The sequence below is a fragment of the Kangiella shandongensis genome, assembly GCF_020005365.1.
Taxonomy (GTDB): Bacteria; Pseudomonadota; Gammaproteobacteria; order Enterobacterales; family Kangiellaceae; genus Kangiella; species Kangiella shandongensis.
In genome coordinates this window covers 1-115,343 of the sequence record NZ_JACNML010000002.1, presented here as the reverse complement: position 1 = coordinate 115,343, position 115,343 = coordinate 1, and the positions used below count along the sequence as shown (strand labels likewise).

Genomic DNA, 115,343 nt, shown 5'->3' with positions numbered 1-115,343 from the left:
ATACCTGATGCCGTGAAGGTTAGCATGGAATCGACCATGTAGGCTTTACCCGCGATTCGTGCTAAAGCTTCCATCACTCCTTCCATGTAACCTACCGGCACATTGAACTGACGACGGATACGGGCGTAAGCACCGGTGGTATAGGCGGCCATTTTTGCGCCACCATTTGCGCTTGAAGGTAGTGAGATTGCTCGGCCTGCGGATAAACAATCAACCAACATTCTCCAGCCTTGGCCTGCGTTTTTAGCGCCGCCGATAATGTAGTCGAGTGGTACAAATACATCTTTGCCTGAGGTTGGTCCGTTTTGGAATGGCGCACTGATCGGATAGTGACGGCGTCCAATTTCTACACCATCAGTATCCGTAGGAATAAGGGCACAGGTGATACCTAAATCTTCTTTATCTCCAAGCAATCCGTCGGGATCATAAAGTTTGAAAGCAAGGCCTAAAATTGAGGCTACAGGCGCCAACGTAATGTAACGCTTGTCCCATGTTAACTTCATCCCCAGAACTTCTTCGCCATTCCATTGACCTTTGCAGATAATACCTTTATCCGGAATGCCGCCCGCATCTGAGCCAGCTTCAATTGCTGTTAGAGCAAAACAAGGGACCTCTTCGCCTTTCGCCAGGCGCGGTAGATAATGCTCGCGCTGTTCCTGCGTGCCGTAGTGCATCAGCAATTCTGCCGGGCCTAACGAGTTTGGTACCGAAACAATACTGCCTGCAGTCGCACTCAATGAGTTAATCTTAGTCAGTACGCGAGACTGAGCGTAAGAAGAGAAGCCCAGGCCGCCGTATTCTTTAGGAATAATAAAGCTGAAAAAGCCCTTTTCTTTGATAAAGCTCCATACTTCAGGCGGCAGATCGCGATCGATGTGAGTAATCTGCCAGTCGTTGATCATGCTGCAAAGTTCTTCAAGAGGGCCGTCGATAAACTCTTGCTCTTCTTTGGTTAGCGTCGCCTTGTTGAAATTATGTAACCGTTTCCAGTTCGGCTTACCACCAAATACTTCAGCTTCCCACCAGACGGTACCTGCGTCTAAAGCCTCTTGTTCGGTATCAGAGATACGCGGCATGATACCTTTAAAGATATCGAGGAGCTTCGCTGACACTTTGCGTCGCACAAAAGTCAGGTTAAGTGGTAGGAAAATAGCCAGAAAGATAACCCAGTGGACATAAGGGATACCGTCATAAACGCTCCAAGCCACCAGAATCGCTGCCAGGGTCAAGCTTGTCATTTTGAGACTGGCACGATGATATAGCGTAACCATCAGCGCCAGCAGAAGTATTATTGTCAGCATAGCAACCTCATTAAAATTGTTAACTTAAACCAGTCTATCACAACTGCTCGTACCAGTTGAAGTGAATTTATAACGGTTTATGACTGAGATCAATACACTTAAATACTTGATGTTAAACTGAGATTATTAGAGTATGTCACAGTTTTGTTACGGTACTCGCTTGTGACGGTGCTGTTTTATAACGATACTGTTTTATGAGAATAATGGAGAAAGCAGCATGAAACGCCTAGTCGTTGCCATCATTCATGGTATAGCTTCAGAAGATAAGCATTATTCCACCGAGTTTAAGCATCGGGTGGTTGAGCACTATCTCAAAGGAGATAGAAAAAATCGTATGGAAGACGATTTGTTATTCCATGAAATTTACTGGGGCGACTTAATTCAGGGCGTCAACGAAGAGCTGTTACAGCGTCTCGACTACCGGAATGAGTTGACCTATACCTCGGTTCGTCAGCTATTTGTGGATTTTATGAACCTGGCGCTAGCTTATAACAACAGCTCAGATTCTGGGCTGTATCAGGCAATACATAACCGGATTGCCGATAGCATGAAAAAGTTATCGGCTCATCGTCATGTTGATGCGGACAATACGCCGGTTGTTTTACTCGCGCATTCTTTCGGTTCGGTGATCATGTCACACTATATTCAGGATTTGCGTAATGCCGGGGCCGGCAATGAAAAAGTTTCAAACATGACCTGTGTTGAACGTTTTGAAACCCTGGCTGGGCTTATTACATTCGGTAGCCCTTTGGCCATTTACGATAGCTTGACTGAACGTCTGCCGGCACCAATCGAAAAAACTGGGCATAAGCTGGATCCTGAATTGAAGGCTCGTGCAAAGTGGCTTAATTTTTATGATAAAGATGATATCGTGGCGTATCCAATGAAAAGTATCAGCGATGACTACGAAAAAGTCGTTTCTGCTGATCACGAGATTAACGTAGGCAGCGCCGCCACTTCGTGGAACCCTGCTTGCCATACCGGTTATTGGGAAGATAAAGACTTTTACCGGCCCGTTGCCAACTATTTAGGTGAAATGAGGGCGTCACACCCATTTTGGGAATTGCCTGACACTCTCTGATTGATTTTTTAATAGCTTAAGATTTTATGACTGATAACTCTACCTCGGCTGTCAGCCTTGATGGCTGCCTGTTAAGCGATATCGATAATATAAAGAAACTACAGAATGCGATCGCTAAACGCGTTAAACAGGGCCTGCCTGCGTCAAAACTTGAAGGTAAGTTAACCAAGCTGATGCAATCATCAGTGCGCCTGGTCGAGCAGCGGCAGAATATTATTCCGGATTCTATTGAATACGATGATTCATTACCTGTCTCCCAGTCCCGAGAGAAAGTTGCTGAGCTGATTAACAATAATCAGGTTGTGGTTATTGCTGGTGAAACTGGTTCGGGTAAAACCACGCAATTACCCAAGATCTGTCTTGAGCTGGGGCTTGGTAGAAGAGGGCGTATCGGTCATACCCAGCCCAGACGGGTGGCAGCTACCAGTGTGTCTCGTCGAATTGCGGAAGAGCTTAAAACCGAGATCGGGCAGGTCATCGGTTTTAATATTCGTTTTAATGACCAAACCAATGTCGTGACTCCGATCAAAGTGATGACGGATGGGGTTTTACTGAACGAGATCATTCACGATCCTTTATTGATGCAGTATGACGCCATCATCGTTGATGAGGCTCATGAACGCAGTTTAAATATTGATTTCCTGCTGGGGTATTTAAAGCGGCTGATAGCTAAGCGCTCCGACCTTAAGATTATTATTACCTCGGCTACCATTGATGTTGACAGTTTCGCCAGGCACTTTGCGATTGATGGTAAGCCAGCTCCTGTTCTCGAGATTAGCGGTAGAACTTATCCGGTGGACGTTTGGTATCGTCCCAACGATGAAGAGAATCCTTTACCACAGGTTGATCAGGTTGGACATGCGGTGCAGGAAATTATGGCACACGGTCCCGGCGATATTCTGATTTTCCTACCTGGTGAGGCGGATATTCGCGATACGGCAAAACACTTGCGTAAAGAAGCTTTTCAGGGCTGTGAAGTGTTACCGCTGTATGCACGGTTGTCGATGTCAGAGCAGGAGAAGATTTTCAAACCGTCAGGCGGCAAACGCCGTATTGTATTGGCGACCAACGTTGCCGAAACGTCTATTACTGTGCCGGGTATCCGCTATGTGATTGACCCGGGCTTGGCGCGCATCAGTCGTTATTCGGTACGTAGCAAAATCCAGCGCCTGCCGATTGAAAAAATCTCGCAGGCCAGTGCTAATCAACGTAAAGGTCGCTGTGGCCGGGTGGCTGAAGGTATCTGTATTCGTCTGTACAGCGAAGAAGATTTCAATGAACGACAGGAGTTTACCGACGCTGAAATTTTAAGGACCAATCTGGCGGCTGTGATTTTACAGATGAAACAGCTGAAGCTGGGAGATGTTCAGGACTTTCCGTTTATTAATCCGCCTGAAGAGCGACAGGTTAGTGATGGTTTAAATCTGCTCAACGAGTTACAGGCGCTTGGTGATAACAAGCGACTGACTCCTATCGGGAAAAAGATGGCTCGCTTGCCGATTGAGCCACGACTGGCGCGAATTTTACTGGCTGGCGAAGAGCAGCAGTTTCTCAGTTATGCTTTAGTTTTAGCAGCATTTCTTTCGGTAAAAGATCCGCGAGAATGGCCTTTTGATAAGAAAGAGCAGGCACAGCAAAAGCACGCGAAATATAAGCATAAAACCTCAGACTTTATCGCCATTATTAATTTATGGAATTTCCTGCATCAGCAACAGGCCGACTTAAGTAACAGCGCTTTCAGACGTTATTGCAAAGAAGAGCTGATTAATTTTAATGCTTACCGTGAATGGAAAAGTACTTATCGTCAGCTGAAAAGCCTGATGCAGCAGAGAGGAAGCCATAAAAATCCCAAAGAGTGGCAAACCGCCGAGTTTGAGCAGGAAGATCCAGTTTTTTATCAGAAATTACATCAGGTGTTATTGACTGGATTACTTAGCTTTATCGGGCAAAAAGATATTGAGAAAGGTTACCTTGGAACCCGCCAGAGTAAGTTTATGGTGCATCCGCAATCCATTAATTTTAAGAAGCAGCCACCGTGGCTGGTAACCTTTGAGATTGTCGAAACAACGCAGCCCTATGCGCGCATGACAGCAGCGATTGAACCGAATTGGTTGGAGCAGCTGGCAAGCCATTTAATAAAAACCCATTATTATGATGCGCATTGGAGCAAAAATCGTGGTGCTGTTGTCGCTTATATGCAGCAGACCTTATTGGGGCTGAAAATCGTCAGTAATCGTACGGTTAACTACAGCGCTGTCGAACCGGAACTGTGCCGGGAGTTATTTGTGTTGCATGCTTTAGTGCGACAGGAATTGGAGTCTAAGCAGCCATTCCACCAGCATAATGTCGAGGTTAAAAAACAGGTCGAACAGGAAGTCGCCAAAGCAAGGCAGGCGGATTTATGGGCTGATGAGCATGAGATTGCACACTGGTTTGAGCGTAAGCTGCCGGAGCAGATTAACAGTGTTAAGACCTTAAATAACTGGCTGAAAAAAGATCGAGAAAGACATAATGCTTTAATCAGTTTATCGCCAGAAGTCCTTTTACCCGAAGAGCAGGAAGATAAAGGGTTGTACCCGGAAACGGTTACGGTGAAAGGGGTGGAATTAAAACTTAAATATCACTTTGAGCCGGGGCATGAGAAAGATGGGGTTACTGTCCGACTGCCGCAAAGCTTAACGGGGCAATTTACAGACGGAGACTTTGAACGCCTGGTTCCTGGACTGTTAGAGGAAAAAATTGAGTATCTTATTCGCTCCCTGCCAAAGCGATTCAGAAAGAACTTTGTGCCGGTGCCGCAGTTTGCTCAGGCCTGCTATGAAAAGGTGCTCGAAAGCAAAGGGCGGCTAATTGATATTATTACACAACATCTGTTTACGATGACTGGTGTCATTTTACCCATGGAAGCCTGGTCAGAGCTTAACTTACCGGAGCATTTTCTGATGCGTTTCGAGGTAGTCAATGATGATGGGAAACTACTCTATAGCTCGCGGACGCTGGAAGAAAAGCCGAAGACAGTCGCTAAAGTAAAACACAAGCCAAAGAAGAAAGTGAAGAGCTTGACCTACACTGCTTGGCCAGATGAGTATGACAGCGAAGGCAGTATGCAGGAGGCAGGGGTCGATATCCCGGTGTTTAATGCGATTGAAGACGCGGGCGATAAGGTTCGAATTATACCTATTGTCAATCAAAAGCAGGCTGAGAAAACGCATATTCGAGGAGTGTGTCGACTGATTGCGTTACAAGAGAGTATGACCTTCAATTATCTGCAAAAGAAGTATCATAATCGCCAGCAGTTGATGCTGGCCTGTGCGTCGCTTTACTCGCCTGAAGAGTTAATTAATGACGTTATGATGGCTGTAGTCAAAGAACATGTCTCTCACTCTGTGCCCTATACCAAAAAAGAGTTTGAAGCAGGCGTGCAACAAGTACAGAAAGAGTTAGTGCCTGATGCTAATAAGGTTCTCGATCAACTGGTCGGAATCCTAAAGTCCAGAAACGGTTGTTTAAGTGAAATAAAATCGTTGGGTAAAAACTTTAAGGCTGCTTATAACGATATCAAGGAGCAGCTGGACTACCTGTTCCAGGCTGGCTTCTGTTATCGCTTTGGAACGGAGCATGTACGCGATTATGCTCGCTATCTGAAAGCTATCGAGTTGCGTATCGAACGGATACAACATAACCCATTAAAGGATATGCAGCTGATGCAGCAGTTTGCGTCCTGGCACGAGGAGTTGGAGCGTCTACAGGAAAACGCTAAAGTACCTCAGTTCGAGGTCGATGAGTATGGCTGGATGCTACAGGAGTATCGCATATCGCTATTTGCGCAGGGGCAAAAAACACGTTTTCCAATCTCACATAAGCGGTTACAGAAGTTTTTAGACAAGCTGGCTCGAGAATACGTTTAGTTTGCCGTCAACATTAATGTATCATCTATAACACGGTTACGACCTGACTCTTTAGCATGATAAAGGCGTTTATCGGCTTCTTCTATCATGCTGGTGAGTTCTTTTTTCAGGGTTGAATAAACACCAATGCTGACAGTGACCTGTAGTGTGTGCTCTTCGGCGCGAATAATGGTGTTGCTAATTTTCTGGCGGAGTTTTTCAAAATATACCTGCGCATGATCCGAAGGCATACCGGTCATGTACATACAGAATTCTTCTCCTCCAAAGCGAGCGACAACGTCTGATTTTCGGATCGACGATCTAAGAATACCAGCTACTTCCCGGAGTACGACATCACCTATCGAATGCCCATATTTATCGTTAACCTGTTTAAATTTATCAATATCAATCATGGCGCAGGTGACGGCAGCATTTTGACGCACCATCGAGTCATGCATGGTATCTGTGACATTGAAAAAATGGCGGCGGTTGGGTATGCCGGTTAAGAAGTCGTTACTGGCAGCTGTCGCCAACTCCTGATAGGTATTTAAGCGATCGAGGTAAGAGTTAACCCGAAGGTAGAACTCTTCGGCCAGAAACGACTGTTTAATGATAAAGTCGTCGGCACCGTGCTTTAAAAAAGTGGCTGCCATTAAACTTTGTCCGGCTCCTGATACGCCGAGAATGGCCAGTTCCTGCTTGCTATAGATATGGCGCAAGCGTCGAGTCAGTTCACAGCCATCCATTTCGGGCATGTGGTAGTCCGTGATCACCATCTTGACGTCCTGGTGATACTTAACATAATCATAGGCTTCACTTGGCCGGGTAAAGTGGATGACGTCGTAAGCATGAACTTCTAATAAGGTTTGTAAAATTTTCGCTGAGGTTTTAGAGTCTTCGACGATGACAATTTTATTGTTCGGGTTGCGTTTAAGGCGATTGATGCTCTCCACGATTTCATTGACTACATGCTTATCATTCTTAATAAAATAATCGATGACCTTCAAACGCCAAAAACGTGTACGAAGTCGAGCGGTGATATCGCTGATTAATACCAGGGTTGGAAGCTTATGTTTCCTAAAAAGTTCGACAGCCTCACCATCAACGGTATCACGCAGGCGATAACTGATGAGGCAGGCATGAATCGTTTCTTGATCAATACGAGCCAGGACAATTTTTGCTTCTTCCAATGTATTACAAGTAATAACTCCGAAAGGGGAGTTATCTATGATTTGCTTTTCAACAAGAGCACAAAAGAACTTGCTGTCATCCACGATGATGATTTTTTTCATGGGTTAACAATCCTTATTGTTATTACGTGTAAATTATAAGGAGACACGTTTGGGCTTTCCTTAAACTGAGTACGATTTTTACCTTTCTTTAGCCTTTTTTACGTTCTGAGGTAAAAATAGATAGCTTTTTCGATTTTTTTTCTATTTTATTTAACTTTTTTTGGCAATTTTTGTCACTGGTTAGACCAAAAAAATGTATAGATCCTTGACGCACTAGCTGTCTTAAGAGCGAATCTGGGGAAAATATGTGACCCAGTTATACCTCAAACTGAGAACTGTCAAGGTATTGATCATATTTGCGTTTCTTCCATATTTGCATTGCTGACCCCGCTTAAAAACAGCAACAGCACTAGAATCATTTTAAGTGTAAATAATTCTTACCAACCTTACAAGAATAGCCGCATATAGCCCTATAAGTAGCTATGTATTGTTTAATTTTTAGACAATAGACAGCGCAAAAAAGACTTAATATATTGGATTTTGAATTACTGACTAATGCGATTTTGCATTGAGATGTAATGGGTAAAGGATTGCCAACTTCAGCTTTGCAAATGGCTAAAGTCGCGCAACGAAGTTTAATTTAAATATAGGTATTCAGTGGAGGGATTTTCCAATGAGAAATTCATTTCGTATGGCTGTGAAACTGGGGGCGGCCCTAGGGCTGCTTTTAGGCTCGCAGTTAAGTTTTGCAGGCCCCAAAATACATGAGGTACAACCTTACCCTGCAGCAGAACCGACGAATCTGGTTATATGGGGAACCGGGTTTGACGATCCAAGTATTTATTTTGGTACACACCCCGATCCACTAGTGATTAGTGCGGATCAAACCCCATGTACCACCATGGAGTTCAACCCAGCACCACCGCTCGACCCGACGGATTTTCAATGTATTGTAGTCGATTTACCTTATGTTAATAACGGTGCTCCAGCGGTTCCTTCCGGTGACTACCTCTTAAAAATAGTCGTTGAAGGTACCAATATTTGTGGTTCAAAACCTAGCTCTTTAACGTTCGATTACAACCCTTCAGACTGTACAGGAGTTAATGCTCAAGATGCTTTTTGTACTGGTGATATGACAGGCGCGGTAGGAGCTACCAGTCTTAGTTTATCCAGTCAAAGCAATAAATGGTCTTTTCCTAGCATGATTTATCCTGGTGATGCAGTGACTTTTACGTCAAATCACCCATCAGCTAATGAACTCAGTGTTGAGCTTAGTGAAGGAGGTCTATCGCAGAGCTTTAATATTCATACTTCCTGCTCTGAACCGCTCCTTTTAGGAGACGTATTCGGTAGTTTTGAACTAGTCGATTACGTAGGAGACGAAGGTAGTCCAGTTGATGAGATGGATCTCTACGATTTAACCCTTGGTGGGGTAGGACCTGAAGGTCCTCAAGGCCCACAAGGTAAAAAAGGTGAGCAGGGCGACCAAGGTCCTCAAGGTAAGAAAGGGGATGCCGGTGACACAGGCCCACAAGGTCCTCAGGGTAAACAAGGTGATACCGGTGCTCAAGGTCCACAAGGTAAAGAAGGTCCTGCCGGTCAAGATGGAGCCCAGGGTCCACAGGGTAAAGAAGGTCCTGCCGGACAAGACGGAGCTCAAGGTCCACAAGGTAAAGAAGGTCCTGCCGGTCAAGATGGAGCCCAGGGTCCACAAGGTAAGAAAGGTGATACCGGTGATACTGGTGCCCAAGGTCCTCAAGGTAAAATAGGTCCTCAGGGTGATACAGGTGCCCAAGGTCCACAGGGTAAGAAAGGTGATACCGGTGATACTGGTGCCCAGGGTCCTCAAGGTAAAGTAGGTCCTCAAGGTGATACTGGTGCCCAGGGTCCACAGGGTAAGAAAGGTGATACCGGTGATACTGGTGCCCAAGGTCCACAGGGTAAGAAAGGTGATACCGGTGATACTGGTGCCCAAGGTCCTCAAGGTAAAATAGGTCCTCAAGGTGACCAAGGCCCTCAAGGTAAAATGGGGCTAAAAGGTGATACCGGTGACCAAGGTCCTCAAGGTAAGAAAGGTGACACTGGTAATACAGGTCCACAAGGTCCTCAAGGCAAGAAAGGTGATACCGGTGATACTGGTGCCCAAGGTCCTCAAGGTAAAGTAGGTCCTCAGGGTGAGAAAGGTGACCCAGGTGACGACGGAATTGGTTCTAACTTGATGTGCTTTGGTACTGACCAAACTATCGGTACACAAGGTAAGTTCATGGGGTTAGGTCAACAGTCCGGAACACACGATAGCGTTGGTGTTATCAGTCCATTCGCTGCCGACGCCGAGGTACTAACCCTAGTAGTTAAAGCGGCACAGGGTAATAATCCAGCTTCAGGTTTTGCAGTCTTGTACCATGATGCTGCCGGAGGCGCTCAAGGTGGTGAACAAGTTGGTTCGGCTCCAAATAACCAATGTATCTTGAATGACACTGCTGTTAAGAGTGTTTGTAAGATTACCTTCAGCACGAACAACTCGTTAGAGTTATTCGATAGCCTGAGCGTGTTCATCAAAACTGATGGTGGTAACTTCGAAGGTGGCTCAGCCTGTGTCTTGATCGACCCCGATGGTACTGAGTAAGTCCCTCGCGTGAAGTGAGTAAAGCCCGGCGTATGCTGGGCTTTTTCTCGTAGACTTACGCAATTAATAGTGCTATAGATAAACTGTTAAGCTTTAAGAATGATTAAGGTGGTTTGCAAATGATGGATTTATTTGTGTTATGTCAAAGGGTCAAAGTAAGCATGCTAGCTTTACTGTTTCTTGGTGGGCTGGCGGGCTTTTCTTCTACTGTTGCTTCTTCAAGTTCTACCAACTCTTCGTCACCTCAAACGTCTCGTTCTAATGTAGGTTTGGCTATGACAGGGCGGTGGAATCAAGGGCCGGTTTTCGCTAGTGCCGTTTCCGGAAATTATATGTATTTCGGCTCTTCGGGGACGGTCAGAGTGGTAGAGGTTGATAAAGACTCAAGTGGTAATGCGGTTGCCTGGCAGGAAGTGGCATCTATTGGCACCGATGGGGTTGTAAGAGATATGCTCATTGAAGGAGGTTATCTCTATCTTGCCGATGGCTCTGGCTGGATGCGAGTGATTAATATTGAGCAGCCAGATAAACCAAAACTGAGTGGTCAGGTTGAGTTAAACAGCGAAATTAAAGCGATTCATTATAATAATGGCCATATCTATATAGCTGCTGGTTGGGCTGGGTTGCATATCATTGATGTCTCTGATCCTGAAGCTCCAAGCTTAGTTAATAGCTATAAGTCTGGAGGTTATGCTCTTGATGTCGTGGTGGTGCATGAAACAGCCTTTATTGCTGCGGGTCAGGACCATGGTTTACAAATTGTAGACCTGTCTGATCTTACTAGTCCCCAATTGATCGCTTCACATGAGATAACAGGCAGTGCTTCTGGTGTAGACTCTGACGGTGAGCATGCCTATGTGGTTAATATGGATGATGAGAAGCCGGGTTTGCACATATTTGATGTCAGCGAGCGGGAAAACCCTGTTCGAATTGCTATCCAGCCATTAATTTATGGTGCTGAGCGCGTCAGGCTCGAAGGTAATATGGTGTATGTCGCTGGAGTGGCTAATGATGCTGGTTTAATTGTGGTCGATGTTTCCAATCCGAATAGCCCGGTTAAGTTAGGTTCCTGGTGGGATTCAACCTGCTCTGAGTCAGTCACTATTGATAATGAGATTGCCTACTTGGCGCATGGTGACCAAGGGCTGGAAATTCTGGACGTCAGAGATCCGAACGAACCAGAAGTGATTAAACATTTTTCAGCCGCTGGCCGTGTCAGGGGAGTCGATACTCAGGGCCATATAGCTTATGTCGCTAATGGTTATCGTGGGCTGAAAGTTGTCGACGTTTCTAATAACTCGAGTCCGGTGGATTTGTCTGAATTAAAGACTTACCGTGCGCTGGATGTTGATGTTGCCGGCCCTTTTGCTCACGTGGCGGATGATTGGGCTGGATATAAGCTGATTGATGTTTCAAATCCTTCACAACCAAAGCTTGTTTCAGAGCTGGATACTCCGGGCTATGCTGAAGACATATTTGTGTTAAGGAATATGGTGTATATCGCTGATGGTGAGGGTGGATTACGTATCCTTGATCTATCAGAGCCATCTGCCCCTAGAGAAGTGGCTTCCGTTTCGGTCGATGGCGGCTATGCTTATGAAGTCGTTGTCATTGGTGACTTTGCTTACCTGGCTGCGGGTAAAGCGGGGTTGCTGGTCATTAATGTGTCTAACCCAAGCAGGCCGATTGTTTATTCGAAATATCACATAAAAAACAACAAGTTTGAAGTTAGAGGCGTTACCGTGCAGGGGCCGTACGCGTTTGTGGCTGCTGGTTATACAGGGCTCACTATTTTAGATGCTTCCAGTCCTGCACAGCTGCGACTTGTGGGGCGTTTTGAAACAAAGCGCCGGGCAAATAATGTCAGTGTTGTTGGTGATAAGGCTTATGTGGTTGACTCGGATAATATTCGAGTTCTTGATGTCAGCAAACCCCACGCACCAAGAGAAATCGACGATCATCCAATGCCAGCCAGTGCAGCCAAAGTCCATAGCAACCTCAAGGGTGTGTATGTCGCTGGAATGGAGTCAGGACTCCTGATTTTCGAGCCTTAGCTGTTTAGTATCAGGTTATGAAGTAGGACGCGCTATAAAGCGCGCCCAAGTTGGTTATTGTTTCGATAAGTGTTTACTTCGGTAATTCTCGTACCATAACTGAGTGGCCCCGCAAACCGCAGCGGGCATGACTAACATGTTCAAAACCGGAACCATGGTGCACAACATCACCATGCTGCCAAAGCCTAAAGTACCGCTACGGGTGGTCTGTAGCGTTTTCAGCATATCGTCAAAGGCAATTTTGTGGTTATCCATGGGGTAGTCGACATATTGCACCGACATCATCCAGGCATTAAATACGAACCAGATAATGGGGAAGGCGATAGCGCCAATGAGTGGTATAAACAGCACCAGTAAGCACAAAATGGCCCGTGGGATATAGTATTTCAGCTTGACCCATTCCCTTTTAAGGAGACGGGGCGTATCCTTGATTAAATCTTTAAAACCCTGATCTTCGATGGGGGCATCGCTATGGCCTTCGGCCGCATGAAGTTTACGCTCAACGGCTTCGGCCAGTAAGCCATTGAAAGGAGCTGCGATCCAGTTAGCGAGCATGGAGAAAAAGAAGAAGACGAACAATACAGCGCCGACAATGATGATCGGCCATACGAGCCAGGCCAGTGCCGTTCCGAGCCATTCCCATGCGCCCCAGCCGGTTACCGTGGACTCAACCCAGGCGGCCCAATAAGAAATTTGATTTATGAGGTAAATCAATGCGATAGTAAGCAAAACTAAGTTAATACCTAAGGGTATGAAAACATAGCGTTTAATCCCTTTCTGCAACAGCATACGGAAGCCGTTGGCTAAATAATGAGCACCTTGAAAACTATTTTGAGCCATACAATGATTTTTTACACTTACTGTGTGCTAAATGATGAAAAATAATTTACACTTAAACGCTTTAGATTGTAAGGCGGGATAAGCCTGAAATTGTAACAGAGCCTTACAAGCTAATTCCTAGAGAGAATAAGACGTAAAAGATTAATGCGACTAAAACAAATAAAACTAGCGGGATTTAAGTCATTCGTTGATCCAACCACGGTTTCTTTTCCGAGCAACTTGACCTCGGTGGTGGGGCCAAACGGCTGTGGTAAGTCGAACCTGATTGATGCTGTTCGTTGGGTGATGGGGGAGTCATCGGCAAAAAACCTGCGCGGTGATGCCATGACCGACGTTATCTTTAATGGCTCAACTGGTCGAAAACCTGTTGGTCAGGCCAGTATTGAGCTGGTATTTGATAACACTGATGGCACGGTACAGGGCGAGTACGCCAATTATAATGAAATTTCTGTGCGCCGGGTGGTTAACCGGGAGGCTCAATCGACTTATTTTCTAAACGGTACTCGTTGCCGCCGTAAAGATATTACCGATATTTTCTTAGGTACAGGCCTGGGGCCTCGTAGTTATGCCATTATCGAGCAGGGCATGATTTCCAAGCTCATTGAGTCGAAACCCCACGAATTACGAATTTTTCTCGAAGAAGCCGCCGGTATTTCGAAATACAAAGAGCGCCGTCGTGAGACTGAAAACCGCATTCGTCATACACGCGATAATCTTGACCGTTTAAACGACCTGCGTGAAGAGCTCGGTAAGCAGCTTTCGCATCTGAAGCGTCAGGCAACTTCTGCCGAGCGTTATAAAGAGTACAAAGCACAGGAGCGCGAGCTTAAGGCGCAGTTAGCAGCGATTCGCTGGCAAGAGTACCATGAGAAAATCGAGTCTCTTGATGAAGCGATTCATAAGATGGAAACGGAAGTCGAAGCCAAGGTTGCCGACCAGCGTCACTCTGATGCAGAAATCGAAAAGTCCCGTGAACTGCATGTTGAGTTGACTGATGCGCATAACGAAGTACAGGGGCGCTTTTATGGAATTGCTGCTGATATTGCCCGTCTGGAACAGGCGATAGAGCATGCGCGCCAACAAAAATCGCAATTACTGGAAGATAAAACGCAGGTAGAAGCTTCCCTGGATAAGTTGCGTGATCAGCTCAAGTTTGATGAATCAAAGCTGGAAGAGTTGATGACCGAGCTGTTGCAGGCTGAGCCAGATCTGGAAATGAACTCTGAGCAGGTTGAAGAGCAGCAGCAACAACTGAACGACCTCGAAGAAGATATGCGTCTGTGGCAGCAGGAATGGGATGCCTTTAACCAGCAGGCCAGTGCGAATGCGCAGAAGGCTGAGGTTGAAAAAACACGTATCCAGCACCTGGAATCTCACCTCTCACGACACCAGAAGCGTCTTGAAGAAATTAAAGAAGAAATTGGCCAACAGGAATCCGGCCCGATGGAGTCTGATTTGATGAAGGCTGCTCAGGAATTGAGTATTGCCGAAGAGCAGGCGGAGAGACTGGAAGAAGAAGTCACGCAGGCTGTTGAAAAAATTAATGAATACCGCCATGAACAACGCCAGCATAACCAGAAGCTTGAAGATACACGCCGCGAATTAAGAGGACTGGAGTCGCGTAAATTATCTCTGGAAGCGATGCAAAGTGCTGCTCTGGGCAGTGATAACGAAGCAGCTGTTGCCTGGATGGAATCAAACAACCTGACCAATAAGTCGCGCTTGGCGCAGAATTTGCAGGTTGAGTCTGGTTGGGAAATCGCTGCTGAAACGGTATTAGGTCAGTACCTTGAAGCCGTTGTGGTTGACTCGGTTGAAGAGTATGCATCAAGTTTATCTGGGTTGGCTTCCGGTTCAGTGTTATTAGTTAATGCAGAATCATCGGCTTCCCCTGAAACTGGCAAGCTTTCTGATAAAGTCAAAGGGGCTGAATCGTTAAATGGTGCTTTAAGTCACGTATTGGCAAGCGATGACTTAGAGTCGGCGTTAGTGCAGCGACAAAACCTTTCGGCTCACGAGTCAATCATCACCAAAGATGGTGTCTGGTTAGGAAAGGATTGGTTACGTATCGCACGTCCGAGTGATAATGAAGCCGGGATTTTAGAGCGTGAAGCCGAACTCAATGATATTTATCAGAAGATTGAGCAACAGGAAGCCATTTTAGAGCAACTGGAAGAAACCAAGGAGCAGTTGTCTGAACAGCTGTCTGAATCTGAAGAGACCTGGCAAACCAAGCAGTCTCAGCTGGCTCAAGCTAACAAAAAGCATAGTGAGTTAAGAGCCAGTGTCGGTACCCAGCAGGCAAAGCTGGAGCAGGCACAAAGCCGCACGGAGCGGTTGAAGAAAGAACAACAGAGTATTATCGAGCAGGTGCACGATGACGAGGCAGCGCTAGCGAAAAGCCGTCAGTTGATTGAGCAGTTGCTTGATGCCATGGAGCAGGACAGTGATAAGCGGGACAGCTTAACGGCGCAAAGAGAAGAGCGCCGAACTCAGCTTGAAGCCCGTCGGGCACAGGCTCGAGAGGCAAAAGAAGCCGAACAGAAGCTGGCGATCAGGGTGAGTGCTCTGAAAGCCGAAGTGAACTCAACTCGTGCTGGCTTTGAGCGGGTTAACTCACAAATCGGTGAGCTGACTTCTCGTAAAGTCGAGTTAGAGAACCGCTTGAGTAGCGATAAAGATCCGACAGAAGAATACACCATTGAGCTGGAAGAAGCTCTGGAAAAGCGTCTGGTGGTTGAAGAAGAAATGAAGCAGGCGCGTAACAAATTAAGCGAAGTAGATGAAAAAGTTCGTAAGTTGGAGCGCCTGCGTCATGAAGCAGAACAGGGGGCTCAAGGCGTCCGTTCTCGTCTCGAAAAACTGCGCATGGACTGGCAGGAAGCCAAGACGCGACAGAATACGCAGTCTGAAATTTTGAGAGACGCGAAGAAAGATGTTGAAGAGGTACTGGAGTCTTTAACTGTCGATGCTAACGAGTCTGATTGGTTACGGCAGATTGAAGAAGTTACTGGACGAATTCAGCGTCTTGGTGCGATTAACCTCGCGGCGATAGAAGAGTACAAGGCTGCCGAAGAACGTAAGGTGTACCTCGATTCACAGAATGACGACTTAGAGGCTGCGCTTGAGACACTGGAAAGTGCGATTCGCAAAATCGATCATGAAACTCGAACGCGCTTTAAGGAAACTTTTGACAAGGTCAATAAAGGCGTTCAGGAGCTGTTTCCGAAGGTCTTTGGTGGTGGTCATGCTTATCTGGAATTGACGGGTGAAAACTTACTGGATACTGGCGTCGCGGTGATGGCTCGTCCACCGGGTAAACGTAACTCAACGATTCATCTATTATCAGGTGGAGAGAAGGCCTTAACGGCTATTTCACTGGTCTTTTCGATTTTCCAGTTGAATCCAGCACCATTCTGTATGTTGGATGAAGTTGATGCGCCACTGGATGATGCTAACGTGGGGCGTTATGCTAACCTGGTAAAAGAAATGAGTGAGCACCTGCAGTTTATTGCTATTACGCACAACAAAATTGCAATGGAAACAGCTGATACACTATTAGGTGTTACCATGAGTGAACCTGGTGTATCACGTGTGGTCTCAGTAGATGTGGATGAAGCAGCGGCTTTAGCGGCTTCCTGATAAACATAGTTAGAAAGGGTGATCTAATGGAGTGGCAACTCGCAATCTTGCTGGCTTTAGTTAGTTTAATCATTATCGGTTTTATATATTTCGATGCTAAGCGTCGCTCAAAAGTACGAAAAGAGCGTGTTGAACGAGAGCTGTATCAAGAGCGGTTGGAAAAGAGTCGAGACAATTCGGGTTTTGATGATGATGGTGTTGGGCAAGTGCGAACGGTTTCAGGTTCTGCCGCGAGCCAAGCTGAAGCTAGTCCCGCGCCAGCCGTTTCGGAGCCTCAACTCGATGTGCCGGTAGAAGAAAGTCTTGAGGAGGCAGTAGTTGCTGAAGCTGAGGCTCCACCAAAACCAGAGCCAGTTAAAGAAAAGGCAACTCATACCAACGAGGATAGTAAGTCGCAGCAAGCTGCAGAGCCGATAGAGCCTACGATTTCTGAAAATGATATTCCGGTATTAGATGATGCTCTTTTCGAATTTACTAAAGAGAGCCTTCGTAAAGAGCAGCCAGCAAAAGAAACAAAAAAGAAAGAGCTGTCAGTGGAGCAGCCACAACAAACGTCGTTGTTTGATGAGCCTGAAAAAGAAGAGCCATCAGTGGAAGTTGAGCCTGAGTTGATTTTCTCCTTATTTGTTGTTGCTGAACAAGAAAAGCCATTTAAAGGACCTGAACTGGTTCAAACTTTGGTTGAGCAGGGAATGCGACACGGAGAAATGGATATATTTCACCGCCATGCACAGGCAAACGGCAGAGGTGCGGTTCAGTTTAGTTTAGCCAATGCCTTCGAGCCAGGTATCTTTGAACTGAAGAAAGTTGATGAGCTGGAAACCCGTGGGCTGGCACTTTTCATGGCGCTTCCAGGACCCCAGAAGCCGATGAAGGCTTATGAGCTAATGGTTAAAACTGCTCGTGGGATCGTTCAGGAGCTCGGTGGCTACGTTCTGGATGCTACCAAGAGTAATTTTAGCAAGCAGATAGAATCTCATCATAAAGAGCAGATTATTGAGTTCGAGCGCAAACAACTTCTGAATAAGTAATTATTTCTAATGACCAATCAAACCGACAACGTAGAAAAAGAGTTGGAGCGGTTACGCTCCCTTATTAGTGACTACAATTATCAGTATTATGTCTTAGACGATCCTTCTGTGCCGGATGCAGAGTATGATCGCCTATATCGAGAGTTAACAAAGCTCGAATCTCAGTATCCTGAACTTATAACAGATGACTCACCTACTCAACGGGTTGGCGCTAAACCTGATAGCGGGTTTGAAGAAGTCGTGCATGAATTGCCGATGCTATCGTTAGACAACGCCATGGATGAAGAGGAAATGGTGAGTTTTAATCGACGCGTATCGGAAAGGCTTAACACCACTGATGACATAGAATATGTGTGTGAACCTAAGCTTGATGGACTTGCGATAAGTCTTCTATATGAAAATGGTATTTTAACTCGGGCCGCAACCCGTGGTGACGGTATGCAGGGAGAGAATATTACGCTGAATGCACGTACTATTCGCTCTATCCCCTTAAAGCTCAGGACAAACAAGCCTCCTGAGCGCTTAGAGGTTCGAGGTGAGGTTTTCATGTTAAAGAGCTCCTTTGAAGCTCTTAATGAAGAAGCTCGTAAGCGAGGAGCCAAGCTGTTCGCTAACCCCAGAAATGCTGCTGCTGGGAGTTTGCGTCAGCTCGATCCGCAGATTACCGCCAAACGTAATTTATCGTTCTATGCCTACTCGATGGGGCTGGTATCAGATGACTTTGAGCTAGCGGATAGCCATTACGAGCGGTTACAACAGATAAAAACACTGGGACTGCCTTTGTCCGCTGAGGTAAAGATAGCTCAAGGCATTGGTGCCTGTCTTGAGTATTATCAGGATATTATGCAGCGTCGAGATAGCTTGGAGTACGAGATAGATGGAGTTGTTAATAAAGTTAACAGTATCCAGCTTCAGGAACGCCTTGGTTTTGTCGCCAGAGCACCGCGCTGGGCTATTGCGCATAAGTTTCCAGCGCAGGAAGAAATGACGCAGTTATTGGGTGTAGATTTTCAGGTGGGACGTACCGGGGCTATTACGCCGGTTGCACGTCTGGAGCCCGTTTCGGTGGGCGGCGTAACGGTGAGCAACGCGACTTTGCATAACATGGATGAAATTGAGCGTCTTGGGGTAAAAATAAATGACTATGTCATTATACGCCGTGCCGGAGATGTTATCCCACAAGTTGTCAGTGTTATTCATGACCGGCGACCAGATGCTGTAAGCGATATTCGGGCACCGAGACAGTGTCCGGTCTGTGCTTCTCCGGTTGAAAGAGCAGAGGGCGAAGCGGTTATGCGTTGTACTGGCGGCTTAATTTGCTCCTCGCAGCGTAATGAGTCGATAAAGCACTTTGCATCACGTAAGGCGATGGATATAGACGGTCTGGGCGATAAGCTGGTCGAAGTATTGACGCAAAAAGGCTTTGTAAAGTCAGTCAGTGATCTTTTCAGAGTGAACAAGGAGCAGTTGGTTAGTCTGGAGCGCATGGGCGATAAGTCGGCTGAAAACCTTCTCAAAGCGTTGGAGGCCAGTAAAGCAACCACATTGCCAAAGTTTTTATATGCTCTGGGTATCCGGGAAGTGGGGGAGGTGACGGCTAAGAATATTGCCAATCATTTCCTAACCATTGATGCCATTACAAAAGCTTCTGAAGAGGAGCTGGAGTCGGTATCGGACGTAGGGCCGATAGTTGCGCAGCATGTCCATGCCTTTTTTGATAATGATGATAATCTGCAGCAAATCCAAAGCCTGATCGAACTCGGTGTACATTGGCCTGCAATAGAAAGAAAATCCGATGATGAGCTACCACTTAAAGGGAAGACTTATGTTATCACTGGCTCTTTTGATGGCGTCAGTCGTACAGAGATCAAAGAAAAACTCGAAGCATTAGGTGCTAAAGTCTCTGGTTCCGTATCTAAAAAAACGACGGCTTTGATTGCTGGCGAAAAGGCCGGAAGCAAACTGAGCAAGGCGGAGGCGCTTGGGATAGACGTTCTTGGAGAAGAGTTTCTAGAGGAATTGGATTAAGGTACTAGGCCAGGTTGATCTGAGCTTTTCCTTGATTTTTTGATACATACAGTGCCTTGTCCGCTTCTCGGATAAGGTGCAGTGTATCTTTTGTTGCAACCTTAAGCCCTGAGATCCCGACGCTCAAGGTATAGCGGCAACTCTGGTTTTCGACGATAAGTGGAATAATGCGTTCAGAGACTTTGGTTAAGTAAGAGCGGGCCGTATCTTTCCCGGTATCAGGGAAAATAATTAGAAACTCATCACCACCGTATCGGCCAATAATGCAGGTGTTGGGCAGTTCTTCGAGAAATAAACTGGCCAAATTCTTTAAGCATAAGTCGCCTGCGGCATGACCAAAGGTATCATTAACCTGCTTAAAGTCATCAATATCGACAAAGGCTATGGTAAGCGGTTTGCCAGTTCTTTTCGCCTGAGTAAAGTTAAGTTTTAGTCTATCCAGTATGGCTCCTCGATTGAGCAGGTGAGTTAAGGCATCTGACTCGGCCTGGTTTTTAATCAGCTTTAAGCTCTCGGTATTGAGCAGGCACCTGATTAGCTCGGTTGCATAGTGCTGTAGAAAGTCGAGCATGGAGTCGGTTGGATGGAAGTCTTCCGCCACTTCTAGAAGCAAGCAGCTCCATTCGTGGCTGCGCATGGTAACAGGGATCACAAACATACTCTGATAAGGCTTGTGGGATTGGAGTTTATGTGGCTGGCTTAAGTCGCATAAGCGGCGGATTTGTAAGGTATTATTTTTTATGACCTTGCTGAACTTGTTCTTCTCATGTTCGGTTCTAGCATAAATATGGAGTCTGGCATCCATTTGATAAATCGCTGCAGCACTCAGAAAATGCATCTTGTCACGAAGTTCTTTAAGGAATGTATTGACGATAATCGTCTCGTACTCACTGCTTTTGCTTTGGTGTAACTTGGTCGTGATTCTATTAAGCAGTGTGGTAAAGTCTTTTTGCAACTCGTAGGCTTGGGCTCGTTCCTGATATTCTTTTTGCGCATTATCCCGTTGCGTTTTTAACTGGAGTACTCGATCTGCAAGCCCTAATGTAAATATGGTTGCTTCTAATAGGGATGCTATGGCGAAGCCATGATTAAAGATGAATTTCTCGGGCAGGATTGAAAATGTTGTTAATACCCTGATGACTCCCGTGACAATCAGCAGGGCGAAAGCAAAGGCAAAAAAGAAAGCCTGCCGGTTACCTTTTTTAAGAAGTTTGATAACGAGCCATATATATAATGGAATGGCGAGTAGGACTAACAGATTAGTAAAGTGAGCAAGAAGCTGTGGAATAGGGATCAGGACAAATGATAAAGCGAACAATCCCAGATAGGTATATTTGAATGCATTAATGACCCGGTGTTCTGCGGCTGCTTCTGAGCGGGTTGCCATGAACTCCTGAGAAAAGTGATAGAGTGCATAAAGGCTTAAAGTAAATATTGCAAAAATAATGTTTTTATTGCTGGCCAGGAAAGAAAAAGCAGGAAACTGGTAGATGTAGCCGGTTGAGCTCATGATAAAGATCAAAAAGCAGCTGTTATAAAAAATATAGAGCAGGTATTCTTTTCGTTTAAAAATCAGGTAGAAGAAAGAGTTGACCAGTAAGAGTAAGAAAATGCCGAAGAAAATAGCGGTGAAAAGCTGGTTATACTGGTTATCGACCCGGTTATAAGTTGCATAATTCCAGAGTTCCAGTGCCGGCTCAGTCTTACGTTGATGAACGACGTGTAGGTACAACTGTTCCTCTGTCAGTTTTTTCAGGTGGTACGTTTTGGCATACCCCATAAATTCAGGCGCTCGTTCAAAGTTGTATCGAGATAAACTTTTTACCAGGACTAACTGCCTATCAACGAGTTTGTAGAGGTATGTTTGGGAAAGGTGGCCGGGAGTTATCACTAAGAGCGGGTTGTCAGGCAATAAACTCTGGTCTGGAACCTTGTATAGTATATTTAACGGAGTGGATCGATCCGCTTCATCTGTAAGGGCGTTGAGGTTGGTAATATTATCAAAGGACTGGTGAGGCTGACGTTTGTCATTAAGATCGATACTGTGAAAACTGACTTTAACCGGGTTGAGATTATCATCCGAAAGTATGAAGGAGACCGCTGACAATATCACCACCAGTATAACACTGATGGCGATAGTGGCGTAATGTAGTCGACCTATCATTTAAGCTTTATATCCCCTACATGACGAAGATCTGGGCAATGTCTGAGTAAGTCGCCTGGTGTTACAAACATGGAGGATTGTGCCTGGAGCACTGCTAAGCCTTGTCTCGGATCCGCCTTGTCCAGATCTAGCTCCTGGCTCACTGCATGCAGTGTCTGCGCAAAATCATGAATAGCATCAAGCAATTCATCAGAAACGACTCCTGTTGCCATTAATGTTTCATCATCCATTGCCTCGTATAACTGCTTGGCCAGTGCTTCATCGTCGCTGTCTGACGTCGCAGTCAGACTCTGTAACTGAGACGAGGTTCGAGTATGCTTAAAGGCTTTATTTAATAAGTTTGGACGCGTGCTATCAGATTGAATAACACCGTTTTTAATGCTCAGTCGGTAAGCTTTGCCAGCCTCCTGATAACATTCAAAAACAAATTGAGAGCAGACCATAGGATGCTTATCGGGGTATTTCATTTGATTGATCGCATCCAATAACCGTTCAGTTAGGCTTCTAAGGATTTTGAGGATTATTTTTTGTGTTTTGTCATTTGGAGTAAACTTCTTGTACAGAAGTATAATACCGAGAAGGTATAGGTTGTTCATGGCATAAGGCGCTTCGCCATTAAGGTACTTCGCGGCAATGTCCATGACGGGCTTGAAATCATCAATGGGCTTGTGTAAGCGCATGACGTGGACCGTACGATCGACAAAGCGCACTGTGGCGTTGGCAACCCGGACGGCAGGAGGTGTTTCTTCGACTAGCTTGGTGGGCAATTGGTATGTCATGGCGGCGTGACTGACAGGAGCATCCGTAAGCCAGGTAATGGCTTTTGATATCCAGCTGCCTTCTTCTGGTGAAAATAATAGGATATCACCAGCTCTTAAATCTCTAACATCCATCGTCACTCCCTCGTTTAGTAGTTAAATATAGCGATTTCATAAAAAAAAGTATAGTGCTTAGTAAAATGCAATTTGCTAGGGTAGCATATCAGTCAAGCCCAAATAACGAATAAGGAGTATCCGTGACAGTATTTTTACGTATGGTCATAGCTGTTGGTTTTATTGCGAATTTTCAGTCTGCTGGTGCCACCCAGGAGCTTGCGGACTGCAAGGACTATGACGTTTTTGTGATGCGTCACCTTGATAAAGAGCTGGGGAGTTCTGATGATCCGGAGTTGAGTTCAAAAGGCTTGCAGCAGGCGAAGAAGTTATCAGAGCTCGACATCATGAAGAGTGTGGAGCATGCTTTCTATACGCCATTTAATCGAACTTTTCAGTCGCTGAGCTATATTGACGTCTCTAAAACTGCATATCAGCCAGGGGCTACTAAACATCTGGTTAATACCATTAAAGCGGATTATTGCGGGAAAAGTGTGCTGGTTGTCGGACATTCCAATACGGTACCATCGATCATAAAAGCATTGGGCGGGAAGTTTAGTGTGTCATATGCTGACAGCCCTTTATATAAAACGCCTGAAATCATTCTGAATGAGTCAGATTATGGCAGTATCTTCAGAGTAACCTTTCATAATGGAAGACTCCATCAACAGTTATATCGGATCACATTACAGAACAGGCATGTGGATTAGTGCTAACAGAAAAGAGACCCACAAAGCAGAAACTCTGCTCTGTGGGTAAGGGCTTATTGTTTCGTTTTGGCGGCTTCAGAAGAGCTGTGCTCTCGGGAGCTATCCATCGATTGAGTGGTAATGCTGCCTTCAAAACTATAAGGTTTTGGCTGGAAGGCAATCGGCTCGATAGGATCTTGAGTTACAGCTTTGCTTGCCGGCGCGCTGGAGCTTAAACCTGTCGCCGCTTTTACCGACTTGACTGAAGCTGGCTGTTGCTTCTGCCCGGACTCAGGAGTCGCTTCAACAGCTGTTGTCGTTTCTACCGACGCAGTGTCCGCTTCGTTAACTGCTGTTGCTTCGGTTGTTATCTTTTCAGCTGACTCATCCTGTGCTTTTTGTGCCACTTCTTCTTCCTGGTCAGGAGAGGCGGGCTGCTGCTGTTTAACGGGAGCTGACTTTTCTGTTACCGGAGCTTCCTGATGTACCTCGTTGGTTGATGCCGACGGTTGTTCAATGTGCTCCGCTTCTTTGGCAAAATCTCGATCAAGTACGTCAGATATGCTGCGCTCAAGCGATTTCTGAGCTTTGTACACCATAATATCCTCTGGGTTTGCTTTATGCTTTTTCTTACCCTGAGGTTTACCTCCGGCTTGTTGAGACTTTGCTTTCGGTTGTTGTTTGCTAGCCTCTGGTTTTTCCTGAGGCTTATTAGTCGCTTGCGGCTGTTGTTCAGCCACTGGTGTTTTGCTCGTATTCGGCTGCTTTTCTACAGAAGCTAAACGCTCAGCACGAGTTTTACGAGGCGGCCTTTTTTCAATTGGCTGCTGTTGTTGTTTCGGAGCCTGTTGCTTTGGTTGCTTCTGTTGTTTCTGCTGCTGTTTCTGTTGTTGAGGCTTTTTACCGCGATTGTACTGATTTCCACCTTTTGCCTGCTGGCCTTTATCTTGGCCATGCTTTTGCTTATGACGATTATCTTGTTTGCCGCGGTGATCTTGCTTACGGCTATCCGGGCGTTTATTGCGGTTATCCTGACGGCGGCGATCTTTATTCTGCTGACCACCGCGCTTATGGCGACCTTTGCCCTGATAGTTTTTACCGTGCTTCTTCTGGTCTTTATCTTTCTTTTGCTTTTGTTTGTCGTCACCGAATAGCGTCGTCCACAGACGTTTCAATAAACCAGGTTTTGCTTTTGCTGGTGTTTTCTTTTTCGCTTTTTTCGCTGGTGCTGGTGCTGGCGCTGGAGGTGGAGCGCTGTGCTTCAACCCTTTTAACGCTGGCTCATCTAGAGGCGCCACAGGTTGCGTGGTGCTTTTCACCAGCTCAATTTCTGGTGGTTTGTCGATTAGACTATAGCTGCTGTCTTCAAGCGTTTCACCGCCTTTCACACGCAATACTTCGTAGTGTGGCGTTTCCATATGCGGATTTGGTACGACAACTAAGCGCACTTTTTGACGCTTTTCGATCTGCTCAATCTTACGACGTTTCTCGTTCAACAGGAAGGTAGCCACTTCAACTGGCAGTACGGCCTGTACTTCAGCCGTGGATTCTTTCATGGCCTCATCTTCCATAATACGAAGAATTGAAAGGGCCAGTGAGTCACTGCCACGAATCACGCCAGAACCGCTACAGCGCGGACAAACGTGTTGACTTGACTCTTCAAGAGAAGGGCGTAATCGTTGACGTGACATTTCCAGTAAGCCGAAACGTGAGATTCGACCAATTTGAATACGAGCACGGTCACGAGCTACAGATTCTTTTAACACTTTCTCGACTTCGCGTTGGTTGCGCGGAGGCCCCATATCAATGAAGTCGATAACAATCAGACCACCAATATCACGTAGACGTAACTGGCGAGCAATTTCTTCTGCCGCTTCCTTGTTCGTGTGGAGTGCGGTTTCTTCGATATCACCGCCTTTGGTTGCTTTGGCCGAATTAATATCAATCGACAGCAAGGCTTCTGTTTGGTCAAAAACCACAGAGCCACCTGATGGCAAGCGAACTTCACGCTGGAAGGCGCTTTCAATCTGGCTTTCCACCTGATAGCGATTAAATAGCGGAATTTCGTCTTTATAGAACTTCACTTTATGCACGAAATCCGGACGCTGGTACTGTAACTCGGTTTTGATACGGTCATGAATCTCCTGGCGGTCGACAATAATTTCGCCGATATCAGGACGTAGGTAATCACGAATAGCTCGGGTGACTACATCAGATTCTTGAGTAATCAGGAAAGGGGCAGGGCGCTTTTTAGAAACATCTTTAATGTTCTTCCAAAACTCTAACAAGTAGTTAAAGTCATAGTTAATTTCATCTAAGCTCTTGCCAACTCCGGCTGTGCGAACGATACACCCCATCCCTTTAGGAACCTGGAGCTGCCCCATAATTTGCTTGAGTTCTGCACGCTCTTCGCCTTCAATGCGGCGTGAAATACCACCGGCGCGAGGGTTGTTTGGCATTAGCACTAAATAGCTGCCTGCCAGGCTGACAGAGGTTGTTAAGGCTGCGCCTTTGTTACCACGTTCTTCTTTGTCAATTTGGACAATGATTTCCTGCCCTTCTTTCAAGGCATCCTTGATCGTTGGGCGGCCTTTGCTCGGTGGGTTGTGCATGTATTCGCGCGCAACTTCTTTAAGGGGAAGGAAGCCATGGCGTTCTGCACCATAGTCGACAAAGGCTGCTTCAAGACTCGGCTCTATGCGGGTCACTTTTCCTTTGTAAATATTGCCTTTTTTCTGTTCTCTTCCTGCTAGTTCGATATCCAAATCATATAGGCGTTGGCCATCGACCATCGCCACACGCAACTCTTCATTATGATGAGTTGCGTTAATTAACATACGTCTCATTGTATAAAATCTCTCTTTTTATTTACTGCGGACACAGTGAGAGTTAGAACAGAACTTTAGGAATAGCTTTAGAATCCCTCGTTAACTTCTTGTTAACAGGGAGCTTTCTACTTTTGGATAAAACACTTTTGACTAAAACAGTCTGTCATACTGTTGTCTTTCCACGCTTAAATTAAACCACTTTTCCTGTTTGGCTATTTCACGTCTTACCGCTTTTGTGCGTAAAAGAAGCCAAACCAACCGAGCCTTTTGTCTTGGGCTCTACTATTCTGTTACTTCACCATATCCGGTGTTACTAAATTCTTTATGGCGGTATCGGTACGACCTTGCGTTCTTATTTCGCTTAATGGATTTACATCCAATACCAGTCTATTGAGGCAACTTATTATGTGTTGATAACTGTTTCGGTTTCGTCCAACACTACCTCACTTCTCATCGGAGCTCTATATCACCCGCACCGACATTATAAACAGTTATATAGCATCCAGCAATCACTAATTGATTTAAGCCTTTGATTTTGGCCTGCTTTGTGGTGTTGTTTTGCTTCAGTTTAAGGTATAGTTGCGGCCGATGAGTAAAGATTCCCGCCCAAAAGTCCGGTTTGTCGAGGTTTCCCCCGAAGAAGAGGGGCAACGCATTGACAATTATCTGGTCAAAAAGCTGAAAGGTGTACCGAAATCGCGTATTTATAAAATGCTGCGAAAAGGTGAAGTGCGCGTCAATAAAGGCCGCATCAAAGCCGAATACAAAATTGAAGCTGGAGACTCGGTTCGTATCCCACCGGTACAGGTGGCTGAACGTAAGCAAGAAGTGCCAGTTAATCTGAATGTGGTTCAATCACTGGAAGATGCCATCATTCACGAAGATGATCGTGTTATTGTGCTGAATAAGCCTTCTGGTATGGCCGTTCACGGCGGCAGTGGCATGAGCTTTGGTGTGATAGAAGCATTGCGAGCTCTAAGACCTAAGGCTCCTTTTTTGGAGTTAGTCCATCGGCTGGACAGAGACACCTCTGGCTGTTTGATGATTGCTAAAAAACGCAGTGCTTTACGTTTTATTCATAAGCAACTGCAAGAAAAGACTATCAAGAAGCGTTACTGGGCTTTGGTCAAAGGCAACTGGCCTGCTAAATTAAAGTTTGTGGATGCGCCATTGAAGAAGCATCAGGTGAAATCTGGTGAACGTCTGGTTCGGGTTTCTGAGGGGGGTAAACCGTCATTAACCAGTTTTAGAGTAATTGAACGGTTCAAAGACTTGAGTTTAGTCTCAGCCGAACCCATAACAGGTCGTACGCACCAGATCCGGGTCCATGCTCAATCTGTCGGGCATGGGCTTATTGGCGATGATAAGTACGGCGATGATGCATTAAACCAGGAATTTAAGAAGCAGGGTCTGTGTGATCGCCTGTTTTTACATGCCTATTCGTTGGAGTTTAAGGTTAAACCTGACGCTAAGGCTATTAAAGTGAATGCTCCTTTGCCGGATAACCTGGAGCACACCCTACGTCAACTGAGAAAACACTAATTTATGCTTACACTTGAAACACCATTGATTGTTTTTGACTGGGACGGCACCTTGATGGATTCGACGGGAAGAATTGTGTCCGCAATGCAAACGACGGCTCGTAATTTACAGTTACCAGTGCCCACGGATGATGAGGTTCGTTCGATTATCGGACTCAGCCTGACAAAGTGTTATAACCGATTATTTCCGGAAGTGGATGATCATGAATGGATTACCGAGGAGTATCGCTTCCAATATGTTGAAGGGGATAAAACCCCCAGCCCGGTATTTGACGGTGTGGTAGAAGTATTAACCAAGCTTAAAGAAGATGGTTACTACTTAACCGTTGCCACAGGCAAGGCACGTCATGGCCTGGACAGGGTGTTAAAAGAGTCTCAACTGTCGCCTTTTTTCGACCACACTATTGCCAGTGATGAAGCGCAAAGCAAACCGCACCCGGAAATGCTGCATAGCTTACTGAAGAAATTCGCTCTTAAGCCAGAGCAGGGTGTAATGGTTGGTGATACCAGTCACGATTTAAACATGGCGGCAAACGCGGGAATGCGTGGAATCGGTGTTTCGTATGGTGCTCACACCATTGAAACGCTGAACAGCTGTAAGCCAATGGCGATAATTCATGATATCAAAGACTTGCTATAACGGTACGATCTAAGGTGAGAGTGTCAGTTATTTTTACAGGATGAATCAGAAAAGCGAAAACAAAACCTTTAACCAGTTCTTATTTTTAATAATTTTACAATAATTCTAAAAATAAATTGTACAATGCACGCCTGCATATAAATAAAAACTAATCAGGATCGCGCATTGAAAATAAAGGAAATGCCTGTTTGGGCAGTGATAGCCTCTGTCATTATTTTATTTGTATCCAATCAAGCCACTAGTTCCAAGCTTACCAAGGTACAAGTGGCTTTGTTTGACAAGGGCATAAAGACAAAATTACAGGGAAACTACGAGCCGGGACCAATTCATTATCCATTGTGGAGTACTGCTCAGGAGCGTTTGTCTCAGAAAAATAATAGCTTTGGCAGCCCTGAGTTCTTGAATACCCACTTCAGGTTTCGTGCAAGAGAGTTTACAAAGCTGGACGAGTCTTACCGCTACCAATCTTCCCAGTCAATAAAGGATGACTATCAGTCATGGGCTTTAGAGGTAAGGCAGCGGTATCCAGACATTTCTCAAAGAGTGAAGTATTACGCAACAGCTATACAGCAGCACCCCCAAAACCGATTATTGTTGGCTGACTATGTCACTTTACTAAGCTGGGATAAACAGTATCGCACCGCAGTAAGTTTCTACCGGGACCGTTTACAGCAGCAGAGTAACCTGCCTGCCTATGCATTAAATGCAGTAGCGCTTTCTGCTAGAGAGGTTGGTGATTATGACTACTCTAGAGACTTGTATAACAAAACGTTAAAGCGGACTCCTAACCATACTCAGTCGTTGCTGGGCCTTTCAGTGGTTGATATGCGTCAGAAGCGATACTCTGTGGCAGAGACCCGTATTAAAAAGGTACTATCTCAGCATCCTGAAAACCGAGAAGCTTTGGAGCTCCTGGCTTTTCTTTATAACCAGCAACAAGGCAAAGAGCTGGAGAAAATTCAGGTTTACGATCAGCTTATCAGCCCAGCGGCAAAAAGTGATCAACAAGAGTTAGGGAGACTACGCACGCTTAATTTACTGGAAATGGGGGCTATTGAAATAGCTGCTTCTGAAATGGAGAAGCATCCACAAAGTTATCGTGACACCGACTGGTTGAAGCTACGTTCACTACAGAACACTAAAGCCATCCGCCGTGTGACAGGAGCAGGGCAGTCAATAGATAAACCAGCATTTGTTGAGCAAGCGTTTGAATATAATCAGCAGTACATCAATTTATTGCAACAGGCGAGCCCTTCATCCCAACAGTTGTTAGCGGTGGCTTATGCCGATAGGATTTTATTGTTCAATACACTGAGTCGACATGCTGATGCTATTGGTATTGCAAACCAACAATCAGCTCTGGTCAATCGGTTACCAGGTTACGGCTTGATTGCTCTGGCTAATTCTTATCAGGCATCGGCACTTCCCCGTCAATCTTTAACAATTATTCGAGAAGGGTTTGCAAGCAAACAAATTGCAGCCAATGAAGAGGGAGCACTAAAAGTTGGCTATTACGCAGCTTTAGATTGCGGCAACATTAAATTAGCCGAGCACTATTTAAATCGTTTAATAGAGCAGCAGCCCCAGTGGCGTTACTCGCAGGATCACAGTCGTAGAAAGGCCAATACCGACTATGGTGACGTTGCTTTGATGCAAGCGATGCATAAAGCATTTGTTAATGATTTGGCTGGCGCGGAGGCGAGTTTACGGGGGCTGATAAAGTCTGCTCCACAAAATAACGAGTACCGATACAACCTGGCTAATGTGCTACGTTGGCGTGGTTTTATAAACCAGTCCAATCACCAGCTTGGGATAATTAAGGCGACCGATCCGAAGTACACCCCGAGCCAGATTTCTCATGTTTATAATTTATTGGCGCATAGACAATTTGATCAAGCGAGGTTGTCGCTATATGAGCTTAAACAAGAAAGAGCTAGCGATAGTCTAACTCGCCTAGCTCAAGATTACGCTATACAAGTTGATCCCAGGCTCGAGTTATCTATCTCGGGTGGTAACAGCGATGGTTCGAACTTTTCCAGCAAAGATCGGAATTACCGGGCAAAAGTTTATAGCCGTTTGTATGACGATAGCTGGCGTGCATTCGCTTCCGTTCAAAATTATCGCTCAAACTTCTTTCAACTGAATGAGACGACTGCGACCCAGGGGCTCGGTGTCAGTTATGTGACTCAATGGTTTAATGCCGAGCTTGAGCTGTATGACGTTGATGAGTTTGACGGAGTAGAATTTTCCGGCAGTTACCAATGGTTTCTTGAGGACTACATTACTCTCGAGTTGAGACATCAAACGTTTAACAAGAATACCCCGGTAAGAGCCGTATTTAGTGGTATCGATTCTGACTTAAATTCGATAAAGCTAAATTATCGTCATGACGAGAGACAAAACTATTCAGCTTCCTGGCAGTGGTCCAGTTTCTCCGATGGCAATGATCGTAATAGTTTCAGTATGACTGGCTCACAGGTGCTTTATCATGATTACAACCAACGGTTAACCGCTTCTGAGTTTATCTACAGTGAGCGCAATAGCCTCGATACTGAACGTTTATACTTTAATCCTGATTCTGCGCTTGGGGTATCCGTTTCTCTGAGTTATGAAGAAATGCTTTATAAGCATGCGAACAGGAATTTATGGCATGGATTGAAAGTCGAATATGGTATTTACGATCAGGAAGGTTTCGAGCGAGGGGATATTGGTAGCGTTTCTTACTTCCATCAATGGCAATTAAACCGGCGCTCTTATCTTAATTATTCGATTGGTTATAACCGGCGTCTGTATGACGGTTTAACTGAGACCGGCCCCGTTTACAGTTTAAGTTATGGAGTGACCTTCTGATGCGACGGGTTAATATATTATTAGCGCTCTTATTGTGGTTACCGGGAGTCAGTCAGGGTAAACAAACGTCTGCAGACTTTTTTGCATTTTGTTATCACGATGTTAAATCTGGGATTAAAGGTGATCTACAGCAGGACCGTGGCGCTGTCAGCACTAAACATTTAATTCAGCACTTTGAGTGGATTAAGGATAATGGCTATACCGTTGTCAGTTTGAATGACATTATCGAAGCGAAGAAGGGGAACAAAATACTACCACGAAAGTCGATTTATTTAACTTTTGATGATGGTTATAAAAGTTTCTATACCCATATTTATCCATTGTTAAAGCTGTATAACTATCCTGCAACTTTTGCCATTGTTACCAGCTGGATTGAAAGTGATAAGCCCGTTAACTATGGCTCTGCAGTTAAAACCTCTTCAGATTTTTTAACCTGGGCAGAAATTCGCGAAATGCACCAGTCTGGGCTGATTGAAATAGCCTCCCACAGTCACGATATGCACCGTGGCGTTATTGCCAACCCTCAGCAGAATAGACAACCAGCAGCGACCTCATTGATTTTTTCAGAGGGGCAGTATGAGAGCGAAGAAGATTACAAAACGCGAGTCCAGACAGATCTGACATACAGTTATGAACTCATCAAAAAGCACACAGGAGTTACTCCGAAGGCAGTAGTTTGGCCTTATGGTAGCTATTCAGAGCTTGCCTGGGGTATCGCAAAAGATATTGGTTATAAAGAGTCGTTAGTTTTAGAGCAGGGGCAGAATACACTTAGCAGTGAGCATATTCAGCGCTTTCTGGTCAGTGATAATCCTGGTGCGGCGGATATAGAAGTTGCGGTTGAACCATATTCTTACAAACAACCTCACCGTGCTGTCCATGTGGATCTGGATTATGTCTATGACCCAGAACCAGAGCAGCAGCATAAGAATCTTAGTTTGTTGTTAGAGCGCATAAAAGCGATGAAAATCTCTCATGTTTACCTGCAAGCATTTGCCGATGAAGATGGTGATGGTAATGCTTCGGCGTTGTATTTCCCTAACCGTCATTTGCCAGTTAAGGCAGACTTATTTAATCGTGTTGCCTGGCAGTTAAAAACTCGAGCTAATGTTGAAGTATTTGCCTGGATGCCTGTAATGGCGTTTGATATGGGTGACAGCTTTTACACAGAGCATGGTGTTTATGAGTGGCAGAATGGCAAAGTCCAACCTTCACAAAATAACTATAAGCGTTTATCAATTTTCTCTGAACAGTCACGACAGGTCATAAAAGATATTTACACCGATCTGGCGCGTCATAGTTATGTATCGGGTATTTTGTTTCACGATGATGCATTCTTAACGGATTATGAGGATGTCAGTCCTGAAGCTTTAGCATTCTATAAACAGGCTGGGATAGAGTTTTCTTCAGTAAAAGCATTATCAGCAACCAAAAGCCGTAAACAATGGACACAGGTTAAAGCGCAGGCCCTGATTGATTTTACATTAGAACTGGCCGCTATTCTGGAACGTTATAACGGCGCCACCCGAACTGCAAGAAATCTTTATGCTCGACCAGTTATCAACCCTGATGCCAGACAGTGGTTTGCTCAGGACTTGCAATTATTTACTGAACATTACGATTTTACAGCCATTATGGCCATGCCGTATATGGAGCAGGTTAAAGATGCCGAAAGTTGGTTGGAAGATTTAATGCGCAAGGTAGAGCAGACGGTGGATAAGGACAAGGTGGTTTTAGAGTTACAGACTATTGATTGGCGCGAGCAGAAACCAGTAGCGGATGATATTTTGCTGCAACAAATGGAGCTTTTTATGAGCAATGGATTTATTAATTACGCCTATTATCCGGATGATTTTATTAATAACCATCCGACATTAAAGAATATTATAAAAGGCATGTCATTGAGTAGTTTTCCTGCAGAGGTAACCTTATATGACTGATTGGGCGAACTATGCTTTATCTTTTGCGTATTATTATCCTTTATTTATGGCTTACGTATGGATGATTGGTGCTATTTATTATCGCTTTCACTGGGAAAATGTTGGGGGCAAGTCATATCTGGAGCCTCCTACACTTAAAGAGTATCCTGGAGTTAGTATTTTATTGCCTTGTTATAACGAAGGCGATTTGGCTAGAGAAACCATCGAGCGCTTGTTTGAACAAACCTATCCAGACTTTGAGGTTATCGCGGTTAATGATGGTAGCTCTGATCACACAAAAGAAGTACTGGATGAGCTGGACAAAGAGTTTCCTAACCTAAGGGTGGTTCACCTCGAAACCAATCAAGGCAAAGCAATGGCCATGAACATGGCGGCGATGTTGTCCAAGCATGAACTTCTGGTTGGTATCGATGGTGATGCCATACTTGAAAAACACGCCGTTCACTGGTTAGTCAGTCACTTTGTTAACGATGGTGGCAGCCGTGTTGGAGCTGTAACGGGCAACCCACGAGTTCGTAACCGCTCAACTTTGTTGGGGAAAATTCAAGTGGGTGAGTTTTCATCCATCATTGGCCTGATTAAACGCGCACAACGGATTTACGGTCGCGTATTCACCGTTTCGGGTGTCGTTTCGGCATTTCGCAAGTCTGCCATGCACCGCATAGGTTATTGGACCACGGATATGGTTACTGAAGATATCGACGTCAGCTGGCGACTTCAGTTGAACCACTGGGATGTGCGCTACGAGCCCAATGCACTGTGCTGGATCTTAATGCCAGAAACCTTTGCCGGCCTATGGAAACAGCGTTTACGCTGGGCTCAGGGTGGAATGGAGGTTTTTAAGCGCTACGCCAAGAAACTCTTTCAAGTCAGGAGTCGCCGCATGTGGCTGGTCGCTTTCGAGTATATTACCAGTGTCGTATGGAGTTACCTTGCTGCTTCGATCATTATTTTGTGGGCCTTAGGCAAGTTCGTAACGCTCCCGGAACCGTTTTATATTGAGACGATCATTCCAGGGTGGAATGGCGTTGTATTGGCCATAACCTGCCTGCTGCAGTTTGCCGTTAGTCTCGCTATCGATGCCCGTTATGATCGCGGGCTCGGTAAATATTATTACTGGATGATCTGGTATCCGCTGGCTTATTGGCTGGTGAATGTCATTACTGTAGTGGCAGCTGTACCACGAGCGTTATTAAGAGTAGAAGGGAAAAGGGCGACATGGAAAAGTCCAGACAGGGGAATTTAGAATGCATGAATTAATTATCGAGAAACCGGAAGCATTGCGGACGCATCATAAAGTAACTTACGTTAGCTTAACATTCGTATTTTGGTTGATTATCTTTTACTTATGGCAACCGCTGATTAGTTTAGTTGCATGGTCATTTGGTTTTAAGTTTTTTCATGAGCACATGATCAGGTTAGGAGGGTATCAGGGCTTTCTGGAGCTTTTGCTCATCTACCTGCAAGTAATTGCTGGACTTGGCATTGTATTTTTGTCCTGGGCAAAGATTAACGAGTGGCGTTTTAGAGGGAAAAACCGACGCACTCAGGTTGCAAGAGTGCGCCATAATGAAGTCGCTGAATACTTCAAAGTGGATGTTGACTCCCTTCGGCAGATGATTCAACAGAAAAATATTGCTCTGCGAATTACTGACGAGATGGAAGTTCTCAGCAGCGACGCTATTAAATGCCAGCCTTAATAAGCTCCTTCAGCTTTTTCAGTACTTCCTTGCTGTGAGTTTCAGGCTCAACGTCACTATAGTGATGTACAATATTACCCTGTGGGTCGATAATGAACGTTTCGCGAGAGGCGTACTCCATCGGCCCAAACCCACCTAATACCTTATAGGCTGTGCTGACTTCCTGATCCACGTCCGCTAAAATGGTAAACGGCAGGTTATAAGCCTCTGCGAAGTTTTGATGCGACTCGACGTCGTCAAGTGATATACCGACGATGTTCGCGTTCAGTGCTTTAAACTCCTGGTAGGCATCTCGGAAGTTTTTGGCTTCGGTAGTGCAGCCGGGAGTGTCATCTTTGGGATAAAAGTAGAGAACCAGCCATTGATCTTTGTAGTCTTTGAGGCTTTTTTCCTTACCATGTTGATCCTGTAATTCGAACTCAGGAGCCAGCGCGCCAACCCAGTTGGAATTTGCCATAACAGAATTCGATAGAAGTAATCCAAAAATAATCAGTAAAATACGTGACATAGGACTTCCTTTAATTAAGATGTATGAGTAGATTAGGGTGTACTGCCCTTAGGATAGCAGAGCTGAGTCAGTTTTGCGTGAATAAAAAGCACAAAATTATGGATACCATAGACGTAATCAGAATACCAGTGATAGAAACAGAGCGATTAATTTTACGTTCTTTCAGAGAGTCGGATCTTGAGCCTTATTACGAGATGATGGCTGATCCAGACATTACTCGCTACTTAATGTCGAGTGAGCCGCTGAGCCATCATGATGCCTGGCGTAGTGCTGCAACTATGGCTGGGCACTGGATGTTACATGGCTTCGGTCAGTGGGCTATTGAAGAAAAGTCCAGTGGGAAATTTATTGGTCGTTGCGGTATCATCGAGCCGGAGGGCTGGCCAAGTAAAGAGGTCGGTTGGGTATTGCATAAAAGTGCCTGGGGGCAGGGGTATGCCACTGAATCTGCGCAAGCTGCGTTGAATTATGCCTTTAGCGTGATGAAACTGGATACAATTATCAGCTTAATTCAATCCGGGAATGAACCATCGGTATCGGTTGCCGAACGTATAGGTGAATCCTTTAAAGAACGGATTAATCTTTTTGGTAAAGAGGCTGATGTTTACCAGATTACCGCAAAAGATTATTACAAACAAAAAGTTGCTTTAAGAAGAAAGCGCTAAGTTTTTCTAGGGCCGAGGATCGTATTATGGAAGAAATCATTATTCGCTATCTACACTTTTTGGGAATTATTGGTTTAAGCGCAGCGCTGATCGCGGAGCATTTGTTGATCGCGCCAAGCGTGACACAGAAGCAGATGAATAAATTAGCATTGGTAGACGCTATTTATGGGATGAGTGCGGTTCTGGTACTGGCGACGGGGTTGATTATGTGGTTCATGATAGGCAAGTCCACTGAGGTTTATACCAGTAACGGACTGTTCCATGTAAAACTGACGTTATTTGTCGTAATTGCTCTATTGTCTATCTATCCAACGGTATTTTTCCTGAAAAGTAGAAAAGTCGGTTCAGACTCGATAGCTGTGCCCAAAAAGCTTATTATGATGTTAAGAGTTGAGATTTTATTGCTATTACTGATTCCTCTATTTGCCGTGTTAATGGCGCGAGGCATTGGTCTTTAGGGAGCAAGCGTGTTAACGGTTGAGCAGGGTGATATTACAAAGCTAGTAGTAGACGCCATTGTCAATGCTGCCAATAAAAGCCTGCTAGGCGGTGGCGGTGTTGACGGCGCCATCCATCGTGCTGCCGGCTCAGAGCTTTTAATTGAGTGTAAGGCGCTGGGTGGGTGTGAAACAGGAGACGCGAAAATTACCAAAGCCTATAACCTGCCGGCCAGACATGTGATTCATACAGTTGGTCCGGTCTGGCAAGGTGGTACTCATTACGAATCGGAGTTATTGGCAAGCTGTTACAAGAGTGCTTTAGAGATTGCCGAGGAACATCAGCTGAAAAGTATCGCTTTCCCTTGTATCAGTACTGGTATTTATGGTTTTCCTAAGGAGCAGGCGGCCTCTATCGCTGTTAACGTTTGCTCGGAATTTGAGCCAGTTGCGAGGTCGGTTGAGTCAATTATTTTTTGCTGTTTTGATGCAGAAAGCGTTATGATTTATAAGGAGCTATTAAAAAAGGCATGAGCCAACATGAGTTTTGTTAAGCATAACAGTTCTCAATACCCACAACAGCTTACCAGAGAAGCTGATGGGCTCGAGCTTCTCCGCAAAACAATCAAAGAAAACAAGATTCCTTACCTGCATATCCCAAAAGTCGAATCAGTGACTGAAACTGAGCTGACTCTCCAGAAAATAGCTACGACCAGTTCGACAAAAGAAAACATGAAGCAACTTGGCGAAGGGCTGGCCAAGCTGCATGCCATCCAATTCGAGCAATTCGGGTTGGAAAAGGATAACTACATTGGTCTGAACCCTCAGATGAACGGAACCTATAAAAGCTGGGGCGAATTTTTCTTTGAACAGCGCCTGTTATTCCAGGTCAATTTAGTTCGTCAGTCACGTATAAAAAACAACTTTCTAATGATACTGCATGAACATCGTGCTGCACTCGTCAGCTGGCTTGATGAAAGCTGCGCCTACCCAAGCCTGGTGCATGGTGACCTTTGGTCTGGTAATGTACTGTTTGATAATAAAGGACCATGGTTGATTGACCCTGCCGTGTATTATGGTGACAGAGAGGTTGATTTAGCTATGAGTGAGATGTTCGGTGGTTTTAACCACCATTTTTATGATGCCTACGACGAAGTTTTACCACGCACTACAGAATATGATACAAAGAAAACCGTATATAACCTGTATCACTATTTAAATCACTTTAATTTGTTTGGAGAAGGGTATCTGTCCGCCTGTCAGCGGGGGATGGAAGTTGTTAAGGAATTAAAATAATGAAAGAAAGACAATTGATGCTATTGTGCATTCCTTTATTTGTGATTTTTTCATTTTGTGGATTTTATATCAATGGACTTAACCGCCATGTTGGTTGGCCTTACAATATGATGGGGTTGTTGATTTTTATTCTAAGCCAGAAATATATTTGGATCTTCCATAGTTTTAGAGAAAACCAAGATATTGAGCTGAAAATCGAATACCCCAACCATGAGCTTAGCGTTAATGAAGCCATAGAAAGGCATAAGGAGTTAGAACGTCAGAAGCGAGAAATAGTAAATGGTACGAGTTTTGGAAGTGGAGTTAGTTTAGGAATTACAAAAATACTATGACACTTACCTCTGTACTTTATCCGGTCGCCCGCGGTGGCGGAAATGATGGCGATAATATATTATATTAAAATATTAAATACGCAATAATGATAGAAATCACTCGTAAAAAGGATCGGCAACGCCTACGTCGTATAGCTTTAAATGCGCAAGGTTTGTTGCAGGCAGAGCCTTATGGACGAGGATTGGCAGGTGCACGTAAAGCAATTAATCATATCGGTTATGTGCAAATCGATACTATTTCTGTCGTTGAGCGTGCGCATAATCATGTGCTCCAGTCTCGGGTGCCTAGCTTTAAGCCCGAGATGACGAACCAATTGCTACTCAAAGGGGATATTTTTGAGTACTGGGCGCATGCAGCTGCATTTTTACCGATTAAAGATTTTCGTTTCTCTTTACCTTATAAGCACGCCATAAAAAATGGGCAAACTCATTGGTATAAAAAGCGTGATCAAAAATTGATGAATGAACTGTTGGTTCGTATTCGCTCAGAGGGACCGCTACGCTCCCGCGATCTGGAGAGTGGGGATTCCAAGCGAGGAGGATGGTGGGACTGGAAACCAGCCAAAAAAGCTCTGGAGCAGCTGTATATGGAAGGCGACCTTATGGTCTGCAATCGTGAAGGATTCCAGAAAGTCTACGACCTGACCGAGCGAGTACTGCCTTCTGATATCAATACTCAGGTGCCAAGTATTGAAGAGTTTGCAGAACATATTCTGGAACAGCAACTTCGTTGTCATGGCCTTGTGTCTCTCAAGGGGTTAACTTACCTGCGCCGAAATAACGAGCTACGTAAGGCAATGCAAGCCTTACTGGATGAAAAATTGTCGCAGAAATCGTTAGAGCAAGTAAAACTCAGTAACGGCGAAGTGTTTTTGTTGGAGAGCGGTGCGTTCGAACGTCGGCTTCCAAGAGTGAATAACCGCATGGTGATCCTTTCGCCTTTTGATAATACCGTAATTCAACGCGATCGCCTTAAAGCGCTATTTGAGTATGATTACCAGATTGAGTGCTATGTCCCGGAAGCTAAACGCCGCTATGGTTACTTTAGTTTACCTTTGCTGTATCGAGACGAATTTATCGGACGTATGGACTGTAAAGCCCATCGTAAAGAGCACTATCTAGAGATTAAGTCATTACACTGGGAAGAGCATAATTTTGACGAAGACGAAGCCATTAAGGCATTTGTTAAAGCTATTAAGCCATTCAGCCAATTCCAAAATTGTGATTCAGTAGTTTTGAGAAAAGTGTATCCAAAGGAGCTTGAAGGGAGTTTGCGTGTGGCTCTAAAATCGCTAGAGTGAATTTATGTAGGTTGGTGCTGAACGCAGTGAAGCCCAACAATGCAACTAACGGGAGCACTGTGAAAAAGCCATAGTTAGTATTTCAGTACTTGTGTAAAAGTCCCCATAAACGCTAAGGTGGGCTTTCTAATGTTAAGGGAGCTAGAAGGTGAACGATAAAGCTAACTCAGCAAAGTCTGAAAAGACAGTTTCCCTTGTCTTGGGCAGTGGTGGTGCTCGTGGGCTTGCACATATAGGCGTTATTCATTGGCTGGAAGAGCATGGGTATAAAATTAAGTCTATTTGCGGCAGCTCTATGGGAGCTCTTATTGGTGGTATCTATGCCGCTGGTAAGTTAGATACTTATGAGGAATGGGTAACGTCTTTAAATAAAGTTGATATCGTTAGATTGCTTGACCTGTCATGGCAGGGCAAAGGCCTGGTTAAAGGAGATAAATTGTTTAACCGGCTTATTGAACTGGTTGGTGATCAGCACATAGAAGATCTTCCTCTTTCTTTCACCGCTGTAGCATCCGATATTAAAAATGAGAAAGAAGTCTGGATGAATTCCGGAAAGCTTTTTAATGCTATAAGAGCATCTATATCAATACCACTTTTTTTCACGCCATATAATTATAAAGGCGTTGTACTCATTGATGGTGGCGTATTAAACCCGATTCCTATTGCCCCGACTTTCAGTGATGAGACGGATATTACCATTGCTGTCAATCTTGGGGGAAAAATAGAGATCACTGAGGGCGATAATGAGCAGGGCAACTCGACAAATAAGTATTTAGCAGCTATTAAAAATAAGATGTCTGATGTCTCTGGCTGGGTTAAGAACAAGGTTAAAACACCTGATAAACTTGAGTTGGGAGCATACGATATTGCTAACCAGGCTTTTGAGGCGATGCAAAGTACGATTGCTCGACACAAACTTGCAACCTACCCACCAGATCATGTGATAGAGATCCCCAGAAATGTTTGTGGGATACTTGAATTTGACCGCGCCAGAGAGTTAATCGATCTGGGTTATCAAAAAGCTCAGGAAAGTTTGGGTTAGGAAAGGACTTTTCAATTGAACAGTAAACCACAAAGGGATAGAGCAGTAGAGAAAGTCATTCTGATTGAAGGGCTTGTTAACCTTGTGGTTCTTGTTGCAAAGTTTATTGTTGGCCTGATGACTGGCTCTCTAGCTATTATCGGAGATGCTATCCACTCACTGACCGATGTGGTTAATAACATCGTAGCCTGGCTGGTAATACGTATTTCAAGCGCACCTCCTGATCGTGAACACCCATACGGTCACCGTAAATTCGAAACCATTGCGGTCTTCTTCCTGGCATCACTACTAATCGTGCTGGCATTTGAATTAGCAATGCGTGCAATCACCAATGAAAACACCGGAATTGTTAGCTCGAGCTGGGCATTGGCCATCATGCTGACGGTCTTGGTAATTAATATTGCTTTATCGACGTGGCAGCGTAGTAGGGCAAAAGCGCTACAATCGGATATTCTTCTTGCTGATGCCAGCCATACTTTTGCTGATGTTATGACCACAGTCGCTATTATCATTGGCTGGCAGTTATCGGCAATGGGCTATTACTGGTTGGACAGAGTGGCTGCTTTAGCTGTTGCAGGCTTTATTTTCTATCTAGCCTTCACTTTATTTAAAAGAGCTCTTCCCGTGCTTACCGATAGGTATGCGTTAGCCCCTGAGAAGTTATCTAAGGCAGTACTTGAGGTGGACGGTGTTCGTAAAGTCAAAAAAGTAAGGTCCCGCTGGATCGGTAATGAAAAGTTAGTCGATCTGGTTATTACCGTGGACCCGGGGCTTTCTACGCAAGAGTCACACCACATTACAGATAATATCGAAGACCTATTGGCCGAAAGGTTCGATGTCTACGATATTTCTATTCACGTTGAACCGCATTATTCTAAAAAATCTAACTAAACCTTTAAATCACCTGGATATTCACCTTTCTTAAGCTCTCAGCCAGTGTTATCAATGGTAATCCAATCAAAGCCGTAGGATCTTTTGAGGATAACGATTCGAAGAGGGCGATGCCCAGACCTTCGCATTTAAAGGAACCAGCGCAGTCGACTGGTTGCTCGCGCTTGATGTAGCGTTTGATTTCGTCTTTATTTAAATCTCTGAACTTTACCTCTGTCAGGACCACGCTGAGATCCTGTCCTTCTTTGCCGGACTCTAATACGCAAAGCGAGGTATAAAAGGTAACCGTCTTGCCACTACAAGCCATTAGCTGCTCAACCGCTTTCTCTTCGGTGTGGGGTTTCCCGAGTATTTTTCCATCGAGAACACATATTTGGTCTGAGCCTATAACAATACTGCCAGCATGATTTAAAGCTACCGTCGTAGCCTTTTGTTCGGCAAGACGCGCTACATGTTCTACCGGCTCTTCATTGGGAAACGGTGTTTCATCGATATCCGGCGATTCACAGATAAAGTTATCCAGAATACGGCTGAGAAGCTCTTTTCTATAAGGTGAGGAAGTGGCGAGCACAATGTTTTTCGTGGTTGTCATAAGTTGAGCTTTTTTAAAGATAAGGTTTTAAGAAATAGTAGTTTAGCTAAAATAACTATAGACGTCATTAATGATTAAAGACACTGGATCCCGCTGTAAGCGACCGAAGGAAGTGCCTTTGGCATCACGGGATGATGTAAATATTTAGAGAATGCTGTATTTAAGAGTTAGCACCAATTTCCCCCTTAAAAGTTAGCCTCATGATTTAAAATTATCGGGCAAATTGGGCAGGATAGCCCAATTTAGAAAAGACGAAACATGGATGTTTCGTTTTGTGGCCCGCCAATAATTTTGAATCCTGAGGTTTGCCCTTTAGGGCCTAACTTTCAGGGGGGAGTTTTTTGGTTCGTTTTTTGCTCATTCAAAAAATGAACGTTAAAGTCGCGAAGTCTCACAATGAGAGTATGGAGGAAATAACCTAAACTTTAGGCTTGTTGTCTTACCAGATAACAGATAAAATTCATGGTAGAAACAAGTAGTTAGCCTACATTTTGTGTGAATTTGTTAAGAAATCAACCAAATCTTCGATTTTAAGGCAAAAAAACACCAAAAATAGTGGGTTTGCTTTGACTAAAACCCAAGATAACTGTATTATTGCGCGCCTATGTCAAGTCGCAGATTACCGGCGTCGATTGATCCTTACAAATTTGCGGATCAAGAGAAAGAGATAAACGCCACACTCGATCTGGAATACTTAGACAGATTTCGTCAGGAGCTGGCCTCCGATAAAGGCGAAATTGTCTGCAGTATCAAAGGAGATAGAGTTGAAGACACTCGGATCACTTTGCTTGAGCTAAGCCTCAAAGGCAAGGTATCTCTCGTTTGTCAGGGTTGTTTAGAGCCTTTTGAGTACGAGCTGGATCACGACGTGATTATTTACCCCGTCTACTCGGAGGAGCAGATGGAAAGGGTACCGGATGATGGGGACCCGGTTTTGGTCGATGACGATGGCTTACATTTAAAGTCAGTAGTCGAAGACGAATTGATTTTATCACTGCCTGCAGTGCCTTTATTCGGGGAATGCGAGCAGATGGAAGCCTACGAGTCCGGAGAGCTTCCAGAAGAAACGGTTGAACAAGCGGAAAAAGATAACCCTTTTAACGCCTTGAAAGATTTAAAGTTTGATTAAGCAGGAGATTTAAAATGGCTGTACAACAGAATCGCAAAACTCGCTCTAAGCGTGGTATGCGTCGTTCGCACGACTCTTTATCAGCACCAACGTTGTCAGTAGAGAACGAAACTGGTGAAGTTCATCGTCGTCACCACGTGACTAAAGACGGTTTCTACAAAGGTCGTAAAGTAGTTTAATAGCTTTCTATTAAATTCACTTGGTTTTTGATCAAACGGTTATTCCGTGACAAAAACGCTAGCGATTGATTGCATGGGGGGCGATTACGGCCCCTCTGTTATTATTCCCGCAGCAATTTCCGCGCTGCAACAACACCCTGATCTTTACGTTTATCTTGTTGGTCCTCAACAGGAGCTTCAGCCTTATTTAAAAAATACTCAGTCTTACGGCGATCGCCTGCAAGTTCAGCATGCATCTGAAGTCATTGGCATGTCCGAAAGACCCTCAGCTGCATTACGGCGTAAACCTGATTCGTCCATGCGCAAAAGTCTGGAGTTGGTGCGAGATAGTAAAGCTGATGCTTGTGTCAGCTCTGGTAATACCGGAGCTTTAATGGCTTTAGCTACCGTACTTATTGGCACCTTGCCCGGTATTGAGCGTCCTGCGATTACTGCTGAGCTTCCTAATCGCAAAGGTTCTGTGACCAACATGCTTGATCTCGGGGCTAATATTGATGCCAGTGCTGAACAGCTAAGCAGCTTCGCCGTGATGGGGCACGTCTTAAGTGAGTTGGTTGATGGTATCGAAAATCCAAGAGTTGCGTTACTGAATATTGGCGAAGAAACGATTAAAGGACGCGATAGCATAAAATTAGCTGGTGATATGCTTTCAAATCAGTCGCAAATTGATTATGTTGGGTATATTGAAGCCAATGAAATCTATGATGGTAGCGTCGACGTTATCGTTTGCGATGGTTTTACGGGAAACAATGTTCTGAAAGCATGTGAAGGCATTACTCGCTTTTTGTATGATCAGTTGAAAACCGAGTTTTCCAGCGGTTTATGGAGCCGTGCGGTTTCAGCTTTAGTTTGGCCACTGCTTAAGCGATTCCAACGTCGGATCAACCCCGACCAGTATAATGGTGCTAGTCTGTTAGGATTACGCGAAATCGTTATTAAGAGCCATGGTTCGGCGGACAGCAATGCCACTGTTTTTGCTATTAACAAAGCGATTACTGAAATAGAGCGACAAGTGCCACAAGCTATTCAAGACAGGGTTGCTCAAATATTATTAAGTGCAGATAATGAAGAGTAGAGCTCTTCTTAATGATTAAAATAAAAGGTAGATAGTGTGAAACATTCTCGAATTCTAGGCATGGGAAGTTATTTACCAGAGAAGGTATTAACCAACGCCGATCTGGAGAAAATCGTTGAAACATCGGACCAATGGATTACTGAGCGTACCGGCATTAAAACGCGCCATATCGCTGCGGATGATCAGTCGGCTTCAGATTTAGGTGTGGAAGCGGCGAAAAAGGCGATCGAAGATGCCGGCATTGATGCCAGAGATATCGATATGATTGTTGTTGGTACCGCCACTCCAGACAAGATGTTCCCAAGTTCGGCTTGTTATATTGGTCACCAGTTGGGCATTGGCGGAGTCCCTGCATTTGATATTACTACTGCCTGTCCGGGTTTTGTTTATGGCTTGAGCATTGCCGATCAGTTTATCAAGACCGGTCATCGTAAGAATGTGCTTGTCGTTGGTACGGAAGTGCTTTCTCGGCTGGTTAACTGGGAAGATAGAACGACCTGTGTGATTTTTGGTGATGGTGCCGGTGCAGCTGTGGTCACGGCGAGCGAAGAACCGGGCATTTTATCGACCCACATTCATGCTGATGGCGGTTATGGCGATTTGTTGTACTGCAACAATGGCCTACGTGGTCAGCTAGGTGATTTCCCTGAGCCTCAAATTGTCATGCGAGGCAATGAAGTCTTCAAGGTCGCTGTCAAAACATTAAGCAGCATCGTTGACGAGACTTTAGAAGCCAACAATATGAGTAAAGCTGACATTGATTGGCTAATTCCACACCAGGCTAATATCCGCATTATTCAGGCGACAGCGAAGAAGTTGGGCGCTGGTATGGATAAAGTTGTGGTAACTGTCGACAAGCACGGTAATACATCGAGCGCTTCGATCCCGCTAGCTATGTGTGAAGCGATTGAAGATGGTCGTATTAAGCGTGGCGATGTGTGTCTGCTGGAGAGTTTTGGGGGTGGATTCACATGGGGTTCCGCCTTAATTAAATATTAAAATTCCAGTATTTCGGTTATGCATTGTTAAAAATCATTTTTATCTGCTCATTTAGAATAGCTAAACTGGGCTATAAAAATGATTTTTGCCTCGCCTAACCTGTATCCTGAAATTTTGTGGAATTAAAAATATTCCAGAAAGAGTACGAAATAACGTCATCCCGCGGCACCGAAAGTTGCTTCCTTCGGTTGTTTAACGCGGGATCCAGTGACTTAAAAGAAGTTGGGAAAGAGCTTCAGCATTGTCTAGCTCTTTTTCGAGCTTAGATAGTTAAAATATCGCATGAAGAAATAAACCTAATATATTGAAATAAAAGAAAAGAATTTGTTATGAGTAAAACAGCATTTGTATTTCCAGGCCAGGGTTCGCAGGCATTAGGTATGTTGGCGGATGTGGCTGCTTCAACACCGTTAATTGAGCTGACTTTCGCTGAAGCAAGCGAAGGTTTGGGTTACAACCTGTGGGACTTGGTTCAAAATGATGAAGAAAAATTGAGCCAGACGCAATACACGCAGCCAGCGTTATTAACGGCAAGCATTGCGCTTTGGCGTTTGTGGCAGGAAAAAGGTGGCGCTAAACCTGACTTTTTAGCTGGTCACAGCCTAGGCGAGTACAGCGCTTTAGTGGCAGCCGGCGTTTTATCGCTAAGAGACGCTGCGGCATTGGTTCAGGCCCGCGGTGAGTTTATGCAAGCGGCCGTACCAACAGGTACGGGCAAAATGGCAGCGATTATTGGTTTGGATGATGACAAGGTACGTCAGGCGTGTGCCGATAGTGCCCAGGGCGACGTGGTTGAAGCGGTTAACTATAACTCTCCTGGTCAGGTCGTTATTGCGGGTAGTGCTGAGGCCGTTGAGCGTGCGATGGAAGCCTGTAAAGAAGCAGGCGCTAAGCGTGCGTTACCATTGCCAGTAAGCGTTCCTTCGCACTGTGCTTTGATGAAGCCAGCGGCCGAGAAATTAGCGGAAAAGCTTGAAGCGACTAACTTTAATAATCCTGACATACCCGTGATTAATAATGTGGATGTTTCAACTGAAGCGACAGCTGATGCGATTAAAGATGCACTGATCCGCCAGCTTTATAATCCAGTGCGCTGGACAGAAACAGTACAGCGATTAAAGCAGGAAGGTGTTGAAATCCTCCATGAGTGCGGCCCGGGTAATGTCCTATGCGGCTTAGCGAAGCGAATTGATCGTAGCCTAACGGGTAAGCCTTTAGGAACATTAGATAAATTTGAAGCTGCGTTAGCTGAATAATCGATTTAGGTAGGTATATAACAATGAGTATTGAAGGAAAAGTTGCATTAGTTACAGGCGCGAGCCGCGGTATTGGCCAGGCTATCGCTCATAACTTGTCTCAGTCCGGCGCTGTGGTTTATGGTACAGCAACTTCTGAGGCCGGCGCTGAAAAGATTACAGAAAACTTTAAAGCGGCTGGCTTAGACGGTAAAGGCTTGTGCCTTAACGTTACCGATGCGGACAGTATTAAGAGTGTACTGGATACGATCAAAGACGAGCAGGGCAGAACGCCGGATATCTTGGTCAATAATGCCGGTATCACGCGCGATAATCTTCTAATGCGCATGAAAGATGATGAATGGGATAGTATTTTAGAGACTAACCTGACGTCTATCTTCCGTCTGTCTAAAGCATGCCTGCGAGGTATGATGAAAGCGAAATGGGGCCGAATCGTTACTATTGGTTCTGTGGTAGGTACTATGGGCAATCCAGGGCAGGCAAACTACTCAGCTGCAAAAGCAGGCTTGATCGGTTTCTCTAAGTCGCTAGCTCGCGAAGTTGGTTCACGTGGGATTACGGTGAATGTGGTGGCGCCTGGCTTTATTGATACCGATATGACCAAAGCTCTGAATGACGAGCAACGCAAGGTCATGCTTGACCAGGTTCCAATGGCGAGTTTAGGTCAGCCGGAAGATATTGCCAACGCCGTAGGTTTCTTAGCGTCTGATTTGGCAGGTTATATTACGGGTGAAACGATTAATGTTAATGGTGGGATGCATATGATCTAAGCGTCCTTTTTTGGGATTTGACTGTGTTAGACTTTATACTCGTCGCATCATGTATTGTATATACATTCAGCAACCGCGTTAAAATCTGCCGCGTCAAATCTCAAAAATTACAGCTTAGACGGGTTTAGAGTGAACAAAACAATCGTTCTAAATGACTGTTTGAAATTATTAAGTATTAAGGTTTATTTCAGGGTTACAGGTTAGCGCCTATAACCCCTTTAACATTAACCGTAAGGGCAGCCTTTAGGCCTAATGTTTGGGGTGTCTTTTCTTTTCGCCCTTTTCTTTGGACAAGCAAAGAAAAGGGTATAACTTTAGTTCTCCGTTCTATTAGTAAAGCGGATATAGAGTTTAATGATTACTATAACCTATAGTTTTTTAAGATAAATTTTTGTGACTGGCAGGTGATTTTTGTTATTATCTGCTTTTAATTTTTTACCAAAAGTTGTAATTTATGCGTGGTCTGACCTTTTTCAAAAAAGGCAATTTGCACTTGCAACTTTGGTTCAGTTAACTAAACTACCCACGCAGTGTGATACTGTTGATACAAACGAGGAATTTAAACAGATGAGTACTATCGAAGAACGTGTAAAAGGTATCGTTGTTGAACAACTAGGTGTTAAAGAAGACGAAGTTACAGCTGAAGCGTCTTTTGTTGACGATCTAGGTGCTGATTCACTGGATACAGTAGAGCTAGTAATGGCTCTAGAAGAAGAGTTCGACACTGAAATCCCAGACGAAGAAGCTGAAAAAATCAACACTGTTCAAGCAGCGATTGATTACATTAAGGCTAATGTTGACGCGTAAGCCAACTCGTCTGCAATCTATTCGTACATCTATTTGTAATAGTTAACGAATATAATGGGTGAAATACGAAAGTATTTTGCCCATTTTTTTAGATAAGTCACTGATGGGTTCGGCCGAGCTCAAATGATCATTACCGAAGCAACCCTTGCCCAATCAATAGTAAAGTGACGATATTAAGCAATTAATCGAGAGGTGTTCCTTGAGTAAGCGTAGAGTTGTTGTTACTGGTCTTGGTATGTTGAGCCCGCTAGGTAATAACATTAAAGATTCATGGGAAGGTATTCTAGCTGGTCGTAGCGGCGCTGGACCGATCGAAGACTTTGATGTCAGCGAGTTTAATACGAAGTTCGCCTGCACGGTTAAAGACTTTAACTCAGAGCCTGCGGTCTCGAAAAGAGATGCACGTCGCATGGACAAGTTTATTCAGTACGGTATCGTTGCTGGCGCACAGGCCTGGGAAGACTCTGGTCTGGAAGTGACTTCAGACAATGCACATCGCATAGGTGCTTGTGTCGGTGCTGGTATTGGCGGCCTGGAAACGATAGAGAAGAATACATTGTTGTGGAACAAGTCGGGTCCTCGCAAGATTTCCCCATTTTTCGTTCCTGGATCTATTATCAACATGATCTCCGGACATCTGTCGATTAATTATGGCTTAAAAGGGCCCAACATTGCGATTGTTACGGCCTGTACTACTGGCGTCCATACTATTGGTCATGCGGCTCGTATGATTGCGTATGGCGACGCAGATGCGATATTGGCTGGCGGAGCAGAAAAAGCGACGACGCCAACGGCTTTAGGTGGCTTTAGCTCGGCGAAAGCGCTGTCTACTCGTAATGATCATCCTCATGCGGCCAGTCGTCCTTGGGATACTGATCGTGATGGGTTTGTTATGGGCGATGGTGCTGGTGTGATGATGCTCGAAGAGTATGAACATGCAAAAGCTCGTGGCGCTAAGATTTATGCTGAACTTACAGGTTTCGGTATGAGTGCGGATGCTTATCACATGACGGCCCCTGCCCCTGGCGGTGAAGGCGCTGCTTCTGCGATGAAAAATGCGTTGCATGATGCAGAGCTAAGTCCAGAACAGGTTCAGTATATTAATGCCCACGGTACTTCGACACCAACGGGGGATATCGCTGAAACGGATGCGGTTAAAGCCATTTTTGGTGATCATGCTAATAAAGTTATGGTTAGCTCAACAAAATCAATGACCGGTCATTTATTAGGTGCTGCTGGTGCTGTTGAGTCGATTTTCAGTGTTCTAGCGCTGGTCGATCAAGTTGCTCCACCAACCATCAATCTGGATAACCCAGGTGAAGGCTGTGATCTGGATTATGTTCCTCATACCGCCCGTGAAACTGAACTGAAGCATGTTCTATGTAACTCATTTGGTTTTGGTGGTACGAACGGCTCGCTAGTGTTTACTAAAGTCTAGTTAAACTTTAGAACATATCACCTTAAAAGGCGGTTTTTACCGCCTTTTTTATTGTCTGGAGTAATGTTGCAACCTCAGGTTAGTTTCTTTATTCCGTATCCTTAAGGTATAGTTACAAGCAACCGGACTTAATAAAGGATTAAGGAATCATAATGAATCGAACAGTCTTCCTCCTATTTCTAGCAACACTTTTTTGGTCACTTTCTCTTCATGGAGAGTCTAACGATGTAAAAGAAAAGGCTCTTCAGGGTAACGTAGATGCTGAGTTTGACCTTGGAGTTATTTATTATAATGGGCAAGGGGTAAAGCAAAACTACCAGAAAGCTTTAAAATGGTACCATAAAGCTGCTCTGCAAGGGGATGCGGAGGCTCAGTTTAATTTAGGCATTATGTATTATAGAGGTCAGGGGGCTACTAGAAACTATAAAGAATCGGCCCACTGGTTCCAAAAGGCTGCTTCACAACATTATGCTGAGGCTCAGTACCATTTGGGTATCTTGTACAATAAAGGAGTAGGTGTGGAGCAAAGCGCTCAAGAAGCTCTTAAATGGTTTTTAAAAGCTGCTAAGCAAGGTGAGGTTAAATCACAATACAATGTCGGTGTTTTTTATCGTGACGGACGAGGAGTTTTGAAAGATAATTCTAAAGCAGCTGAATGGCTCCATAAAGCTGCTCGACAGAACTTACCAAATGCCCAAAATGACTTAGGCCTGCTATATCTTACTGGAAGTGGAGTGGCTCAAATAGATGATATCGCAATAAATTTGTTTCGAGATGCTGCAAAATTAGGGTATGCAGATGCACAGAATAACCTGGCTGTCATGTACGGTAACGGGCGAGGAGTTCCTCAAGATATCGCTGTAGCCTATATGTGGCTGATCCTTGCGAATCACAATGGTAATAGTAATGCCAAAAGTGGGATGGCCGAACTGAAAAGGGAGATGACTAGCAAACAGTTAACAATAGCAAAGACTTCTGCACAGCGCTGCTTAGACAGTAACTACAAACTCTGTTATATACTCAAGTCAGAACGTAGCGGGAGCTGAACTAACTGATTTCTGGACATTTTATTATACTTAGCTGAAATACCCATACACTAGCTATTAGGGTCTTATTGTGCCAAAACATTTAGTAAATGGTCAGCCTGATGCCTTTGTCGAAAGTTCCGATAGAGGCTTGCTTTACGGTGATGGTTTTTTTACCACCATTCGTATTCGTAATGCTCAGATTGAGCACTGGCCCCTACATATAGAGCGGATCAACTCTAGCTCCGCTAAGCTTAAATTCCCAGCTGTAGACGTTGGGTTAGTTGAACGTGAAATTCATGAGCTTGTAGCAAGTCAGGTTGAGAAAGATGGTGTCATTCGTTTGACTATTACAAGAGGATCGGGGCTTCGGGGGTATAAAGCACCGAGCAACCCTAAACTCAATCGTATTGCTAGCTGGTCACCCTTCGTCCCTCCAGGAAAGCTTAAGGATGGTGTTGAGCTATCCATTTGCGGGACTCCTTACAGCAAGAACTCTGCTCTTGCTGGCATTAAGCACTTAAACCGACTGGAGCAGGTGTTGGCTCAGGAGGAAATACCACAGAGTTGTTTTGATGGTATTATGTTAGCCGATGATCTGATTATTGGTGGAAGTAAAACTAATATCTTCTTTTGTAATAACGGTAAGTGGTTTACGCCGAGTTTGTTGCGCGCGGGGGTTAATGGAACGGTTCGGCGCTGGTTGTTGAACACTCAAGGTAATATAGCGCCAAGTCAATTCGGGCTGGAAATCTTGAGTGAGGCAGAGTTTTGCATGGTAACTAACGCACTGAATGGATTAATTCCAGTTACTAAAATTGGTCAACATCGGTATGATGTGTATCCGGGGATTGCCGACTTGAATACACAGTATCAACAAAGCAGTAATTAGTATAAAAATTAAACACTTATAGTTTCAATGAAAAAATTCTTTCTCGTCATTCTGATTATTCTGATCGCATTTGCAGGCGTTACAGCCTATTTCTGGCAGGGTTTTAAAGCCTTTGCTAAACAACCACTGGGCTTAAACCAGGAATTAACGGTGGTCGCAGGTGAAACGGCGACGGGGTTGGGCCAACAATGGTACGAAGAAGGGCGTATCGATAACTTCTACTATTATCAGCTATTGATGCGTATGAAGCCCGGGCTGCGTGATATTAAAGCGGGTAATTATCGGGTTACTGCCGATATGACCGTGGTTGATGTTTTGCAAAAGCTGGTCGCTGGAGATGTGATTACTTATCAGGTTACGCTGGTCGAAGGTGCTAACATTTACGAATTGCTTGATGCGATGGCGAGGCATGATGATCTGGTACATACGATTGATACGAAGGATTATTTTGATGTTTGGCAGCAGCTGAATTTCACCGGAAAGGATTATCCCGAAGGCCTGTTTTTTGCCGACACTTATCAGTTCACCAAAGGCGATAGTGATATTGATATATTAAAACGTGCTCACAATAAACTGCAGCAGGTTTTGGTGGATGAGTGGAGTCAGCGCGCAAAGGATTTACCTTACGAGCAGCCCTATGAAGCGCTAATTATGGCGTCGATTATCGAAAAAGAAACCGCGGTACCGAGCGAACGAGCTGAAATCGCTGGCGTATTTGTCAGGCGCTTAAAGCGAGGCATGTTATTACAAACCGACCCCACTATAATTTATGGTCTATTGCCGGACTTTGATGGCAATATCCGTCGCCGGGATATTCATAATCCGCACCAGTGGAATACTTATGTTCATAAAGGCTTACCGCCAACACCCATTGCAATAGTGGGGCGTGATGCGATCCATGCGGCTCTGCAGCCGGTACCCGGTGAAACTCTGTATTTTGTGGCAAAAGGGGACGGCAGTCATCATTTCAGTAAAACTCTGGCAGAGCATAACCGTGCCGTCAGACGCTACCAGTTAAAGCAATAAAAAGAGCAGGATATGAGTAATTCAAAAGGTCAGTTTATCACCGTCGAAGGCACAGAAGGTGTTGGTAAATCAACCAATATGGCTTTTGTTAAGAATTGGCTCGAAGCCAAGGGTCATGAGGTGATCCATACGCGCGAACCTGGCGGTACGCCTTTGGCTGAAGAAATTCGCGAGCTGTTACTCAACAAGCGAGAAGAAATGGTCGATAGTCATACCGAATTGTTGCTGATGTTCGCGGCACGATGCCAACATGTTTACCAGAAAATTCAGCCGGCACTGGAACAGGGCACCTGGGTGCTTTGTGACCGTTTTACCGATGCCAGTTTCGCCTATCAGGGAGCGGGACGTGGCTTAGGTTTTGAGAAACTTAAAGAACTGGAAACCTGGTCGCTACAGGGCTTTAAGCCTGATCTGACGCTATTACTTGATCTGCCTGTTGAGGTTGGTTTGGAGCGCGCGAAAAAACGTGGTCCGGTCGACCGCTTTGAGACTGAGAAAGTCGAATTTTTCACTCGTGTACGAGATGGCTATCTTGCTATTGCTGAAGACGAATCAGAGCGTATGAAAGTGATTGATGCCACTGGTTCAATCGAACAGGTGCAGGAGCAGCTCGAGAAAACACTGGCGGCCTTTTATCATAAGGTGATGATGCCATGAGTTTATTCGAGGAAAACAGTCTGACGCCGTGGCAGGAAGGGCCTTTTGCCCACCTTTCCCAGCAACTGGCACAGGACCAACTACCGCACTCGATTCTCGTTTTAGGAGAAGACGGCGTTGGGCGCGACGACTTTTGTCAGTTTGTCGCGCAATGGATGCTGTGTAATGCCCCGGATAAAGGCCAGGGTTACTGTGGACAATGTAAAAGCTGTCAGCTGTTTGAAGCGGGAACTCATCCTGACTACCACTTGCTACAGATTGAAGAAGGCAAAACCCAGATTGCCATCAGCCAGGTTCGTGAGTTGATTGAGCATATGCAGGAATCCGCGCACCAGGCTGGCTGGAAACTGGCGAATATTACCGATATCCATGCGCTAAATGCCAGCTCCTTTAATGCACTGCTGAAAACATTAGAGGAACCACAAGAGAATACTTTGTTACTCTTGCAGGCTGAACAATTACAAGGAGTTCCGGCGACGATAAAAAGCCGAGCACAAATACTGAAAGTTGGCGTAACCAATACCAGTATGACACGGGAATGGTTAAAGCAGCGCCATGATTTCTTTGATGAAGAAATGGAAACGGCGTTACAGCTATTCCCAACAGCCCCCTACAAAGTAGAAGCTTTTGTCGAAAACGGCGAAGCGTTTAAAAGTGGCGAGTTTATTTTCGATTATGCAGACGTGATTACGGCAACGCAGCCGCCGATGGATATTGCGCAACGTTGGCAGGAAGAGCTGGAGAATTGTGTTTTCTGGTGCCAGCTGATGTTCCATGATGTCCTGTTGTTACAACAAGGTGGGAAAGAGAACGACATCCAGCTACAGAAGCAACATAAGGCTCTTGCAGAGATTGCTTCCACTGTTAATGCCAAAGGTGTGACGTTATTATTGAATAAAATAATTGAGATTCAGCGGTTGATTAAGCTGAAAAGTCCAGCTAATCTAATGGCATCTTGGCAAAGTTTTTTAATATACAGCGCTCAAATTGCTATAAAATACAAAAAATTAGAGAGCTAACTTAAAGTTTTACTTATTACTGAAGGAAGCATCGATGCGAATTGAAAGAACCGGCCCCGGCATTTTGACCATTCATGTAGAAGACAAGGATGATCTGTACGCTTCATACATGCCTTTTGTGGTCAATGGTGGTCTTTTTATCCAAACCAACAAGCAGTATGACTTGGGGGATGAAGTGTTCATGCTATTGGCGTTGGTTGATGAGCCTGAAAAACTACCGATCGCCGGTAAAGTCGTCTGGGTAACGCCTATCGGCGCGCAGGGCAACCGTCGAGCGGGTATCGGTATCCAGTTCAGCGATCAGGACAAGGGTAAAGCCAGAAACACAATTGAAACGATACTGGCAGGACGTTTAGAGTCTGATAAGCCTACCCACACCATGTAAGCCAGTTCTTACCGTATAAATTTTCCCCGAGTCGTGTTACTCTACGGCTCGCTTTCCAACTCAGTAATTTTACCATTTTGTTATGTTGATTGATTCGCACTGCCACCTAGACCGTCTTGATTTAGAACCGTTCGATGGAAAACTCGAAGGGGCGCTTGATAACGCCAGAGAGAATGGCGTCAAGCATATGCTCTGTGTCTGTATTACTCTCGATAAATTTAACGACGTTCTGACCATTGCCCAGCAACATGACGATATTTCATGTTCGGTAGGAGTGCATCCGTTATACGATGGCGTAAAAGACACAGACACCGATGCACTAATAGAAAACTCCAAACATCCGGAAGTTGTCGCGATTGGCGAAACCGGTTTGGATTACTTTTACCACAAAGATCCAGAGAACCATAAACTGCAGCAGAAAAGCTTCCGTAAGCATATCCGCGCAGCCAATGAAGTGGGGTTACCGATAATCGTACACACGCGTGATGCGCGCGAAGATACCTTAAACATTCTCAAAGAAGAAAATGCTGAAAAGTGTGGCGGCGTTTTGCATTGCTTTACCGAAAGTCTCGAGATGGCGGAAGAAGCAATGGAGCTCGGTTTCTATGTGTCTTTCTCCGGGATCGTTACTTTTAAGAACGCCGAAGAGTTGCGCGAAACTTGTCGTAAAATCCCACTCGATAAACTGCTCATCGAAACAGACTCGCCGTACCTCGCACCCGTACCACACCGCGGCAAATCCAATCAGCCAGCCTTCGTAAAAAACGTTGGACAGTTTGTCGCAGATCTGCATGGCCTTAGCTACAACAAGCTTTGCGAGATTACAGCGAAAAATTATCAAACCTTATTTTCAAAATCGAAAGTATAGACGTAGATACCATCTCTCCCAACCGGACTGATAATCTGGATTATCAAGGTCTGAGAAGCTTATAGTATAATTTAACTCTCAATTCGTGTGCCTTGATATTATGTACTACAGTCAGGCTCGAACCACGAAATTGTTGTAACAAACGGTTTTACTGCTAAAGCTCGTTTCAGTAAGGCGCTTCCTTTATATGTTTCTTGCGGCTAGGTAATACCTATCTATCTTTCTAGGGGATTTCCCCCGTTCCAATTCTGCTCATTTCTTTTCATAGTGAACCTGACAAATAAATAACGACAGGGTCAGACTATGAAAACTCAATACAAACTACTTTCCGCTTGTGTTCTTACCGCTCTAGCTGGCGGAGCACAGGCTGATGCGATTATCGGTCCAGAGCTTGAGTCGATGTTGCCGACGTTGCTTGATAGCAAGAAAGTTATCGTGACGACTCATAATAGAGACGACTTGGATTCGGTCATGTTGCAGGTCGCGAGTCCTTATATCGCGATGCAAGAGTTGCCAATGGCTGGTACTACGCTCAATAAGTTACAAATTTTGAATTTAGCTCAGGATGATCGTGTTAAGAGTATTTACTACGATAAGCCGCTGCAATACTTCAACTACACATCTGGTGAGATTACTGGTGGTCACTATGTGCACGATGTCGAAGGCGTTACAGGGCAGGGCGTTACCGTAGCTGTATTGGATTCTGGAGTCGATGGTTCTCATCCAGACTTAGAGTTTGGCTCTAAGACCGTTGAGAACGTTAAAATTCTTGGTGATTTGGACTTGGTAACTGGTAGTAATTATTACCTTGAAGGGGTCATTAATACTGATACAAGTTCGGGTCACGGTACTCACGTAGGGGGGACTGTTGCCGGTACGGGTGCTATGTCAGCAAACGATGCTCGTCGTCCGTACTATCATGATGGTATTGCACCAAACGCAAGCCTGGTTGGTCTAGGTGCTGGCGAAGCGATTTCCATTCTGTTTGCTATTGGTGGTTTTGATTATGCTATCGCTAATCGCGAACGTCTAGACATTGACATTATCACTAACAGTTGGGGAGCTTCTGGGGGCGGTGCTTTTGATCCAAACAATCCAATTAATGAAGCGTCTTACGATGCTTACCAAAAAGGTTTGGTAGTTACTTTCGCTGCCGGTAACGATGGCCCTTCAGACGATACGATTAACCCTTATGCACTGGCGCCTTGGGTGATTGATGTGGGTGCTGGTGATCCGGATAAAGAGTTGGCTGATTTTTCTAGCCGTGGTGTTGAGGGTGACGAGTGGAAGCACGTGGATATCGTTGCTCCTGGTGTCAGTATCGTTTCAACGCGAGCTGCCAATACGGCGCTACCAGCTTTAAGCCCGGTTGTGAATGAAGATTATCCTGATTACTACATTTATTATGCCGGTATGAGCGGTACTTCGATGGCGACGCCTTTTGTTGCTGGCGTGGCGGCTTTATTGCTTGAGGTGAACCCTGATCTATCACCAGATCAAATTGAGTCTGTTATCCGAGAATCAGCAGATGATATGCCTGGCTATAAATTCCACGAAGTGGGCGATGGCTATATTAATGTTAAAGCAGCCGTTGAGTTGGCGCGTAATACTCAGGGTAACCGCTCTGACTTTATGGATGGTCAAACTCACTGGTCAAGTCAAGGTAATTGGAACCAGTTTGGTGAGTCTACCGAAGAGATTGACTATGTCTCTAAATGGCAGTTAAAAGACTCTGATTTGAGCACAGACGGTAGCTTCTTGAAAACTCGTAGAAATGGCTCGAAAGCAATGTTCGATATTATGGGCGAAAGTTTACAACTGCTCTATGTTGCCAGTAAGCGCGGTGGTCGGGCCGAACTATTTGTTGATGGCAAAAACTACGGTGTTGTTGATTTCTACTCGCCTGATGAAGAAGCACGAGCTTTTTCAGTGAAGGGTCTGGCAGGTAACACCATTCATACTGTTGAGCTGAAGCATCTTGAAGGTGAAATTAACCTGGACGGGGTCAAAGTTGATGGCCAGTTGATTGATAATGGCCTAAGTATTGCCACAGAAAGCTTTATGTTCGAAGGTACCATGGGACCATCGGCAGAAAACCTCGAGGTTCAGGATTTCCCAATTTCAGTTACTGATGATGCTGTACTTATCGAAGCAAACTTAAGCTGGGAAGGCGTAGCCGACCTTGACTTCGAACTGCTAAACGCTGCGGGAGAGCAAGTTGCCAGCAGCGCAAGCCTGAGTAATCCAGAAGTTCTATCTTATGCCCCAGAACAAGCTGGCGATTATGTGTTGCGTGTGAATGGATACGCAAGTGTTGTGACTAACTTCCAAATCGATGCGACTGTATCCAGCTTGGTTGAATAGCAAATAGCACGTCTACACAGGGCCCGCAAGGGCCCACTTTTATTCAAAACCAATAAAAAGCTAGGGGATTTCCCTTAGCTTTTTTGAGTGTTTGCCCGGGTAGCCTTTAAGTCAAAAATGACTTGGAATGAAGGCGGTATATAAAATTATTGAACTTTGGAGACAGATGATGAATATAAAGCTAAAAAAGCTGGCCCTCTCAGCGGCACTTGCTGGTTTTAGTTTAAATGCTGCGGCGGAGGCTGTTATAGGCTCTGAACTCGATCAGCAACTAGATACAATGAGTTTAACTGACAACACTATGGTTGTGGTCACTTATGATCAGTTAGATGCAGTGAAAACTGAGCAGCTTGAAAACTTATTGAACCTTGGTATTACTGACGGTGTTCAGTTTAAATCACTGCCGATCGTTGGGGTCGTGGCTACTCCGGCTCAAATTGAGCAGCTTAGTCAGATGGACGGTGTTCGCTCAATTTTTGCGAACCGTGAACTTGAGTATTATAACGCCGAATCAAGAGAACTGACTGGCGCTGAGAAAGTTCAGACTGATGACTTTAGACTGCGTAACGGTATGACATTTACCGGTAAAGGTGTGACTGTAATGGTCAATGACTCTGGTATTGATGCGACTCATGCGGATCTGGAGTATGGCTCTAAAGTGGTTGAAAACGTCCAGGCCATTACTCATGCTCAAGCCTTGTCGCTGGCAGGCGTTAGTGGTGTTTGGGTTGAAGGTCAGCTGAATACCGATTTAAACGTTGGTCATGGTACTCACTGCGCCGGTACGGTTGCAGGCTGGGGTACTAATTCCGACGGTAAATATAAAGGGGCTGCACCGGGAGCTGAGCTTGTTGGTTATGGCTCAGGAGCTGGTCTGTCTATTCTAGATGCATTAGGTGGTTACGATTACGCACTAACGCATATGTTCGAATTTAACTCTCCAATTCGTGTGATGAGTAACTCATGGGGCTCGAGTGGTAAATATGAGCCGAACGGTCCTATTTCGGTAGCGTCTTACAAAGCCTATAAACTGGGTATGATTTCTGTATTTGCTGCGGGTAATTCTGGTCCTGGCGAGGATACGCATAATCCATATGCACAAATCCCTTGGGGATTGTCAGTTGGTGCCGGTACCAAGCAGGGTACACTCATTGATTTTTCTTCGCGTGGTAAACGGGGGGAAAGTGGTGATTTCATAATGCCAGATGGCACCGAATGGACTTATAGTAATGAAGTATCCATCGTTGCTCCTGGTGTCGATATTATCTCCACTCGAGCGGCCACCAACGTTGTTTCTAACGGCGGAGAAGCAGATTTAGAGGCGATTGAAACGGAATATGTACCGTATTACACCATGATTTCAGGTACATCGATGGCAACGCCGCACGTGGCTGGTGTTATCGCAATGATGCTGGAAGCGAATCCTAATCTTACCCCGCTGGAAACTAAGCGACTGTTGCAAGAAACGGCAACTAATATACCTGGTTATGAAAAGTGGGAAGTGGGAGCTGGTCATGTCAATGCCTACGCTGCGGTAGCTGCGGCACTGGGTTATAACCCTGAGCACAAAGCGACGGTTAATAACCTGAATACTTTTAATGGTAATGCCATCGTGATTGCTGATGACAGTCCTGAGTCATTCGAAGTTCTGTATGCTCCAGCGGGCGAGCCAGATGTTTACGAGTTTGAGGTCTCAGAGAATGATGTATGGATTACAGCTTCGGCTGAATCGCTAGCCAATACAATTAAATTGAAATTAGAAGCACCTGATGGTACCGAATATTTTGGCAACCTAACGCTGCCAGTATTAACGACTGATATGCGTGTTTCAGCACCTGCTAAAGTAGGTACCTGGAAGTTGTCTGCTTATGGTTTAACGTCTTTATCTGGTGTTGAGGCTGATCCGACTGGTACTACAAATGGCCCCGGTGTTCCGGAGTCAGTCAGCGGTGAAATCAGCATCTTTAAGTCTGGCGGCTATGAAGGGTTGGACGATATTGCCGGCCACCCAGCAGAAGAGGCTATCCAGTACGCAACAAGCGAACGTCTGGTTGATAGTTTCAATGATAAGTTCTTCCGTCCTGATAGAGAATTAAGACGTAAAGAGCTGGCACAATATCTCGTCATGGGTGCAGCGATTCGTCAACACCGTGATTTATTGAACGAGCCTGTAGTTAGCTTCAGCGACGTTGGATTTGAAGCGGCGGCATTCGCTGAGTCTGCTGGTGCTCCAGGCAGTGCTTTAAAGGACAGAGTGCAACAGCAGCAGCCTGTTATGCTAAGCGACGGTGATAAGTTTGATCCTAATGGCAAAGTGACTCGTCTTGATATAGCTTACGCTCTAGTGCAGTCTCTTGGACTGGAAGAGCAGGCAAAGGCATTCTCAGGAGACGTTACAGTCGACTATAACGGTCAGACAGTACCGGTTGTCGATCAGGATTCCATTCCTGAGGAGTTTAAAGGTTACGTGCAAATAGCTCTGGAGCTATCCATACTTGGCGTACGTTATGAGATAGAGCAAGGGCCATTTGATCTTGAGCCTACGTTAACAGCTTACTTTGAGCCTGCCGACGCTATAACACGCGCAGCGTATGCGGTGTTGATTGGTAGAATGTACGATGCTTATTATCAGTAACTAGTAAAAAGGGTGTGAAAAGTTGGCTAAGGGCCTTCTTTTCACACAATTTTGCAATGCATTCTTGCTTTAATGGATAAATATAAGTATTTTGAAATAGCGTTAGCATAAGTTGTATTGGGTTCTCACACTGCGAGGTTTTATATATGTCAGCTTTGAAAAAGCTTACTTTCACAGTAGTTCTTTTGATTCTTGGATTAAGTTATAGCTTTAAGAGTCACTCTCAAGCTATTGATATTACTGTGCATGGTAATAAAGTTGAAGCGGTGATCAACCTCACAGGGAACGTTGAAGCTGATTTTACGTTGACTTTTGAAAATACTGTTGGCTTAACAGCTGATAACCTTGGTATTACGGCTGAGTTAGTCGATATCACCGATTTGTCACTGTTAAACCGTTTACCTGATAGCCTTAATATCAATCTGTTATCAGCATTTCCGATGATGATTACAGTAGAGCCACCATCCAACAAAGGCTTTGCTTTCTCTGGCCTCGCAACTGTTGATATCCATACTCACAACCTGGAATATACAGCAGGCACTCCTTTAAGGTTCTTCAAAGCTCCTTTAGGTGGTCAGTTTAAAGACATTACCGCGACAATGGGCTCTGGTAGTTATCGAGCTCGGGGTACCACGGGTAAGTTTTCTCAATTCTTAATCGTCGCCGATCTACGCTCGCCATTGATGGTTATCAATACAAAATTCACACGGTTAAGTAATACATTGTCCGGTTTTTCGACTCAGATCGACCCGGTCACTTACAATGAGTTAAATACGAAGCTTAATGAAATTGATCAGCTGGTACAGCAGCAGAGCTACATTTTAGCCAGTAATAAAGTAGATGAGTTCAGCCGTTACGTGGATCAGCACAGAGGCGATAACATTCCTGATGTATGGCGTTCAAGCCGAGATATTGATAATGTCGCAGGGGAACTGATTGCACTTGCCAATACATTACGTTTCAGTTTGCGTTTGATTAATTAGTAAGAGGTAATGATATGCCAGCCAGAATAACAGCGTGTTATACTGATGAGCCGGCTAAGGAAAGCTTCTTATTTGAGAACTCGCAATATCGTGTAGGACGAAGCGAAGGGTGTGATGTCATATTGAATCACCCAAGTGTATCTCGTGAACATGCCACTTTAAACGCCCGGGAGGGTGCTTGGCAGTTGCATGATAAGTTGAGCGTTAATGGTCTTAAGGTTAATGGTCGAGAAGTGTCTGACAGCATATTATCGGCCAATGACATTATCACCGTAGGCGAAGTCGATTGCATATTTGAACTCAAGTCCGAGAACCAAATTCGAGCTATTAATGCCCATAACCAGTGGCGTATTGAGCAGTCCAGAAAGTCTTATAGTAAAGTTGCCGAGCAGTCGTTGATTCATGCTCTCGACGAGCAGTTATTTTCGTTATTAAATTTAACGGGAACACAGCGCGGTCTGGTGATGCTAGGCCATAATCCACAGGAGCTGTCTGTCTGTGCAGTTAAAGGCATGACTCAGCAGGACTTTAACCACCGTTCATTTGAAGGCAGCGTTGGTGCCATGCAAAAGGCACTTCAGCATAGCTCGCCTATCATTGCTATGGATACCAGTCTGGATAAACATCTAGCCGCTCGTGAAAGCATTCAGCGCAAAAAGATTGCTGCTTTAGCCTGTATTCCACTAATCAGTGATAACAAACTCATTGGTGTGGTCTATGTTGACAGCCATGAAGCTAACAAGGTTTTAACCGAGCTGGACCTTGAAATTTTGAATCTGATTGCTAAGCAAATCAAAATTAATTCAGAAGCTATTGTTTTACAAAATAAAATATCTGCTATATTAGAGAATATGCCCGATAAAGTACTTGCAGAAGAACAGTTATTAAAAATGCAGGTGCCCATCGCTATCCATTAAAAAATAATGGAGGCGTTAACTGATTGAGCCTATTATTGGCGGCAAGCCTTGGGAGTGCAGATACATGGGTCAAGATGGCTTAGATGACAACACTAAGTCTAATTCTCTAAAGAAGACACAGGTTTTAAAGCAATTTCAAACTTTAAGCGACGGCACCTTATTAATTGGTCGATTCGAAATAGAGTCAAAGCAGGGTTGCGGACGTTACGGATGCGTTTATAAGGCCAGAGATTTACAGCTGGATACTTTCGTCGCCATAAAAGTATTACACCCACACCTCATCAATGACGATAGCCTGCAAAGTTTCAAGAACGAAATTTTAACCCTCAGGCAGTTGTCACATCCCAATATTGTCCGTGTTCATGAATATTATCATGATAACAATATTCACTTTATCACCATGGATTGGATTGAAGGAAGAAACCTGGCCGATCTCGTTGAGCAGGAAGATCTTAGTCAGGACAAAGTGCTTTATTATGCTCGGCAGATCCTGTCTGCGCTTTCAATCACGGAGCAGAAAGGGGTTAGCCACTGTGATTTAAAACCCGAAAATATACTGGTTGATGCAAAAGATCACCTCTACGTTGCAGATTTTGGCGTCGCCTCGGCTCTGGGTAGTGAAACCGTCGATAGCATAAATGGTACGCCGGTTTACGCCAGCCCTGAATATTTAGAGTTTGGTAAGACCAATAAAACCACGGATATCTACTCTTTTGGGGTCATTCTTTTTGAGCTGTTAACGGGTAAAACGCCTTTTAAGGCGCTGAAACTGGACGATCTATTAGCAGAAAAAAAGCGTGGAGATTTTCACAAGTTACCTAAAAAATTCCGATTGTTTAAAGCTGTTACCGATGCCTGCCTGGCTCCCGAGCCAGGCAGAAGACCAAACAATCTTGCGGCATTATCTGAGCTGTTACGACAGACAGTTGATGTGAATCGCAAGCCATCAAGCAAGCTATATCCTGTTTTGGCTGTTTTAGGCCTGCTTCTTGTTTTGACTGGTGGAACTTATTTGTACTTTAATCCAAACGTTACGAATGATGACCGGAGCCTTGCCAGCCAGCAGAAGGGCAATCAGGCCGTGGCCGTTCTTCCATTTCGAGTTGAGGCAATGCCGGATCAACTCTGGCTAAGCCAGGGACTACCGACCGTGTTATCACAAAAGCTTGCCAGATCGGCTCAATTAAGGGTTGTCGGTACAGACAGGACGCAGCAAACTATGGACCTGTTAGGCTATTCATCGTCACTTAACGAGCAGAAGCTTTTAACCCTGAGTGAATTACTGCAAACCCCTGCTATGCTGGATACTGTTGTTACCTTAGTTGGTCCAGAAAAGTACCGTTTGCAAGCAACGATTATCGAAGTTGTTGGAAATAACCTGTCTCGACATTCGCTGGTGGCTTTTGAGGCGAATGAAGCGGAGCTGTCGGAAGAGCTGTTGCAGATTGCAGAACAACTTAACCAATATTTTGAGTTATCAACGATTGTAGAGCAGCACTCGATTCCGTCAGAGCTTTCATTACAGCGCTGGACCCAAATAGAGCTTTTGTTACATGAGCAAAAGTTCAGTCGTGCAATGGAGCAGTTACAGAGCGTTCTTGAAGAGTTTCCAGACTTTGCACAGGGCTGGTTTTTAAAGGGAAAAGTAGCGGCTGAAAGTGGCTCACTGGCTGATGCAGAAGGTGCATTTAATAAAGTGAAAAGCTTAACCAATCCAGAGCAGTTACTTCATCAACTTTCTAATGCTGAGCTTCAGCTTATTGCAGGAGATTTAAGTGCTGCTGCTGAAATTTATAGCACAGTGCTTGACCGTCTGCCGAGGCGCGATGATATAAGGTTTGAACTAGCGCAGCTGTATATTGAGTTAGAAGCATTAGAGAAAGCCGAAGCAGAGCTTAACCGTATCGTCGCTGAAGATCAGAATCATCCGTCCGCCTGGTATGAATTATCCAAAGTCGCTATCTGGCGGGGGGAAACTGAAAAAGCAGTTGATGATTATTTGGTTAAGGCCTTGGTTACGGCTAAAAAGCTGAAGAATGAACAGTTAAGAGGCGATGTGCTTAATGCTTTTGGTGTTGCCTACCATCGGCTGGGAGAGCTTGATCTGTCGCTCGACTATTATCAACAGGGCTTGGCCGCGAGAGAATCTATTGGCGATGCTCGAGGTATTGTTACCAGTTTATCGAATCTGGCATCAATCTATGCTATTAAAGGAGAGTTTGAAGAAGCGGAGCAACGTCTGTACCGGGCGTTGGAAGTGAATAAGCCGCGTAATGATGCTGCAAAGCAGGCGGATTTATACAATGAGTTAGGCATTATTGCAGAAGAGCAAGGTGCCTATGGCCAAGCCCTGGAGCACTTCAGAGCCTCGCTCAGTATTCGTATGAAGCTTGATGATGACTGGCTAAAGGCGGAAAGCTTAAATAATGTCGCCTATATTTACTTTTTATTGTCGGATGAAGAGCATGCCACAATTTATTGGGAGCAGGCCAAAAACTATTATGAAAAAGTGCAGGATCCAGTCGGCGTTATACGAGTGAATGAAAATGTCGCTCAGTTAAACCTGAGAAAAGGTGACTGGCAAGCAGCATTCCAGACCTTTTCCCTGGCGAAAGAGGAGTCGGAGTCTCTAAACCTGTTCGAAGAGAAAATTGTCGCAGAAGCGTACCTGGCTAAGATTGCTTTACTAAAGGGTAACTTTATTGAGCCACTGAATGAACTCCAAGAGATTAAACAACTGCTGGAAGAGCGTAAGGACGTTAGAGGTCAGCTGGAATTTGGATTGTGGCTAGTGGAGTGGCAAATTAATTCGGGTAATTATTCCGCTGCAGCTAACAGCTTGAACGCGGTTCAACCTTTACTAAAGCAGGAGCATAACCAATCGCAGCAAGTTATTTATCATGTCTTAAATAACCGTTTGCGATTGTATCAAAATCAAGACAGTGCCGAGGAGTATCAGACATTAACAGATCTCGAAGCGAAAGGGCTTACTTCCAGAGCAAAGATTAAACAGCTGCTATTTGAAATGGAAAGGTTGGTTTTGCTTGATTCAAACAATAATAAGCAAATAGAGCAATTGATTGGGGCTATAAAATCCTACGATCTGGAACTGCATCAGTTTGCTCGGTTAAGGTTATTACAGTTACAGGCGACCTATTACATTGAGCAACAGAACCTGGAACAACTCGAGGTGACCATCGAGCAGTTAGCCGAAAGCCAGCGCATGATTGGTGTACACTGGAGTGACTTTTTTACTCAGCGTTTAGTAGCGAATTATTACCGCTTACTGAATAAGCATGAACTGGCTGAGCAGTATCTAGAAATAGCCACATCAAAATTAGAAGAATTATTAAAGCAACTGCCAGAAGAGCAGCGGCAATACCTTATTTCACTGCAAGGACGTTATTCGTTTACTGATGATTTTATGGAGAACTTTTTATGACAGGTAAAGATGAAATAACGGACATGTTGAATGCTCTGAGTATGAAACAAAGTCAGCTTGCCGAGAGCCTCGCTGCTGGCAATACGCAAATGCGGAGTTTGGCAAAACGCGTATGGAAAGTTCAGGAAGATGAAAGAAAACATATTGCACGAGAGTTGCATGATGGGGTTGGGCAGCTGTTGACAGCGTTAATCAATCAGGTCGAGCAGACATTGAAAGAGGAAAAGGACGAAAATCTACAGCAGTCGCTTAAGGACAGTTTAGAATTAGCGCGTCAGGCACTAAACGATACCAGGAAGATTTCCCGGTTGATGCGACCACGAATATTAGATGATCTTGGTTTAGTGCCAGCCCTGAAATGGTTACGACGCATCATGCAGGAGCAAACAGATTTGACCATTGAGTTGGAAACTCACATTGATAAGGAGCTGGATGAAGAAACTCAAACTCTGGTATTCAGGGTTGTCCAGGAGGCGCTGACAAATGCCATAAAACATGCCGGAGCAAACCACATTAAAATTGATGTCGCCTCACAACCGTCTATCTTATTAGTTAAAGTCACCGATGATGGCGTGGGGATGGATACTAACAAAGCTTTAGGACCGGATGGTTTTGGTCTTTCGGCAATGCAGGATCGGGTGGCGGCATTTGGTGGTCAGCTGATGATCAACTCAGCGAAGGGGAAGGGCGCTGAAGTTAAAATGCTATTAATGGGGGAACATTAATGATTCGAGTATTAATTGCTGATGACCACACCATATTACGGCAGGGACTGGTCAGTATTCTGGAAAAGGACGAGGACTGTGTGGTGGTTGGTGAAGCGGCCAACGGGCTTGAGGCTGTTGAGAAGGCAGAAGAGCTTTCGCCACAAATCGCGGTTGTGGATATCAGCATGCCCGAGCTGAATGGTATGGAAGTGGTCAAACGTATTACAGGAAAGTTGCCTCAATGCAAAGTGCTGGTTCTTACCATGCACGAAGAAGAAGAATATGTAATTCATATGGTTAGAGCTGGAGCTTCAGGTTATTTATTAAAAGATAGTGCCAGTGAGGAGTTGATTCAGGCCGTGAAAGCTTTAGCTTCCGGGAAAAGTTATTTTAGTCAGTATGCGGCGCAGGTACTGGCTAATCAGTATAACCAACCGGAAGAGTGGAGCGATCCCTATAAGAACCTAACAAAAAGAGAACGAGAAGTGTTCCACCTGGTTATTGATGGAAAAACCACCAAAGAAATCGCACGTTTACTGGATATCAGCGTGAAAACAGCTGAAAATCATCGCGGCAAGGTATTGGATAAATTAGGTGCTGCCAACTCGGCAGAGCTGGTAAAATACGCTGCTCAACATAAATTATTGATATAGCTGATACCCTCTAGGTGTTGTTTCTCTAGTTACTAGGGGATTTCCCTAATTATAAAAAGTGTTGCGACATGTCAAGCTCATAAGTGAATTTCCAAATGGGTGGGTTAAACATGACAACACAATCTTTCTTTAAATCTAAACCTGTACAGGGCGCATTGCTTGCCGCAGGTATAGGTCTTTCTTCTTTTGGCTTGTCTGCAAAGTCTTTGGGTCCACATCTGACCGAAGCATTGCCGGATGCGCTTAACACTGACCAGTTTGAAGTTATCATTACTTTCGAGGGTGATGGTCCTGCGACTGAGTCACAAATTAGTGCACTTGAGCAATTAGGCATCAGCAAGGGTGTGATCTTACAGAATGTACCGATGATTGGTACGGTTGCTACCAAACAGCAAATCGAAACCATTTACTCGCGTGACGATGTACGTTCGGTATGGCATAACGCTGAGCTGACTTATGACAATCAGGAAGCAACTCAGTTAACCGGCGTCGATCGCTTACGTGCAGATCAATCTATTCGTATCAACGGTGTACCGGTTTCTGGCCGAGGCGTTGGTGTTGTCGTCAATGACTCTGGCGTTGATGGTACACACTCAGATCTAAAATACCCTAACCACGTTGTACAAAATGTTTTAGCGCAAACTAACCTGAACTCTGTAGATACCATGCTTCCTATCACCTATCAGGAAGATGTACCAAACACGGATTTAGCTGGTGGTCACGGTACTCACGTTGCCGGCACAATTGGCGGGAACGGTAGCATGTCGAGCGGGGAACAGGAGGGAGTCGCACCAGGAGCTGACATTATTGGTTATGGTTCTGGCGCTGGCCTTTTTATTCTGGACACATTGGGTGGTTTCGATTACGCCTTAACGCATCAGTACGACTACAATATAAGAGTTATTTCTAACTCTTTCGGTAGCACCAGCGATACGGGTTCTGACTTTAATCCAGATCATCCGACAAACGTTCTGACTAAAGAGCTGAGTGATAACGGTGTTATCGTTGTGTTTTCAGCGGGTAACTCGGGTAGTGGTGAAGCGACTATCACGGGTAACTTTAAAAAGGCACCTTGGGTGGTAACTGTTGCTGCTGGCGATAAAGATGGTAATTTGGCTGACTTTAGTTCTCGAGGCGTGAAAAACGGCGGTGGAACAGTTGAAGTCGATGGTGAAACGTTTGAGTGGGTCGATCGCCCAACCATAACGGCTCCAGGCGTTGACATTGTTTCTGCTAGAGCTTCTCTTGGAAGTACTTCTCTATTAGGCACAGCAGACGATTCAGAAGTTCTGCCGGCAGATCAGGTGCCTTACTACACTATTATGAGTGGTACTTCGATGGCTGCCCCTCATACCTCAGGTATCGTTGCTTTAATGCTGGAAGCTAATCCGTCGCTGAACTGGAAAGATGTAAAGCGTATCCTGCAGGATACTGCGACTAATATGCCTGGTCTTGAGCCATGGGAAGCCGGTGCTGGTTACATCAACGCCTATGCGGCGGTACAGGCGGCACTGGATGAAGCAAAAGATTTCGGTGAAACAACAAAAGTTAACCGTGAGTTTAATGCCAGCGCGAATACTTCCGTTGCCGATCAATTCCAGTTAGACGTGGATTTCGCACCAGCAGGTGATAACCCAGGTGAAAACTTTACCGTTGGTCAGGACATCTCTCTTATTATGGCGCGAGCTAATATCTCTGATAATACAGTTGCTCTAGTACTAACGAGCCCAACAGGCAAGCGTTATGGCTCGAGTATTGCTTTGCCAGTATTAGGTCAGAATGTCGCTGTAACCGCTCCTGGAGAGCCGGGTACCTGGAATCTTACGGTTAAAGGTATCGGTGGCATCTCTGGCGTTGACGTTGATCCGGTGGATGCAACCAATGGTTATGCACTGCCTGACACTATTCCTGTCGACGTCAAGTTTGTACAGGTTGATGGCTTTAGCGGTATCGATGACACGCAAGGTCATATTGCGCAGTCATTTATTGAGTACGCGGTAAGCGAACAGTTGGTTGATGCGTTGGCAGATGGTTTTTATCCCGATGTTCTGATAACCCGTGCTCAGTTTGCTGATTATCTCACGCTAGGCGCAGGTATTCGCCAATCTAACGATGCTGCTGACTCTAAGTACATCGATGTGAGTGCTGCTGATGCTGCTGCTATTAACGCGGTCACCGACACTGGTTCGGCTCTTAAAGATAGAGTTCAGGAGCAGGGTCCGGTAATGAAAGCCGATAACATCACATTCGACCCTGGCGCTGCGGTAACTAAGCTTGATGCAGCTTACTCACTTGTACAGTCACTTGGGCTGGAAGGTGTTGAATCAAGCTATAGCAGCGGCTATTTGACGGCCATCTATGGTGATGAACGAATCATCATTGCCGATGCTGGTAACATTCCTGAAAACTTAAAGCACTATGTTCAACATGCATTGGATCTTGGCATTATCAATGCACGTTTTGAAGTGGAGCAAGGTCCGTTCGATTTAGAACCAACCATTACCGCTTACTTCGATCCAGGTAAACCGATGAGTCGTGCTGCAACAGCTGTAGCGCTAACTCGCCTGTTCGCCTCATTCTAGGCTCCAGTGGGAGACTTTATCCAGGGACGGACTTTTTATTACCCCAGGGCCAGCTAAGGACAGCTGGCTTTTCTTTGTTTCTAATTATCACATCAGACCAGTGGTTAGAGACTGGTGATATTTGCTAAGATTGCGTATATTCCATTCATCAATTTTTATACAACTACAACGAATATGTCTAAAGCCTTACTCGAACATTGGGATGATATCCTGCTACTGGATGAGCAGTTAACTGAAGAAGAGCGCTTAATCAGAGATACTGCCCGCGATTACTGTCAGAACAAACTCATGCCTCGTGTGCTAGAAGCAAACCGTCATGAGCACTTCCATCGTGAAATTATGAATGAGCTGGGTGAACTTGGTCTGTTAGGCTCAACCATTGATGGTTACGGCTGTGCCGGTGCTTCTTACGTTGCTTATGGGCTAGTTGCTCGTGAGGTGGAGCGAGTCGACTCAGGTTACCGCTCGGCATTGTCGGTTCAATCCAGTTTGGTAATGCATCCCATCAATGTATACGGTACAGACGCGCAAAAAGAAAAGTATCTACCAAAACTGGCCACAGGCGAATGGGTAGGTTGTTTTGGTCTGACTGAGCCTGATTCTGGTTCGGATCCAGCCAGCATGAAAAGCCGTGCTAAGAAAGTTGATGGTGGTTATTCGCTAAGTGGTACCAAGATGTGGATCACCAATTCACCTATTGCTGATGTATTTGTCGTTTGGGCAAAAGACGATGAGGGCGATATTCGAGGTTTTATTCTTGAGAAAGGGATGGAAGGGCTTTCCGCACCGAAGATTGAAGGTAAATTCTCGTTAAGAGCCTCGACTACTGGCGAGATCGTGATGGATGACGTTTTTGTTCCTGAAGAGAACAAGTTCCCTGAGGTTAAAGGGCTTAAGGGACCGTTCGGCTGCTTAAATGTTGCTCGTTACGGTATTTCCTGGGGAGCTCTCGGTGCAGCTGAGTTCTGCTGGCATGCAGCTCGCCAGTATGGCTTAGACAGAAAACAGTTTGGCAAGCCTTTGGCCTCTACTCAGCTATTCCAGAAGAAACTGGCTGATATGCAGACAGAAATTACGATAGGTCTGCAGGGGGCATTGCGAGTAGGGCGTCTAATTGATGAGAAACGTTTTAAGCCGGAGATGATATCTCTGGTTAAGCGTAATTCTTGTGGTAAAGCGCTTGAGATTGCACGTATGGCGCGCGATATGCATGGTGGTAATGGTATCTGTGATGAGTTCCACGTGATCCGCCATGCGATGAATCTGGAGGCTGTGAATACCTACGAAGGTACGCATGATATCCATGCTTTGATTTTAGGTAGAGCACAAACAGGCCTGCAGGCTTTTATGTGATACAAGGCTGTATAATAAATAAACGAAAAAGGGCCGGACAGGCCCTTTTTTAGTGATGGAAACGGCTGAATCACACTTTTTAACAGACTAAGGCTTGTATTTTACGTAAATTTACGCAACCTTAGGGGTGATAGACAGTCTATTTTAAAGACGGATTTGACACGATTGAAGGTTATTAAATGATAAAGAACAAGTGGTTTATAGCTTTATTGGCACTGACAGTATCGTTAGGTGCTGCGGCTGATAAGACAAACAACAAGAGCCCTAAAAAGTTAGATAAAGAGTTGCACCAGGAAGTATACTCTTTGCCGGCACCAGCCAGCATTGGAATGGAGCCGGAGACAAAGTTTCGGGAAACCGGGCGCCTGGTAGCTTTTTTGCTATTACAGAGCCATTACTCTCATCCCAAATTTAACGACGAACTGTCTAAAGAGACCTTTAAGCAATACGTTAAAGCTTTTGACCCAAACCGCAGTTACTTTTATGCCAATGATATTGAGCAGTTAAAAGTGTATGAAGACAAGTTTGATGATGCGCTTCGAACCGGAAAAATAGAACCTGCGTATACCTTTTTTGAGATTTTTGAAGAGCGTTACCGTGAGCGCTATGAGTACGCTTTGAAACTGCTCGACAAGCCACTATCTTTTGATGAAGATGAAGACTTTGCTTACGACAGGACCGAAGCTGAGTGGGCTACAACAGAAGAGGAGCTGAACGAAATCTGGCGCAAACGAGTAAAGAATGATGCGCTGAATTTAAAGCTGGCTGAGCAAAACGATGAAGAAGTTAAAGAGAAGCTGAAGAGCCGCTATCGCTCTGCCATTCGTCGACTTTCACAAACCAACAGCGAAGATGTTTTTGGTTATTTCATGAATGCTGTCAGCTCAGCGATTGATCCTCACACCGCTTATTACACGCCTCGTCGCTTTGAAAACTTTGCGATTAACATGAGTCTGAAGTTACAAGGTATTGGTGCTGTTTTAACGCAGGAGGATCAATTTACTAAAATTGTTTCTGTGGTCAATAAAGGGCCTGCTCAAAAATCGGGGCAAATTCATAAAAACGATAAGATTATCGGTGTCGGCCAAGGCGATAAAGGTGAAATGGTGGATGTGATCGGCTGGCGGAATGATGATGTTGTTGATTTGATTCGCGGCGAAGCGGGAACGGTTGTTCGTCTACAAATCATTCCTTATACCGATGCCGGCGATGGTATGCCGAAAGTGGTACGTATCGTTCGCGAAGAGATTAAACTCGAAGATCAGGCGGCGCATTCAACTACCATGGAAGTCGAACAGGATGGCAAGGCTTATAATCTTGGCGTCATAGAGTTACCATCATTCTATTCCGAAGCTGCTGCACGCGACGGCGAGTCTGATGGCGAGGTTACCAGTACCACCAAAGATGTTGCTCGCTTAATTAAGCAGCTGGAAAAAGAATCCATTGATGGCTTGATTATCGACTTACGTAATAATGGAGGCGGGTCATTAAATGAGGTTGTTGACCTTGTTGGTTTGTTTATTGACCAAGGTCCCGTGGTTCAGGGCCAAGATAGCGGCGGTCGTTTACGTGTACTGGAAGATGATGATGGTAAAACATTATACGATGGTCCTTTGGCGGTTATGGTGAATGGCTCTAGCGCTTCAGCTTCTGAAATCTTTGCGGGTGCAATCCAGGATTATGGACGTGGTGTTGTCATTGGTGAAAATACTTTTGGTAAGGGCACGGTTCAGAGTGTAGCCAACTTAGATCGCTATCTACGTGATCCAGAGGTAAATGTTGGTGCCTTAAAATTAACCGTTGAGAAGTTTTATCGTGTGACGGGTAAAAGCACACAAAATAGAGGCGTTTCTCCAGACATTGCATTCCCAACAATCTTTGACCATAAAAAATACGGCGAAAGCTCTTATGACAATGCATTAGCCTGGGATACGATTAAAACGGCAGACTTTGAGCCAGCTGGTGACTTGCATGACTTCTTACCGTATTTAAAGTATCGCCATGAACAACGCAAAGAGTCGAATGAAGAGTTTGCTTTCTTTGTTGATGATATTGAGCGAGCCAAGACAGAACGTGATAATGAGGTTGTTTCGCTAAACTATGAAAAGCGTCTGGCTAAACAAAAGGAAAATGATAAGTTACGTCTGAAAAGAGAAAATATTAAGCGCAAAATGCAAGGTTTGGAGCCTTTAGCTAAGCTTGATAAAGAGCAGGATGAAGAGTCTGAAGAGGATACCGAAGAGCAGTCAGAGGAACCCGATGTTCTGCTGAAAGAGGCGGGTAATATTTTGTCTGATTTGATTACGATTCAGGCTAAGCCAGAGCTTATCGCTCGATTTGAAAAGAGTCAAAAAAGCAAAGAGCTTTAATCAGCTACCCTACAAACCTCTTCCTAAAGCCTTAACTAGCTGTTAGTTAAGGCTTTTTGTTATGCCCCAAAACCTGATAGTCTATGCTGGGAGAGTTGCAGTTAGAGCTGCTGTATGCGGGGTTGATCATCAAAGGTTATTATCTCAACTGATAGTGAGCTTGGCGTGGTTTTATCTTCGTTACTATAAACTGTATTTTCGGAACCTGATTTAGCTGATATGAAAACAGTGCGTTGCAGGTTAGATCCAGCCAGACATAAATAGGAGAGGTAGTTGCCATGAGCGTCGTTAGGTACGATATTAGTGATGGTGGAGCCTTGTTAACTGAAGGGAAGTCAGAAGAAAAAGCTTATCGCTGGTATCACATGAATTACTCCGTTGATGAGGATAGGGACTGGTTAAGTTCACGAAAGGATATTAACGACTTATTTAAAGAGCAGTTGCTTAAAGCAGAAACTCGACCGACTTTTTATCAGGAAGAAAGCTCTATTCTGGTTTGTCTGAGAGGCGTTAATTTAGACCCTGAGTCAGCACCAGAAGATATGATTTCAATAAGACTCTGGATGAATCAGGATACAGTTATTACGAGTACCAACCGTAATAGCCTATCGTTACAGGATATCCATAAAAGCTTACAGAACTCGTTGGGACCAAAGTCGCCAGGGGAGTTCGTTGCTATTTTAATTGAGCGACTGGCCCTTCGTATCGAAGAGTTTTTTGAGCAGTTTGAAGAAGAGCTGGATCGCCAGGAAGACAATATTGAGCAGGCTGATAGCCGCGAAGCTGGAGTTGACCTGGGTGGCTTAAGACGCCAGGCAGCGACAGTGAAACGTTATTTAACTCCACAAAAGGAAGCTTTAGATAAACTTCAACGTACCGATAGCCGGTTATTTTCACCTCAAGCACTTGAAAACATGAAAGATGATCGCGATAAGTTTGCCAGACTGTTAGAAGACCTGGAATTGTCTCGAGAGCGCTCCATGGCATTACAGGAGCAGCTGTTGGCCAGAATTGGCTATGAGCAAAATAACCGGTTATATGTCCTAGCGATCATTTCTGCCATATTTTTACCGCTGACATTTTTATCCGGCTTATTGGGTATGAATGTTGCTGGCCTTCCAGGAACGGAAGACTCCTATGCTTTCTGGATCGTAAGCGGTATTTGTTTATTGATTGGTATCGGTTTGATGTTTTGGTTTAAATATAAAAAGTGGTACTGACAACTAAATTCTTGCTCGAACAATCTGTCCCAGATCAAAGCCTAACCAATCAAATAACTCTAAAGTTTGCCAGTAATTGCACTTAGTGACAACGACTGCTAATCTTAGGCACTTTATCATTACTGCTTATTACATATGCCTACAATAGGAACTCCACTTTCAAACACTGCAAAAAAGGTCATGCTTCTTGGCTCTGGGGAGCTGGGGAAAGAAGTGGCCATTGAGCTTCAGCGATTTGGCGTCGAAGTCATTGCTGTAGACCGTTATGATCACGCGCCAGCCATGCAGGTTGCTCATCGAAGTTATGCTATTAACATGCTTGACGGAGCAGCCTTGAGGGAACTGGTTGAGCAAGAAAAGCCCAATCTGATTGTTCCTGAAATTGAAGCTATCGCAACCGAAACATTATTGGAGTTGGAAAGTGAAGGCTTTACCGTTATTCCGACAGCACGGGCAACCAATTTAACGATGGATCGCGAAGGTATTCGCCGTCTAGCGGCAGAAACGCTAGGTTTGAAAACTTCGCCATACCAGTTTGCGGATACTTACGAAGAATATAAAGAATCGGTACAAAATGTTGGTATTCCATGTGTCGTTAAACCAGTTATGAGTAGCTCAGGTAAGGGGCAGTCGACCATCAAATCGGAAGCAGATATTGATAGCGCCTGGCACTATTCTCAAGAGGGCGGACGCTCGGGTGAGGGGCGGGTTATTGTAGAAGGTTTTGTCGACTTTGATTATGAAATTACATTATTGACGGTCCGGGCCGTTAATGGCACTTTTTTCTGCCAGCCTATAGGCCATATTCAGGAAGACGGCGATTATCGTGAATCATGGCAGCCGCAACCTATGTCTGACAAAGCTTTAGCTGAAGCTGAGCATATGGCCAAAGCGATAACGGATGATTTAGGCGGATACGGTATCTTTGGCGTTGAGATTTTTATCCAGGGTGATACTGCTATCTTCAGTGAAGTGTCGCCACGCCCGCATGATACAGGCCTTGTGACTCTGGCATCACAGGACTTGTCGGAGTTTGCACTTCACGCCAGGGCAATTCTCGGCTTGCCTATTCCTGTGATAAGACAGAACGGACCATCGGCTTCAGCGGTGATATTGGTTGAAGGCGAATCAGCAGAGGTGACCTTTGGTAATCTGGAAGACGCTCTCAAGCAGGCAGATACTCATTTGCGTCTGTTTGGCAAACCCGAAGTAAAAGGTCGGCGCAGAATGGGCGTTGCGTTAGCGTCTGCTGACAGTATTGACGAGGCAAGAGCGAAAGCGCGTCAATGCGCCAGTTCGGTGACAACGTCTCTTTAACACAAAGATCTCAGGCAGTTCATACTGCCTGAGCTTTTCTAACCAATGCTGAGTTAAATTCGTTATCAAGATTATCGAGAATTAACTCCTCTAGATAATCGCAATATTTAGTAACGTAATCAGTCCCATCGTTATCACTGACCAGCCATGGGTTCATGATAGTGTGACGTAACAGCATGAGTCTGTCACTCTGTCTGCTCTTATGTTCGACTTTTTTGACATAGTCATCAGGCATAACTCCCAGCATATGGCACAGCTCTTCCGCATGACTATCGCTCACATTCCTTCGCATCAGGTGGGTACTGGAACCAATAAATTCCTGATCTCTGGGAGAGGTTTCTCGAGAGATTTTTAATTTGCTATAAATCTGCTGGGTAAAAGCATTGAGTTTAACCAGCGAGCGATTGTTGACCGGGTTAATCGCAATGCATATTAAATTGGTATCCGGTGTGTAGGGCAGGCACAGTGTCACGTGCTCTTTTAAACGTTCCTGTAGCTCCAGTAGTTTGTCATAAAAGTATTCGGCTGTTTTAATACTCTGTCGTATGACTCGTCCAAAGTGGTGATGGTTGAGTGGCAATACCTGGTGGGTAACATAAGCCGCAGCTGCTACAGAACCAGGCTTTGAGCCCTCCATGATAAACTGACCTAATTTTTCAAACTGCTGGCTGGCCGGGTGATGGTCGAGTGTTTCCGTTTCCTCGAAAACATAAGGCGCTTCCTGTGTCAGTAGTTGAGTGATTTCCTGGTTGCGACTGATAAAACCGCCCGCACCGAAGGGAAGGTAGCCAAGTTTGTGTGGGTCAATAGTAACGGAGTCGACATCTTTGATACTGGTTATTGATTGATATACCTCATCTGATGGGAAGTAATTAAATTTCTCTTTAATATGATCATGACTTACTTCCGAGCCGTCTTCTTCTCTAAACATTGAAGCTAGATAACCCCCCCATGCGGCATCAACGTGGGTGTAGAACTCAAGGCCTTTAGCTCGATAGTCGTCCCGCAACTGAAGTATTTCATGAATGGGATCTATCGTACCGAATTCAGTCGTCCCTAAAATTCCCACGCAAGAAAGGATTGGCATATTTTTGTTTAAAGCGCTTTCTAGAACCGTTCTTAAGGATCCAGTATCCAGTCGCATATTTGAGTGTACCGGTATTTTTATCAGTTGATCGGAGCCAAAGCCCATGACTCGCATCGCTTTCTGCCAGCTATAATGTGCTGAACTGGGTACTAAAACCAGAGGTTGTTTTAAGCCGATATGTCTGGTGAAAAAGTAAGCTGGGCCTAAAGACTCTATACGCTCCTGATCAACGCAGTCTTTATAGTCTAATAAGAGATTCGTGCCCAGCTCTTTAACCGTACTTTCTGTTTCCTCTTTTAACGCTAAGACCTGATCAATGGATAGGTTACTGAGCTGCCATAAACTGGCATCAATTAAAGGCTTATTCAGAATCTTGCTACTTGGCAATGTAAGTTGCAGCCGTTTAGCCGCTTCGGCTAATGCAATTGGGTAGTATTTGGCTGCTCGGAAATTCCACAGGCTTTCGTAATTGGCAACAGTACCTCCGGACGTTAAATGACCCCAGGCGCAGGGAGCTTTATCTTCATCAATATTAAAGCCAAACATTTCTGCATATTGCTTTCCAACTTTCAGTTCTAAATCAACAGTCACTGTTGCAGCTTCAAATGAAACATTATTTGGGTTGTACAGAGTTGTGATCATTTGTGCGATCAAACCGGGCATCATTAGGTCGGAGCACATATGGCCGATATAGCGTGGGCTAAAAAAGGGTACCGACTGTTTTAAAGAAGCGGTCAGTTTATGCAATTCGGCCCGCAATTTAGCGATTGCCTGCTGGTATTCTGGTTCCTGCGAGGCAAAAGTCGATATGGAGGGCAGATCTTCTGGGTGAATATTTCGTCGCCAGTAGATATGGTCCCGTAACAGTTCGGTTAAGACTTTTTCAAATATATCGTTATTTTCCCCGTAAGGGCCTAAGAAATAAGGTGCTAGAAATTCCAAATTCATAATATGCTTCCTGTATTGTTTAGAACAGCATATCCGCTCTAGAAAGTGTTTTATTGATCGCAATCAATCCGCTGCTTAACAGGACATGATCCGGATCAATAGAATGATAAATAGTGGTTTAACCCACCTTATCCAGGTACCGAGGGACAAAAGTCGCTCCATAGCGCTCAGCTATTGTTCGGCACTGTTCTATATCAACACCTTCGAGTCCTTCAATGGCTGTTACTCTGACTTCTGCAAAAAAATCAACGGCACGTCGTATAAACTGGTGAACGGCAAGATAGGCGCTTTTAAGTTGCGGCTGGCAGTGGTTTGTATAAGTTTCGGTATCTTGTGCGTTCAAAGAAATAGAAACCGAGTCTACGACCTCCGCGAGCTCCGGGATGATGTCCCGTTTATGTACCACATTGCCTAACCCATCGGTGTTCAAACGAGTCCGTATGCCATACTTTTTACAATATCGAGCAATTGCTAACAGTTGCTTTAAGCGCAAGGTGGGTTCACCATAGCCGCAAAACACAACCTCCTTATAATTCATTAGGTCGGGCAGTGTTGCGATGACCTGTTCGGCTTCAGGCTGCCGTGCCAGTGACAAATCGTAATGATGTACTTGATTAATGCCTTGGGTTTTAGGGCAGAACTGGCATCTTAAAGTACAGCGATCACAGATGTTCAAATATAGACTGCCTCGAATTTCGTACCAGTATCGTTCAGTGTTATTCATGCACAGCCTCCAGATCGCTTGCGATTTGCCTGACTTCGATTAACAGTTCATCCAGTACTTTTGGAGAGACCTCCTGATTATATACTTTCTTATGTCCGTATTCGGTGAGTACGATATGTTCCTGTGGGCTGATCTGGTGTTGCGATAAACAGGCTTTTGCGCAAGCCAATTGGCACCCATCCACGACAATAATAGGGCGGTTTGACTGGGCTTTTTTGACCAGTGAACGGACATTACCACCCACACCGGCAATGCAGGACATTTCAGCCACACGCTCCTGATTTAAGGTGACGGCAATCTCATTGGCCGTTTGTGCCAGGTTTGAACAACCAGAGCATGAATAGATTAATGGTACCGTTTTCAACATTAACACCTCTCCACGAACAAGAGTGCTTAACGACAAAGTAATGTATCTACTGTAACGCTAGTGACGGGGCATCCTAATTGATCTGTATCAATCAGGTATGAATAAAAAACTTTGTTTTGACTTGAGCTAGATCAAGGATAGCTACACAAGATATTGATTAGATGATGTCAAAACCATACCAGATATTGTTGTTTGGTCGTAAATTCAAAAGATATAGGGAGACGATTGAGATGGGCATTGACGTAGAGAAAGCTCCGCCACCTAAATTGATTATAAAGCGTGATCTCAGTGAAGCACAGTTTGAAAGAGAAAAAATCTATCAGGCCATTTTGAATGCCGGAAAGGCTTCCGGCGAATTTGGCTCAGATATTGCAGAACACTTAACACAGCAAGTTATTGATGTAGTCAGTTTCCGATTTTCTAATCTGACCACGCCGACAGTCGAACAGGTGCAAGATATCGTCGAGCACTGTTTGGCTGTTAATCAGTATTTTGCGACAGCGAAGAGTTATATTTTATACCGCGAAAAGCATAAGCAAATACGAGAGAACAAAAAGACTTTGCTGGATATTACGTCTTCCGTTGAAGAATACTTGTCACGGGCAGACTGGCGGGTTAAAGCCAATGCTAACCAGGGTTATTCTCTTGGCGGACTTATTCTTAATGTTTCGGGAAAAGTGATTGCCAATTATTGGTTAAACCATATTTATGAACCCGACATTGGGCAGGCTCACCGCAACGCAGATTTACATATTCATGATCTGGATATGCTGGCGGGCTACTGTGCCGGCTGGTCTTTAAGGACTTTATTGCATGAAGGTCTGAATGGTATTCCCGGTAAAATTGATTCCGGTCCTCCAAAACACTTATCCAGCGCTATTGGGCAGATGGTGAACTTTTTAGGTACATTGCAAAATGAATGGGCTGGGGCACAGGCGTTCAGCTCTTTCGATACTTACTTAGCTCCTTATATCCGTAAAGACCAGATGAACTATGAAGACGTTAAGCAATGCATTCAGGAGTTTATTTATAACCTTAACGTGCCTTCGCGTTGGGGAACCCAGACGCCGTTTACGAATATTACTCTCGACTGGGTTTGTCCGGAAGATCTTCGAGAACAGATTCCGATTATCGCAGGTGAAGAGATGCCGTTCTCATACGGTGACTTAGCTCTTGAGATGGCGATGATCAATAAAGCCTATATCGAAGTCATGAGCGAGGGGGATGCTAAAAACAGAGTATTCACTTTCCCTATACCCACGTACAACATTACGCCGGACTTCGACTGGGACTCTGAGAATGCCACGCTATTGTTTGAAATGACGGCAAAGTATGGTTTGCCTTACTTCCAGAACTTTATTAACTCTGAACTCTCACCCAATATGATTCGCTCCATGTGTTGTCGCCTGCAACTCGATCTTCGTGAGTTATTAAAACGAGGTAATGGTTTATTTGGCTCGGCAGAGCAAACCGGATCGCTAGGTGTGGTGACCATTAACTGTGCTCGACTTGGCTATCTATACGCTGGTGACAAGACAGCACTTTTTGAGCGTATTGATGAGCTGATGGAAATGGCGAAAAACTCGTTAGAATTAAAGCGTAAAGTGATTCAGAACTATATTGATAACGATTTATTTCCTTACACGAAACGTTATTTAGGCACTTTACGTAACCACTTTTCAACCATCGGCGTTAATGGTGTCAATGAAATGGTACGTAATTTTAGTAGTGATAAAGATAATATAACCACTAAGCAAGGTCGTCAGTTAGCTGTGGATTTGCTGGATCACGTCCGAGAGCGGATGGTTCAATTCCAGGAGGAAACAGGGCATTTATATAACTTGGAAGCGACACCGGCAGAGGGCACTACTTATCGGTTTGCCAAGGAGGATAAAAAGCGTTACCCCGATATACTTCAGGCCGGCTATGACGACGCGCCTTATTACACGAATTCCTCACAGCTGCCGGTAGGTCACACGGACGATGCTTTTGAAGCGCTGGAGCTTCAGGATGAGCTACAAGAGAAGTATACCGGCGGCACGGTATTACATCTGTATATGGGCGAGCGGATTTCGAGTTCCGAAGCTTGTAAAAAAATGGTAAGTAAGACGCTAACCAATTTTAAGCTGCCTTATATCACCATTACCCCCACTTTCTCTATTTGTCCAGTGCATGGCTACTTGCAAGGCGAACATGAATACTGTCCGCGATGTGATGAAACCATTATTCAACAGAAAGAGAAGGAGTGCTGCTGATGTTTGATTTTTATTATTCATGTACAGAGCTAATCGAGTTATCACACAACCAATTTAACCCAAAAGAGGAGAACGATATGAAACCTGATAACCAAGAACGTCAAAAATGCGAAATATGGACTCGAGTCATGGGCTACCATCGCCCCGTCTCAGCCTTTAACAAAGGCAAGCAGTCCGAACATAAAGAGCGTCAACACTTTCAAGAACGCTAAACATGATAAGTGATCTCAGAATAGGGGGGCTAACGCCCCTCACAACCATCGACTACCCTGAGCATCTGTCGTGTGTTATCTATTGCCAAGGCTGTGCCTGGCAGTGTCGTTACTGTCATAACCCGGAGATGATTCCTGTAAAAGCCGAACAGGCTATCAGTAACTCAGAGCTCGAACAGTTTCTATTGAAACGTCAGGGGTTGTTAGACGCCGTAGTATTCAGCGGCGGGGAGCCATTACTGCAAAAGAATTTAGTTGCAGCCATACAAAACGTTAAATCCATGGGGTTTAAGGTGGGATTGCATACCGGAGGCTCGTCGACTTCGCGTCTAGAGCAAGTTTTAAAATACGTTGACTGGGTCGGATTTGATGTAAAAGACTTACCGCAATATGCCGATGCCCTGATACAGGTTAAGGGCGCTGGACATGCCAACTGGGGGAGCTTAAAAGCTTTATTGAAGAGCGGTGTGAATTATCAATGCCGTACAACTGTTCATTGGGACCTGATATCACCTGGCCGCGTACTGCAGCTGGCACAGCAACTATCTCAAGCAGGAGTAACCCACTATAATTTACAAATAGCGCGCACTGGAAATACCTTGGATCCTGCCTTAATTGACGATTCCAGCACTTACTCGATGGTACCTAAAGGAGTAAGACTTAAGCTATGTGAGGAAATAAAACCCATGTTTGAACAGTTCCAATGGATAGAATAAAGTTCGTAGCCTAGGCAATCGATTGACATTGTTCCAGGTTAATCTCGCTGAGCTTCTTTCTATTATGGATCACTACGGCACCATTACCAAAAGAAAACACATCCTGCTCTTCGAACTTTTTGAGGATTCTCGATAATGTCTCCGGCCGAATTGAAAGCTTTTCGGCAATACATTTTTTAGTAATTGCGATAGGAAAGCTGTCGTGATCTTTAAGATCCGCGGGCATTACATTATAAATAAATCGCGCCACTCGCTGTGAAGCATCGAGAATCGTCAGCATTTCAATTTCGTTAATATGGCCTCGCATTTTGAGACAGATATTCCCCAGCATACGAAGACACAGTTCACTGTCGTCTTTTAGTAAGTTATAAAACGTTTGACTGGGTATTGATAGGACGCGTGACTCAGCCGTAGCCGATGCATTAATGGGATAAAACTTCTTTTGTAGGAACATTAAAGCTTCTGCAAAAGTATCATTGCTATTCACAAACTTAATGATCTTTTCATTGCCATCGCTTGATATGAGATGCAATTTCACCTGACCCTTAAGTACAAAAAAGAAATTTCTGGCGGGTTGACCCTGGCTGATAATGGGCCGACCTTTTTTGTAATAGCTCACTTTGCTGCCACGTAGCATTTGATTCAGTTGTTTATCACTCAAGATCCGAAACAAAGGATTTTGACGCAATATTGGTTCAAGATTACTCAATTGCTTCACTTCCATTATTCACCCACCAGTTACTTCAATAAGTTATCAATTAAAATTTAGCAACAAACATCAACCATGCTTTCCGGGTGTCAACCGAAAAGCTATCTGCCTGGTAATCAGCCAGTTTGGCAACCATTGAAACGTTTTTGTTAAGCGGTAGCTTGTAGCTTAAGCCTAACTCTTTACCATAGCCCTGGTTTGTGTCTTCAGCATCGAAGATATGGTACTGAACGGTAAACGATGACTGGTTAAACGTTGCCTTCAGATTCACAAAACTATCTTCTATACCAGCATCTGGCGTTATTAAGAATTGATCGGCCCAGCCCTGGAACTTATGTTTCGTGGCTAAAGGGGTCTGAAAGGCATAGCCCGAGCGATTTGCATCGCCTGTTAAGATTTCCTGGCCAACGGAAACGGCCCAATTATTGAAGCGGTAGCCAATTTCACCCAGCATGTAATCGGTATCCAACTGTTTAGGGTTCTCCTCATAATCTTCTTGCTTAGCATATTCCGCATTAAAGAACGCCGGGCTATCCGCAATACTACTAACGTTTAATCGAGCACCTAAAGTTTGAGTGGAATCAAGCGGAGACTGCTGAAAGTCTAAGAGATAACCATAAAAGTTCAGTCCAATATTATCCGATAGGCTCCAGTCGTAGTTGATAAAGTGACTGCGTGTATCGCGGTTTGAGTCGAGTATGGTATTGATGTTGTTGACGTAGGCATAGGTTATTTTGCCATTTTCAATCGAGCTGTTATTAATTAAAACACCGTCGTAAGTTTGTTCATTTTGACGCCAGCCAACGCCACCTACAAAGCGCTGATTACCGAGATTAATTCTCTGTCTGCCGAGAGTGAAGCTGGTGTCGCTCAAACCGGTATACTTTACTGCGGCCTGGTTTATTTCGGTGGCTTCGGGATCGGCAACGACCGAATGATCAATATGACCATTTAACTTACTGTTGTAGTCATCCCGATGGCTTACTGCACTAACGTTATCGGCTTCAAATTTAAAGCTGAAATCATTGAAGCTCGCGGTATTTAAGCTAATTCTGGTCAGAAGGGTTGAAGCCGACGCGTCGTTAAGTATATTGTCCTGATCGACGTACTCTGCGCGATAGCGGAAAGTCCACTGAACGTCTGTGTCTTTTAAGGCCTGCTCAACTGTCTGAGCCTCCGTTTTTTCACCTTCATCAGCGTAAACTTGTGGGGCTACAGAGAGTAGCGCAGTAATGACCGCGATGGTAATAGGACTTGTGTTTGTCATAACATGCTCCAAAGTGATTTTAAGCTTCTGGTTATCACTTTAATCGCTTTAGAGCCTGTATTATTGATTTATATCAATTAAGCGGTATTTAAAATATTTCTTATTGGTGACGATATATTTATAGCACTTTGGGCTGTTAAGGAAGAGGAATATACTCGTCTTCATCCCCTGGTACGAGCGGGAACTTCTTATTCTTCCAGTCATTCTTGGCTTGCTCAATACGCTCTTCAGAGGAAGAGACAAAGTTCCACTCAATATATCTTTTACCAAGGTTTTCACCGCCAATAAAAGCAATACGGCTTTCTTTCAGCGCTTTAATACCAGGTTTAGTGTCAGTATTAAGAATTGCCATTGAGTATTCGGATACAATGGTACCGTCTATTTCAATTTCACCGCTAGCCACATAAACAGCACACTCTTCACACTCCGGAGTATCAAGTCGTTGACCAGTTTCTAATTGCGCTTCGACATACAATGTTTGAGCAAAGGTTTTGACTGGAGAGGTCACGCCATAAGCGGAGCCAATCATGACTCTGAGCGAAATATTATTAATTGAAGTTGCTGGAAGTTCATGTTTTCCATAATGGTGAAATTCGGGCTCGATTTCCTCCTGCTCCTTGGGAAGCGCCATCCAGAGCTGCAAACCATTTAACACACGGGATTGGCGAGTAAGCTCTGGGCGTTCACGCTCTGAGTGAACAATACCTTTTCCAGCGATCATTAAATTAATATCGCCTGGTGTTATTGACTGATTACTTCCCAATGAATCTCTGTGCAGAATTTCACCTTCAAATAAATAAGTAACCGTCGCAATACCAATATGCGGGTGAGGGCGAACATTAACTCCTTCTCCAGCCGGAAATTCAGCAGGCCCCATATGATCAAAAAAGACCCATGGACCGACAGACTTTCTGCCAATGGTGGGGAATAGCCGTCTGACAGAAAAGCCCCCCAAGTCTTTTTGTTTGGGACTGATTAACTGCTCAATAGCTTTGCAAGGTTTGTTTTGACAATCTGCTGATACCTTAGTTTTCACCAAATTACTCATTCCACAACGCTCCAATAGTTACCTTATTGTTGTCTAAGTTACCAACAATCCATTCAGACAACAAATCCTTAACATTATAGTAAGTATTACGTAAATATATATTTCCTTTCAACTTATAACTCGTCCCTGCAACTGGTTGCTCCATTTGTTTAACATTTGAACTGAGCATTATTTGGCTAGCTAAAAAATCAACGATCCAGCTAGAGGCTTTTTAAGAAATGGAGTTTGGCCATTTGCCCACAAAGTTATTCACAGATTTTGGGGACAATTGTCGTTTTCTTTTTATTCAACCTGGACATTTTTTACACTTCTGGCTATAGCGCTTTAAGCAATAACGACATCTCATTGATACTTGATGCATCAACCTCGGGGGGGATTTCGAAAGCGACTCTATGGCCAGAACCCGGAGCACAGTCAACCGATTGCCCGCGTTTATTTTCAAGATGAGCGAGCTTGAAATGATGGTTACCTGCAGGAGTCATTAGCTCTAACTTATCGCCTGGCTTAAACTTATTCTTAACGTTGACATGCAGTTTGCCATTGACAATACCGTCGATCTCACCAACAAATAACTGTTTGTCACGGATTGAGTTTCCACTTTCATAATTCTGGTATTCATCATGAACATGGCGACGATAAAAGCCTTCCGTGTAGCCTCGATGAGCAAGTTTTTCCAGCTCATCCATCATTGTCATATCAAAAGCTTTACCCATAGCAGCATCGTCTATCGCTTTGCGGTATACCTGAGCTGTTCTTGCCACGTAATAGTGAGATTTGGTTCTGCCTTCAATCTTTAATGAATCAACGCCCATATCACAAAAGCGCTTAACGTGCTGCACAGCGCGAAGGTCTTTTGAATTCATAATATAAGTGCCATGCTCGTCTTCAAAGACTGGCATATACTCACCGGGACGATGCTTTTCCTGTAACAGGTAAACGTTACCTTTATCAATTTGATGCGGAGAGAACGTTTGTATGGTTTTCTTATCTTCTACCGCAACCACATCACCATCATCTGTTTGTTTGGCATCGTGCAGGTCATACTTCCAGCGACAGGCATTGGTACAGGTGCCCTGATTCGGATCGCGATGATTGAAGTAACCAGATAAAAGGCATCGGCCAGAGTAGGCCATGCATAAGGCTCCGTGTACAAAAACCTCCAGCTCCATGTCAGGACATTTGTTTTTTATCTCCTCAATTTCATTGAGCGATAATTCACGGGAAAGGATAACCCGCCTGATGCCTTGCTGCTGCCAGAATTTGACTGTTGCGTAATTAGTGGCATTGGCCTGAACCGAGAGGTGAACTTCTTGCTCAGGAAACTTCTCTCTGATCATCATGATTAAGCCGGGATCCGACATAATCAACGCATCTGGTCTCAACTCGATAACAGTTTCGATGTCTTTAAGGAAAGTTTTCACTTTGCTGTTATGTGGAGCAATATTACTCGCGATATAAAACTTTTTATTTTGTCGGTGCGCCTCTTCAATGCCAATAGCTAAATTGTCTAAACTGAAGTCGTTATTTCTGACACGTAAACTATAACGCGGCTGACCGGCATAAACAGCATCTGCACCATAAGCAAAGGCATAGCGCATATTACGCAGGGTACCTGCGGGAGAGAGTAATTCTGGCTTTTTCATGGGTTAACAGTCGTGATGGTCTTTGGCTTTAGTTTCTTCTTTGGATGGAAACGTCGGGGAGAAGTCCCCAAGTTCAATAGCTTCATGAATTTTATTGATGATTGAGCTATCCATTGCCTCATAAATGTCTTCAAACTGCTTAATGACAAAGTACACAGTTTGATAAATATCGATGCGATATGGTGTTCTAAGTGCTATCATGACATCAAACGGCTTGCGCTCGGGTTTACTGCTTTCAAGACTGTATTCAGTTTCGCCGATTGATGACAAAATTCCAGCACCATAAATTTTCAGGCTATTGGTTTGTTGGATTAATCCAAACTCTACCGTAAACCAAAAAATCCTTGCCAGATAAACTCGTTCTTGTTTCGAGGCATTAAGACCAAGCTTGCCATAATTGTGTACAAACTTGGCAAACACCGGATCGGTTAAAAGAGGGCAGTGGCCGTAGATCTCATGGAAAATATCCGGCTCCTGTAAATAATCGATTTCGTCTTTACGGCGGATAAATGTTGCCGCTGGGAATCGTTTGTTTGCCAACAGCTCGAAGAACCTACCAAAAGGAATGAGTGCTGGAACGGCTGCAACCTCCCAACCTGTTTCCTGGCGCAGGGATTTATTAACATCCGGTAGCTGAGGTACGCTATCTTCAGACAAACCTAGTAGTTCAAGACCTCGCAAATATTCATCACAGGCGCGATTTTTAACCGCTGCCATTTGTCGTTTATAAAGAAACTCCCAGGTTTGGTTTTCTACGTCGCTATAATCAATGTAACCTTCGTCGGTTGGAGCTTTTGCTATATATTCGGTCATAGTTAAACCCTGTACCACTCGTTACTGACTAAACTCTTTACTGTGTAGCCACTCAGCTTGCTTCGGAGCTTTTTTGGTTTTCGACCACTCATCCAGCATGTCCCACTTGACGTCATCTAACTTCTTAAACATCTCATCAGTTCCGGTGATAGTGGTTAGCTCCAGGCGGTGACCATTAGGGTCAAAGAAATATATCGATTGGATAATTTCATGGTTCGTTGGCCCAATAACCTCGACACCATGTCGTTCTATGTTTTCCTTGGCTTCTAGGAGCGTAGCTTCATCTTCGACCTGAAAAGCAATGTGCTGTACCCAGTCAGGTGTATTCTGATCCTTGCCCATTTCTGGCGAGTTTGGCAGTTCGAAAAATGCTAAGATATTGCCATTTCCAGCATCCATGAAGAGGTGCATATAAGGATCCGGCTCTTTAGTTGAAGGGACCTTATCTTCCGCAATCGCTAAAATAAAATCCATATTGAGCACCCTGGTATAGAAATCTACGGTTTCTTTAGCGTCTTTACAGCGGTATGCGACGTGATGTATTTGTTGTATTTTCATAAATATAATTCCTTATCCTTATAGAACGCCGCGCTTTTTCTGATCACGCTCGATTGATTCAAACAGTGCCTGGAAATTACCTTCACCAAAGCCCTGATTATTAGCTCGCTGGATAATTTCAATAAAGATAGGTCCAAACAGATTTTTGGTGAAAATCTGCAAAAGATAAGAGTTTTCATCACCATCCACGAGAACCTGATGCTCCTCAATGCGCTGGTGATCTTCTTTAACATTTGGCACTCGATCGAACACGCTCTTGTAATAGTCTTCATGAATGTCGAGAGTGTCAATAACTGTTCGATCCAGCTTACCCAGTGAGCTTAAAATGTCATTGGTTTCGAAGGCAATATGTTGAACCCCAGGACCATTGTATTCACGCAGGTATTCATCGATTTGGTTCTTATCATCACCTTTGCCTTCATTAATAGGAATACAGAAGCTTCCGTCGGGAGAGCGAAGGGCATAAGATAGCAAGGCAGTCTCCTGTCCTTTAATATCAAAATACCGAACTTCACTAAAGCCAAAGACATTCTTATAAAAGTCGGCCCATTGCTGCATGGTGCCTTTATAAACATTGTTGGTTAAATGATCGATACGGGTGAATCCCATGTCTTCGACCACTACAGGATTCGCTAGTACTTCAAAATCATCCTCATAGATAGCACCTTTATCAGCGTATTCATCAATAAAGTAAATCAGGCTGTCACCAATACCGTAAATCGCGGGGTAGTCCAGATCGGTTGCATCCGGGTGTGCGGCCTTAGCTCCGCGGTCTACTGCTATCTGTTGTGCTCGCTGAGCATCATCCACTCGCCAGCCCATTGAGCAGATAGCCGGGCCGTGGCTTTCGGCAAAGGACTTTGAGAATCCCTGTTGTTCTTTATTAAGCAAAAAGTGAATGTCATTTTGATTGTAGTAGACGATATCTTTTTGCTTATGTTTTTTTAGTTTAGAAAAACCAAAAGCGCGAAAAACCTCGTCCATAAAATCACTCTGGGGACTTGCGAACTCCGTAAATTCGATACCTCTTAATCCTAAGTAATTGTTTTCGCTCATGATGACTATACCTACGTTAATCCTAAAAAGTATAGGGTATAGTTTAAGCTGTCATTACAGCTTGACCTGGATCAATAAAGCTATTTCTGCTCTGTCATCAAACTTTAACTTTACAATGACATTGAGGGTTATACAATATATGGAAATTCGAATATAGAGATATTTAGAGGCTTCGTTAGTTATGCAAGCAACTCAATTTTTTAAATGTCTTTCCGATGAAACACGGTTGAAAACAATTTTACTGATCCTGCACGAAGAAGAATTGTGTGTATGCGAGCTGACCGAAGCCTTAAAAGAATCGCAGCCCAAGGTCTCACGCCATCTGGCCCAATTGAAAAACCTGTCGCTGTTAGAAGCGCGCAGACAAAGCCAATGGATGTATTACCGTCTGAACAGAGAGCTTCCGGAGTGGACCTTATCGGTGTTGGAGACAACACTAAAGGCACAGAAAGACTCTATTCAGCAGTATCTGGATAATTTATGCTGCATGGGCGATCGCCCGGTTCGCGTGGCAAATTGCTGCGATTAATCATCGTCATATTTCATAATCAGGAGTCACTTAATGTCCATTAAAGTTGGTATTAATGGTTTTGGTCGTATGGGGCGTTTAACGATGCGAGCGCTCTGGAACACACCGAATGTAGATATTATTCACATCAATGATCCAGCCGGTGATGCAAAAACACTTGCCCACCTGCTTAACTTCGACTCAGTGCATGGACGCTGGGATTACGAAGCGACTAGCGACAGTAATCAGATGACTATCGACAGTAAAAACATTACTTGTTCGCAACACACACAACTGTCCGAAACCGACTGGTCGCAATGTGATTTAGTGATCGAAGCTTCCGGCAAGATGAAAACCAAGTCTGTTCTGCAGGAATATCTTGAGCAGGGCGTCAAGCGTGTCGTAGTAACGGCACCCGTTAAGGAAGAGGGCGTACTCAATATCGTAATGGGAGTGAACCACGATCTCTATGACAAAAATGGCTATCGCATCGTTACGGCGGCTTCCTGTACTACCAACTGCCTGGCGCCAGCTGTTAAAGTGATCCATGAAAAACTGGGCATTAAGCATGGCAGCATGACGACGATCCACGACATCACGAATACCCAGACCATTCTTGATGCACCGCATAAAGACTTACGTCGGGCGCGCGCATGCGGTATGAACTTAATTCCGACAACGACTGGCTCAGCCACTGCCATTACTCATATCTTCCCCGAGCTTAAGGGTAAACTTAATGGTCATGCTGTGCGAGTGCCTTTAGCCAACGCCTCCATTACAGACTGTGTTTTTGAGGTTGAAAAGCCAACGACTGTTGAACAGGTTAATGAGTTTCTTAAGCAGGCATCGGAAAACGAGCTGAAAGATATTTTGGGTTATGAAGAGCGTCCACTGGTTTCGGTTGATTATAAAACTGATCCACGCTCGTCTATCGTCGATGCCTTATCGACCATGGTGGTTAACGAGACCCAGGTGAAACTGTATCTTTGGTATGACAACGAATGGGGTTATGCCAATCGAACCGCCGAGCTTGTAAAGATGGTGATCGAGCAAGGGGTAGAGTAGAACATGGAAAGGCTGCAAGGCTTATCTCAGGACGTTCGGCAGTATATTGTCATAACCGCTAACTATTGGGCTTTCACCTTAACCGACGGTGCCTTAAGAATGCTGGTGGTTCTCTACTTCCACCAACTTGGTTACAGTCCGTTACAGATAGCCATGCTGTTTCTTTTCTATGAAATTTTTGGTGTTGTTACCAACTTAGTTGGGGGGTGGCTTGGTGCCCGGCTGGGGCTTAATAAGACCATGAATATAGGGCTGGCCCTGCAAGTCATCGCCTTAAGCCTGTTATTGGTTCCGAGCGCGATGCTTACTGTACCTTGGGTTATGTCAGCCCAGGCCTTATCCGGGATCGCCAAGGATCTGAATAAGATGAGCGCCAAAAGCTCGATAAAACTGCTGGTTGCTAAGGATGCACAGAGACAGCTTTATCGCTGGGTAGCTCTGTTAACCGGATCTAAGAATACCCTCAAGGGTGTTGGCTTTTTTATGGGGGGATTACTGCTCACCCTGATTGGTTTTAAAGGGGCCATAATCTTTATGGCGGGCACGCTGCTGGTTGTTTGGATGATAAGTTTATTCAAACTTAAATCGGATTTGGGCAAGGCCAAAAGTAAGCCTAAATTTTCACAGCTATTTTCCAAAAGCAGTGCCATTAACTATTTGTCGGCGGCCCGCCTGTTTCTATTTGGTGCCAGAGATATCTGGTTTGTGGTTGCATTACCAGTGTATCTATCGACGCAGTTTGGTTGGAACCATACCTATGTTGGCGGGTTTCTGGCCCTGTGGATTATTGGCTATGGCATTATTCAAACGCTAGCGCCTAAAGTAACTCAACGAAACACCGGGCACTCGCCAAACGGAACAACCGCATTTTACTGGGCGCTGGCGCTGTCAGCTATTCCCGCTCTGATCGCTTTGGGGCTGTACTACAAGCTAAGCCCGGAACTTGTTTTACTTGGCGGTTTAATGCTATTTGGCATTATTTTCGCGCTTAACTCTTCGCTACACAGCTTTTTAATCGTGCACATGGCAAATGAAGACGGCGTATCTTTGGATGTTGGTTTTTATTATATGGCCAACGCCATGGGTAGACTTATCGGAACCGTATTATCGGGCTGGATATTTCAGGCATACGGCATGATTACTTGCTTAGTAGTATCAACAGGCTTCGTTTTGATGGCGGCTATTTTTGCTCTTTTGTTACCTCAGGACAGAAATAGATAACTTAAGGCTCCAGTATTTACCCGTGCAAACCAACCAAGCTTGCCTTATATACTAAGAATCGCTAGTTCACAGCTTTGCTGAACACACTGGACAGTTTTCATCCTTGGTAACTTTGAGCTTTCTGAAGTCAAGGTTTAAAGCATCATAAACCAATAACTTCCCATCAGCGACATTACCAGCACCGGTGATAACTTTTAACGTTTCCGTGGCCTGCAGGCTACCAATAGTACCCACAACCGGTGACAGAACACCTTGATCGAAGCAGTTTTCATCAAGCTGAATATCGGGCTGATAGAGGCACTGATAACAAGGTGAAGAGTGATGATAATTGAAAACGCCCAGTTGTCCTTCAAAGCGAATCGCAGCACCGGATATCAGAGGCTTATGATGTTTAACTGCGGCGCGATTGACTGCAAAACGGGTGCTAAAGTTATCGCAGCAATCAACCACCAGATCCACCTGAGAAACCTGCTTATCTAACGCTTGACCTTCAAGCTTTTCTGGAATGCTGGTTATTTCTATCCAGGGATTAAGTGCCTTTAGCGTCGCCTTAGCCGAATCGACTTTATCAAGCCCAATGCTTTCAAGTTTATGAATGATTTGCCTTTGAAGATTTGAGCGCTCCACTTGGTCGTGATCGGCTATATATAGGTGGCCCACACCTGCCGCCGCCAAGTACATGGCAACTGGTGCGCCGAGTCCGCCCATTCCAATTACCAGCACCTTGGATTCTTTTATTTTTTTCTGACCAGCTTCATCAATCTGAGGAAGAATGATATGGCGACTGTAATGAATGAGCTCTTGTTCGGTAAGCATTGATTAACATCATCTTCTATAAGTGCTGAAAGTATCGCACAAAAATTCTTAGAACCCAATGCTGAGCATCCTTGCCTATAAAGGCACCTGCAGCCCCAAGATATAACAATGCCAAGATAAGCGGTAAGAACCAGAAGGGTAGTCATTGGCGTTTTTCTGTTTATAATAAGCTGTAATTATAATTGATAAACAGAGGGCGAAGTGAACTTTTCTTTTAGTCACCTGGAGATTATGTTCCTCCAAGCGTTAGTGTTAATTGTTGTTTCTTGTGTTTTTGTACCTGCCTTTAAAAGACTGGGCTTAGGCGGGATACTGGGCTTTCTGGTCTCAGGGGTTATTGTTAACCTGGTTTTTTCAGGCCAGTTCGCCGAACATCCGGAGGAGTTACTTCATTTTTCCGAGTTTGGCGTAGTACTCTTTCTTTTTGTTATTGGACTCGAATTAAACCCTTCTTCACTATGGAAAATGCGGGGAGACATATTCGGTCTTGGTCTATTACAGGTTATAGGTTGCGGTCTTGTTCTCGGTGGCGTCAGTTATGGTCTGGGCTACGGTGCATCAGCAGCTATCATTATTGGTCTGGGGATGGCTTTATCTTCTACCGCTATCGTCATGAGTCAGCTTGATGAAAATAACGAGCGAGGGAGTGTTCATGGTAGAAAAACCTTCAGTATTTTATTATTTCAAGATTTAGCTATCGTTCCGCTATTGCTGCTGGTCACGGTATTATCACCGAATGCCGGTGATGTCGGTACACAACAAAGTTTGATTAATATTGGAGTCGCAATAGCCGCGATAGGCATACTGATCTTAATCGGAAAATACCTTCTGGACCCTCTGTTTAAACTACTGGCGAAGACAAGAACACAAGAGATCATGACAGCCAGCGCACTGGGTGTTGTTATATTTGCAGCCATGCTGATGGATGCGGTGGGTATGTCTTACGCCATGGGCTCTTTTCTGGCTGGTGTGATGTTGGCCGAGTCGGCTTATCGGCATGAAATTGAAGCCAATATTGAGCCTTTCAGAGGCTTGTTCTTAGGGCTGTTCTTCATAGCTGTAGGGTTGTCGCTTGACCTGACTATTGTTGCAGATAATTGGCATATTATTTTAATAGCCGCCCCTGCAGTCATGCATCTAAAAGCGGTAACCGTTTATAGTATCGCTCGCTTATTAAAAAATACCCACAATGTATCCATTAAAACTGCTCTCGGGCTCTCTCAGCTCGGTGAGTTTGGTTTCGTGCTGTTCGGCGCGGCAGCCATCGCAGGGATTTTTAACTCCGAACTTTCCTCTATATTGGTCGCTACCGTTTCAGTATCAATGGCGTTGTCGCCATTGGCTGATAAGTTGGTACCTCTGTTCTTATCAAAAAGCATGGAGGAGGTTATTGACGAAGATTTCAGTGATATCAGTGGTCACGTACTGATTATTGGCTTTGGTCGTTTTGGTCAAATCATCTCCCAGCCTTTATTCTCAAAAGGCTTTGATGTGACGATTCTTGATAATGATACGCAAAGAGTGAAAGATGCCGGGTCATTCGGCTTTAGAGTCCACTTTGGAGACGGGACGCGCCGAGATATATTAAAAGCTGCCGGTATCCAGAGCTTTGAGGCTGTTATTGTATGTACCGATAAAAAGGAGACTACCAACAGTATTGTTGATTTAGTTAAGAGCGTGAATCCTCAAACAAAAATATTCGCTCGCTCTTACGACCGGGTTCATTCGCTTGAGTTGTATGACAAGCAGGTTGATTACTCGGTAAGGGAAACTTTTGAATCAGCTTTAGTACTAGGCAAAAGGACCTTGATTGGCCTGGGAGTCTCAGAGAGCCTTGCTGACGAGCATATCAAAGATATTCGATTGAGAGATAAGGAACGCTTAATAGAGCAGGCGAAAGGTGATCTAAGGGCTGGTATGGATAAGATTCATCGGAGAGCCGTTAAACCAGAGCCTATCGTTACTGAGAATTCATAATGGGCTGGATGTAAAGCTACGTAAATCTCGACTTTTATAATTGCTAGTTTATCGTATCTACAATAAACTAGCGATATATTAATAGGTTAGTACAATAATGAGCTCAAAAGTCATTCATATAATTTTGCTGTTGACGTTACTGCAGGTAACGGGGCAGCTTATGGCTTTTGATAACGCCTCATGTAGCATGGGGCTCATTGAAAGCGAGCCGGTCCTTAGCTCAGAGCACCATGCGCATGGCTCGATGCAAGACAGCAGTAGCTCTACCACAACTGACATGGTGTGCTGCGATATGGTTTCCAGCTGCACTATGGCTGGCTGTATAGCGCTAATGCAGGCTCCACTTGACTCTTCAAATACTGCTGTACAAAAATCAGAACCCGTCTGGGTTCTAAAATCCCCCCTCTATTCATTTCAAGTAGATACTTTATATAAACCCCCCATCTTGAGTTAACCCAGGATAGATCTATCCATCGTAGATAGGCTTTTCGATTAAATAGCGTTATCGATCTGTCTGAATCTAGGGAGCGTAGGCATGCGCTTACTAAGTTAATTACTCAAGAGAACCCATTATGCGTATAAAGTTTTTTGTCATTTTATTATCGGCATTATGTTTACAGTGGAGCAAAGAGGCAACAGCAATAGCCAGTACGAATGGTTACGGTTATAGCCTGGAGTCAACTTTAGTCATGGCGATAGAGAATGACCCCTGGTTAAAGAAAAGTCAGTACCAGGAAAAGTCTTTACTGTCAGAGGGGCTGGCAGCATCAAGTTTACCTGATCCCAAAGCCTCAGTTAGCATGGCAAACTTGCCCGTTGATGACTTTAGTTTCAATAGTCAGCCAATGACACAGTTTAAGCTAGGCCTGAGCCAGACTTTCGCAAGAGGTGACTCGCTGGAGTTAAAGGGTGATATAAAAAATTTACAGGCCGGCGTTCAACCTTACCTGAGAGCAAACCGCAAAACACAATTAATGATGCAAGTCGGCTCGATCTGGCTTGACGCTTATAAGGCTCAGAAAAGCATCGAACTCATCCGAAACAAAAAACATCTCTTTCAGGAACTTAAAGAAGCCGCGGAAATTAACTACCGGACAGCTATTCAGAGCAGTAGCCAGCAGGAGTTAGTTCGCGCGGATTTGGAGTTGTCGAAGCTGGATGACCAAATTACCGTCCATGAAGATAACTTGCATAGGTCGATTCGTAAGCTTAGCGAATATATGCCACTGCCACAAAGTTACCTTAGTCATGACGGGAACACTACGCAAACCAATTACTTTAGTTCAGACCTGCCAAGCATACAGCTGCTCAATAAAAAGGGGGCAGCACAAAAGCACCCCCTTGTTGTGGCCATGGATCATAGCATCGCATCATCAGCCAAGATGGTGGATTTAAAGAAGCAGGGGTATAAACCTCAGTTTACACTTAGCGGTAGCTATGGACTCAGGAATGATGCGCCCGGTGGAGAAGAGCGACCTGATTTTTTCAGCCTTGGGGTGAGCTTTGACATACCACTATTCACGGAAAATAAACAGGATAAAGAAGTAGAAGCAGCGGTCTATAAAAAAGAGTCGCGACGAGAAGAAAGGGCGTTAATTATCAACAAGCTGGTGGCTGGTTACGACACCCAGATCTCACGGCTTGATAGTTTAAATAAACGACTGAACTTGTATAGAAATAAAATATTCCCCCAGATATTCCTGCAGGGGGAAGCATCAATGACTGCTTATAGTAACAATGAAGCAGATTTTGCTGAGTTAGTCAGAGCCAGAATTGATGAAGTCAATGCACAGTTAACCGTGTTAGATATTGCCGTCGAGATCCAGAAAGCCAAACTCAGGGCGAATTACTATCAGGCCGAATCATCAAAAGAGTTGCTCGCTCATATAGGCATCAATTCCAACTTAAGCACGTTTAAAAAAGCAGCTGGAGATAGCAATGAATAAAAAGACTGTCATTACGGTATTAATAGGTATTGTGGTGGGCGCTCTTATCACTGCAGTTGTAATGAAACAACTTCAGGGTGAAACAACCAGCAGTGAAGAGCCGTCTGAAAAGAAACCTCTATACTGGGTTGCACCAATGGATGCAAGTTACAAACGAGACAAGCCCGGCAAGTCTCCAATGGGTATGGACCTGGTGCCAGTTTATGAGGAAAACGGTGATGCTGAAGATAGTCCTGGAACCGTAAAAATTCATCCAAACATCATTAATAACTTAAGTGTTAAAACCGGTAAGGTTACCAAAGCTCCTTTGAAGAGCAATATAAGAACGGTAGGTTACATTAATTACGACGAAACAACACTGGGCCATATTCATTCTCGGACAGAAGGTTGGGTTGAGCGACTGTATGTCAGCCACAACGGGCAGTTTATCAAAGCTGGGCAACCTCTCTACAAGCTATATTCTCCAGCACTGGTTAATGCGCAAGAAGAGTACCTGTTAGCCAAAAAACGTAACAATCAAAGCTTGTTAAACGCCGCAAAACAGCGTTTGCAGTCGCTGGAGTTCAGTGTGACAGAGCTAAGAAAGTTGAATAAAACTCGACAGCCAATTCAGAATGTCACTTTTTATGCCAAGTTCGATGGCCTGATTGATAATCTCAATGTACGGGAAGGCTTCTACATCAAGCCAGGGACTCGTCTCATGACGATAGGTAATCTGGACACCGTCTGGGTCGATGTTGAGTTATTCGAGCGACAACTTCCTTTTGTTGTTGAGGGACAAAAAGCGACAATGACACTGAAATATTTACCTCAAAAGGAATGGGTGGGAACGGTCGACTATGTGTACCCGATGGTCAATCCAACGAACCGTGCGGCTAAGGTTCGATTGGAGTTTAAGAACCCTGACCAATTCCTGAAACCAAATATGTTTGCTGAAGTCACCATCAATAGCCAGTCGAGAAACTCGGTTCTGCAAATACCTAATCAGGCTCTGATAAGAACCGAAAGCAGTAATAGAGTTGTCGTAGCTTTAGAAGAGGGCAAGTATAAATCCGTTAATGTCAAAACCGGTCGTGTGACGGATCAAGCTGTTGAGGTAATAGAAGGTTTACAGGAAAGCGATGAGGTTGTGCTGAGCGGTCAATTTTTAATTGACTCTGAATCAAGTATCGAATCAGACTTTAAGCGTTTCTCCAGTGCCAAAAATAAAACAAAAGAAGTGCCAAAGGCAAGGGTTGATGGCGTAGTAAATGCGATAAATCACGACAATAACACCGTAAATATTTCAAGGGATGCCATTCCAAAATGGAACCGTGGCCCTGCAACAATGGACTTCAAACTGGATGAGTCTATTGATGTTTCGAGCTTGACCGTTGGTGCAACGATAAACTTCATGTTTGAAATCAGGGACGAGGGATTCTTTATCACAATGATTCACGATAAAGAAACTGAGGAGCACCAGAATGATTAATCAAATCATCAAGTGGTCGATTAATAATCGCTTTCTGGTGCTGATGGTCACAGCGATCATCGCTGTTGGCGGGATTTACTCGTTTAAAAATACGCCGGTGGATGCTTTACCGGACTTATCCGACGTTCAGGTCATCGTTAAAACCAGCTACCCCGGACAAGCGCCGCAAGTGGTTGAAGATCAGGTGACCTATCCGTTGACCACAGCAATGCTCTCAGTACCTGGCGCAAAGACAGTTCGAGGTTTCTCGTTTTTCGGCGACTCTTATGTCTATGTCATTTTTGATGATGACACTGACTTGTATTGGGCCAGAAGTCGTGTGCTGGAATACTTAAGCCAAGTCGCACCGAATCTCCCCGACACTGCAAAGCCACAACTTGGACCTGATGCAACAGGCGTTGGTTGGGTCTACCTGTATGCACTGGTTGATAAAACGGGGCAGCATGATTTAAGTGAGCTGCGTTCGATACAGGACTGGTTCCTGAAATATGAACTACAGACGGTGCCCGGAGTATCGGAAGTCGCTCCGGTTGGCGGCATGATTAAGCAGTACCAGGTAAAGGTCGATCCTGACAAGCTAAGAGCTCTTAATTTGCCGCTCAACCTGATCAAAGTAGCGATCCAGGAGGGTAATCAGGAAGTTGGTGCATCTGTCGTAGAACTCGCTGAAGCCGAGTATATGGTCCGAACAAGCGGCTATATTAAGAGCACGGACGATCTGAGAAACCTACCTTTAGGCGTCAATCAGCAAGGAACGCCATTACTTTTAGGTGATGTGGCTGAGATTTCGACCGGCCCCCAGATGAGGCGGGGCATAGCGGATCTTAATGGACAGGGTGAAGTTGTCGGCGGCATTGTCGTCATGCGTTATGGTGAGAATGCACAAGAGACGATTGATGGAGTGAAAACGAAGCTCGCAAAATTAAAGAAAGGTTTGCCCAATGGCGTAGAGGTGGTCACCGTTTATGATCGCTCCGGTTTGATTGAAGAGGCGGTTACAAACCTGTGGCATAAGCTGCTGGAAGAGTTTGCTGTGGTGGCTCTCGTTTGTATGCTTTTCCTGTTCCATATCCGCTCATCGCTAGTGGCTATTTTAAGCTTACCCATAGGCATTCTTGCCGCATTTATTGTAATGAAACTTCAGGGGCTAAACGCCAATATTATGTCGCTGGGCGGGATTGCCATAGCCATCGGAGCCATGATTGATGGCGCCATCGTCATGATCGAAAACATGCACAAGCATATGGAGCGGACACCTTTAACCTCAAAAAACCGATGGGAAGTGGTCTATAAATCAGCCAAAGAAGTAGGGCCTGCATTATTTTTCAGCCTGCTCATTATTACTGTGAGTTTTGTGCCGGTCTTTACCCTCGAAGCACAGGAAGGGCGAATGTTCTCACCACTGGCATTTACAAAAACCTATGCCATGGCGGCTTCAGCGGCATTAGCGGTGACACTGGTCCCCGTACTGATGGGGTACTTTGTAAGGGGCAAAATCAAAGCGGAACATGATAACCCCGTAAACAAGGTTTTAACCTATCTATATAGGCCTGCGTTAAGAGCTGCCCTGAAGTACCCCAAGGCTGTTCTATTGGGTGCTTTAGTTATCTTATTGGTAGGAATATGGCCAGTCAATAAAATTGGAACCGAGTTTATCCCACCACTGGATGAGGGTGATCTGATGTATATGCCAACCACTTATCCAAGCTTGTCTATCGGTGAAGCCCGAGAAATTTTGCACAAAACGGATAGACTCATTAAGACCGTCCCCGAAGTGAAAACCGTGTTTGGTAAAATTGGGCGAGCGGAAACGGCTACCGACCCAGCGCCTCTGACTATGATCGAAACTTTTATTCAATTTAAACCGAAGTCTGAATGGCGTGAAGGCGTGACGACCGGTTCGCTCAAAGATGAGCTCAACAACTTAGTTAAGTTTCCGGGGCTTACTAATGCCTGGGTTATGCCGATCAAAACTAGAATCGATATGTTGGCCACAGGTATTAAAACGCCGGTTGGTATTAAAGTTTCTGGCCCCGAGTTATCGACCATTGAAACGATTGGGAAACAGCTGGAAACTATCTTAAAAGATGTTCCTGGAACATCTTCCGTTTATTCGGAGCGAGTAGCTGGAGGACGCTATATTGATATCGATATTGATAGAGTCAGTGCTGCCAGGTTTGGTTTAAGTATAAAGCAAATCCAGAGCGTTATCGGCACCGCTATTGGTGGTATGAATATTTCATATTCGGTTGAAGGTCTGGAGCGTTACCCGATTAATTTGCGCTACCCACAGGAGTATCGTAATTCGCCGGAAAAACTTGCTGAGCTACCCATCGTCACACCGAATAAGCAATTAGTAGCTTTGGGAGATATCGCTGATATTCGAATTAAAGATGGTCCGCCTGGGATCAAAAGTGAAAATGCGCGTCTTAACGGCTGGACTTTAGTCGACATCGAAGGCGTGGACTTAGGTAGCTATGTCAGCCAGGCGCAGCAGATAGTATCTGAGCAGCTCGAGCTTCCTCCGGGTTATGCCATTAACTGGTCAGGGCAATATGAGTACATGCTCAGGGCGAAAGAAAAACTGACGTATGTCGTGCCGTTAACCTTAGGAATCATCGTATTGCTACTGTTTCTGAACTTTAGAAGTTTCGCCGAAGTAGCCATCATCATGGGTACTTTGCCGCTGGCCATGGTCGGCAGTATCTGGCTGATGTATATCCAGAACTTTAATTTTTCAGTAGCCGTAGGTGTCGGATTTATTGCGTTAGCCGGTGTAGCTGTCGAAATCGGTGTCATCATGCTGGTTTATCTTAATCAGGCATATAAGGATATGCTGACAAGAGCAGAAAGTGATAGGGCTTCGTTAACTCTCGAACAGCTGAAAGAGGTTGTAAATCAAGGAGCAGGGCAGCGCGTCAGACCGGTCATGATGACGGCAGCAGCGATTATCGTTGGTCTACTGCCCATTCTTTACGGTACAGGTACCGGCTCTGAAGTCATGAGCCGTATAGCAGCGCCGATGGTCGGCGGCATGGTTAGCGCCGTGTTATTAACGCTGCTTGTTATACCTGCAGTCTTTTATTTGTGGAAAAAGAAATCACTCAATTTATAAGGTGAATATTATGAAAAAAATCGTGTTTATGACATTTTGCGCACTGACTTTGCTAATTAGCAATACCGCACAGGCACACATTAAGGTGGTCAATACAGAACCATCAAATAATGCCGCATTGGACTCCAGTCCTGGAACTGTCGAAATACAATATTCCAAGAGCGTCAGGTTGGTGAGAGTTGCTTTATTTAATAGTGACAGTAAAGCTCTCGAACTCGACTATAAACCTGATTATTCTCCAGAATCAGACTTTAACATCCAGTTGCCAGAATTGTCTGATGGTGAATACCGCTTTGAGTGGACGGCAATGGGCAGTGACGCACACAAAATGGTTGAGAGTTTGACCTTTACAGTTAAATCCAAATAGAGCGCTCACTGTAATGAGTATAGATATTTGGGGCGCTTCCTCCATTGTGCTTAAGTTTGGAGCATATTTAGGAGTAATGGCGGTATTCTCAAACTTGTTTATAACTTTGTTTCGTAGAAAGTTATTGATTAGAGCTGATCTAAAGCATTCGTTTCTTATGCTTATTATTGGCCTCACCTCTACTGTGATTTATTTTTTTGTGCAGGTAGGCTCGTTTACACAAACGGGCTTAGCCGGTATGTTTAATCCCGACATCATGCAAATGCTACTCACTACGGGTAACGGTGATGTATTGGTTTATCGAACTGTAGGCCTAAGCGTAGTAATCTTAAGCTTAGCGCTGCCTTATAACAGATTTGAAAAGCTTAAACTGCCAGGCAGCCTGCTCTTACTGCTTGGTGCCATACTTTGCATATTTTCGTTTACTGCTATCGGTCATGTCGCCGAACTGGCATGGTATTGGAAAGTAGCCTTGTTTGTTCATGTATGGGTTGCTTTCGCCTGGATTGGTTCGTTAAGACCTCTGGCAAAGGCAGTAGCCTTATCCGATAAAAAAGACACTGCCACGTTATTAGAGAGCTATTCAACATTCGGTCTGATACTGGTTAGTTTGCTTGTTATTGCCGGGGCAGGGCTGGTTTATATCTTGATGATAGCGCCAGAGCAAACGATATCGACTGAGTACTTAACGACCATCATCGTAAAGTTAACTTTAGTCTCGATGATGCTTGGTTTTGCTGCCTATCACAAAGTCATTCTTGGCCATAAACTCAAGAGAGGGCTAGCGAGTCAGCAAGAGGCTGCTCGCTCTATAATTATTGAAAAAGCTATCGGTTACATCGTATTAGCAGTAACCGCAATTCTTACAACAACAATCGGTATTAACCATTAAGGATCCTTAAATGAAACTATTAAAAATATTGTCCATCGCATTGCTACTAGGCTTATCCAGCAGTGTAATAGCTCATGGTGATAAAAAGCCAACAGAACAAAACCTATTCGTTGGCACAGACTCTGCCGTTGGCAAAGTCGTTGAACAACTGCACCAGGCTCTCTCAAATGGCGATACAGATACTATCAAATCTATTCTCAGTGATGACGTTCTGATTTTTGAGGGCAGTGGTGCCGAGCGTTCTCTGGCCGAGTATGCCAGTCACCATATGAAATCTGATATTAAGTTTTTATCTCACATGAAGGTAAAGCTGATTGAGAGAAATATCATGGTTGATGGTGATATTGCCATATCAAGCTCTCGCTCGAAGGTTACAGGTCAATATAAAGATACCAAGATTGATAAAGTTTCTATCGAGACCTTAGTCTTGAAAAAGATAGGCGGTGCATGGAAAGTTGTGCGCATTCACTGGTCATAATAACGCAGGCAGGGATGCTTTAGCATTTTTACATACAATACCAGGAGATGTATAGTGATCTTGATGTATTAATCAGGATATTGATTTGTATCAAAATAGTGTTGACTTCATCTGTTAAAATTCATACCACATTTTAGTGATATGAAAGCCGTATGCTGAAGGTGTAAGCAAATAAGGCGAAGTAGAAGGAGGCTAAGAGTGCATACCAGTTATGCTCTTGAAACTTGGATGTTCGTTTTAACAAGTCTGGCTATATTAACTATTATAGCCTCGGTTTCATTTTGGCCTGAAACTTCTCCTCATAGCGTAAATGACCAAATGCATTTCAAGCTTTCACTGGTACTAACCAATAATCCCAGATCATTCCCTCTCTTATCGGCCAGTAACTCATCGAACCTCAGCCGGTGTCGCCTTTCAAGCTATTATTTTACTCTGTCTATTGCTGTTCAAGTCAGAAAAGACTACAGGTTGCAAAAACTAGACGCGCCTTAGTGCGTTAACTATGTTCACCTATTTAAGCTAACAATCGCTCAAATTCGAAATTTACAAGGAGAAAATCATGAAAACACTTTTAATAGCTATTTGTGTTATTGCAATGAGCATATCCCCAGTGTTTGCTAAAGATGAAAAAAAACACATGGATATGGAAGACAATATGATGATGCATATGATGAGCCATGAAGAAATGATGGCCATGCACAAGCATATGCAAAAGATGCGCGCCACTATGAAAGAAGCCAAATCTGAAAAAGATCCTGACCAACATATGCAGCTGATGCAGAAGCACATGCAAGAGATGCATCAAGGCATGCAGATGATGAATAAAGGCATGTCAATGAGCGAGGGTAGAGGCAAGCCATCACAAGTGGAGAATATGGATATGAAGAAGCGAATGCAAATGATGGAAAATCGAATGGGTATGATGCAGATGATGATGGGGCAAATGATGGAACATCAATCTGAAGCAAGTAAAAGCCAACGACATAAACACCAGAAGTGATGATGTCAACTGTCAGTGTTTAGTGGTTGGTTTAATTACTTACAGTTCCGCTAAATACTGTCTCTATTCAACAATTGCAACTAAAGTAGTTAAGCTATGCCGAACGAACAGGACCGTAAAACATATTACGATAAAGGAAGCCTAACTCTAGCTGGAACAGTGATGTTAGGCACTGGTGTCATGATTGGTGCCGGTATTTTTGCATTAACCGGTCAAATGGCCGAAATGACCGGGGCATTATTCCCATTGGCGTTTCTTGCTGCTGCCATTATAGTCGCCTTCAGTGCCTACTCTTATATCAAAATATCGAATGCCTACCCATCAGCCGGTGGCATTGGTATGTATCTCCACAAAGCCTATGGTAACCGATTACCGACGGCATTCAATGCATTATTGATGTACTTTTCAATGGTAATAGCGCAAAGCTTTCTGGCTCGTACCTTTGGCGCCTACACAATGCAGTTATTTGGCGGCGATCAGAGTGGATACTGGGTGCCGATGCTTGGTGCCTTTCTCATTTTATCTGCCTTCACCATTAACCTTTTGGGTAATCGCCTGATTCAAGGCGTTGCTGGCTCTATTGGGATATTAAAAATAGTGGGGATTTTGATTTTTGGCTTGGTCGGAGTCTGGGTTGCTGACAGTCTTAGTTTTAAATTCGAAACTGTAGACGAAGCAGGGGCCACCAGTAACTTTCTTGGTGCGACCGCACTTGGTATTTTAGCTTTTAAAGGCTTCACCACAATTACTAATAGCGGCTCTGAAGTGATCAATCCACACAAAAACATTGGTCGAGCCATTATAATCTCAATTGCTTCCTGCGTTGTTATCTATACCTTAGTCGGGTTTGCTGTTGCCAGTAATCTATCTCTTGAAGAAATTATCGCATCCAGAAATTACTCGCTTGCAGCCGCCGCACGGCCTGCTCTTGGGGAGTACGGCGTATGGTTTACAGTCGCCATAGCCATGCTAGCAACAGCTGGCGGCATATTGGCAAGTATTTTTGCCGTCTCCAGAATGTTAGCAATGTTGACAGAAATGAAACTGGTTCCCCATAGTCATTTCGGCATGCCCGGATCTATTCAGAAGCACACTCTCGTATACACTGTCGTTCTAGGGCTTTTGTTAACCTTATTTTTTGACCTATCCCGAATCGCGGCATTAGGTATTATTTTCTATTTGATCATGGATATTGCTATTCACTGGGGAGTATTACGCTATCTGAAGGTAGAAGTTAACGCTAGAGGTTGGGTCCCCGCAACGGCCATTGTTTTAAACTTTATCGCTCTAAGTGGGATTGTTTGGGTTAAGCTGGGTACAGACCCTTTTGTAATATACGTTGCTGCATTGGCAATGCTCCTGATAGCTATTGGCGAATGGTTATTCATTCGCACAAAGAAAAACTCAGAATTCAACAAGCATCATAGAGGTAAGCGATGAGAAATAGTGAAAAGCCGCCAGATGTATCCGCAGTGAATCTAGTTGTACGCCATCTCAAGCTAGAGTCGTCTCATTTAGCTAATATTGAAGATGCAATAGCGGAGATCTCTCAATTATTTGGTCTTGATGACGTCTCGTTTGATACTGATTCCTTGGTGCTTAATCTGGCCTATGATGCCTCGCGCATTAGTATTGATGGCATTGAGGAAATATTGGAGAGGAGAGCAATAAAAGTTAGTCATGATTGGTGGACGCGGTTTAAAGAAGGTTATTATCGGTTTGTCGATCAAAACGTTAAGGACAACGCAACCCACGAACCATGGAGCTGCCACAGGGTGCCGCCCGGTAAGGAGAAAAACAAAAAATGAGCTTTTCAGTTCAATTTTTTTATTATAGTGCCTCAAAACTGTCAAGCTTATGCCTGGCATCTGGTCAGCGATCACCACTCAATTATTTTGTACTAGAGGAATAGATTTATGCAAGCCGAAACCATAAAAGATGTACTTCACTGGACCCAGCAGGCACACAAGCAATTGACAGACTGCTTACATCACTGTAGCGACAAGTCAGAAAGTATTCGCTCAAAGATGCTATTGGATTACCTCGCTGAACATGAACAGCGACTGGAACATACCATCCAAAAAATTGAAGAAGAAGGAAACATTACAGCTTTGAACACCTGGGTATTAGAGTATGTAAATAGGGCTCCTATAAAGTTACATGATGTGTGTGACGAACCATTCATTAACATGTCCGTAGGGGACATCCTACACTTGGTTACCGGAGTCAACAATCAAATCATTGAACTATATCGTTATTTATTAAATCAGGCTCAAATTCCCGAGACTCAGGAATTAATGGAGCAGCTGGTGGAATTAGAGCAGAACGAAGCGATGCGGATGAGTCGTGATGCTCAACGCTTTAGTGATATGTAATAGCTAGGGCTCGGTATGCTAAAACTGGTTTACCGCCAACTTGCCTGTGGCAAAGCTAACACTGTTATTACGGTTTTGGCCTTAGCCGCAGCCATCGCGGTTATTATTATTCTTAAAGGGTTTGAGCAAGGTCAATACCTGCAACTAAAGAATATAGTGTTAAACCGTGGTTCGGATCTGGTTGCGGTACAAAAGGAGGTAAAAAACTTTATTGCAACTCGCTCAGTTATCCCACAGTTGGTACGTCAAAAAGTGGATTCCGCTCCAGGGGTAAAAGCGACTCATCCGATTACGACTTTACCGATAATATACAATAAACAAGGCAGACAAACACCAGTTTATCTTATTGTATTCGACTCATCAGGAGGACCTTCAAACTTATTATCTGGCAGGGTAGAGTCTGAGGGGAATGGAATTGTTCTCGATCAAGCGTTAGCAAAAAAATACGCGCTTAAACTGGGAGATCCCTTCATCGTTTCAGACTTCCAATTCGTAATAACCGGTATTACCAGAGAAGCAGCGTTTATGATGCCATTTGCTTTTATCACCTACGATGGAGTGCTCGATCTATTTCTTGAGTCTGAAATAGCCCCCGATCTCAGCGTATTTCCTTTGTTGAGTTTTATTCTCATTGATGTCACTGATGACAAATCAATAAAAAGTGTACGTCAAGCATTAGAACAAAAGGTGCCGGAAATTGATGTATTCAGCTCTGAGCAGTTGGCTCTTAATGATCAAGAACTGGGGAAAGACTTTTTTGGGCCCATAATTGGTGTCTTGGTTTTTGTTGGCTTTATATTAATGCTTATGGTCATAGGGTTACTAATGTACGCTAATATGGCCCGCAACCAACGCAACTTTTCAGTGCTTAAGGCACTAGGTTTTCGCGAGAAGGCTTTGGTGAGCTATACAGTTTACTATGTTGTACTTTTATTACTGTTTGCATTTCCACTTAGCCTTTGTCTGGCGCTTATAATCAGTTCAATTATAGAATCAATAGCACCAGTTTACCTATTTGTCGTTTTCGACCTATTAATGCTATTAAAGGTCAGTAGTTTAACGCTGCTATTCGCCTCCATCGGCTCAATTATACCTTTCTTAATACTAAGAAAGTGCGATCCGGTAATAGCGTTACAGAGCGCCAATACATGAGGCATTGTAAAATGGTTACTCAATGGGGGCTAAAATCACTTTGGTTTCATAAGGGGCAAACTTTAAGTAGCATTTTAGGTATTGCCTTTTCTTTCCTGTTGGCAATGTTTTTTGCCGGCGTATGGCAAGGTGAAACCGAGCAAATAGTTGCTTATCCCCAAAAAGTAAAACCTGATATATGGGTGATGCAAAAAGGGGTATCTAACATGCATATGGCAATGTCCTTTGTATGGGACTGGAAGGCTGACGTAATAGAGGAAATACCTGGGGTAAAACAGGTGACCCCCTTCATTTATGTAAACAGTATAATCCACTTAAACGACAACAAAATGTTCGGCTTTATCGTTGGTTTGTTATCTGCAGAAAGCCGTGCAGGACCTTGGGAAATAACAGAAGGAAGAATGCTGGAATCGGATGATGAAGTTATTGTACCCGCCGAACTTGCTACCATTTATAACACTAAAATTAATGACTTGATACAAATAATTGATCAAAAATATCGTATTGTTGGATTCTCAGAAGGCACCTATTCAACGGCAAACCCAGTATTGTTCACTTTGAAGCCTAAACTAGAAAGGTCGCTCGGCTCATTTGGCACATATTCTTATTTATTAGTTGATTCGACTCCGGGCACTAATATTGAGTTGCTACTGAAAAAAATTCAGGCCGAAGTTAATAAAGTCAATGTCTTATCTCATCAAGAATTTATAAGAAATGACTTTGCAATGGCGAGTCAAATGGGAGTAGATATTATATTCATTATGACATTAATTTGTATAAGTTTGGCAACGTTAATTATCGGTTATGCCAGTTATTCACTTGTTCTAAGAAAACAAAAAGAAATTGCAATTATTAAAGCTATGGGAGCGACTAATAGAAGACTACTCATGACTGTAGCTCTTCAATCAGCGCTAATTTCCTTACTCGCTTATTTAGTAGCTCTCGTTTTACTGTATATTCTAGAGCTAATAATACCTCTGGTAGCTCCTCAAATATCACTAAGTCTGACCAATAAGATAATACTACAACCTGCGTTACTTGCTGTTATGACTGCAGTCGTTGGATCAGGCTATCCGGCAATTAAAATATTACATCTAGATCCAGCTTTGGTTTATCAGAATGGGTAATAAAATGAAAGAAAGGCTCGTTAAAGTCTCAAACATTAGAAAAACATTCGGCTCTGGCATCGCCAGTGTTAAAGCTGTGGATAATATATCATTAGTCATTGAGAGGGGAGAGATTTTGCTGATTATGGGACCTTCTGGCTCAGGTAAAACAACATTCTTATCAATGTTGGGCGGCTTGCTATCGCCAGACAGTGGTAATATAACGCTGGATGGAGTCAATATCACTCAAATGAAAAGTACACAGCTGTCAGAGGTAAGAGCACATACCATCGGTTTTATATTCCAGTCTTTTAATTTATTGGAAGCACTAACGGTAGAAGATAACATTTTATTTCCATCAAGCTTGACAAAAGAGGACACTGTTGAGGTAAACAAACGCTGTGATCGACTATTAAATACTTTAGGTTTAGCTAATCGACGTAACGCTCTACCAAAAATCTTGTCAGGAGGAGAGAAGCAACGAACAGCCATTGCTCGAGCCTTAATCAACCAACCTAAGCTAATTCTAGCTGATGAGCCGACTGGTAACCTAGATTCACAGTCTGGTTTAGAGGTCATGATGCTACTGCATGATATTGCCCGTGAGCAAAACGTTTCAGTGCTTATTGTCACTCATGATCCTAGAGTAGAGGACATTGCTGATCGTGTTTTATGGTTAGAAGATGGCAGGTTAATAGACAGGAAAGCAGAAAAGCATGTTTGGGTAAAAGATCCTGTATGCGGAATGCGGGTCGATGAATGGCGTGCTGTCCATTTTGTTAAGTACAATAATCACCGTTATGCATTTTGCTCTAAGCGTTGCCTAGAACGGTTTGAATCAAATCCTGAGGTGTATATAAAGGGCTCTGATAGCCCTACAGACTAGTCATAAAATGAGCCTGATTTGCAAGTATCTGATTACTTGGCACTGTCGTCCTATTGGATTACACTGATTAATAATGCTTAATAGCAAAGGAGGAGGCCATGAGCGAGACAACGAAACGGATTGCACTGGTAACGGGCGCCAGTGCAGGGATAGGTAAAGCCACAGCGAAAGCTTTTGCTGCCCGAGGTGACATCGTTATTTTAACAGACCTCGATGAAAAGCGGGGCGAAGCAGTTGCTGCAGAAATCCGTGAAAAAGGTAACGAAGCGCTGTTTATAAAGGCTGATGTGGTTAATCATGAGTCAGTAAAGCTTCTGATAAGCGAAATAGATGCCCAATATGGACGGCTCGACTACGCGTTCAACAATGCTGGGATAGAAGGAGAACAGGCTGAAACCGCCGATTGTACCTTCGAGAACTGGGAGCGCACCTTAGCAGTAAACCTGACCGGTGTGTTTCACTGCATGAAGTACCAGCTACCACTGTTACTGAAAAATGATGGTGGCACCATAGTTAATATGGCATCTATCGCCGGTAAAGTTGGCTTTCCGAAGTTACCGGCATATTGTGCATCCAAAGGCGGCGTCATCCAGCTGACCAAAACTGCCGCGCTCGAATACGCTACTCGCCCAGTTCGAATCAACGCCATTTGTCCAGCAGTCATCCATACTGAAATGGTGGATCGCATTACCGATCACGATCCTGAAACACTCGAAGAATTCTCAAAGCTCCAGCCAATGGAGCGACTCGGACAACCGGAAGAGGTCGCTGATTGCGTACTTTGGTTATGTTCATCCAAATCGAGTTTTATTACTGGCCAGGCGGTAGATATCGACGGAGGTTACTTGGCTCGATAACTATTATTTAAAGAGAAAATTATCCGAATTGCTCAAGTTCTTGCTTTTGCGCATTCCTCGGTTCTTGAAGAGTTTTGGGGGGAATGGCCGCCACAGGAATGAAAAAAGGATATACAGTCTGCTTAAACAGACTTACGATCTAAAACTTGTATGGTATAGCCAGAAAGGACATATCTTGAATACTAAAATAAGAACCTTTACCGATACAGACTGGCCTCTCGTATGGCCTATTATTGAGAAAGTGTGTAGCGATCAGGAAAGCTTTACTTACCCCAATAATATTAGGCAAGATCTTGCTCGTGCTATTTGGATTAAACCAGCTCCTGATCATACCGTCGTTGCCGTAAGCGACACTGATGAAATCCTTGGTACAGCGAAGATGGGGCCGAATCAGATGGGGCCAGGCTCTCATATCGCCACTGCAAGCTTTATGGTGGCAGAATCATATAGAGGGTTTCGAGTCGGTAGAAAATTAGGAGAGTTCGCTGTCAACTGGGCGAAAAATGAAGGTTATCACGGCATGCAATTCAACGCTGTTACCGAGAGTAATAAGCCTGCTGTAAATTTATGGTTATCGTTAGGCTTTGACGTTATAGGCACGGTTCCCGGTGCATTTAATTCAAAACAGTATGGCTCTGTAGGGCTACATATCATGTACAAAAAGTTCTAACCTTTTAATCCGGTCGTTAGGTTATTTTTCACTCTTAATGTGTCGGTCAAATAGTTCGTGAGGGCCTTGATTGGTGGAGTTTTAATAAAAGTCTGAATGAGTCACTGCAACGCTGTTCCTGAAACTCTCTAATCACTTAAATGGGGGTACCGAAGACCGGTTACCGACGAGCTCACGTCCGTTATTGGACTATAATCGCCCCGTATTAAGGTTGCATTGCAATTTGCCATTGAGGTAGAGAATGAAACGAACTTGGACAATTATCGGAGTTGCAGACGTTACCAAAAGTTACAGATGGTATCAGTCTTTATTTGGCCAGCCTGAATCAGATCCAGCTCATGACTATTTCGGTCAAATTCTGGATGACGATGGCACTGTTCTCATTTGTCTACACAGATGGGGAGACCATGAGCACCCCTCGCTGACAAGTCCACATAGCGCGACTCCAGGAAACGGTCTCCTTTTATTTTTCAGAGTAGATGATTTCGATGAAACACTCAGTCGAGCTCGTCAACTTGTTTCGGAACTGGAAGCAGAACCGCAAATAAATCCAGCCACCAGTACGAAGGAGTTCGCACTTCGTGATCCTGATGGATATTACGTCATGGTCAGTGAGCTAAATTCGACCTAACAAAGCATCTAACAAGTAAAAGCTACAAATGGCATTAAGTCTCAAGAAACTTTATCCTCAATAACACTAGTAAACCACTCAATAAATACTCTAACTCTTTGTGATAAATGTCTTCGGTGCGGATAAACGGCATTTACTGGCATAGGCCGGGGCCGGTAATCAGGCAATACTTCCTGCAACTGCTGGTTTGCAATATGATCTTGCACATCAAAAGCAGGGATTTGAATAATTCCCAAACCTGCTATAGCTGAAGCGATATAGGTTTCAGCATGATTCACCGTCATTGATGATTGTATTTCAAACTCGCTATCGTCTCCCTTGTCATTAACGTATTCAAAAGGTGATGTATCACCTGAAATAGGTGAAGAATAGCTGACAATACGGTGATGGTGTAAATCCTCTAAGCTTTGTGGTTTTCCGTAATTTCTAAGATAATCCGGGCTGGCACAATTAATAATTTTAAATGTTCCCAGAGGTCTTGCAATTAAACTACTTGAATTTAAGTCACCTACTCGAATAGCACAATCGATAGCTTCGTACACCAGATCCACTGCGCGATCAGAGGCTCCCAGTTCGAGCTGAATATTGGGGTATAACTCAAAGAACCCTGACAACTTAGGGGCTATTATCCGGGCGCCTATTCGACTGGGTACATCAACTTTAAGTTTGCCACTAATATTGTGGTTGTGAAGGCGGAAGATATTTTCTGTTTCTTCCATCTCATCAATCAGCTGCTGGCTCCTTTCAAGCAGTACCTTGCCTTCATGCGTCAAAGTGACTTGCCGTGTTGTTCTATACAGTAGCCGTACCCCATACTTGCCTTCTATCTGCTTGACAACAGCTGAAACCGTTGATCTTGGGTTGTTACTTATCTCTGCGGCTTTGGTAAAGCTCTCAGTTTCTGCGACTAATGCGAATAGTTTTAAAGCGTCAATTCTATCCATTGAACTGCTATTGTTCGTAATTTTTGTACAGTCTATCTATAAAAAACAGCATTATCTACTCATGATTCACTGATAGACTCACTTTGTATTTACTCACAACGTTAAATAAAGGAGTGTTTCATGTCTTCTATGAAAGAAATTAAAGGCAAAGTGGTTTTGGTTGGTGGCGGTGCAAAAAACCTTGGTGGCCTGCTTAGTCGCGACTTTGCTGAAAATGGTGCTAAAGCCGTCGTCGTCCATTACCATAGCGACAGCTCTCATGAGGATGCCATGGATACAGTCGAGGCAGTCAAAAAAGCTGGAGCTGACGCTATTGCTATTCAAGCAGATCTAACGAAACCATCCGAAAATGCGCGTATTTTTGACGAAGCAAACAGGGAATTGGGTGGCGTCGATATTGCTATTAATACAACGGGCATGGTTCTGAAGAAGCCTATTGCTGAAATTAGTGAAGAAGAATACGACAAAATGTTTGATGTTAACGCTAAAGCCGCATTCTTTTTCCTTAAAGAAGCGGGGGATAAAGTCAGAGATAAGGGCAAAATCATCACAATTGTTACATCGCTGTTAGCAGCCTATACAGGATATTATGCGGTGTACCCCGGCGCTAAATCATCCATTGAGCACTTTACACGCGCAGCATCTAAAGAACTTGGAGAGCGAGGTATTTCAGTTAATGCTATCGGCCCTGGTCCAATGGATACGCCGTTTTTCTATGGTCAAGAATCTGAAGAAGCGGTTGCCTACCATTCATCAGCAGCGGCACTAAGTAAATTTACCAAAACAGGCTTAACCCACATTGAAGATATCGCACCAATTGTTCGCTTCCTGGCCGGAGAGGGCTGGTGGATTACCGGGCAATGCATATTCGCCAATGGAGGTTATACAACGCGCTAGTCACTATAAGCCAGGGCATAAGCTCTGGCTTTTTTATCAATTCGTGGAGTATTTTGCGTAATGCACCAAAAATGGTTAATTTATAAACAAATAATGGCGAAGGAGAAATCAAAGTGCATACCATCATTATGATGTCCTCTGGCATACTTCTGTTGTTAATCTTCTGGGGAGCTGGTTATTTCACCGAAAAAACCAAAGGCTGGTTAACCGCTTTTATCCCTGTCTGGTTTGTCATTACAGCGGTGAATATGGCCGTTGGGATTTATGAAGCAGGTTACACTTTTCTAGAAGAGTTGCCCATATTCCTTTTACTCTTTGGTGTTCCAGCGATTATCGCATTCATCATCAAGTGGAGGTTGAGTAAGTGAGCTACACAAAAGCATTTTATCCCACAATGTCGGACTAGTTGCTTTGTTTATAACAGGATTATTAGCCTTCAAAATCGATATGCTGACTCTAGGTAGTATCGTTCTAACTTGTTTACTTTTAGTGGCTTTTTGGGAAACACGTATTCGAAAAAGGAAAAGAGCATAGCAGCCGCACGTTGCAAGCTCTAACCATTAACCCAATGCTAACCAGATACCGACTGCCATCATTAAACTACCGGAAAGCCGGTTGATTAGTCGAACGTTGTCACTGCGTTGCAACACTCGTCTTAAAGTCTTTCCTCCGGAGGCATAGAGCATCAAAAAGGTAAATTCACTTAACAATATGATGACAACCAGAGCTGCGAGTTGTGGTGGCATCGGTATCTCTGGATTGATAAATGAAGGCAATAAAGAAACGGTAAAAGCCCAGCCTTTGGGGTTGGCGATTGCAGTGACAAAACCTTGCATCGCCAGCTGTCTGCCGGACACAGTTTTGGTGGACTGGCTACCCAAATTAATGGCCATTTTACCCTTAGAGCGCCACATCTGGATCCCAAGATAGATTAAGTAAGCTCCGCCACCATACTTTAGAATCAAAAATGCCGAGGGGTAATTCAGCATAATGCTGGCGACGCCTACCACAGCCAACACTGAAACCAGTGCTACACCAATCAATTCTCCCCACATCATATACATGGTGCGTCGAACGCCAATACTCATACCGAGCGTGAGCGATAGGGTCATACACATTCCCGGTGTGGCAGAAATCACCAGAAACGTTGGAATGAAGAGCAAAAGTAAAGTGGTATCTAACATGCTATACAATTTGTTTTAGAAGTGACGTAACAAGTAAGGGGGGGGAAGTTTATCATAGATCATATGAGTGACTATAATTTTCAAACTTGTCCCAAAAATATCTTTATTTTACGACCAACTAAATGACTTCAATATTGCCACAATGAATCAACTGGTTTTAAATGCAATATTTAGAATCTGTAGTGGTCAACAAAACCCGGACACCTTTTTAGCTAATTTCTCGGCTTTTGCCGGTGGTAGACCATCATTAAATTGATGCGGTCGCTCCCAGTTGTAATAATTCATCAGGAAGTAACTGACATCAC

At 44.3% G+C, this 115,343-nt stretch carries 95 protein-coding genes (1 of these 95 running past the window's edge); 74 read left to right on the top strand and 21 right to left on the bottom strand.

Annotated features, from left to right (window positions below; genetic code table 11):
• Window positions 1–1,301: the 5' portion of an acyl-CoA dehydrogenase gene (locus H7708_RS02400; RefSeq protein ID WP_223668877.1), read on the bottom strand. Its footprint begins 1,114 nt before the window's first position; 1,301 of the gene's 2,415 nt are visible here — the first part of the coding sequence; it begins with the start codon at window positions 1,299–1,301; the stop codon falls past the left edge of the window.
• A gap of 217 nt (window positions 1,302–1,518) precedes the next feature.
• Between H7708_RS02400 and H7708_RS02395 the strand changes: the two genes are divergently transcribed.
• Entirely contained in the window at window positions 1,519–2,382 is an 864-nt protein-coding gene (locus H7708_RS02395; RefSeq protein ID WP_223668876.1) for a hypothetical protein, read from the top strand.
• 26 nt (window positions 2,383–2,408) lie between these two features.
• Window positions 2,409–6,290: an ATP-dependent RNA helicase HrpA gene (gene hrpA / locus H7708_RS02390; protein ID WP_223668875.1), complete on the top strand. Its 3,882-nt coding sequence runs from the start codon at window positions 2,409–2,411 to the stop codon at window positions 6,288–6,290.
• Here hrpA and H7708_RS02385 read toward each other — a convergent pair.
• Window positions 6,287–7,561 (bottom strand): diguanylate cyclase, encoded by a 1,275-nt coding sequence (locus H7708_RS02385; protein WP_223668874.1) that lies wholly within the window; start codon window positions 7,559–7,561, stop codon window positions 6,287–6,289. The genes hrpA and H7708_RS02385 overlap by 4 nt on opposite strands.
• Window positions 7,562–8,174: 613 nt before the next feature.
• On the opposite strand from H7708_RS02385, the gene H7708_RS02380 reads away from it, so the two are divergent.
• Window positions 8,175–10,127, top strand: coding sequence for a DUF7467 domain-containing protein (locus tag H7708_RS02380; RefSeq protein WP_223669086.1), 1,953 nt, complete (start codon window positions 8,175–8,177; stop codon window positions 10,125–10,127).
• 161 nt (window positions 10,128–10,288) lie between these two features.
• A complete protein-coding gene (locus H7708_RS02375) occupies window positions 10,289–12,181 on the top strand; it encodes an LVIVD repeat-containing protein (protein WP_223668873.1) in 1,893 nt (630 codons plus the stop codon).
• Window positions 12,182–12,235: 54 nt separating this feature from the next.
• On the opposite strand, the gene cysZ is transcribed toward H7708_RS02375, so the two are convergent.
• Complete coding sequence (cysZ, locus tag H7708_RS02370) at window positions 12,236–13,021, bottom strand: sulfate transporter CysZ (protein WP_223668872.1); 786 nt, start codon at window positions 13,019–13,021, stop codon at window positions 12,236–12,238.
• Window positions 13,022–13,165: 144 nt separating this feature from the next.
• Between cysZ and smc the strand changes: the two genes are divergently transcribed.
• The 3 genes from smc to ligA are packed head-to-tail and all read left to right on the top strand — an operon-like array spanning window position 13,166 to window position 19,722.
• Window positions 13,166–16,663 carry a chromosome segregation protein SMC gene (gene smc / locus H7708_RS02365; protein ID WP_223668871.1) on the top strand — a complete coding sequence of 1,166 codons (3,498 nt, stop codon included), beginning with the start codon at window positions 13,166–13,168 and terminating at the stop codon, window positions 16,661–16,663.
• Window positions 16,664–16,689: 26 nt separating this feature from the next.
• On the top strand, window positions 16,690–17,694 hold the full coding sequence (gene zipA, locus H7708_RS02360) for a cell division protein ZipA (RefSeq protein WP_223668870.1): 1,005 nt from the start codon (window positions 16,690–16,692) through the stop codon (window positions 17,692–17,694).
• A 9-nt stretch (window positions 17,695–17,703) separates the two neighbouring features.
• Complete coding sequence (gene ligA, locus H7708_RS02355; RefSeq protein WP_223668869.1) at window positions 17,704–19,722, top strand: NAD-dependent DNA ligase LigA; 2,019 nt, start codon at window positions 17,704–17,706, stop codon at window positions 19,720–19,722.
• A gap of 4 nt (window positions 19,723–19,726) precedes the next feature.
• Here the strand turns inward: ligA and H7708_RS02350 are convergent, their stop codons facing one another.
• Both H7708_RS02350 and H7708_RS02345 read right to left on the bottom strand, forming a co-directional pair.
• Complete coding sequence (locus H7708_RS02350) at window positions 19,727–21,886, bottom strand: sensor domain-containing diguanylate cyclase (RefSeq protein ID WP_223668868.1); 2,160 nt, start codon at window positions 21,884–21,886, stop codon at window positions 19,727–19,729.
• Window positions 21,883–22,779: a hypothetical protein gene (locus tag H7708_RS02345; protein WP_223668867.1), complete on the bottom strand. Its 897-nt coding sequence runs from the start codon at window positions 22,777–22,779 to the stop codon at window positions 21,883–21,885. Before H7708_RS02345 ends, H7708_RS02350 begins: the two co-directional genes overlap by 4 nt.
• A 122-nt stretch (window positions 22,780–22,901) precedes the next feature.
• Here H7708_RS02345 and H7708_RS02340 point away from each other — a divergent pair, with 122 nt between their 5' ends.
• Window positions 22,902–23,468 carry a phosphoglycerate mutase family protein gene (locus tag H7708_RS02340; RefSeq protein ID WP_223668866.1) on the top strand — a complete coding sequence of 189 codons (567 nt, stop codon included), beginning with the start codon at window positions 22,902–22,904 and terminating at the stop codon, window positions 23,466–23,468.
• Between the two features lie 53 nt (window positions 23,469–23,521).
• Here the strand turns inward: H7708_RS02340 and rne are convergent, their stop codons facing one another.
• Complete coding sequence (gene rne, locus H7708_RS02335; RefSeq protein WP_223668865.1) at window positions 23,522–26,293, bottom strand: ribonuclease E; 2,772 nt, start codon at window positions 26,291–26,293, stop codon at window positions 23,522–23,524.
• A gap of 570 nt (window positions 26,294–26,863) precedes the next feature.
• Here rne and rluC point away from each other — a divergent pair.
• The 6 genes from rluC (at window position 26,864) to pgaD (ending at window position 34,946) form a co-directional block, all read left to right on the top strand.
• The gene (rluC, locus tag H7708_RS02330; protein ID WP_223668864.1) at window positions 26,864–27,817 is read left to right on the top strand and encodes a 23S rRNA pseudouridine(955/2504/2580) synthase RluC; all 954 of its coding nucleotides are present in this window, start codon (window positions 26,864–26,866) and stop codon (window positions 27,815–27,817) included.
• A 3-nt stretch (window positions 27,818–27,820) separates the two neighbouring features.
• Complete coding sequence (locus tag H7708_RS02325; protein WP_223668863.1) at window positions 27,821–28,456, top strand: HAD-IA family hydrolase; 636 nt, start codon at window positions 27,821–27,823, stop codon at window positions 28,454–28,456.
• 165 nt (window positions 28,457–28,621) lie between these two features.
• Complete coding sequence (gene pgaA / locus H7708_RS02320; protein WP_223668862.1) at window positions 28,622–31,306, top strand: poly-beta-1,6 N-acetyl-D-glucosamine export porin PgaA; 2,685 nt, start codon at window positions 28,622–28,624, stop codon at window positions 31,304–31,306.
• Window positions 31,306–33,246, top strand: a complete 1,941-nt coding sequence (gene pgaB, locus H7708_RS02315) for a poly-beta-1,6-N-acetyl-D-glucosamine N-deacetylase PgaB (RefSeq protein WP_223668861.1) — start codon at window positions 31,306–31,308, stop codon at window positions 33,244–33,246. The genes pgaA and pgaB overlap by 1 nt, the downstream gene beginning before the upstream one ends.
• Window positions 33,239–34,492, top strand: a complete 1,254-nt coding sequence (pgaC, locus tag H7708_RS02310) for a poly-beta-1,6-N-acetyl-D-glucosamine synthase (RefSeq protein ID WP_223668860.1) — start codon at window positions 33,239–33,241, stop codon at window positions 34,490–34,492. The genes pgaB and pgaC overlap by 8 nt, the downstream gene beginning before the upstream one ends.
• A 1-nt stretch (window position 34,493) precedes the next feature.
• Window positions 34,494–34,946 carry a poly-beta-1,6-N-acetyl-D-glucosamine biosynthesis protein PgaD gene (pgaD, locus tag H7708_RS02305; protein ID WP_223668859.1) on the top strand — a complete coding sequence of 151 codons (453 nt, stop codon included), beginning with the start codon at window positions 34,494–34,496 and terminating at the stop codon, window positions 34,944–34,946.
• Here the strand turns inward: pgaD and H7708_RS02300 are convergent.
• A complete protein-coding gene (locus tag H7708_RS02300; RefSeq protein WP_223668858.1) occupies window positions 34,930–35,454 on the bottom strand; it encodes a peroxiredoxin in 525 nt (174 codons plus the stop codon). The genes pgaD and H7708_RS02300 overlap by 17 nt on opposite strands.
• 98 nt (window positions 35,455–35,552) lie before the next feature.
• Here H7708_RS02300 and H7708_RS02295 point away from each other — a divergent pair, with 98 nt between their 5' ends.
• The 8 genes from H7708_RS02295 (at window position 35,553) to H7708_RS02260 (ending at window position 41,418) form a co-directional block, all read left to right on the top strand.
• Window positions 35,553–36,119 carry a GNAT family N-acetyltransferase gene (locus tag H7708_RS02295; RefSeq protein WP_223668857.1) on the top strand — a complete coding sequence of 189 codons (567 nt, stop codon included), beginning with the start codon at window positions 35,553–35,555 and terminating at the stop codon, window positions 36,117–36,119.
• A 26-nt stretch (window positions 36,120–36,145) separates the two neighbouring features.
• A complete protein-coding gene (locus H7708_RS02290) occupies window positions 36,146–36,577 on the top strand; it encodes a DUF2214 family protein (RefSeq protein WP_223668856.1) in 432 nt (143 codons plus the stop codon).
• Window positions 36,578–36,586: 9 nt separating this feature from the next.
• Entirely contained in the window at window positions 36,587–37,090 is a 504-nt protein-coding gene (locus H7708_RS02285; protein ID WP_223668855.1) for an O-acetyl-ADP-ribose deacetylase, read from the top strand.
• Window positions 37,091–37,096: 6 nt separating this feature from the next.
• Window positions 37,097–37,852 (top strand): fructosamine kinase family protein, encoded by a 756-nt coding sequence (locus H7708_RS02280; RefSeq protein ID WP_223668854.1) that lies wholly within the window; start codon window positions 37,097–37,099, stop codon window positions 37,850–37,852.
• Window positions 37,852–38,184 (top strand): hypothetical protein, encoded by a 333-nt coding sequence (locus H7708_RS02275; protein ID WP_223668853.1) that lies wholly within the window; start codon window positions 37,852–37,854, stop codon window positions 38,182–38,184. Before H7708_RS02280 ends, H7708_RS02275 begins: the two co-directional genes overlap by 1 nt.
• 86 nt (window positions 38,185–38,270) lie before the next feature.
• The gene (locus H7708_RS02270) at window positions 38,271–39,485 is read left to right on the top strand and encodes a winged helix-turn-helix domain-containing protein (RefSeq protein WP_223668852.1); all 1,215 of its coding nucleotides are present in this window, start codon (window positions 38,271–38,273) and stop codon (window positions 39,483–39,485) included.
• A gap of 148 nt (window positions 39,486–39,633) precedes the next feature.
• The gene (locus tag H7708_RS02265; protein WP_223668851.1) at window positions 39,634–40,527 is read left to right on the top strand and encodes a patatin-like phospholipase family protein; all 894 of its coding nucleotides are present in this window, start codon (window positions 39,634–39,636) and stop codon (window positions 40,525–40,527) included.
• A gap of 15 nt (window positions 40,528–40,542) precedes the next feature.
• Window positions 40,543–41,418 carry a cation diffusion facilitator family transporter gene (locus H7708_RS02260; RefSeq protein ID WP_223668850.1) on the top strand — a complete coding sequence of 292 codons (876 nt, stop codon included), beginning with the start codon at window positions 40,543–40,545 and terminating at the stop codon, window positions 41,416–41,418.
• Between the two features lie 4 nt (window positions 41,419–41,422).
• Here H7708_RS02260 and H7708_RS02255 read toward each other — a convergent pair whose 3' ends face one another.
• Complete coding sequence (locus H7708_RS02255; protein ID WP_223668849.1) at window positions 41,423–42,010, bottom strand: Maf family protein; 588 nt, start codon at window positions 42,008–42,010, stop codon at window positions 41,423–41,425.
• 604 nt (window positions 42,011–42,614) lie between these two features.
• On the opposite strand from H7708_RS02255, the gene H7708_RS02250 reads away from it, so the two are divergent.
• The 27 genes from H7708_RS02250 to purT all read left to right on the top strand — a co-directional run bounded on the left by H7708_RS02250 (window position 42,615) and on the right by purT (window position 76,077).
• Window positions 42,615–43,139, top strand: coding sequence for a YceD family protein (locus tag H7708_RS02250; RefSeq protein ID WP_223668848.1), 525 nt, complete (start codon window positions 42,615–42,617; stop codon window positions 43,137–43,139).
• Window positions 43,140–43,153: 14 nt separating this feature from the next.
• Complete coding sequence (rpmF, locus tag H7708_RS02245) at window positions 43,154–43,318, top strand: 50S ribosomal protein L32 (protein ID WP_223668847.1); 165 nt, start codon at window positions 43,154–43,156, stop codon at window positions 43,316–43,318.
• 46 nt (window positions 43,319–43,364) lie between these two features.
• Window positions 43,365–44,393 (top strand): phosphate acyltransferase PlsX, encoded by a 1,029-nt coding sequence (gene plsX / locus H7708_RS02240; protein WP_223668846.1) that lies wholly within the window; start codon window positions 43,365–43,367, stop codon window positions 44,391–44,393.
• 36 nt (window positions 44,394–44,429) lie between these two features.
• Window positions 44,430–45,392, top strand: coding sequence for a beta-ketoacyl-ACP synthase III (locus H7708_RS02235; RefSeq protein ID WP_223668845.1), 963 nt, complete (start codon window positions 44,430–44,432; stop codon window positions 45,390–45,392).
• 329 nt (window positions 45,393–45,721) lie between these two features.
• A complete protein-coding gene (gene fabD, locus H7708_RS02230; protein WP_223668844.1) occupies window positions 45,722–46,648 on the top strand; it encodes an ACP S-malonyltransferase in 927 nt (308 codons plus the stop codon).
• A gap of 23 nt (window positions 46,649–46,671) precedes the next feature.
• Window positions 46,672–47,418, top strand: a complete 747-nt coding sequence (gene fabG, locus H7708_RS02225; protein WP_223668843.1) for a 3-oxoacyl-ACP reductase FabG — start codon at window positions 46,672–46,674, stop codon at window positions 47,416–47,418.
• Window positions 47,419–47,985: 567 nt separating this feature from the next.
• Window positions 47,986–48,225: an acyl carrier protein gene (gene acpP, locus H7708_RS02220; protein WP_046561130.1), complete on the top strand. Its 240-nt coding sequence runs from the start codon at window positions 47,986–47,988 to the stop codon at window positions 48,223–48,225.
• Window positions 48,226–48,424: 199 nt separating this feature from the next.
• On the top strand, window positions 48,425–49,663 hold the full coding sequence (fabF, locus tag H7708_RS02215) for a beta-ketoacyl-ACP synthase II (RefSeq protein WP_223668842.1): 1,239 nt from the start codon (window positions 48,425–48,427) through the stop codon (window positions 49,661–49,663).
• A 152-nt stretch (window positions 49,664–49,815) separates the two neighbouring features.
• Window positions 49,816–50,709, top strand: coding sequence for a tetratricopeptide repeat protein (locus H7708_RS02210; protein ID WP_223668841.1), 894 nt, complete (start codon window positions 49,816–49,818; stop codon window positions 50,707–50,709).
• A 70-nt stretch (window positions 50,710–50,779) separates the two neighbouring features.
• Window positions 50,780–51,580, top strand: a complete 801-nt coding sequence (gene pabC, locus H7708_RS02205) for an aminodeoxychorismate lyase (protein WP_223668840.1) — start codon at window positions 50,780–50,782, stop codon at window positions 51,578–51,580.
• A 27-nt stretch (window positions 51,581–51,607) separates the two neighbouring features.
• Window positions 51,608–52,606 carry an endolytic transglycosylase MltG gene (gene mltG, locus H7708_RS02200; protein WP_223668839.1) on the top strand — a complete coding sequence of 333 codons (999 nt, stop codon included), beginning with the start codon at window positions 51,608–51,610 and terminating at the stop codon, window positions 52,604–52,606.
• Window positions 52,607–52,618: 12 nt separating this feature from the next.
• The gene (tmk, locus tag H7708_RS02195) at window positions 52,619–53,263 is read left to right on the top strand and encodes a dTMP kinase (protein WP_223668838.1); all 645 of its coding nucleotides are present in this window, start codon (window positions 52,619–52,621) and stop codon (window positions 53,261–53,263) included.
• Entirely contained in the window at window positions 53,260–54,282 is a 1,023-nt protein-coding gene (locus H7708_RS02190) for a DNA polymerase III subunit delta' C-terminal domain-containing protein (protein WP_223668837.1), read from the top strand. The genes tmk and H7708_RS02190 overlap by 4 nt, the downstream gene beginning before the upstream one ends.
• A gap of 34 nt (window positions 54,283–54,316) precedes the next feature.
• The gene (locus tag H7708_RS02185; protein WP_223668836.1) at window positions 54,317–54,667 is read left to right on the top strand and encodes a PilZ domain-containing protein; all 351 of its coding nucleotides are present in this window, start codon (window positions 54,317–54,319) and stop codon (window positions 54,665–54,667) included.
• A gap of 82 nt (window positions 54,668–54,749) precedes the next feature.
• Window positions 54,750–55,535: a TatD family hydrolase gene (locus tag H7708_RS02180; protein WP_223668835.1), complete on the top strand. Its 786-nt coding sequence runs from the start codon at window positions 54,750–54,752 to the stop codon at window positions 55,533–55,535.
• A gap of 303 nt (window positions 55,536–55,838) precedes the next feature.
• Window positions 55,839–57,899, top strand: coding sequence for a S8 family peptidase (locus tag H7708_RS02175; protein ID WP_223668834.1), 2,061 nt, complete (start codon window positions 55,839–55,841; stop codon window positions 57,897–57,899).
• A gap of 169 nt (window positions 57,900–58,068) precedes the next feature.
• On the top strand, window positions 58,069–60,534 hold the full coding sequence (locus H7708_RS02170; protein WP_407929715.1) for a S8 family peptidase: 2,466 nt from the start codon (window positions 58,069–58,071) through the stop codon (window positions 60,532–60,534).
• Window positions 60,535–60,680: 146 nt separating this feature from the next.
• Window positions 60,681–61,517, top strand: coding sequence for a DUF6689 family protein (locus H7708_RS02165; RefSeq protein ID WP_223668832.1), 837 nt, complete (start codon window positions 60,681–60,683; stop codon window positions 61,515–61,517).
• Window positions 61,518–61,531: 14 nt separating this feature from the next.
• Entirely contained in the window at window positions 61,532–62,434 is a 903-nt protein-coding gene (locus tag H7708_RS02160; protein ID WP_223668831.1) for an FHA domain-containing protein, read from the top strand.
• Between the two features lie 64 nt (window positions 62,435–62,498).
• Window positions 62,499–65,876 (top strand): serine/threonine-protein kinase, encoded by a 3,378-nt coding sequence (locus tag H7708_RS02155; protein WP_223668830.1) that lies wholly within the window; start codon window positions 62,499–62,501, stop codon window positions 65,874–65,876.
• Window positions 65,873–66,601 (top strand): sensor histidine kinase, encoded by a 729-nt coding sequence (locus H7708_RS02150; RefSeq protein WP_223668829.1) that lies wholly within the window; start codon window positions 65,873–65,875, stop codon window positions 66,599–66,601. Before H7708_RS02155 ends, H7708_RS02150 begins: the two co-directional genes overlap by 4 nt.
• Window positions 66,601–67,236, top strand: coding sequence for a response regulator transcription factor (locus tag H7708_RS02145; protein ID WP_223668828.1), 636 nt, complete (start codon window positions 66,601–66,603; stop codon window positions 67,234–67,236). Before H7708_RS02150 ends, H7708_RS02145 begins: the two co-directional genes overlap by 1 nt.
• Before the next feature lie 110 nt (window positions 67,237–67,346).
• Window positions 67,347–69,818 carry a S8 family serine peptidase gene (locus tag H7708_RS02140; protein WP_223668827.1) on the top strand — a complete coding sequence of 824 codons (2,472 nt, stop codon included), beginning with the start codon at window positions 67,347–67,349 and terminating at the stop codon, window positions 69,816–69,818.
• Window positions 69,819–69,992: 174 nt separating this feature from the next.
• Window positions 69,993–71,171, top strand: a complete 1,179-nt coding sequence (locus H7708_RS02135; protein ID WP_223668826.1) for an acyl-CoA dehydrogenase — start codon at window positions 69,993–69,995, stop codon at window positions 71,169–71,171.
• A gap of 179 nt (window positions 71,172–71,350) precedes the next feature.
• Complete coding sequence (locus tag H7708_RS02130) at window positions 71,351–73,540, top strand: carboxy terminal-processing peptidase (protein ID WP_223668825.1); 2,190 nt, start codon at window positions 71,351–71,353, stop codon at window positions 73,538–73,540.
• A gap of 278 nt (window positions 73,541–73,818) precedes the next feature.
• Complete coding sequence (locus tag H7708_RS02125) at window positions 73,819–74,760, top strand: zinc transporter ZntB (protein ID WP_223668824.1); 942 nt, start codon at window positions 73,819–73,821, stop codon at window positions 74,758–74,760.
• Between the two features lie 135 nt (window positions 74,761–74,895).
• Window positions 74,896–76,077: a formate-dependent phosphoribosylglycinamide formyltransferase gene (purT, locus tag H7708_RS02120; RefSeq protein WP_223668823.1), complete on the top strand. Its 1,182-nt coding sequence runs from the start codon at window positions 74,896–74,898 to the stop codon at window positions 76,075–76,077.
• A 19-nt stretch (window positions 76,078–76,096) separates the two neighbouring features.
• Here purT and H7708_RS02115 read toward each other — a convergent pair whose 3' ends face one another.
• From H7708_RS02115 to H7708_RS02105, 3 genes are all read right to left on the bottom strand, one after another.
• Window positions 76,097–78,112 carry a pyridoxal phosphate-dependent decarboxylase family protein gene (locus H7708_RS02115; RefSeq protein ID WP_223668822.1) on the bottom strand — a complete coding sequence of 672 codons (2,016 nt, stop codon included), beginning with the start codon at window positions 78,110–78,112 and terminating at the stop codon, window positions 76,097–76,099.
• Window positions 78,113–78,230: 118 nt separating this feature from the next.
• The gene (locus H7708_RS02110; protein ID WP_223668821.1) at window positions 78,231–78,836 is read right to left on the bottom strand and encodes a TatD family nuclease-associated radical SAM protein; all 606 of its coding nucleotides are present in this window, start codon (window positions 78,834–78,836) and stop codon (window positions 78,231–78,233) included.
• Window positions 78,829–79,203, bottom strand: coding sequence for a putative zinc-binding protein (locus H7708_RS02105; protein ID WP_223668820.1), 375 nt, complete (start codon window positions 79,201–79,203; stop codon window positions 78,829–78,831). The genes H7708_RS02110 and H7708_RS02105 overlap by 8 nt, the downstream gene beginning before the upstream one ends.
• A gap of 230 nt (window positions 79,204–79,433) precedes the next feature.
• Between H7708_RS02105 and H7708_RS02100 the strand changes: the two genes are divergently transcribed.
• The 3 genes from H7708_RS02100 (at window position 79,434) to H7708_RS02090 (ending at window position 82,386) form a co-directional block, all read left to right on the top strand.
• Entirely contained in the window at window positions 79,434–81,458 is a 2,025-nt protein-coding gene (locus H7708_RS02100) for a ribonucleoside triphosphate reductase (protein ID WP_223669081.1), read from the top strand.
• 77 nt (window positions 81,459–81,535) lie between these two features.
• Window positions 81,536–81,670, top strand: coding sequence for an anaerobic ribonucleoside-triphosphate reductase (gene nrdD, locus H7708_RS02095; protein WP_223668819.1), 135 nt, complete (start codon window positions 81,536–81,538; stop codon window positions 81,668–81,670).
• Between the two features lie 2 nt (window positions 81,671–81,672).
• The gene (locus H7708_RS02090) at window positions 81,673–82,386 is read left to right on the top strand and encodes an anaerobic ribonucleoside-triphosphate reductase activating protein (protein ID WP_223668818.1); all 714 of its coding nucleotides are present in this window, start codon (window positions 81,673–81,675) and stop codon (window positions 82,384–82,386) included.
• A 10-nt stretch (window positions 82,387–82,396) separates the two neighbouring features.
• On the opposite strand, the gene H7708_RS02085 is transcribed toward H7708_RS02090, so the two are convergent.
• The 7 genes from H7708_RS02085 to hppD all read right to left on the bottom strand — a co-directional run bounded on the left by H7708_RS02085 (window position 82,397) and on the right by hppD (window position 89,480).
• On the bottom strand, window positions 82,397–83,110 hold the full coding sequence (locus H7708_RS02085; RefSeq protein ID WP_223668817.1) for a Crp/Fnr family transcriptional regulator: 714 nt from the start codon (window positions 83,108–83,110) through the stop codon (window positions 82,397–82,399).
• 34 nt (window positions 83,111–83,144) lie between these two features.
• Window positions 83,145–84,362, bottom strand: coding sequence for an alginate export family protein (locus H7708_RS02080; protein ID WP_223668816.1), 1,218 nt, complete (start codon window positions 84,360–84,362; stop codon window positions 83,145–83,147).
• 136 nt (window positions 84,363–84,498) lie between these two features.
• Window positions 84,499–85,410 (bottom strand): pirin family protein, encoded by a 912-nt coding sequence (locus tag H7708_RS02075; protein ID WP_223668815.1) that lies wholly within the window; start codon window positions 85,408–85,410, stop codon window positions 84,499–84,501.
• Between the two features lie 314 nt (window positions 85,411–85,724).
• Complete coding sequence (gene trhP, locus H7708_RS02070) at window positions 85,725–87,053, bottom strand: prephenate-dependent tRNA uridine(34) hydroxylase TrhP (protein ID WP_223668814.1); 1,329 nt, start codon at window positions 87,051–87,053, stop codon at window positions 85,725–85,727.
• A gap of 3 nt (window positions 87,054–87,056) precedes the next feature.
• Window positions 87,057–87,866, bottom strand: a complete 810-nt coding sequence (phhA, locus tag H7708_RS02065) for a phenylalanine 4-monooxygenase (protein ID WP_223668813.1) — start codon at window positions 87,864–87,866, stop codon at window positions 87,057–87,059.
• 21 nt (window positions 87,867–87,887) lie between these two features.
• Window positions 87,888–88,424: a VOC family protein gene (locus H7708_RS02060; protein ID WP_223668812.1), complete on the bottom strand. Its 537-nt coding sequence runs from the start codon at window positions 88,422–88,424 to the stop codon at window positions 87,888–87,890.
• Between the two features lie 18 nt (window positions 88,425–88,442).
• A complete protein-coding gene (gene hppD / locus H7708_RS02055) occupies window positions 88,443–89,480 on the bottom strand; it encodes a 4-hydroxyphenylpyruvate dioxygenase (RefSeq protein ID WP_223668811.1) in 1,038 nt (345 codons plus the stop codon).
• A 181-nt stretch (window positions 89,481–89,661) separates the two neighbouring features.
• Between hppD and H7708_RS02050 the strand changes: the two genes are divergently transcribed.
• Genes H7708_RS02050 through arsJ form a run of 3 tightly spaced genes read left to right on the top strand, consistent with a single transcriptional unit; the run spans window position 89,662 to window position 92,274 of the window.
• Window positions 89,662–90,009, top strand: coding sequence for a metalloregulator ArsR/SmtB family transcription factor (locus tag H7708_RS02050; protein ID WP_223668810.1), 348 nt, complete (start codon window positions 89,662–89,664; stop codon window positions 90,007–90,009).
• Window positions 90,010–90,042: 33 nt separating this feature from the next.
• Entirely contained in the window at window positions 90,043–91,053 is a 1,011-nt protein-coding gene (locus H7708_RS02045) for an ArsJ-associated glyceraldehyde-3-phosphate dehydrogenase (protein ID WP_223668809.1), read from the top strand.
• Window positions 91,054–91,056: 3 nt separating this feature from the next.
• Window positions 91,057–92,274 carry an organoarsenical effux MFS transporter ArsJ gene (gene arsJ, locus H7708_RS02040; RefSeq protein WP_223668808.1) on the top strand — a complete coding sequence of 406 codons (1,218 nt, stop codon included), beginning with the start codon at window positions 91,057–91,059 and terminating at the stop codon, window positions 92,272–92,274.
• Between the two features lie 66 nt (window positions 92,275–92,340).
• On the opposite strand, the gene H7708_RS02035 is transcribed toward arsJ, so the two are convergent.
• The gene (locus tag H7708_RS02035) at window positions 92,341–93,090 is read right to left on the bottom strand and encodes a HesA/MoeB/ThiF family protein (RefSeq protein ID WP_223668807.1); all 750 of its coding nucleotides are present in this window, start codon (window positions 93,088–93,090) and stop codon (window positions 92,341–92,343) included.
• Window positions 93,091–93,291: 201 nt separating this feature from the next.
• Here H7708_RS02035 and H7708_RS02030 point away from each other — a divergent pair, with 201 nt between their 5' ends.
• The 17 genes from H7708_RS02030 (at window position 93,292) to H7708_RS01950 (ending at window position 112,013) form a co-directional block, all read left to right on the top strand.
• The gene (locus H7708_RS02030; protein ID WP_223668806.1) at window positions 93,292–95,067 is read left to right on the top strand and encodes a cation:proton antiporter domain-containing protein; all 1,776 of its coding nucleotides are present in this window, start codon (window positions 93,292–93,294) and stop codon (window positions 95,065–95,067) included.
• Window positions 95,068–95,639: 572 nt separating this feature from the next.
• Entirely contained in the window at window positions 95,640–97,013 is a 1,374-nt protein-coding gene (locus H7708_RS02025) for a TolC family protein (RefSeq protein ID WP_223668805.1), read from the top strand.
• Entirely contained in the window at window positions 97,006–98,484 is a 1,479-nt protein-coding gene (locus H7708_RS02020) for an efflux RND transporter periplasmic adaptor subunit (protein WP_223668804.1), read from the top strand. Before H7708_RS02025 ends, H7708_RS02020 begins: the two co-directional genes overlap by 8 nt.
• Window positions 98,477–101,599, top strand: coding sequence for an efflux RND transporter permease subunit (locus tag H7708_RS02015; RefSeq protein WP_223668803.1), 3,123 nt, complete (start codon window positions 98,477–98,479; stop codon window positions 101,597–101,599). Before H7708_RS02020 ends, H7708_RS02015 begins: the two co-directional genes overlap by 8 nt.
• A gap of 10 nt (window positions 101,600–101,609) precedes the next feature.
• Complete coding sequence (locus tag H7708_RS02010) at window positions 101,610–101,966, top strand: copper resistance CopC family protein (RefSeq protein ID WP_223668802.1); 357 nt, start codon at window positions 101,610–101,612, stop codon at window positions 101,964–101,966.
• 157 nt (window positions 101,967–102,123) lie between these two features.
• A complete protein-coding gene (locus H7708_RS02005; protein WP_223668801.1) occupies window positions 102,124–102,858 on the top strand; it encodes a copper resistance D family protein in 735 nt (244 codons plus the stop codon).
• Window positions 102,859–102,868: 10 nt separating this feature from the next.
• Complete coding sequence (locus H7708_RS02000; protein WP_223668800.1) at window positions 102,869–103,336, top strand: YybH family protein; 468 nt, start codon at window positions 102,869–102,871, stop codon at window positions 103,334–103,336.
• Window positions 103,337–103,895: 559 nt separating this feature from the next.
• A complete protein-coding gene (locus H7708_RS01995) occupies window positions 103,896–104,336 on the top strand; it encodes a hypothetical protein (RefSeq protein WP_223668799.1) in 441 nt (146 codons plus the stop codon).
• A 96-nt stretch (window positions 104,337–104,432) separates the two neighbouring features.
• Complete coding sequence (locus H7708_RS01990) at window positions 104,433–105,776, top strand: APC family permease (protein WP_223668798.1); 1,344 nt, start codon at window positions 104,433–104,435, stop codon at window positions 105,774–105,776.
• A complete protein-coding gene (locus H7708_RS01985; protein WP_223668797.1) occupies window positions 105,773–106,144 on the top strand; it encodes a cation transporter in 372 nt (123 codons plus the stop codon). Before H7708_RS01990 ends, H7708_RS01985 begins: the two co-directional genes overlap by 4 nt.
• Before the next feature lie 108 nt (window positions 106,145–106,252).
• Window positions 106,253–106,711, top strand: coding sequence for an ATPase (locus H7708_RS01980; RefSeq protein WP_223668796.1), 459 nt, complete (start codon window positions 106,253–106,255; stop codon window positions 106,709–106,711).
• A 15-nt stretch (window positions 106,712–106,726) separates the two neighbouring features.
• Window positions 106,727–107,863 carry an ABC transporter permease gene (locus H7708_RS01975; protein ID WP_223668795.1) on the top strand — a complete coding sequence of 379 codons (1,137 nt, stop codon included), beginning with the start codon at window positions 106,727–106,729 and terminating at the stop codon, window positions 107,861–107,863.
• Window positions 107,864–107,874: 11 nt separating this feature from the next.
• Complete coding sequence (locus H7708_RS01970; RefSeq protein ID WP_223668794.1) at window positions 107,875–108,990, top strand: ABC transporter permease; 1,116 nt, start codon at window positions 107,875–107,877, stop codon at window positions 108,988–108,990.
• Complete coding sequence (locus tag H7708_RS01965) at window positions 108,983–109,855, top strand: ATP-binding cassette domain-containing protein (protein WP_223668793.1); 873 nt, start codon at window positions 108,983–108,985, stop codon at window positions 109,853–109,855. The genes H7708_RS01970 and H7708_RS01965 overlap by 8 nt, the downstream gene beginning before the upstream one ends.
• A 98-nt stretch (window positions 109,856–109,953) precedes the next feature.
• Window positions 109,954–110,712 carry a glucose 1-dehydrogenase gene (locus H7708_RS01960; RefSeq protein ID WP_223668792.1) on the top strand — a complete coding sequence of 253 codons (759 nt, stop codon included), beginning with the start codon at window positions 109,954–109,956 and terminating at the stop codon, window positions 110,710–110,712.
• Window positions 110,713–110,887: 175 nt separating this feature from the next.
• Window positions 110,888–111,382 (top strand): GNAT family N-acetyltransferase, encoded by a 495-nt coding sequence (locus tag H7708_RS01955; RefSeq protein ID WP_223668791.1) that lies wholly within the window; start codon window positions 110,888–110,890, stop codon window positions 111,380–111,382.
• A gap of 241 nt (window positions 111,383–111,623) precedes the next feature.
• Window positions 111,624–112,013, top strand: a complete 390-nt coding sequence (locus H7708_RS01950; protein WP_223668790.1) for a VOC family protein — start codon at window positions 111,624–111,626, stop codon at window positions 112,011–112,013.
• 41 nt (window positions 112,014–112,054) lie between these two features.
• On the opposite strand, the gene H7708_RS01945 is transcribed toward H7708_RS01950, so the two are convergent.
• Window positions 112,055–112,957 carry a LysR family transcriptional regulator gene (locus H7708_RS01945; RefSeq protein ID WP_223668789.1) on the bottom strand — a complete coding sequence of 301 codons (903 nt, stop codon included), beginning with the start codon at window positions 112,955–112,957 and terminating at the stop codon, window positions 112,055–112,057.
• A 120-nt stretch (window positions 112,958–113,077) separates the two neighbouring features.
• On the opposite strand from H7708_RS01945, the gene H7708_RS01940 reads away from it, so the two are divergent.
• Complete coding sequence (locus tag H7708_RS01940; RefSeq protein ID WP_223668788.1) at window positions 113,078–113,854, top strand: SDR family oxidoreductase; 777 nt, start codon at window positions 113,078–113,080, stop codon at window positions 113,852–113,854.
• Window positions 113,855–113,967: 113 nt separating this feature from the next.
• Window positions 113,968–114,222 carry a hypothetical protein gene (locus H7708_RS01935; RefSeq protein WP_223668787.1) on the top strand — a complete coding sequence of 85 codons (255 nt, stop codon included), beginning with the start codon at window positions 113,968–113,970 and terminating at the stop codon, window positions 114,220–114,222.
• A 192-nt stretch (window positions 114,223–114,414) separates the two neighbouring features.
• On the opposite strand, the gene H7708_RS01930 is transcribed toward H7708_RS01935, so the two are convergent.
• Window positions 114,415–115,038 (bottom strand): LysE family translocator, encoded by a 624-nt coding sequence (locus tag H7708_RS01930; RefSeq protein ID WP_223668786.1) that lies wholly within the window; start codon window positions 115,036–115,038, stop codon window positions 114,415–114,417.
• Window positions 115,039–115,343 lie beyond the last annotated feature (305 nt).

Coding starts and splice junctions, on each gene's coding strand:
- cysZ (WP_223668872.1), bottom strand. CDS start 13,021: ATGGCTCAAAATAGTTTTCAAGGTGCTCATTATTTAGCCAACGGCTTC.
- smc (WP_223668871.1), top strand. CDS start 13,166: ATGCGACTAAAACAAATAAAACTAGCGGGATTTAAGTCATTCGTTGAT.
- H7708_RS02345 (WP_223668867.1), bottom strand. CDS start 22,779: ATGGATGTTAGAGATTTAAGAGCTGGTGATATCCTATTATTTTCACCA.
- H7708_RS02115 (WP_223668822.1), bottom strand. CDS start 78,112: ATGAATTTGGAATTTCTAGCACCTTATTTCTTAGGCCCTTACGGGGAA.
- H7708_RS02135 (WP_223668826.1), top strand. CDS start 69,993: ATGTCTAAAGCCTTACTCGAACATTGGGATGATATCCTGCTACTGGAT.
- H7708_RS02270 (WP_223668852.1), top strand. CDS start 38,271: ATGATAGAAATCACTCGTAAAAAGGATCGGCAACGCCTACGTCGTATA.
- H7708_RS02100 (WP_223669081.1), top strand. CDS start 79,434: ATGGGCATTGACGTAGAGAAAGCTCCGCCACCTAAATTGATTATAAAG.
- H7708_RS01940 (WP_223668788.1), top strand. CDS start 113,078: ATGTCTTCTATGAAAGAAATTAAAGGCAAAGTGGTTTTGGTTGGTGGC.
- H7708_RS02090 (WP_223668818.1), top strand. CDS start 81,673: ATGATAAGTGATCTCAGAATAGGGGGGCTAACGCCCCTCACAACCATC.
- H7708_RS02000 (WP_223668800.1), top strand. CDS start 102,869: ATGAAACTATTAAAAATATTGTCCATCGCATTGCTACTAGGCTTATCC.
- H7708_RS01970 (WP_223668794.1), top strand. CDS start 107,875: ATGGTTACTCAATGGGGGCTAAAATCACTTTGGTTTCATAAGGGGCAA.
- H7708_RS02010 (WP_223668802.1), top strand. CDS start 101,610: ATGAAAAAAATCGTGTTTATGACATTTTGCGCACTGACTTTGCTAATT.
- H7708_RS02190 (WP_223668837.1), top strand. CDS start 53,260: ATGAGTTTATTCGAGGAAAACAGTCTGACGCCGTGGCAGGAAGGGCCT.
- mltG (WP_223668839.1), top strand. CDS start 51,608: ATGAAAAAATTCTTTCTCGTCATTCTGATTATTCTGATCGCATTTGCA.
- H7708_RS02275 (WP_223668853.1), top strand. CDS start 37,852: ATGAAAGAAAGACAATTGATGCTATTGTGCATTCCTTTATTTGTGATT.
- H7708_RS02015 (WP_223668803.1), top strand. CDS start 98,477: ATGATTAATCAAATCATCAAGTGGTCGATTAATAATCGCTTTCTGGTG.
- H7708_RS02395 (WP_223668876.1), top strand. CDS start 1,519: ATGAAACGCCTAGTCGTTGCCATCATTCATGGTATAGCTTCAGAAGAT.
- H7708_RS01990 (WP_223668798.1), top strand. CDS start 104,433: ATGCCGAACGAACAGGACCGTAAAACATATTACGATAAAGGAAGCCTA.
- H7708_RS02165 (WP_223668832.1), top strand. CDS start 60,681: ATGTCAGCTTTGAAAAAGCTTACTTTCACAGTAGTTCTTTTGATTCTT.
- nrdD (WP_223668819.1), top strand. CDS start 81,536: ATGAAACCTGATAACCAAGAACGTCAAAAATGCGAAATATGGACTCGA.
- H7708_RS02380 (WP_223669086.1), top strand. CDS start 8,175: ATGAGAAATTCATTTCGTATGGCTGTGAAACTGGGGGCGGCCCTAGGG.
- H7708_RS01950 (WP_223668790.1), top strand. CDS start 111,624: ATGAAACGAACTTGGACAATTATCGGAGTTGCAGACGTTACCAAAAGT.
- H7708_RS02250 (WP_223668848.1), top strand. CDS start 42,615: ATGTCAAGTCGCAGATTACCGGCGTCGATTGATCCTTACAAATTTGCG.
- H7708_RS02185 (WP_223668836.1), top strand. CDS start 54,317: ATGCGAATTGAAAGAACCGGCCCCGGCATTTTGACCATTCATGTAGAA.
- H7708_RS02035 (WP_223668807.1), bottom strand. CDS start 93,090: ATGCTTACCGAACAAGAGCTCATTCATTACAGTCGCCATATCATTCTT.
- H7708_RS02130 (WP_223668825.1), top strand. CDS start 71,351: ATGATAAAGAACAAGTGGTTTATAGCTTTATTGGCACTGACAGTATCG.
- ligA (WP_223668869.1), top strand. CDS start 17,704: ATGACCAATCAAACCGACAACGTAGAAAAAGAGTTGGAGCGGTTACGC.
- H7708_RS01960 (WP_223668792.1), top strand. CDS start 109,954: ATGAGCGAGACAACGAAACGGATTGCACTGGTAACGGGCGCCAGTGCA.
- H7708_RS02085 (WP_223668817.1), bottom strand. CDS start 83,110: ATGGAAGTGAAGCAATTGAGTAATCTTGAACCAATATTGCGTCAAAAT.
- H7708_RS02020 (WP_223668804.1), top strand. CDS start 97,006: ATGAATAAAAAGACTGTCATTACGGTATTAATAGGTATTGTGGTGGGC.
- H7708_RS01975 (WP_223668795.1), top strand. CDS start 106,727: ATGCTAAAACTGGTTTACCGCCAACTTGCCTGTGGCAAAGCTAACACT.
- fabD (WP_223668844.1), top strand. CDS start 45,722: ATGAGTAAAACAGCATTTGTATTTCCAGGCCAGGGTTCGCAGGCATTA.
- H7708_RS01965 (WP_223668793.1), top strand. CDS start 108,983: ATGGGTAATAAAATGAAAGAAAGGCTCGTTAAAGTCTCAAACATTAGA.
- H7708_RS02300 (WP_223668858.1), bottom strand. CDS start 35,454: ATGTCACGTATTTTACTGATTATTTTTGGATTACTTCTATCGAATTCT.
- H7708_RS02180 (WP_223668835.1), top strand. CDS start 54,750: ATGTTGATTGATTCGCACTGCCACCTAGACCGTCTTGATTTAGAACCG.
- H7708_RS02045 (WP_223668809.1), top strand. CDS start 90,043: ATGTCCATTAAAGTTGGTATTAATGGTTTTGGTCGTATGGGGCGTTTA.
- H7708_RS02280 (WP_223668854.1), top strand. CDS start 37,097: ATGAGTTTTGTTAAGCATAACAGTTCTCAATACCCACAACAGCTTACC.
- hppD (WP_223668811.1), bottom strand. CDS start 89,480: ATGAGCGAAAACAATTACTTAGGATTAAGAGGTATCGAATTTACGGAG.
- pgaB (WP_223668861.1), top strand. CDS start 31,306: ATGCGACGGGTTAATATATTATTAGCGCTCTTATTGTGGTTACCGGGA.
- H7708_RS02255 (WP_223668849.1), bottom strand. CDS start 42,010: ATGACAACCACGAAAAACATTGTGCTCGCCACTTCCTCACCTTATAGA.
- H7708_RS02160 (WP_223668831.1), top strand. CDS start 61,532: ATGCCAGCCAGAATAACAGCGTGTTATACTGATGAGCCGGCTAAGGAA.
- H7708_RS01945 (WP_223668789.1), bottom strand. CDS start 112,957: ATGGATAGAATTGACGCTTTAAAACTATTCGCATTAGTCGCAGAAACT.
- H7708_RS02170 (WP_407929715.1), top strand. CDS start 58,069: ATGAATATAAAGCTAAAAAAGCTGGCCCTCTCAGCGGCACTTGCTGGT.
- H7708_RS01985 (WP_223668797.1), top strand. CDS start 105,773: ATGAGAAATAGTGAAAAGCCGCCAGATGTATCCGCAGTGAATCTAGTT.
- H7708_RS02125 (WP_223668824.1), top strand. CDS start 73,819: ATGAGCGTCGTTAGGTACGATATTAGTGATGGTGGAGCCTTGTTAACT.
- rpmF (WP_223668847.1), top strand. CDS start 43,154: ATGGCTGTACAACAGAATCGCAAAACTCGCTCTAAGCGTGGTATGCGT.
- rluC (WP_223668864.1), top strand. CDS start 26,864: ATGAGTAAAGATTCCCGCCCAAAAGTCCGGTTTGTCGAGGTTTCCCCC.
- H7708_RS02295 (WP_223668857.1), top strand. CDS start 35,553: ATGGATACCATAGACGTAATCAGAATACCAGTGATAGAAACAGAGCGA.
- H7708_RS02140 (WP_223668827.1), top strand. CDS start 67,347: ATGACAACACAATCTTTCTTTAAATCTAAACCTGTACAGGGCGCATTG.
- H7708_RS02155 (WP_223668830.1), top strand. CDS start 62,499: ATGGGTCAAGATGGCTTAGATGACAACACTAAGTCTAATTCTCTAAAG.
- H7708_RS02145 (WP_223668828.1), top strand. CDS start 66,601: ATGATTCGAGTATTAATTGCTGATGACCACACCATATTACGGCAGGGA.
- H7708_RS02350 (WP_223668868.1), bottom strand. CDS start 21,886: ATGATAGGTCGACTACATTACGCCACTATCGCCATCAGTGTTATACTG.
- H7708_RS02105 (WP_223668820.1), bottom strand. CDS start 79,203: ATGTTGAAAACGGTACCATTAATCTATTCATGCTCTGGTTGTTCAAAC.
- H7708_RS02175 (WP_223668834.1), top strand. CDS start 55,839: ATGAAAACTCAATACAAACTACTTTCCGCTTGTGTTCTTACCGCTCTA.
- purT (WP_223668823.1), top strand. CDS start 74,896: ATGCCTACAATAGGAACTCCACTTTCAAACACTGCAAAAAAGGTCATG.
- H7708_RS02060 (WP_223668812.1), bottom strand. CDS start 88,424: ATGAAAATACAACAAATACATCACGTCGCATACCGCTGTAAAGACGCT.
- trhP (WP_223668814.1), bottom strand. CDS start 87,053: ATGAAAAAGCCAGAATTACTCTCTCCCGCAGGTACCCTGCGTAATATG.
- acpP (WP_046561130.1), top strand. CDS start 47,986: ATGAGTACTATCGAAGAACGTGTAAAAGGTATCGTTGTTGAACAACTA.
- H7708_RS01930 (WP_223668786.1), bottom strand. CDS start 115,038: ATGTTAGATACCACTTTACTTTTGCTCTTCATTCCAACGTTTCTGGTG.
- arsJ (WP_223668808.1), top strand. CDS start 91,057: ATGGAAAGGCTGCAAGGCTTATCTCAGGACGTTCGGCAGTATATTGTC.
- phhA (WP_223668813.1), bottom strand. CDS start 87,866: ATGACCGAATATATAGCAAAAGCTCCAACCGACGAAGGTTACATTGAT.
- H7708_RS02150 (WP_223668829.1), top strand. CDS start 65,873: ATGACAGGTAAAGATGAAATAACGGACATGTTGAATGCTCTGAGTATG.
- H7708_RS02385 (WP_223668874.1), bottom strand. CDS start 7,561: ATGAAAAAAATCATCATCGTGGATGACAGCAAGTTCTTTTGTGCTCTT.
- rne (WP_223668865.1), bottom strand. CDS start 26,293: ATGAGACGTATGTTAATTAACGCAACTCATCATAATGAAGAGTTGCGT.
- H7708_RS02005 (WP_223668801.1), top strand. CDS start 102,124: ATGCTTATTATTGGCCTCACCTCTACTGTGATTTATTTTTTTGTGCAG.
- H7708_RS02050 (WP_223668810.1), top strand. CDS start 89,662: ATGCAAGCAACTCAATTTTTTAAATGTCTTTCCGATGAAACACGGTTG.
- H7708_RS02110 (WP_223668821.1), bottom strand. CDS start 78,836: ATGAATAACACTGAACGATACTGGTACGAAATTCGAGGCAGTCTATAT.
- H7708_RS01980 (WP_223668796.1), top strand. CDS start 106,253: ATGCAAGCCGAAACCATAAAAGATGTACTTCACTGGACCCAGCAGGCA.
- pgaD (WP_223668859.1), top strand. CDS start 34,494: ATGCATGAATTAATTATCGAGAAACCGGAAGCATTGCGGACGCATCAT.
- H7708_RS02075 (WP_223668815.1), bottom strand. CDS start 85,410: ATGAGTAATTTGGTGAAAACTAAGGTATCAGCAGATTGTCAAAACAAA.
- H7708_RS02210 (WP_223668841.1), top strand. CDS start 49,816: ATGAATCGAACAGTCTTCCTCCTATTTCTAGCAACACTTTTTTGGTCA.
- H7708_RS02080 (WP_223668816.1), bottom strand. CDS start 84,362: ATGACAAACACAAGTCCTATTACCATCGCGGTCATTACTGCGCTACTC.
- H7708_RS02325 (WP_223668863.1), top strand. CDS start 27,821: ATGCTTACACTTGAAACACCATTGATTGTTTTTGACTGGGACGGCACC.
- hrpA (WP_223668875.1), top strand. CDS start 2,409: ATGACTGATAACTCTACCTCGGCTGTCAGCCTTGATGGCTGCCTGTTA.
- H7708_RS02375 (WP_223668873.1), top strand. CDS start 10,289: ATGCTAGCTTTACTGTTTCTTGGTGGGCTGGCGGGCTTTTCTTCTACT.
- pgaC (WP_223668860.1), top strand. CDS start 33,239: ATGACTGATTGGGCGAACTATGCTTTATCTTTTGCGTATTATTATCCT.
- H7708_RS02290 (WP_223668856.1), top strand. CDS start 36,146: ATGGAAGAAATCATTATTCGCTATCTACACTTTTTGGGAATTATTGGT.
- tmk (WP_223668838.1), top strand. CDS start 52,619: ATGAGTAATTCAAAAGGTCAGTTTATCACCGTCGAAGGCACAGAAGGT.
- H7708_RS01995 (WP_223668799.1), top strand. CDS start 103,896: ATGAAAACACTTTTAATAGCTATTTGTGTTATTGCAATGAGCATATCC.
- H7708_RS02025 (WP_223668805.1), top strand. CDS start 95,640: ATGCGTATAAAGTTTTTTGTCATTTTATTATCGGCATTATGTTTACAG.
- fabG (WP_223668843.1), top strand. CDS start 46,672: ATGAGTATTGAAGGAAAAGTTGCATTAGTTACAGGCGCGAGCCGCGGT.
- zipA (WP_223668870.1), top strand. CDS start 16,690: ATGGAGTGGCAACTCGCAATCTTGCTGGCTTTAGTTAGTTTAATCATT.